Genomic DNA, 93,859 nt, shown 5'->3' on the forward strand with positions numbered 1-93,859 from the left:
ACCGTCGTCCCCTTCATCGCCTACATGGCCACCTGGACCGGCTGGTTCGCCTCCGCCAACGGCTACGGCCGCAACTGGGACCAGGCCACCTCCTCCGGCCCCTTCTTCTTCCTGTTCGACTCCATGCGCTCCTGGATCCACTACCAGTGGCAGGTCTTCACCTTCCACAACGGGCTGGAGACGTCCCATCCGTACATGTCGGAGCCGTGGCAGTGGCCGCTGCTGCTGCGTCCCGTGGCCTTCTTCTACGAGGGCAAGCAGAACGTGTGCGGGGTCAAGGACTGCTCGGAGGCGGTGCTCGGCGTGGGCACGCCGGTCATCTGGTTCGGCGCGCTGGCCGCGCTGGTGGCGCTGATCGCCTGGTACGTCTCCTCGCGCGACTGGCGGGCGGGGGCGGTGCTGCTGGCGTACGCGATGGGGTGGCTGCCCTGGTTCTACTTCGCCATCTCCGAGAACCGTACGATGTTCCTGTTCTACGCGATCCCCATGGTGCCGTTCATGATCCTTGCGCTGACGTTGTGCGCCGGGTTGCTGATCGGGCCCGCCACGCCGACGGCCGCCGGGGCCATGCCGATGCGCCGCACGTTGGGTGCCGCGGTGGTCGGCGCGTACGCGCTGCTGGCCCTGATCAACTTCTGGTGGTTGCACCCGATCTTGTCCGCCGAGGTGATCCCGTACACCGAGTGGAAGGCCCGGATGCTGTTCGACAAACGGTGGATCTGACCCGCTCACTGTAGGTAAACATCGGTTTCGTAGGGTAGTCGCTGTGCAAGACCCAATACGCACCGCATTCGGTCATCGTCAGGGCTGGGTGCGATACGGCAAACTTCGAGGCATGAGTGCACCGGATGTCACCGCCCTTCTCGCCGAGTTGGAGCGATCTCAGCCGGACCTGGCCGAGGAGGCCAGGACCGCCGTCGAATGGTTGACGGGTGGGGAGCCGCTGGAGACGGTGACCCAGCTCGACGTCTGCGAGTTCCTCTGGTACACGCTTCCGATCAAGGTGGGCCCGCTCCGGCCCGGAGGCGACCACGAACGTCTGTCCCGCTCGCTCGGGCGGCTGCTGCAACTCGGCGGTATGGAACGCTACGCCGCCCTTTGCGTGTCGCCCACGACCGTCCAGATCCTGCGCACCTACGCCCAGGAGGGCGAGGACGCCGGGACCAGCGCCTACCAGAAGGCCCTGGAGGCCACGGGCGTGCTCCCGCCCGACGTGCCCGAGCTGCAATGGAGCATGATCATGGGCCCGGAGGAGCTGGGCGCGCACGTGGCCTGCTCGGCGGCGCTGGAGCTGGCGATCGTCGCCGGCGACGACCTCGACCGCACCGCGCTCACCCGCCGCTGGCTCACCGAACCCCGCGCCGAACTGGGCGGCGACAGCTGGCTCAACCGCGTGCACGGCGAACGGCTCAACCGCTGGGTGCTCGGGCGCGGCCCGGCCCGGCGGGAGCTGGCACAGCCGTTCGAGGTGCGCCTGCACGCGCCGGTCACGCCACAGCCCCTGCCCGCCCTGCGCAAGCTGCTTTCCCTGGCCGCCTCCGAGGGCAGCCTGCCGCTCCGGCTGGCCCCCTCCCCCGCGGCGCTGCGGCTGCGCGAGCTGGCCGAACGCGAGCTCGGCGCGATCAGCCGCGACGGCACCCGGCTGGCCATCACCGACTACGGCCGCCACCTGCTGGGCTCGGCGGAGGCCATGTGGGAGGCGGTCACCCGGCTGCTGCTGGCCAGGGGCGAGCACGAGTTCGAGGTCTCGGCCCGCGAGGCCGCGCTCATGCTGCTGGCCGACGGCGTCCTGATGTCACCCGCCGAGTTGCGCGAACGGGTGGCCGAGGTGGTGGGCGGCGAGGGCTGGCACCCGGCCACCAGCCTCGACGACGTCGCCGCGCCGGTCGCCGACCTGGTCTCCCAGCTCACCGCGCTGGGCCTGGCCTTCAGCGACGACCTGGCCGTACGGATGGCCAGGCCCGGCCAGTACGCGGCCCTCGCCGCGCTGCGCGCCCACGCCCTGCGCCCGCGCAAGTACGTCAGCTCTGGCTGACGGCCTTCACGGCGCGCTTGAACTCGGGGCACTCGACCAGCGGGTCGTGCTCGCACACGGCCGCGTGACGCAGGCTGTCACGCAGCCGGGTGAGCTGCTGCACCCGCTGGTCGACCTCGCGCTCCTTGGCGGCCATGCGCTCGCGCAACCGCGTGTCCGCCGGCCGGGCCCGCAGGAACTCGGCGATCTCCGACAGCGTGAACCCGGCGTCGCGGGCGCAGGTGATCAGCGCCAGCCGGTCGAGCGTCTCGGGCAGGTAGACGCGGCGCAGGCCGTTGCGCCTCTCGGCCTCGATGAGCCCCTTGCGCTCGTAGAAGCGCAGCGCGGACGCGGCCAGCCCGGTACGCCTGGCCACCTCGCCAATGTCGATCAACGTGTCCCGCATGCCCCGGCTCCTCGACTTGAACCACCCTTCAAGCCGGATATTAGCGGAGACCCCCCGATGAATGATTACGGAGTGTAGTTACGATAGATACATGGAGCTCTTTCCGGCCATGCCACTCGAAGAGTGGGCCGACACCAAGGAGACCTTCCACCGCTTCGCGCAGATCGTCGGGAAAATCCGTCTGACGGTGAGTAACCGGCGCAACCACTGGTGGCAGGTGCCGTTCCATCTGACCGGGCGTGGCCTGACGACGCGTCCCATGGGCGGGCTCGCCGAGCAGCCCCTGTTCTGCGTGGACTTCGACCTCGTCCGCCACCGCCTGGTGATCGACGTCCTCGACGGCCGCAGCGCCGAGTTCAGCCTGATCGGGCTGTCGGTGGCCACGTTCCAGTCCCGGCTCTTCCAGACGCTGGCCGACCTGGGGATCCGGCCGGAGATCTGGGCGGTCCCGTACGACCTGGAGGACGAGACGCCGTTCGCCGAGGACACCCGGCACGCGCACTACGACCCGGTCCTGATCAACCGCTACTGGCGGATCCTGTCGCAGGTGGCGCAGTTGCTCGACCGGTTCGCCGCGGACTTCGGCGGCAAGGTCAGCCCGGTGCACCACTTCTGGCACACGTTCGACATCGCGGTCACCCTCTTCACCGGCCGACCGGCCGAGGTGCCGGAGGAAGCCGACCCCGTCACGCGCGAGGCGTACAGCCGGGAGGTGATCAGCGCGGGGTTCTGGTTCGGCGACAAGGAACGGCCCTGGCCGGCGTTCTACTCCTACACCGCGCCCGAGCCCCAGGGGCTGGAACGGGAGCCGCTGGAGCCCGGCCAGGCCGAGTGGCTGCCCGCGCGCGGCAGCCATCTGGCCGTGCTGCGCTACGACGACGTGCGGGCCATGGGCGATCCGGTGGCGGGCGTGCTGGAATTCCTGCAGAGCGCGTACCAGGCCGGGGCCAAGCTGACCCACCTGGACACCGAAGAGGTGGCCTGCCCCGGCGGCGTCACCGACCCGTACTACGTCAAGAACCGCCCGGCGTAGCAGACGCGAAAGCCCGCCCTCCGGAGAGGGCGGGCTTCCACGTGTGCGTGTACCGGTGTGCAGGTCGCCTCTCGGCGAAAGGCACAACGCGGCTCCAGCCGAACGGTAGTCCGCGAAGGCAATAGGTGAGGCCCGGGGACACTGGACACACCGGCCACGGTCTATGTAACGGGGGTCCCTCCCGGAACATTCCCCGCGTTTCCCCTGTTCTCCGCCCACCCCCCGGCGGCGGCCCAGGTCCTGGCGGGAGCGGGCCGCCTGGCGGGGAGCCCGGTCTCGCGGACCAGCAGCACCGGCCTGGTGTGGCCGGAACGCAGCACGAGGACCGCCGTGAGCCGGTTCCCGGCGACCATGCCCACCAGCATCGGCAGCAGCAGCAGGCCGGAGACCGTGGCCGAGTAGCCGCGTACGTCCTGGAGGTAGAGCGGCAGCAGGACGCCTGGTACGTCTGGCTGATCACCGCCTACCTGCTCACCTCCTCCGTGAGCGTCCCCATCTACGGCCGCTTCTCCGACCTGTACGGCCGCCGCCGTCTCCTCCTCTCCGGGGTCGCGATCTTCCTGCGGTCAAGGACGTTCGCCGCCAGTGAGCGCGCCGTTCAGGAACAGGTCGACCAGCTCCGCCGAGCCGAGCGGGGACGGGCCGCGGCCGGCCGCCATCACCATGAACTGGAACGCCTCGGCCAGGGTTTCGGGGGCCAGCCTGAGCCGGTCGCGCTCGGGCTCGAACAGCCCGGCCAGGGCCTCCCGGGAGGCCGCCATCGACGCCTCCCTCCCGGTGACGGGCCGCTCGCCTTCCCCGCTTCCCGAAGCGGGCCGCTCGCCTTCCGCGTCGCCGGGGGCGGGGCGCTCGTCTTGCCCGTCTCCGGGGGCGGGGCGGCGCAGGCCGCCCGTGGTGGCGAGGGCGCCCGCCACCGCGCCCATCCTGGCCAGGTAGCCGCGCAGCGCCTCGGCCGCCTCCACCAGCCGGTCGGCCAGCGGCAGGTCGAGGGAGATCCCGGACACGTGGGCGAGGGTGTCGTCGGGCCGCAGCGCCTCCGCCATGCAGGCGGCGAGCAGCGCCTCCTTGTCGCCGAAGGCTCGGAAGATCGTGCCCTCGCCGATGCCGGCCGCGCGGGCGACCTGGGCGGTGGTCACGGAGGTGCCGTACTCGACCACCAGGGGGAGGGCGGCCTTGACGATCATCTCGCGGCGTCGTTCGGTGCTCATCGCCGGCGCTCGCCGCCGGCTCGTCTCGTTCGTCATGCCTTCAACGGTACGGAGTGAGTACTCACTCCGTCAAGGGCACGACCGCCGTCGTGGCACCATCGAAGGCGTGCCTTTCGCCATGACGACGGGCGGCGTCAAGCTGTCCTACCAGGTCCGCGGCAGCGGCCCCGCGCTCGTGCTGCTCCAGGGCCAGGCCAACAACCACCGCTGGTGGGACCCGGTCCGCGACGACTTCGACCGCGCCCACCGCACGATCACCTTCGACTACCGCGGCACCGGCGACAGCGACAAGCCCGACGAGCCGTACACCACGCGCGGGTTCGCGGAAGACGTGCTGGCCGTGCTCGACGACCTCGGTGTCACCCGCGCCGACGTCTACGGCACGTCGATGGGCGGCCGGGTGGCCCAGTGGCTGGCCGCCGACCATCCCGGCCGGGTGGGGGCGCTCGTGCTCGGCTGCACCTCCCCCGGCGGCGTCCACGGCCTGGAACGCGGCGACGACGTGCGCAAGGCGCTGGCGCAACCCGACCGGGCCGCCGCCGGACGGACGCTGCTGGAGCTGATGTACACGCCGGGCTGGCTGGCCACGCACCCCGGGCCGTACCGCACGGTGGGCGATCCCGGCATGCCCGCCCACGCCCGCCGCCGCCACCTGGGCGCCAGCGCCGGGCACGACGCCTGGGCCGTCCTGCCCGCCATCACCGCCCCGACGCTGGTCGTGCACGGCACCGACGACCTGTTCAACCCGGCCGCCAACGCCCCGCTGCTGGCCGGGCGCGTCCCCGGAGCGGAGCTGCGGCTCATCGAGGGCGCCCGGCACGCCTACTTCGAGGAGTTCCGCGAGGTGGCGAGCCCGCTGGTGCTGGAGTTCCTGGAGCGCTCGCGCGGGTGAGGCGGGCGGCCAGTCCTCGCGGGTGGATCCAGGCCCACATCGAGGACGTCTCCGCCGAGGAGGCGGAGCGCCGCCTGACCGACCCCGAGTTCGTCAGGGCGATGGAAGACGTCCAGGGCGCGGACTTCTTCCCCGGGCGGTGAGCACGGCGATGGCCGGCAGCGGGAAGAGCAGCAGGTAGAGGTTGGGGATCCACCAGGCGGGCGAGAAGTCGCCGCGCATCGTCCAGAACGCGATCGCCATCAGCCCCGAGGCCATCGTCAGCACCAGCGAGACCAGCATCAGCGGCTCGCCCGCAAGCGAGCGGCGGCGCAGGAGCCACAGGCTGGTCAGGCCCGTGGCGCTGGCCAGGAGGTCGATCCAGAGGAACGACCAGTTCCAGTCGACCATCAGCGGATCGGCGTAGTCGGCGAAGGCCCACTCGGGCGGGATCAGGCCGAGGCCGGTGACCGTGAAGTAGGCCACGAAGCCCAGGTCCGTCAGCAACATCAACGCCTTAGTCGCGCGCAGCACGGTCGATGGCCTCCATCAGGTAGCGGCGGGTGGGTTCGTGCAGGTCGGGGCCGGGTTCGCTGAGGCCGAGCAGGCGGGCGGCCCACCACCCGTCCACGGCCAGCCGGACGGCGGTCGCGGCGGCCGGGTCGATGCCGTCGTCGGCCAGCCGGGCCTGCCAGGCCGCGAACCGTTCGCGCAGCGGCTCCAGCCCGGCCGGGTCGACCAGCACGCCCGCCAGGAGCGCGGCGGTGACCCGGTCGGCCGGGACGGAGGCGGTGTGCCGTTCGGGGACGGTGGCCCGTACGTACGCCCGCAGGAAGTCGCCCGGCCGGCCGGCCGCCGTCGCCAGCGCCGCGTCGAAGGCGTCGGTCAGCCGCGCGACCATGGCGGCGACCAGGGCCTGCTTGGTCGGGAAGTGGTAGAACAGGCCGCCTTTGGAGACGCCGGCCCGCCGGGCGACCGCCTCCAGCGTCAGGGACTCCGCCCCTTCCGTCAGCAGCACGTCGGCGGCGGCGTCGAGCAGCCGATCCTTGGAACTGGGTCGTGGCACAGCCGTTACTGTACCGGCTGACCGGTACAGTTTCGAGCCGATCCCTCCCGCGCACAACCACATCCGGAATGCGGACCCGGCTGATCGGAGACGAGCCCATGGATCATGTCGCGCAGTTCCACCGGGAGGTACGGGCGTTCGAGGCAGCCGCGCGGCGGGCGACCGCGGCGGGCGGCGCGCCCCTGGTGCCGTCGTGTCCCGGGTGGTCGGTCGCCGACCTGGTCATCCATCTCGGCGCGGTTCGCCGCCGCTTCCCCGGACGACCCCGCCTGGACGTGGTCACGGGAGCAGACCGTCGGGTTCTGGCGGCGCATGCAGGCCATCGAGGCGGCCGTCCACCGCTGGGACGCCGAGAACGCGATCGGCCCGGCCGCCCCGATCGACGCCGCGTTCGTCCCGCCGGTGTGAGCCCGGCCGCCCCGGGTTCACGCCTCCTGGTCGAGACGCTCGACCACCACCCCACCCGGATGCAGGGGCAGGCGGCGGCCGGACATGCGGTGCAACGGCAGCCGGACGAGCACCGGGTCGGCCAGCTCCGGCCAGGGCGCGCCGGTCAGCCGTTCCAGCCGCCCGGCCTCCTCCCGATCCCGGACGACCTCCGCCGCCCCGGTCACCAGCACGCTCCACCCGGTGCGCATCGCCGGCTCCATGTCGTCGATCTCGAACGCCATCGGCACGTGATGCTCGATCGCCTCCAGGATGCGGCCGGGCGGGATCCGGAACACGACGGTGTCGGCGTCGAGCGTGAAGTTCACCGGCAGGACGATGATCGTGCCGCCCGGCCGCGCCCACGCCACCCGCCCCACGGGAACCGTGGCCAGCAGCGCCAGACACTCCTCGCGGTCCATCGTCCGGATGGCACCCAAATCCATGCCGTCCATCCTCTCACCTGGGCGAACGTTCCCTCCCTGCGGGCTCGCGGACGGCCTGCCGGGCGAGATCGCCCGATTCGCATGGAACCTCCGGGGTTGACCTTCATATTGGTGTGAACCTTTATCGTGCCCGTTGTCGGCGATACGGATGGGAGATGAAGGTGTCCGGAGCAGTGATCATCGCAGCGGGGCCGGGGATCGGGCAGGCCGTGGCGCGCCGGTTCGCCGCCGAGGGGCTGCCGGTCGCCCTGATCGCGCGGAGCGCGCGGACCGTGGAGGCCGCGGCGGCGTCCCTCTCCGCGTACGGCGTGCCGGTCGCCACGGCGGTCGCCGACAGCACCGACGAGGACGCGTTGCGCGCCGCGCTCGACAAGGCGGCGGCCGAGCTGGGCCCGCCCGACGTCGTGGTCTACAACGCGGCGATCGTCCAGGCCGACCGGCCCGGGGAGCTGCCGGCGCGCGCCCAGCTCGACGCGTACGCGGTCAACGTCGTCGGCGCGCTCACCGCCGCCGCCCACGTGGCGCCGGGGATGGCCCGGCGGGGCGGCGGCACGTTCATCGTCACGGGCGGCATGCCGTACCCCAAGCCGGAGTACGTGAGCCTGTCACTGGGCAAGGCCGGCGTACGGACCCTGGTGAGGCTGCTCGACCAGGAGTACGGCGCGGACGGCGTCCACGTGGCCAGCGTCACGGTGGCCGGCGTGGTCGCCCCCGGCACCGGCTTCGACCCCGACGACATCGCCGAGCACTACTGGCGCCTGCACACCCAGCCCCGCGACCAGTGGGAACACGAGGTCCAGCACCTGGGCACCTGACCGCTCACCACGCGGCGACCGGTGAGTCGCCCTCACCCGGGCGGCGGCGGCACGTTCGCCACGAAGGCGCCCGTCGCGGCGTGACGTCCGCCGTCTTGGACGAGTCCGCGAAGGAGAAGATCGGTGCCCTGGCTGTGACGAGGAAGCGCGGCGGTCCGGTCGCCGTCAGGGGCGTGCCCGTCGCCATGGGCTCAGGCCCGCTAAGGCCACCTCCGTACGGGATCGCATGCCCTGATCGTGCCACAGCCGCGGCCTACCCGGCGGGCGGACCGGCGGCGATCGCCATCCGGTTCCAGACGTTGATGGCGGCGATCGTCCACAGCAGGTGAGCCAGCCGGGTCTCGTCGAAGTGCTCGCGGGCCGCGTCGAACACCTCCTCCGGCACCCCCGCCTGCTCGATCCTGGTCATCGACTCGGTGAGCGCCAGCGCCGCGCGTTCGGGCCCGGTGAACAGGGTGCTGTCGCGCCAGAGGGCGAGGGTGCGCAGGCGTTCCCCGTCCTCGCCCGCCTCCAGGGCGGCGCGGGTGTGCATGCCGAGGCAGACCTCGCAGCCGTTGAGCTGCGAGGCGCGCACCCGGACGAGCTCGGCGAGCGCCGGATCCAGCTCCCCGCTCGCGGCGGCGTCGAAGCGGGCCATCGCGGAGTGCACGCCGGGCGCGGCGCCGCGCAGGTCGATGCGCATCACGACGCCTCCAGGGGACGGCGGCCCTGCACGGAGTAGGTCACGCACGAGGTGGCCCGGAAGTCCGGATGGGCCAGCAGCGCGCGCACGTCGGCGAGCTGCCGGTCGGTCAGGCCCTCCTCGGCGAACCGGTCGCGCAGGTGCCTGGTGTGGTGGGCGACCAGCCGCGCCCCCGGCGAGCGCGCGTCCCACAACTCGACCCGGGGCCTGGGGTCGACGCCGGTCAGCCCGGCCCGCCGCATCGCGGCCGCCGCGTGACGTCCCCAGGCCACGTCCACCCCGGCGCGCGTCATCACGCGGATCTTGGCCCGCATGAACGTCTCGTAGAGCTCGGCCGCGTCCGGGCCGGGCATCAGCAGCCCTGGGCCGTACGTGATGTCGAACTCGTCGAGCTGCAGCACGCCGCCCGGCCTGAGCGCGCGCACCAGCCGGTCGAGCACGGCCAGCCGCTCCGGCAGGAGCAGCAGCACCAGCCGCGCGTGCACCACGTCGAACGCGGCCTCCGGCAGCGGGTCGCGGACGATGTCGTGCCGGATCACCTCCAGCCCGGGGGCGACGGGCTGGAAGGCGGGCTCGATGTCGGTGGCCAGCACGCTCCCGGCCGACCCGACACGACGGGCCAGCCACTCCGCCACGCCGCCGCCGCCCGCGCCCACCTCCAGGCACCGCATGCCGGGCCCGACACCGGCCTCGGCCAGGCGTTCGAGGGTCATCGGGTCGTAGGCCAGCTCCAGGCACCGGTGCTGCTCGGCGACGTGGTCACGGCGGTCGCCGAACATGTAGGCCGTCCGGCTCATCGGCTGCTCCTCATCGGGTTCCTGGGGACGGGCACCGCCGACTGCGCGGCCAGGCGGGTGAGCGTGGCGGCGCAGACCTTGCCGGTCGGGCCGAGCGGCAGTTCGGGCAGCCAGAGGAACCGTTCGGGGAGTTTGCGCCGGTCCAGGCCGCGTTCCTCGCGCAGGTACACGATCAGCTCGGCCGGGGACGGCGGTCTCGCGCCTGGCCTGGGCGACAGGCAGGCGCACATGCGCTCCCCCAGGTCGTCGTCCGGCACCGGGACGCAGAAGGCGTCGGCGACGTCGGGATGGGTGCCGAGCTCGCGTTCGACCTCGGCCGGGGAGATGCTGAGGCCGCCGCGCATCACGACGCGCTTGATCCGGTCGAGGACCCAGAGCGTGCCGTCGGGGTCGAGGCGGCCCAGGTCGCCGGTGCGGACCCAGCCGCCGGGGGCGCGGTAGCGGTCGTCCAGGTCGGGGGCGGCGACGTAGCACAGGGGGGTCATCGGGCCCAGCGCCCAGATCTCGCCCGCCTCGCCCGGCGGCACCGGATGTCCTTCGGTGTCCCGGATCGTGATCTCGGCCACGGCGGGGTCCGGGGTTCCGGCCAGGCCGGGGGCCCACCGGTCCGGGGTGCGGCCGGTGTGGCAGTTGACGCCGTCGGTGGAGCCGTACACGTTGACGAGCGGCGCGCCGAAGCGGCGGGCGCACGCCTGCCTGGCCTCGCCGTGCAGGGGCTGGGCGCTGGTGACGACGCGGCGCAGCGACGACAGGTCTGCCTCGGCCGCCGAGTCGGCCATGCGGCGCAACATCGTCGGGACGCCGTACAGGTGGGTGGGGCGGTGCCGCTCGACGGCGCGCAACGCGTCGGCGGCGTCGAAGCGGGCGCGCAGGACGAGGGTGCCGCCGTGGCGGGCCAGCAGGACGGACGTGCCGCAGGAGCCGTACGAGGAGGCCAGGGAGACCAGCAGCAGGTTGCGGGTGGGCCCGTCCTCGCCCAGCACGCCCCGCAGGTAGGCGCCCCGGCCGCCGGCCATGGCGTTGTGGGAGTAGGCGACCATCTTCGGCTCGGACTCGGTGCCGGACGAGAGCAGGATCCGGGCCGGCCACTCGGCGGGCGGGCACGCGGGACGCCACGCGCGGACGTCGTGCTCGGCCACCTGGTCGAGCGAGCGGGTGCCCGGCGTGGGCGCGCCGAACGTCCACGTCTGCTCCAGGTACGGCAGCCCGGCCCGCAGCCCCAAGGCCAGCTCCGGCACGGTGATCAGCGCGGCCGCCCGCGACCGGTTCAGCAGGCCCGTGACGTCGCGCTGCCCCCGCGTGTGCGGGATCGGCAGGGCCACCGCGCCGACGGCGGCCACCGCCAGCTCGGCCACGACCGCGTCGCGCCCGTTGGGCAGCAGGACCGCGACGATGTCGGCCGGCCCCCGCCCGGCGGCGGCCAGGGCGGCGGCGGCCCGGCGCACGCGGGCGTCCAGCGCGGCGAAGTCGAGCGAACCGGTCTCGTCGGCGACCGCCTCACGGTCCGGCGTCCGCCGCGCGTGCCGGCTGAACAGGCTGTACAGGTCCAGATCGGGGCACAGGCCGCGCGCGGTCCATTCCGCGCGCACACTCCTGGGTACGCGGTCGGCCAGGACGATCCCGTTGGCGGACGTCCAGGGCAGTGGGTCGGTACGCATTCAGAGGGCCTCCTCGTGTCGGTGGGCTGGCACGAACGTCCAGGGGGCACGGCTGTAGGCGGCTTGCGGGGTGCGGTCGAGCACGCCGTCGAAGGCGGGGTCGTCGGCCATGGCGGCCAGATCCGTCACGGGGGTGACCCGCGGACGCGCGGGCGCCGTCCCGGGCGGGGTGGTGCGCAGGAGGCGGGCCGCGTCGATGAGCGCCGTCCCCGCGCGTACGCCGGCGCCGGTGCGGGCACGGGCCACCAGGGCGGCGACGACGGCCTCGGCGCTGATGAGCGCGCCCAGCACGTCGGTGAGCGTCATCAGGGACGGCGCGGGCTGCTCGCCGGGCCCGGCCAGCAGCGCCGCCACCCCGCTGTAGGCCTGCACGAGGTAGTCGGTGCCCATGGGCTGCGGCGGCGGCAGCGCCTCGGCCCATCCCCCGGCCTGCGCGTACACCAGGGACGGCCGGACGGGCGCGAGGTCCTCGTGGTCCAGCCCGTACGCGCCGGCCCGTCCGGGCGGCCAGTTGTGCAGGAACACGTGCGCGCAGGCGATCAGGCGCACGGCGGCCCGGCGGCCCGCGCCGGACTTGAGGTCGGCTTCGAGGGCGCGTTTGCCCCGGTTGAGCGCGAGGAACCGGGCCGAGGTCGGCCCCGCCATCGGCGGCACCCCGCGCAGCGGGTCCCCGCCGGGCGGCTCCAGCCGTACGACGTCCGCGCCGAGCAGGCCGAGCACGTGCCCGGCGAGCGGCCCCTGCACCCGGTTGGTGGACTCCACGACGAGCAGCCCAGCCAGCGGGCCACGGGCGTCCTGGGCGAGCGGCGGCAGGGCCGACGGCTCCCCGACGGCCCCGGTCAGCTCGCGCAGCCGCCACGGGGAGGCGGGCGAGGGCGCCAGCGGCGCGTCCGCGTCGCGTACGGGAAGCACGCTGACACCGGCGTCCGCGGCGGCCGTCACGACGTCCCGGTACCGGGCGGCGGCGGCCGTCCTGCCCAGCGCGGGCGGCAACGTACAGGTCGCCGTCGCGAACCGCTGCTGGAACGGCGGCCAGCCCCCCGCCACGGCCATCGGTTCGGCGCCCAGCGTGGCCCAGAACCGCCGCCAGCGCTCCGCGTCGAACGTCTCGATCTCGAACCGCACCCCGTCCGCCGACCGGAACGGCGGCACCCGCCCCTCCCCGGAGTACGGCGTGCGTCCCGGCGGGCCGGGGAAGGGCGGGTCGGAGCGTTCGCAGGTGGCGACGGCGATGTACTGGGTGAGCGCGAGGAGCGCCGCCTGCGCGACGGACGTGCGCGCCGCCAGCGCGGGCCCGCCCCGCAGCAGCGCGAGCAGGACCGCCGTGAGCGCCTGGGCGGTGAGCACGCCCGCGCACACCGACGCGTAGTCCAGCCGCAGCGCCCGCGGCCCTCCGGTGGCCCGCCCGTGCACGTGGGCGATCCCGCAGGCCGCCTGCACGTCGTGCTCCCCCGCCATCGGCACGCCCACCGGCCCCGACCAGCCGATCCCGCACTCCGGCAGCGCCTCCCCCGGCGTGCCGAACGGCGCGGACGCCACCTCCAGCCACCCGGCGGGCGCCTCGGCCGGCGGCGGCGCGCCGTCGAACCGGATCTCGCAGCCCAGCGCGCACAACCGCTGGACGGCCACCCGCAGCGCGACCGACTCGCCGCGCGCCCGCACGACCACCCCCGTCAGCGGCCGGGCGACGACCTCCCGCTCGGCGACGGCCCGCGACCCCGGCGTCACGTCCATCGCCCTGTGCCGTACGTGTCCGGGGTCTCGCCCAGCAACTCGCGCAGCGCCGTCCTGCGGACCTTGCCCGTGCCGGTGCGGGGGACCTGGTCCCAGGTGATCACCACGGGGTCGGCCAGCTCGGGCAGGTCGGTGACGGCCCGCCGCCACGCCTCGCGGTCGAGCCCGCCGTCCTCGGTGACCACGACCGGCACGGAAGGCCGCCCGGGAACGCCCAGGATCACGCACTCCAGCACGCCGGGCAGCCGGTCGTCGATCACGTCCTCCAGCTCGACGCAGCTCGCGCCCGGGATCGTGTCGGTCTCCCGGTCCACGAACCGCACCCGCCCGGTACGGCCGATCGCCCCCAGGTCGCCGGTGTGCCACCACCGTCCGAGCCGCTTGCCCAGCCAGCGTTCCTGCTCCCCGACGTACCCCAGGCACAGGGCCTTGGTCCGGCAGACCACCAGCCCGCTCGCGCCGCGCGGCACCGGCCGCAACGTCTCGCGGTCCACCACCCGCAGCCGGGTCCGCGTGGGCACCGGACGTCCGAGGTCGCGCGTGGTCGGATGCCGGCCGTCGTCGTCGGCCAGGGACCTGCGGGTGAGGAGGCGGAAGGTCAGCGGCCCGGTCTCGCTCTGCCCCCAGCCCTGCATCCACACCGGCCGCCGGTGCCGGGTGGCGTCCAGGAAGGCGCGTACGGTCGGCGGGTGCACGGCGTCGAACGTGCTGATGAACAGGCGTACCCGCGCGAACGGGCCGCCGTCGCCGAGCGCCCGCCGCTGCCATCGCACGTACGTGGCCGGCAGCGCCTCCAGCGTCGTGGGCCGGTGGCGGGCCAGGAACGGGCCGGCCTCGTCCCAGCCGGGGGCGGAGACGGCCAGCAGCTTGGCCGGGCCCAGCCACAACACGCTCGCGGTCCAGGCCAGGGCCCGCCCGTGGGCGAAGGAGGTGGCGCCGGCCACGACGTCGTCGGGACGGCTGCCCAGCACCGGCCATCGGTGCGCCTCGAACCCGGCCAGGCGGCGCAGCAGCGTACGGGTCGAGTGCACGACGAGCTTGGGCACGCCGGTCGTCCCCGAGGTGTGCATGACGGCCAGCGGGTCGTCCAGCGCGGGCCGGTGCACCGGCGGCACGGCCCAGCCGCGGACGTCGTCCAGGGACAGCAGCCCCTCGGCCGTGCCGTCGACGACCAGGGTGCGGGGCGCCTGCCAGGCCACGCCGGGCACGGCGGCGAGGGCGGAGTCGGTGACGAGGAGCGCGGGTTCCAGCCGTTTGAGCAGGACCTCCAGCACATCGGGCGTCAGGTGCGCGGACAGCGTGGCGGGCACCGCCCCGATGCGCGCCGCGGCGCAGGCCAGCAGCACGTAGTCCCAGTGGTTGCGCTTGACGATGGCGACCCGGTCGCCGCGGCGCGCTCCGGCGGCGGCCAGCCAGCCGGCGGCCTCCCTGATCAGCTCCGCCAGGTCCGATATTTCGAGGTCGGTACCGAGATGGGGGGCGATGTCCAGGGGGCGGCTCACGTGCACGCCGGTCCTGCGTCCGCGCTCGGCGAGGTCGTCGAAAAGGGTGCCCAACTCGATGGGCCGGGTGAACAAGGCCATCTGCGATCTCTCCATGCGCGTACGTCCATGACAGGCGGCGTCCATGACAGGGGCCGTATGACTGGGGCCGTTATGACTGGGGCCGTTATGACAGGGGGCGTTATGACAGGCGGGCGAGCACCCGCGCGGCGGCCCGTTCCGCCGCGGCGACCGCGCCCTCGCTGCACGGCCGCAGGGCGACCCAGTCGCCCGCGTATTCGACCGCCGATCCCGGACGCCCCTCGAACGCCGCCCGCGACGCCAGGGCGCGCGGCGTCGCCTCCGGCAGCCCGTACGGGAACCGGTGCACGTGGAAGCGGGCCACCCGGCCGGCCAGGCCGGGGACGAACCGCTCGGCGCGCCCGACGAGCTGGTCGGCGACCTTCTCGTCGCTCTCGCCCATCAGCGCGGCGGTGCCCCGCGGCGAGGTGATGAGCGAGATCAGCCCGGTGCCCGCGGGGGCGCGGCCGGGATGCTTGTGGTGGTCCACGGTGATCACGTTGAGCACGGGGTCCTCGGCCGCGGGCACGAGCGTGGCGAACCCGCGCCAGCCGGGCGCCGCCGGCCGGGAGAGGACGAGACTGAGCCGGAGCATGGGCGCGTACGTGCACGCCTCCAGGTACGCCCGCTCCTCCGGCGGGGCGCCGGGGTGCAGCCGGGCCGCCACGGGCGCGGGAACGGCCAGGACCGCCGCCCGCGCGGTCACGCTCCCCCGCGGCGACTCCAGCCGCACCCCTCCCGGGCACGTGACCACCCCGGTCACCTCGTGCCCGGTGACCACGTCGAGCCCGGCCGCCAGGACGCGGGCCAGGGTGTCCATGCCGTCGCGGTAGGTGTGCCAGGTGTTCGTGCTTCCGGCGGTCGTCAGGTGCTCGGCGAACACGGCGGCGGACGAGCGCCCGGCGTCCCAGCCGAAGAACCCGGCGACCAGCGGCTCGACGAGAAATCCGCGCAGGTCGGGATGGTATTTCCGGACCAGGTCGGCGACGGTGGCGGCGGGGTCGGGGCGATGGCGGGCCAGGCGGAGCCGCAGGCGTACCAGATCGAGCCGGGCGCGCGGCGGCAGGCCCGCGCCGGTGAGCAGCCCGAGCGGGCGGCCCACGTGCGGGTGGACCCGCCCGTCACGCCACACGCCGACGGCGTCGCGCACCCTCGGCACGGCCGCCGCGTCGAGGCCGACCGCCCTGATCAGCCGCCAGGTGGCCGGATAGCCGGCCGCCGACGGCAACATCTCGGCGCCGGTGTCGATCAGGCAGCCCCGCGCCCGCAGGGTGCGCATCCGCCCGCCCACCGCCTCGGCCGCCTCCAGGACGCGGACCGCGAGCCCGGCCCGGTCCAGCGCGTACGCGGTCGCGAGGCCCGCCGGTCCGGCCCCCACCACCGCGACGTCCACGTTCATGCCATGACCAGGTTGGCCAGGATCAGCACGCCGACGGTGACGCGGTGGGTGCGGATCGCCACGCGCCGGGCCCGCAGGACGTCCCCGAGGACGAACCCGATCACGAGCTGGGCCACGCGAAGGGAGACCAGCGGCACGAGCACGCCCAGGAACCACCAGGGCGCGACCCCGGCGGCCACGGACCACCCGACGACCAGGCTCTCGGCCACGGTCACCGCGGTGACGAAGGCGGCGTTGACCCGCGGGGACGTCCGAGCCGCGACGGTGAACCGCCCGGCCTCCCGGTCCCCCCGGGCGTCGTTGGTGTTGGAGTACAGGCCGAAGATCATCGGCCCGAGCCCGAACAGCACCGCCTGCACCGCCACGAACCCGCTCGCCTGCCCCGTCAGCAGCCCGTACGGCACCAGCACCCACCCCACGCCGAGCCCGACGAGGAACAGCTCCTGGAACCCCCGGTAGCTGAGCTTGAGCCCCCACGAGTACTGCACGGCCGCGACCACGCACGCCGCCGCCGTCACGACCACCCACGCGGGCCGGTACGGGGCGGCGGCCACCACCGCGGCCCACAGCACGACGCTGATCGCGGTGGCCGTCCAGGCGAACCGCAGCGCCTGCGGCTCGGTGAGCGTGCCGGCGACCAGCGGTTTGCGGGCCAGCCTGCGCCGGGCCGCGTCGGAGGAGTAGTTGGCCGCGTCGCTGCCGTCGCGGTGGCCGGTGATGTCGTCGAACCCGACCATCGCGGCCACCACGACCGCCTCGGCGACGAGCACGGCCAGCAGCAGGCCCACCGCGTACGGCTGCCACCGCCCGGCCGCCGGCAGCAGCGACCACACCAGCGGCAGGCCCAGGTAGTAGTCGTAGATGTCGAGCTTGGCGAGCCGCGCGTAGGGCCCGAGGCCGCGGCTGACCACCTGGTCGGTCATGGGTCCTCCTGCGGGGAGCCGTGGGCGAAGGCGCAGACCGCGTCGGCGATCCGTTCGACCTCGGCGTCGGCGAGCCGCGGGTGCAGCGGCAGCGACAGGTTGCGCCGGGCGGCCGACTCGGCCACCGGCCAGGACGCGCCGGGCGGCGCGAACCGGGCGAAGGCCGGCTGGGCGGGCAGCGGGCGCGGGTAGTAGACGTGGGTCGCGATGTCGTGGGCGGCCAGGTGGGCCGCCAGCGCGTCCCGGCGCTCGGTGAGCACGGTGTAGACGTAGTGGAACCGCCCGTCCCCTCCGACGGGCGGTGCCACGATCCCGCGTTCCGCCAGGGACGCGAAACGGCGGGAGTAATAGGAGGCGATCTCGGCCCGGCGCGACAGGCGGTCGTCCAGGCCGGCGAACCGGTGGAGCTGGAAGGCCGCCATCACCTCGTCGAAGCGGCTGTTGTAGCCGACGCGGTGGTGGTGGAAGCGCCGCGCGCCGTCCTGCCCGTGGTTGCGCAGCACCCGTACGTGCGCCGCCAGCGCCGGGTCGTCGGTGATCACCACGCCGCCCTCCCCCGGCATGCCGAACGTCTTGACCTGCACGAACGAGTAGACGCCCGCGTCCCCCCACCGCCCGGCCGGCCGCCCGCCCAGCGTGCCGCCCTGGGCCAGCGCCGAGTCCTCGACCAGCCGCAGGCCGTGCCGGTCGGCCAGCTCGCGGAAGCGCGGCATGTCGGCCATCACGGAGAACATGTGGGCCGGCATCACCGCCTTGGTGCGCGCGGTGACCAGCGACTCGGCGGCGGCGGGGTCGGCGGTCAGCGTCACGGGGTCGATGTCGGCGAAGACCGGCCGCGCCCCGGCGCCGAGCACGGTGGCGGCCAGCGGGGCGCAGCCGAAGGCGGGCACCACGACCTCGTCGCCGGGGCCCACGTCCATGGCGGCGAGCACCAGGGTGAGCGCCGAGGTGCCACTGGAGCAGGCCACGACGTCGGCCGCGCCGAGCCGGCGCCGCAGCTCGCGTTCCATGCGGGCGGTGTGCTCGCCGAGGATGAACTTCTGGGCCTCGCCGGTGCCGACGGCGTAGACGGTCTTCAGCAGCGTCGCGCGGTCGTCCTCGAACAGGTCGGCGGCGAAGAAGGGCACCCGGCTCATCCCCGCCGCCCTCGGTAGAAGCCCTCGATCTCGTCGCACACCCGGTCGGCCTCGGCGTCGGACAGGTCGGGGTAGAGCGGCAGGGCGAGCGCCCGCTCGCAGGCCGCCTCCGCCCTCGGGAAGTCGCCCCGGACGTGGCCGAGGTGGGAGAAGCAGGGCTGCAGGTGCAGCGGGACCGGGTAGTAGATCTCGATGCCGATGCCCCCGGCGGCCAGGTGCGCCGCCAGGGCGTCGCGGGACTCGACCTCGACGAGGTAGACGTAGCAGACCCGGTTGCCGCCCGGGTGCGGCGGCACCGCGCCCGGCACGGCCAGCACGCCGGGCAGGTCGCGCAGCCGGGCGTCGTAGCGGGTGGCCAGCTCGGACCTGCGGGCGATGTCGGCGTCGAGCCTGGCGAGCTTGGCCAGCAGGACGGCGGCCTGGAGGTCGTCCATCTTGCTGTTGCAGCCGGGCAGGACGGTGGGGTTGGCGATGCCGGGGAAGTGGTCGAGGGTGCGGCCGCCGCGGCCGTGGTGGCGCAGCGCCCGCGCGGTCTCGGCGATGCCGTCGTCGTCGGTGAGCAGCGCTCCGGCGTCGCCGATGGCCCCGAGGGTCTTGGAGGGGAAGAACGACAACACGCCGCCCGCGCCGACGAGCCCGGCGTGCGTGCCGTCGAGGCGCATGCCGATGGCCTCGGCGCTGTCCTCCAGCACGGTCAGGCCGCGCAGCCGGGCGACCTCGCACACCCCCCGCAGGTCGGCCAGCCGGTCGAACAGGTGCGCCGGCATGACCATCCGGGTACGCGGCCCGGCCACGGCGTCGACGGAGGCCGGGTCGATGCCATGGCCGAGTTCCTCGATGTCGGCGAAGACCGGCACGCCGCCGGCCAGCACGACGGAGCTGGCGGTGGCGATGAAGCTGTAGGCGGGCACCACGACCTCGTCGCCGAGGCGCAGGCCGGCCGCGCGCAGCAGCAGCACCAGCGCGTCGGTGCCGGAGTTGACGCCGACGACGTGCGTGGCGCCGGTCCACAGGGCGAGCCGGCGTTCGAGCTCGGCGACCTTCGCGCCGTGGGAGAACTTGCCGCGGTCCAGCACGTCGACGCAGCCGGTGCGGATCTCCCTCCACAACCGGTCGAACGTCGCCGCCTGGGAGAAGAAGGGGATGGGAGCGGCGGCGCGGGGCGGCGATCCCCCGGGCGGAGAGAGTGTTTTCTCCAAGGTTCCCGTCCTGGTGCGGTGGTGGGCGGGGCCGCCCGGGGATGCGGCCCCGGACGGCCCCTTTCGGGCGGAGCCGTCCGGGGACACGGCCCCCGGACGGCCCTCTCGGCAGAGCCGCCCCGGAGACAGCGGCTCTGGGCGACCCTTCGGCGTGCTCGGGGCCTAGGTCACCTGCCGAGCAGAGGGATGTCGTTCTTGCCGAGGTGGTAGTCGCGGACGGCGTCGACCAGCTCGGAGACGGTGAGTCTGCCGGTGCCGTCGGTGTCCATCTGCCGGAACGCCTCGGCGGCGACGTCGCCGTCGAGGCCGATGGCCGAGAACCACTTGGCCATCTCCGAGGAGTCGACCTCGCCGTCGTCGTCGCGGTCGAGGACGTTGACGATCGCCTGGATGGTCGGGCGCACGACCTGGGCGAACCCGGCGTCGCCCCTGCTGATGATCTCCTGCTCGGCAGCCCGGACGAACTGCTCCTGGTTGAGCCTGGACGCGCCCACCGCTCCCGCGAGGTGGTCGAACATGGCCAGGTACGCCTGCTTCAGCCGGTGCGCCTGCGGCGTCCCCTGCACGCCCAGGCCCTCGATGATGCCGTCGGCCTCGTTCTCGAAGTCGGAGCGCTCGATCGCGCCGGAGCCGTCGTTGTCCCAGAGGCGGAAGCGCTCTTCCAGCCGGCTGGTCGTCTTGGTGCCCGCAGCCATCGTCTGTCCTTTCGTGACACGCGCCCGCCCGCCGTCGTGGGGATCATCGGGGGAAGGACGCGACTTCTAGTGGGGCCCGAAACAGAAGGTTCCCACCACTGTGCGCAATCAACAGATTACCCTGTGTGACTATTGGTAAACCAGAGGTCACGGAAAGTAATCGAAACCCTCTAGAGCAGGGGCCAGCGGAAGACGCGGGCCCCGCCCTCCTCGGGGTCGCCGGGGAGCGCCTGGCTGAACACCAGCGGCTCGCCCGGCATGAGACCCAGCTCGCGGCCGGTGGCGGCGGGATCGGCGTGGATCAGCACGTTGTAGTGGTTGGGCAGGTGGCAGCCGTCGAAGCCGAGCAGCACCCCGACCCGGCGTCCGCCGATCCACACCTCGTCGCCGCGGTCCAGCACGCCGGCCGCGACGATCTCGGCGAAGCCCAGGAAGGCGACCCGATCGATCCTGGCCCCGGCGTCGATCTCGGTGTGGTCGGTGGCCACCAGCTCGTGCACCTCGCCGGCGCGTACGCACCGGCTGGCGTACGGTTCGAGCCGCATGCCGCGGTCCTGCCTGCGGTGCACCAGCACCTTCAGCAGCGTCCCGGTGACCGCGGTCTTGGGGCCGTCCTCGTCGGGGTTCACGCGGCCCCCCGTCCGGCGCCGGCCTTCTCCAGGCGGTAGACGTCCTCGACGAAGCGCAGGGCGGGCAGGCCGCCCTCGCCGTCGGGGGTGCCGTAGCGCACGCAGCGTTCGAAGGCGGCCAGCACGCCCTCGTACTCGTGCCACAGGGAGTTCTTGAAGCCGGAATGGCCGGCCAGCATGTCGGCGTACAGGGTGCGGCCGTCGGCCAGGCGTACCTCCAGGTCCTTGCGCTCGCCCGGGTAGGACCAGTCGAGCAGGATCCGCGCGCGGGCCGCGCCGGCGCGCAGCTCGACGTCCGCCTGCCGGTCGGCCCCCGTGGCGTCCCGGTCGACGTGCGCGGAGACGACGTGCGCCGGGCCGAGCAGCAGGTCGACCAGGTCGAACGCGTTGGGCCCGTTGTCGGCGACGCAGCCGCCGCCGCAGCGCCGTACGTCCAGGTACCAGGAGTCGTCGCCCGCGTGCTCCTCGATGCGTTCCAGGTAGCGCACGGTCAGCTCCTCGACTCGGGCGCCCGCGCACGCGGCGCGCAGCCGTCCGACGGCGTGGTTGTAGCGGCGGTGGAAGGCGGTGAACAGCGGCACGTCCGAGCCGGCGGCCAGGTCCGTGAGCCACCTGCCCTGCGCGGCGTCGAGGGCGAGCGGCTTCTCCACGCAGACCGGGACGCGCCGCTCCAGCGCGTCGGCGCAGACCCGGGCGTGCAGGTCGTTGGGGACGGTGACCACGACGGCGTCGGGCCGTTCCTCGTCGAGCAACCGCAGGTGGTCGCGGTAGGCGGGGACGCGGTGCCCCTCCAGGGCGCGCGGGTCGGTGTCGCAGACCGCGGCCAGCCGCAGGCCGGGCGAGGCGTGCAGGGCCGCCAGGTAGAACCGCGAGATCACGCCGAGCCCGATGACCGCGACGCGCAGCCGGGCGCTCACCGCTCCACCACCAGGGCGGGGGCGTCGAGTCCCGTGGCGGCGGCGAGCGCGGTCAGCTCGTCGTACAGGTCCGTGCCGAGCGGGACGCCCGAGCGCCGGTGTTCCTCGGCCCGGCGATGCTCGTGCCAGCCGGGATAGCTCACCGGCAGGCCGGGGTCGGCGGGCGGGCAGCCGAGCAACGCGCCGAACAGCGTGGCCGCGTCGCCCTCCACGCCCTCGCGCAGCGCCCCCGGCGCGACGGCCAGGGCGAGGAAGCCGATGTCGTCGTCGCGCCCGCTCGGGCCGCCGTCGCCGTCGTAGGCGTCGGGGTGGGCGCCGAGACCCGCGCCCGGCACCAGCGCGGCCAGCACCTCGACCGCCACGCCCAGCCCGAAGCCCTTGTACCGCCCCGCCTCGCCGCCGAGCCACAGCAGGTGCGCCCGCCCCTCGTCGAAGGCCGCGGCGTCGGTCACGGGAGCGCCGTCGTCGCCGGCCAGCACCCCTTCGGGCAGCTCGTCGCCGTGCCGCGCGGCCTGCCTGACCCGTCCGGTGGGCATGGCGGTGGTGCTCATGTCCAGCACGAACGGCGGGTGCCCGCCGGCGGGGGCGGCGACGCTGATCGGGTTGGTGCCCAGCATCGCCACCGCGCCCCCGGGCGGCCTGGCGATGCGCTGGCGGCCGCAGTTGCTCGCGATGACGCCGACCATGCCGTACTCGACCGCGCGCAGCGCGTGGTGGCCGGCGCAGCCCAGGTGGGTGCCCCCGCGTACGGAGACCAGGCCGACGCCGTACGTCGAGGCGCGCCCGGCGGCGATCTCCATGGCCAGGCCGGCGGCCCACAGGCCCAGCGCGCGGCCGGCGTCGAGCAGCACGGCCGCGCCCCGGTCGGCCAGCACGGACGGCTCGGCCAGCGGATCGACCCGCCCCTCGTCGAACAGCGGCAGGTAGAGCCGGGTCAGGTTGGCCAGCCCGTGGGAGGTCATGCCGACGAGGTCGCCGTAGCACAGCGCGGCGGCGGCCTCGCGGGCGCGTTCGGGGGCCAGGCCGCGGGTGGTGAACACGGCGGTGACGAAGTCCAGCAGGTCGTCGTGGCGCACCCGTACGGCCGCCCGCTCCTTTCCCGGGGAGACCCTCGGGACCGGCGGGTACGGCTGCGCGGGCGGTGAGTCCGTCGCGGGTGAGGCAGTGGGGTTCATGCTCCTCGTCCAATCCTGTCGTCGGTGAAGGCGATCATCAGGCGGGCCACGGCGGCGGCGAACCCGGCGAGTTCGGCGGCCCGCGCGAACTCCCCTTCGGCATGGGCGTTGTTGCCTGCCAGGTCGCCCGGCCCCAGGACGACCGTGCAGGCGCCCTCGACGCCCGCCATCCAGATGGCGTCGCAGGTGAACGCCGGCTCGCCGGCGGGCCAGGGCGGGATCCCGGCCCGGTCGCGCAGGAGCGCGTGCCCCCACGCGTCGCGGTCGTCGAGCACGGGCAGGCCGCGCTTGCGCCACTCCAGCCGGGTGACGGCCCTGGCGTCGCGGGCGGTCCTGGCGAACAGGGCGGTGCCGCCGAAGACCGCCGCGAAGGCCGCGAGCCCGTCGTCCAGGGCCCGGGTGAGGTCCCGTTCCAGGCGGCGGCCGGTGGCGGGGGTGGCGTAGGGCAGGTTGAGCAGGAGGGAGCCGCGGCCGTACACCTGGTTGTGGCGGGTGCCGGTGTGCAGGCCCGCCACGCACACGGTGTCCGGGTCGAGCGCCCTGGCCAGGTGCTGGGCCAGGAAGCCGAGCAGGACCGTGGCGTTGTGCCCGGCGGCCGGGCGGTCGTCCACGGCGTGGTCGCCGTCCACCACGATCCGGGCGGTGGCGGCGGCCGTGCTGCGCGGCAGGAACCGTACGCCGGTGGGCTCGCAGAAGACGTTGAGCCGCCCGACGTAGCCGCGTTCGACGAGCGGACGGGTGCCGAGCACGCCCATGGCCCCGCCCTCCTCGCCCGCCACGGCCTGGATCAGCACCCCGACCTCGCGCCCGATGGCCGGCCGGCGGGCGCGCGCCGCCCGCAGCCCGGCCAGCAGCGCGACGGCCGGGCCCTTGGCGTCGATCGCGCCGCGGCCGTGGAACCGCTCGCCGTCGAACCCGGCCGGTCCGCCGCCGGCGACCGTGTCGAGATGCACGTTGAACATGACCGTGCGGGACGCCGGCAGGCCGGGGCCCAGGCGCAGCACCAGGCTGGGCTGGCCGTCCAGGAAGCCGGGCTGGTCGAGGGCCTCGCGCACGGGCGCGGGGACGTCGGCGCGGTCCAGCTCGGCCGGGCGCACGGAGGTGTGCCGCACGGTGCGGAAGCCGAGCGGCGCGGCGGCCCGCGCGTACTCCTCCTGGGCCCGGCGCAGGAGCGGCGGCGGCCCGGCCGGTCCGGTCTCCAGCGGGCCCGCCGTGGGCAGCCGCAGCAGCCTCAGCAGCAGGTCGCGTTCCGCCGCGTCGAGAGGCACGGCGTCAACGTCCATCGACCTGCCCCACCAGCCGTTCCAGCGCGCGCCCGTACCGGACGAACGCGGCCTGGTCGCCGCGGCCCGGGTCGTCGAGGTGGGGGCGCAGCCGCAGGTGCGGCTCGATGGACAGGGCGCCGGTGTAGCCGTGGGCGGACAGCAGGCCCAGGCACTCGGCGACGCCCGCCCGTCCCTCGCCGGGCAGCACGTAGACGACCTCGCCGCCGGGGCCGGTGACGGCGTCCTTGACGTGGACGTGCGCGACGTACGGGACGACCTGCCGCAACATCGGGGCCGCCGGGTAGCCGTGGGCGACGCCGTTGCCGATGTCGAACAGCAGCCGCAGCGCCGGGCTGCCGATCCCGGTCACCAGGTCCAGCATGCGGTCGGCGCGGTCGCCGGCCCATCCGGCGCAGTTCTCGTGGACCAGCAGCAGGCCGGCGTCCTCGGCCCGGCGGGCCAGCTCGCGCAGCCGGTCACGGACCCGCCGCCCCCACTCCGGCTCGGCCAGGCCGCCCGAGGGGAAGGACATGATCCGCACCAGCCGCGTCCCCAGCGGGGGGCAGCGGCGCGCCAGCACGTCGAGCTCGGCGAGGTCGAGCGCGAAGTCGCCGGTCACCGGACGCGACCAGTCGCCGATCTTCGAGGCGACCGCGACGACCTCGGCCCGCGCCTCGCGCAACCGCCGCGCCGCGCGCAGGAACGCCTCCTCGCCGAGCCCGGCCACCGGCACGCCGTCGATCGTGCGCAGTTCCAGCCGGTTCCAGCCCAGTTCCCCCACGGCGGCGAGCTGGCCGTCGAGGTCGGGGGCGGCCTCGTCGCCTATCCCGGCCAGCTCAGGAGGTGGTGCCTGCATGCGGCGCCTCCTCACGCCCGGGCTCGTGCGCCGCGCACAGGTGTTTGGCCTCGGTGAGCAGCCGCACGGCGTCGACCTGGACGGGCAGTGCGCCGGGCGAGCAGCGGGCGCGGGCGTAACGCCGGTAGACGGCCAGCAGGAAGGCGGGCAGGGCGTCGTCGGCGAACACCGAACGGCGCTCGCCCTCGGCCGTCGCCACCCTGAGCTGGGCTGTGTGGTCGGCGTCGCTGCACGGGTAGTGGCCGGTGAGCGTGCCCCGCTCGAAGTGCAGGGTGATGCGCCGCTCCCGTACGGGCGAGGTCAGGTCGGAGTCGATCTCCGTGCGCACGCCCGAGTAGTGGTCGAGCCGCAGCCTGGCCCGTCCGAGCCGGGGCAGCCGGTGGCGTTCGGTGACCATGTCCTCCCAGGACGCCTCGGAGATCCGGGCGCCGCCGGCCAGGCTGAGCACCACGGCGAGCGCGTGCGGCACCTCGATGTCGAAGGCCGTGGCGGCGTCGGGACGCGCCGCGCTGCGGGTGAACCTGGGCTTGTTCTGCACGACCCGGATCTGCCGCAGCGGGCCGAACTCCTCGGCGTGCATCGCCGCCCGGAGCCGGCCGGTGAGCGTGCTGTCGAGCCAGTGGGTGGCGACCGTGAGGTCGAGGTTCCAGCGCCGGCGTACCCGGGCCACGGCCGCCAGCCCGACCAGGTCGAGCGCGAGCGGCTTCTCCACGATGAACTTGCGGTAGCCGAGCGGCGCCAGCCGGGCCAGCATCCCGGCCCTGACGTGCGGCGGGGTGCACAGGTGCACGACGGTGCGGCCGGGCGGCGCGAGCGTGGCGGCCTCCTCGGGCGACCCGGCCGTCACGGCTCCCCGTACGCCGCCGGGCGGCAGGAGGGGGTCGAGGACGACGACCGGGCCGGGCGCCAGCAGCCCGGGGGCCGCCTCGCGCACCTTGGTCAGGGACGGCAGATGCAGCCCTGCGCCGGATCTGCCCATCCCGACGATGAATGCGTGCAACATGCTGGAGAGCGCCTCTACTCCGTCGCGTGCTCGGCTTTCCGGCCCGTACTTTTCTCGCCGGAAGGACGACCTCATTTGGCGCTGTCATTGTCGAATAACTTACCGTGACATGTCAATTACTTTAAGTTACACGACCCGCCCTGACCAGCACGACCGGCTACCGGGACATGAGGTCGCGCAGCGCCCGCGCGATCTCCGCGGGGGACTCCTCGGCCATGAAATGTCCGGAGGTGACCGTGTCGTGCCGCAGGTCGGGCGCCCAGGCCCGCCACAGCGCGGCGGCGTCGTAGCCCAGAGCGGCCCCCCAGTCCTGCTGGAGGACGGTCACCGGCATGCGCAGCCGGTTGCCCGCCTCCAGGTCGGCGCGGTCGTGCTCGACGTCGATCCCGGCCGAGGCGCGGTAGTCGGCCACGATCGAGGGCACGGCGGCCCGGCAGGCGTCCAGGTACGCGGCCCGTACGCCGGCCGGGATCGCGGCCGGGTCGTTGGTCCACAGGTCGAGGAAGTGGCCGAAGAAGGCGTCCGGGCTCGCGCCGATGAGCTGCTCGGGCAGGCCGGGCGGCTGGGCCATGAGGTAGAGGTGGAAGCCGACGGCGGCGGTGACGCCGCGCATGACGTCCCACATGTCGAGGGTCGGCAGCACGTCGAGGCAGGCCAGGTGGCTCACCGCGGCCGGGTGGTCGAGGCCGGCGCGGAAGGCGACCAGGGCGCCGCGGTCGTGCCCGGCCAGGGCGAAGCGCTCGTGGCCGAGTGCCCCGGCCAGGGCGACGACGTCGGCGGCCATGGTCCGCTTGGAGTAGACGGACGGGCCGGTCTCGGCCGGTTTGTCGCTGGCGCCGTAGCCGCGCAGGTCGGGGCAGATGACGGTGTGGTCGGCGGCGAGGTCGGCGGCGACGTGCCGCCACATCAGGTGGATCTGCGGGAAGCCGTGCAGCAGCACGATCGGGCTGCCCGAGCCGCCGACGGCCGCGTGCAGCGTGACGCCGTCGGCGACGGGGACACGGCGGTGGTCGAATCCGGGGATGGTCATGAGGTGCCCTCCTTCGTGGGTGACCGGGTCGGTTCCCAGCGTGCCGGGGGCGGATGAGCATCCGGTGAGCAGGAAGGATGGGGAGCGTGTTCGGGGTGCTGGGGCCCGTGGTGGCCTGGGACGACGAGGGCGAGCCGATCCCGCTGAAGGGGCCGCGGCATCGCGCCGTGCTGGCCCGCCTGATCGTCGCCCGGCGCCGCGTCGTCCCGGTGACGCGCCTGGTCGAGGACCTGTGGGACGATCCGCCGCCGGACGCGGTGGGCGCGGTACGGACGTTCGTGGCCGCCCTGCGCCGGGCGCTGGAGCCCGGACGCCCGCCGCGCGCCCCCGCCCGGCTGCTGGTCACCGAGGGCCCCGGGTACGCCCTTCGCGCCGCCCCCGACGCCGTGGACGCCTGGCGCTTCGAGCAGGCCGTGACCGGCGGGCCGACGGAACCGGCCCGGCTGGAGGAGGCGCTCGGCTGGTGGCGCGGCCCCGCCTACGCCGAGTTCGCCGACGAGGACTGGGCGCACGCCGAACGTGCCCGCCTGACCGAGCTGCGGCTGCACGCCGTCGAACGCCGGGCCGAGGCGCAACTGGCGCTGGGCCGGGCCGCGGAGGCCGTCCCCGACCTGGACGCGCACGTCGCCGAGCACCCCTGGCGCGAGGACGCCTGGCGGCTGCTCGCCCTCGCCCTCTACCGCACCGGACGCCAGGGGGACGCGCTGGCGGTGCTGCGCCGGGCGCGGACGCTCCTGGCCGAGCAGCTCGGCGTGGACCCCGGGCCCCGGCTGCGCCGCCTGGAGTCCGACATCCTGCACCAGGACCGCGGGCTCGCCGCCCCCGCCGACGCCACGGCCCGGGTGTGGGCGCAGGCGGCCGAGGCGTACGACCGTACGGTGGGGGCCGGGGCCCGGGCGCGGCTGGAGTCGACGGTCGGCCTGCTGCGCAACCTCGCGGTGACCGGGGGCGGCGGCCTGGAGGCGGCGCGCGCGCATCGTACGGCGGCCGTCGCGGCCGCCGAGGAGCTGGGCGATCCGGAGCTCACGGCCAGGGTGATCGGCGCCTACGACGTGCCGGCGATCTGGACCCGGTCGGACGACCCCGAGCAGGCGGCCCAGGTCGTCGCCGCGGCCGAACGCGCCCTGGCCGCCCTCCCGCCCGGCGCGCCCGAGGCGGCGCGGGCGCGGATGCTGGCCACGATCGCCGTCGAGTCGCGCGGCACCCGTTCGGCCCGAGGCCCGTGGGCCGCCGCCGAGGCCGAGCGCATCGCCCGCCGCCTGGACGACCCGGCGCTGCTGGCGTTCGCGCTCAACGGGGTGTTCATGCAGGCGTTCGAGCGGGCGGGGCTGGCCTCCTACCGGGACGGGATCGGGGCCGAGCTGGTCGCGTTGTCGTCGCGGCACGGGCTGGTCACGTTCGAGGTGCTGGGGCATCTCGTCCGCGTCCAGGCGCGCGGCGCGCTCGGCGACTTCGAGGCCGCCGACCGGCACGCGGCCGCCGCCGGCCGGCTGGCCGAACGGAACGAGTTGCCGCTGGTCAGCGTGTTCACCGAGTGGTACCGGGTGGTGCGGGAGGCGGCCTCGGGGCGGGTCTGCGCGGCAGAGGAGGAGGCGGCCTACCGGGCGGTCGCGGCGCGGCTGGACGACGTCGGGATGCCGGGGTTGCGGCGGGGGCTGCTGCCGCTCGCGCTGTTGTCCGTACGGGTGCGGCACGGCCTGCCCGTCCCGGGCGAGGCGGAGCGGGGGGCCGCGGTGGACTGGGGGCCGTACGAGCCGTGGGTGCGGCCGCTCGTCCTGCTGGAGGAAGGGCGGGACGCGGAGGCCGCCGAGGCGGTCGGCCGGATCCCGGATCCGCCCCGGGACCTGCTGTTGGAGGCCATGTGGTGCCTGGTCGCGCGGGCCGCGGTCGCGGTCGGCGACCGGCGGACGGCGGCCCGCGCCCGCGAGGCGCTGGCCCCCGCCGCGGCGGAGCTGGCCGGGGCGGGCAGTGGGCTGATCACGCTGGGCCCGGTCGCCGATTTCCTCGCCGTGCTCGGTGCCTAGCCGCTTCCTCGCTCGGGGGCCGGTCCTGCCGGTCTGTCGGTGGCGGGCTGTTCAATGGGGGGCATGACGACGGACGCGGGCAGGCGCGGGATGTTCTGGGACATGCTGGCGGGCAGGGTTCCGCCGCCGCCGGCGGCGGCGCTGCTCGGCTGGGAGCTCGTCGAGATCGATCCGGAGGCCGGCACGATCGAGGTGGCGTTCCGGGCGGGCGAGCAGTTCACCAACCCGGTGGGCGTGATCCAGGGCGGCTTCCTGGCCGCGATGCTCGACGACACGCTGGGGCCCGCGCTGGTGGCGACGCTGCCGGAGGATCAGTTCGCGCCGACCCTCGACCTGCACGTGCAGTTCCTGCGTCCCGCGCGGCCCGGGCGGCTCGTCGGGCGGGGGCGCGTGGTCAGGCGCGGCAAGGACGTGTGCTTCCTGGCCGGCGAGCTCCTCGACCCCGGCGGCGGGATCGTGGCCACGGCGACCGCGACCGTCATCGTCCGGACGATGGGCTGACGGGGTCTTCGTCCCTGGTCGGCCGTCAGCCGACGATCGGCCAGGTGACGGCGTAGAGCGCGAGGGCGACGCCGGCGGTGAGGAACCGGACGAGGCGTGGCACGTGCGGCATGGTCGCCCAGGCCGCGGCCGGGTAGGCGATCACCCCGCTGAGGAGGATGAGGTTGATTCCGGCGGCGGGGCTGGCCCATTTGATCAGCAGCGCCACCTGCCAGATGGCCAGCAGGTACGGCGCGGCCATCAGCGCGGCCTGCCACGACGGTCGTACGCGGAGAAGGCGCAGCAACGGCCAGGCCGCGACCAGCGCCATCCATCGGCCGTACTCCCACATCAGGAAGAGGTAGCCGATGCAGCCGGTGTACTCGCCGCAGTAGCGCGACTGCGACGAGGGGACGAGGACCGGCATCAGGATGGACCACGCGACGAGGGCGACGGTGAGGACGATCCCCGCCGCGCCGGCCAGGAGCAGCCTTCTGGCCACGGTCTGCGCCGAGGGTGCGACAGCCTGGGGGGCGATCATCCTCGCATCGTGACACCCGGGTCCGGTGCTGTCCACGGGTGCGCGGGAGGGTGCTGCGGGCAGGTCAGGGGATGTCCCACTCCAGTTCGCCGGCGACCGCCTTCGGCTTCCAGTAGCCGATCGTCCCGCCGGTCTCCAGGGCGTCGGCGGTCGCCTTCAGCAGGGCGTGGTACGAGCGGATGCGGATCCCGCCGGGGGTGAAGCTCATGTTGCCCTCGTGGTCGGTCTCGCCGACGTCGCGGCGTACGGAGTCGATCACGAGGTTGTCGCCCGAGCCGTCGGAGCCGACGGGGATCATGCGTCCGTCCCACCATTCGTCGCGTGGGTCGTCCGCGTCGTTCGTGGCGTCGGCCTCGCACAGCATGCGCCAGTGGTCGCGGATCTCCCGTATGGTGGCGTTCCCGTGGCCCAGGAAGCCGAAGGGCCAGGTGCCCTCGGTGATGGCGGAACCGTTGTGGCGCAGCAGCGAGGCCCGCAGGTCGTCGGGGAACGAAAGGCCCGTCTGCGCCTCGGCCACCGCGATGGTCGTGGCCTTTCCCGGGGCGCCCAGCGTGCGGTGGCTCTTGGGGGCGTTGGCCTTGAGCCAGGTCTCGATCCGCCGCCACTGCCGGTTGACCGCGCGGGTGACCTTGGCGTTGATCTCGCGTACGTGCGGCTCGGCCGTCCGTGGACGGCAGTCGGCGTCGATGGCCTCCTGGGCGAGAGGCGGTTCCTGGGCGAGAGGTGGTTCCTGGGAATCGGCGTGTTGCTGGTCGGCCGGGGCCGGTTCGAGGGCCGCGGACCACTCGATGTCCGGCACCGAGCCGGAGTCCACCTGCCACTGCGGTTCCGTGGGGCAGCCGACGCCGGCGTCCGCGTACACCTGGGCGCAGGGTACGTACTCCGCCTCGGTCGGGGGGTCGCCGGGCTTGGAGAACACCGCCGACTCCAGGACCTGGGCGCCGCCGGCCAGCAGGACGACTGCCAGGCCCGCGATGGCCCAGCGGTTCAGGCGCCGCCGGGTGGGGCCGTCGAGCGGCCGGCTCTCGGCGAAGAAGGCGGCGACGGCCGGTCTGTCGAAGAAGGTGGCCGATCTGGTGGCGTAGCGCTCGGCGTCCGCCTTCGTCGGCGTCCCGAGGATGGGGGTGGGCGGCCACGGCGGCGGGGCGCTCTCGGCACGGCCCCCGGCCCCGGCACCCCGCCCGGAATCCGGCCGCTCGGGATCCGGTTGCTCCCCCACCGGCCGCCCGGGACCCGGCTGCTCGGAATCCCGACGCTCGGGATCCGGCCGCTCGCCCGACAGGCGCTCGCGCAGCGGGCGTTTCCTGGTCGGTGGCGGTTGCGGTGTCCGGGAGCGGCGGAAGAGCACGACCGCCGCCACCGCCGCGACCGCCGCGACCGCCGCCGAAAGCGCCCACCATAAGCCCCGAGAGGTGATCATCCGCCGCATCTGCGGCACAGTACCGGAAGGCACCGACACGCCCGGATGACTCACACCAACCGGATCACTCATACGAGCCGGGCGAGTCGCACCAGGAGGGCGACTCACATCAGGAGGGGGAGGGCGAGTCACGCCAGGAGGGGGGCCGGACGGGTCAGAGCCAGTGCCAGGTGGTCTGCGCCTCCCGGGCGGTGTCGGCCAGCCACTCGTCGAAGGCGGCCTCGCCGGCGGCCTTCAGCGTGGCCGCGTCCGCCACGGCGTCCTGCCGTTCGAGAACCTGGCCGGTCAGGAAGCCCCCCTCGAAGGGCACCGGGCCGGCGGCGGTGCGGCGGGCCTCCTCCACGGCCGAACGCCGGCGGGCCAGCCCGCGCAGCAGGTTCACGCCTCTTTCGAGGGCCGGGCCGAGGGAGAGCTGAGTCATCGCGCGTCCGTTTCTCCGGCCGTGAGCCAGTCGGCGATGGCGTCGCTGATGGGCAGGCCGGTCAGGTCTTCGATCCAGGCCCACTGGCCGTTGGGGTTGATCTCCAGGAAGACGTACTCCCCGCCGGGGGTGAGGATGAGGTCGATCGCCCCGAACGACACGCCGAGGGCGGCGACCAGGTCCACGCAGCGGCGGGCGACGTCGCCGGGCAGCCGGTGCACGCTGTGGCGGGCGCGGGCGAAGTCGTAGTGACGCCAGTCGTCGCGGGTGCGCGGCGAGTCCTGGGAGGCGATCTCGGCGGTGAACACCTGCCGCCCGACCACGGTGACCCGCAGCTCCACCGCCTTGGGCACGTACGGCTGCAGGATGACCGGCTCGTGGACCATCCGCCCCCGGCCACCGAGTGACCGCCGATTCACCACGGTCGTGTAGACGGCGTGCGCGCCGCCGTCGATCTCGAACTGCGTGTGCTCCATCGCCTTGGCGATCAGCCGCCCGCCCGCGTGTTCGTAGGCGGGCGCCAGCTCGGACGGGTCGTTGGTGACCACGGTCCGCGGCACGGCGAAGCCCAGCCGCCGGGCCATGGCCAGGTGGACCAGCTTGTTGTGCGCCCTGCGCAGCACCGGCTGACGGGCCGGCAGCCAGGGCGCGTCCAGCAGGTCCCAGTAGCCGTCCATGAACCACTCCGACAGCTCCGCCACCCGGTCGCGGAGGTCGCCGGCGGTGACCTCGTCCGCGGCGCGCGGGCGGCCGGGACGCCGGGTCCAGACGGCCGTCGTCGCGGAGAGGTCAAAGACCTGCCCGTCCCTGGCCAGGACCAGTTCCTCCCCGTCCGTACCGAAGCGGACGGTCAGCCGGGCGGCGGACGGGTACTCGCCCGGATCCCACCACAGGACGTCCGCGCCCCGGTCCTTCAGTTTGGGCAGGACCAGGTCCACGGTCGCGTCGCCGGGCTCGCTCAGAATCAGTAGCACGTGTCCCCCCAGCCGCGTGGGAGGAGGGCACGCCCCCTCCCACGCGGCCGCGAATCGTCTCTGTCAGTAGTCGGAGACCCAGTCGGCGGGCGGGTTGCCGTTGGTGCCGTAGCAGCGCTGCATCGGCATGCCACCGGCGGCGAGGCCGAGGTCGACCTCTTCGATCACCGCCAGCTCGGCACCCAGATCGTCCAGACTCACGATCTTCTTGCTCATGGTCCTTGCCTCCTTTCACAGTGAGCTGCGAGCCCCCCCGGCTCGCGGACGTGCGAACACGTCCTCAGCTCATGTGCCAAGCCCACCACCCGGCGTTTGAGGGTGACTTGGGTGTGACTTGAGAGGCAGGAGTGACGAACGGCGGCTCAGGCGCGCCTGGCCAACGCCACGCGGACGACTTCGCGGGCCAGCAGGCGGGCGGGGTCCACGACGGGGATCGGGACCGTGGCCGGGTCCAGGGCGAGCAGCACCTCGGTGCACGCGGCCACCACGCGCTGCGCGCCTTGGGCGGCCATCGAGCGGGCCTGCGCGGCCAGCGCCTCGGCGTGCTCGTGGCCGGCGCGGCCCCCCTTGACGGCGGCGATGGCGGCCATGACCTCGCGCTGGCCGGGCTCGTCCGGCTCGACGGGGGTGACGCCGTGCCGTCGCAGCGCGGGGCCGTACAGGTCGGCGCGGAGCGTGCCGGTGGTGGCCAGCAGCCCGGCGGCGCGGACGCCGTCGGCGGCGAGGGCGGCGGCGGTGACCTCGACGATGCTGACCAGCTCCAGCCCGGCCTCCTCGGCCAGGCGCGGCACAAACGCGTGCGCGGTGTTGCACGGCACGGCCAGCACCTCGCACCCGGCCCGTCTCAGCGCGTCGACGCCGTGCCGCAGGTGCGGGGTCGGGTCCTCACCGTGCCCGAGCAGGCTCATCGACCGGTCGGGGACGCGAGGGTCGCCCCAGATGACGACCGGCACGTGCTCCTGGTCACCGGCGGCGCCGGTCGCGGAGGTCTCCTCCACGAGCTTGCCGTAGAAGTCGACGGTGGCGGCCGGGCCCATGCCGCCCAGCACGCCGACCATCCTGGCCCGGCCGAGCGCGGTCATCCGTGGAGCCTCCCATTTCGGTGCCGTCCCGTGACGGCGGTCGGGCTCAGGATCGCGGTATAGGGTGTGCCGACCTCTGGAACGCAGCAATCGGACATCAAGGGAGGATCAGTGCAGGATTCCGGCGTGGAGCCGCCGTCGTTGCTGGCCGAGTCCGACCTTGAGCTCATCGACGCGTTGCAGATCAGTCCGCGGGCGAGCTGGGTGGAGGTGGGCGCGGCCGTCGGGGCCGACCCGGTGACGGCGGCGCGGCGCTGGCAGCGGCTCACCAGCACCGGCGAGGCGTGGACCACGGTCGCCCTCGGGCCGCGCCAGATGCACGCGCTGAGCATGGCGTTCCTGGAGATCGACTGCGCGGCCGGCGCGGCGGCCGAGGTCGCGGCGGCGCTGGCGCGCGAACGCCACCTGATCACCGTGCAGCACGTCGCCGCCGGGCACGACCTGTTCGTGATCGCCGTGGCCCCGTCGATGCCGGCCCTGGCCGACCACGTGCTCACGGCGCTGCCCCGGGTGCCGGGCGTGGCCAAGGTCCGCACGCACGTCGCCACGCGGGTGTTCGAGGCGTCGTGCCGGTGGCGGCTGCGGGTGCTGCCGCCGCGCGCCGCCGCCGCGCTGGCCAGGCGGCCGGCCGCGCCGGAGTCCACCAGGGAGATGGACGAGATCGACCGGCGGCTGTTCACCGCCCTGCTCCCCGACGGCCGGGCGCCCTACGCCGAGCTGGCCAGGGCGGTGGGCACGTCCGAACGCACGGTGCAGCGCCGGCTGACCAGGCTGGTGGCCACCGGCGACCTCGACTTCCGCTGCGACCTGGCGCGTTCGCACGCGGGCTGGCACTCGGCCGCGCTGCTGTGGCTGCGGATGCCCGACGCGCTGCTGGAGGAGACCGGTCGCGCGCTGCTCGGCTGGCCGGAGACGCGTACGTGCGCGGCGCTCGCCGGGCCGCGCAACATGCTGCTCACCGTGGGCCTGCACGGCGTGGCCGACCTGCATCCGCTGGTGGTGCGGCTGGAGGAGCGCTTCCCGCACGTGAACGTGGCCGACCGGCAGATCGTGCTGCGCCAGTCGAAGCTGTACGGGCGGCTGCTCGACCCGTACGGGCGGTGTGCCGAGGTCGTCCCGGTGGATCCGTGGAGCCTGCCGCGGGCCGCCTGACCGGCGTGGCGGGCGATCAGCGGGGCTCGGGGACCGTCCCGCCGCGGGACTCCCTGCACATCCCCGCGCGCAGCACGGCGGCCTCGCTCGTGGCGACGAGCTGCAGGTCGCCGACGGCCAGGGCGGGCAGGCCGAGCGCCGACACCGTCGCGGTGATCCTGCCGACCTCGCCGCGCACGCGTGCCTCGTCGCAGCCGACCCGGGGCGCGGGGGCGCCGAGCGTCGGCATGACCAGCAGGTCGATCCCGGCCGTGTCCGCCGCGAACGCGGCCCGCAGCGCCGCCAGCCGCTCGACGGCCCGCCGGTACTCCTCGTGGCCGATGCCGCCGGCGGCCTCCAGCTTGGCCCGTACCCCGGGGCTGTAGCGGGCGGCGCACTCGGGGAACGTGCCCTCGTGGGTCCGGCGCGCCTGCGCGCCCACGATCGTCCAGTACGGTTCCAGCACCTCGGCGGGCAGGGCCACCTCGCGCAGCCGCGCGCCCAGCTCGGCGAAGTCCCCGGCCTGCCCGCAGCCCTCGGCGACGCCCACGACCAGCCCGGCCAGCGAGTCCGGCGGCTCGACGACCTCGCCGGTCAGCGCCTGCCAGACGCGGGCGCAGTCGGCGACCGAGGTGGTCATCGGGCCGACCACGTCGAAGGCCGGGGCGAGCGGCGCCACCCCGGCGGCGGGCACGGCCCCCGAGCGGGGACGCAGCCCGACCACGCCGCAGCAGGCCGCGGGCATGCGCACCGAGCCGCCGGTGTCGGTGCCGAGCCCGAACCGGGCGATCCCGGCCGCGAGCGCCGCGGCGGTGCCGCCGCTCGAACCGCCGGGGGTCAGGTGCGGGTGGCGCGGGTTGCCTACGTCGCCCCAGTGCGGGTTCTCGCTGGTCACGCCCCAGGCGAACTCGTGCTGGTTCGCCTTGCCGACCAGCAGCGCGCCGGCCTGGTCCAGCAGTTCGACGCAGCGGGCGTCGGCCAGGGCGGGTTCGGCGCCGTACAGGGCGGAGCCGCGGGTGGTGGGCAGGCCGGCCACGTCGATCATGTCCTTGACCACGTACGTCCAGTTCCGCAGCGGCCCGTCCGGCGTGGGACGGACGTCGCGCCCGAGCCGGTCGAGCACGGGCTCGGGACCGGCCTCGATGAGGATGTCGTGCCCGCTGTGGAGGCGGATTGCCTCGGCGGACTGGGCGATCGCCGCCTCGCGTTCCACGGTGGAAGATCTCCTTAGCCTTGCGCGGGCACGGCGACGCCAGGTGGTCGCGGGCCCGGGGGTGATCCGGCACATGCTGGCAGATCGGCCCTGGCCGCGTCGAGAGGCGGTTCAGACGGTCAGCGCGTCCAGCAGCCATTGCAGGCGGGCGGTCTCCCGGTCGGGATGGACCAGCGTGAAGATGCTGCGGCTGATGTTGAGCCATGGTACGTCGACCACCACGACGTCCTCGCCGTGGCCGCGCAGCGCGAGGTCGGGGATGAGGGCCGCGCCCACGCCCGCGCCGATCAGCGACAGAGTGATCTTGAAGTCGTCGGAGTGGCAGACCACGCGCGGGTGCAGGCTCCAGTGGGCGAACAGCGCCTCGAAGAGCGTGGCGTCGCTGCTGGCCGGATGGTGCATGATCCACGGCAGGTCCACGAGCTGCTCGGCCCGGTACGGCGACAGGTCCGGCCAGAGCCTGGGCAGGACGAGCTTGTACCGGTCCTCGGCGATCCACCGCCGGTTCAGCACCGAGGGCCACGACAGCCCGGTGTTGCCCACCTGGTAGACCACCGCGGCGTCCATCTCGCCGCCGCTGCCCAGACGGGCGATGAGCTGGGACGACTCCGCGACCGACAACCGGATCCCGGCCCGGTCCTCCGGTTCCATCACCCGCATGACGCCGGCCAGGACGTCGGTGAAGCTGGGGAACAGCCCGAGACGGATCTGCGGCTCGCTGTTCCGGTGGACCGCCTGGACGGTGGCCACCATGCGCTCGATGTCGGCGAGCACCGTCTCGGCCTGCCTGGCCAGCACCTCCGCCGCGCTGGTCGGCAGCACGCTGTGCGCGAAGCGGTCGAACAGCCGCACGCCGGTCTCCCGTTCGAGCGCGGCCATCTGCTGGGAGACGGCCGAAGAGGTGTAACCGAGCCGATTCGCCGCCGCCGCGAACGACCCCAGACGCACTACCTCACGCAGTGTGCGCAGATGTTCTGGCTTGAGCATAAGCGTTCCTTGCTCTCAGCGCTGCTAAATGTCGTGTTTATATCGCTTCCTACTTCTTTCTGCCACTTCTACAGTGAGCCGCACCACCCACCCGAACCCCTGAGAGATCCATGACATGCGCGTATACCGCAACGCCGCCATCCGCACCGGCACCAACGGCGCCCCCGCCGCCCAGGCCATGGCCGTGGACGGCGAGCTGATCGTCGCCGTCGGGACCGAGGCCGACGTGCGTGCGGCGGCGGGCACGGGAGCCGAGCTGGTGGACCTCGACGGCGCCGCCGTCCTGCCCGGCCTGTACGACGCCCACATCCACACGGCCCAGTACGCCCAGAGCCTCGGCGCGGTCGACCTGCGCGACGTGCGCTCCCTGGACGAGGCCCTGGCCAAGGTTGCCCAGCACGCGGCGACCCTGCGGCCGGGCGCGTGGCTGTTCGGCGGCCGGTGGAACAGCAACATCTGGAACCCGCCCGTCCAGCCCGACCGCAAGGCCCTCGACTCGGTCTGCCCCGACCTGCCCGTGGCGCTGCCCAACGTCGACGGCCACACCGTCTGGGCCAACTCCGCCGCGCTGCGGATGGCCGGGATCGACGCCTCCACCCCCGACCCGGTCGGCGGCGAGATCGTCAGGGACGAGTACGGGGAGCCCACCGGCATCCTGCGCGAGTCCGCCTCCTACCCGCTGCGCGCCCTCATGGTCTCCGGAGACCTGCGCGACCTGCTGCGCGCCGGCCAGGAGGAGCTGCTGTCGTTCGGGCTGACCAGCGTGCACGACATCGACGGCGAGGACTGCCGGGCGGCCTACCTGGAGCTGCGCGACGCAGGCGAGCTGAAGATCCGCGTGCACAAGGCGATCCCCACGGTGGCCCTGGACGCCGCCATCGCCGAGGGCCGCCGTACCGGCCAGGGCGACGACTGGGTCCGCACCGGCCCGGTCAAGGTGTTCAGCGACGGCGCGCTGGGCTCGCACACCTGCCACATGCACGAGGCGTTCGCCGGTGAGCACGACAACACCGGCATCGCGGTCACCCCGTACGAGGACCTCGTACGGATCTTCAGCAAGGCGGCGGCGGCCGGCATCGCGGTCGCCACGCACGCCATCGGCGACCGCGCCAACCGGCTGGTCCTCGACGCCTACGAGGCGATCGGGCCCACCGCCGGCCTGCGGCACCGCATCGAGCACGCCCAGCACCTGCGCCCCCAGGACCTGACCAGGATGGCCAGGCTGGGCGTCGTCGCCTCGATGCAGCCGGTTCACTGCACCACCGACATCGCCCTGGTGGACTCGCTGCTCGCCGGCCACGACCTGGCCTCCTACGCCTGGCGAGGCATGCTCAACGCCGGGGTCGCGCTGGCCTTCGGCTCCGACGCGCCGGTGGAGAGCCCCGACCCGTGGGCCGCCCTCCACGCCGCGGTCACCCGTACCCGGCAGGACGGCACGCCCGCCGGCGGCTGGCAGCCGGAACAGCGGCTGAGCATGGCCGAGGCGATCACCGCGCACACCCTCGGCGCCGCGTACGCGGCCGGCGAGCAGGACCGCAAGGGCGTGCTCGCGCCCGGCATGCTCGCCGACTTCATCGCCGTGGACACCGACCCGTACCTGGAGCCGCCGGAGGCGGTGCTGCGCACCCAGGTTCTCACCACCGTCGTCGGCGGCGAAGTCCGCTGGCAGCGATCCTGAAGGAGCACCCCCTCGTGAACATCCGCACCATCTCCGCCCTCGCCGCCGGCGCGCTGCTGGCCGCCACCACCGCCTGCGGCGCCCAGTCCCTGGACGGCGGCGCCGCCGCCCCCGCGGACGGCGGCGCGGCGGCGGTCACGCTCGACCAGGCTCCCACCGAGGAGAAGGCGGCCGACGTGATCAACGCCATCACCCCGGACAAGGACCTGGCCGCCAAGGCGCCGGCCCGCCTGAAGACGCAGGGACTGAAGGTCGTCACGTCCGTCGGCTACCCGCCCATGGAGCTGTACGCGAGCGACGGCAAGACGGCGATCGGCTTCGACCCGGCGCTGGCCAGGGCCATCGCCAGGAAGCTCGGCGCCAAGGTGACCATCTCCGACGAGGAGTTCAACTCCCAGATCCCCGGCGTGCTCACCGGCCGCTACGACTTCGTCATCTCCTCGATGAGCGACACGCCGGAGCGGCAGAAGCAGGTCACGTTCGTGGACTACGTGCAGGCCGGCGCCGGTCTGCTGGTCAAGAAGGGCAACCCGGCCAAGATCAACGGCCCGGCCGAGCTGTGCGGCAAGACGGTCTCCGTCGTCGACAACGGCTCGTCCATGGAGCGGGCCGAGAAGTACGACGCCGACTGCAAGAAGGACGGCAAGCCGGCCGTGGACATCCTGAAGTTCCCCGGCGACCAGGAAGCCCTGATCCAGGTCACCGGCGGGCGCGCGCAGGCCACCATCACCGACTACGTCGTGGCCGCCAGCAAGGCCGCCGACCCCAAGCTGGTGGTCGAGGCGATGGCCCTGGAGGGCACCGAGAGCCCGTGGGGCATCGGCATGAAGCCCGACGACAAGGAGCTCGTCGACTCGGTGAAGGGCGCACTCGACTCCCTCATCTCCAGTGGCGAGTACGCCAACCTGCTGAAGGCGTGGAACCTGGACAAGCTGGCCGTCCAGTCCGCTGTCGTCAACGGCGGTAAGTGACCATGCGCACGGAACCCTTCACCGGGCCGTCCGGGGAGCACATCCCGGTCGCCAGGAGCCGGCATTGGGGCCGCCTGCTGGCCGCGGGCGTCGTGACGGCGATCGCCGGCTGGCTGGTCTACCTGGTCGTGGTGAACCCGCGTCTCGACTGGGGCAAGGTCGCCGAGTACCTGTTCAACGACCGCATCCTCGCCGGGGTCTGGGTCACCATCGAGATCTCGGTGCTGGCGACCGTGCTGGGGCTGGTGCTCGGCGTCATCGTGGCGATCATGCGGCTGTCGCACAATCCGGTGCTCAGCGGGCTGGCCACGCTCTACATCTGGTTCTTCCGCGGCACGCCGGTGCTGGTACAGCTCATCTTCTGGTACAACCTGGCCTTCCTGTTCCCCGAGCTGGTGCTCAAGGTGCCGTTCACCATGATCGGCGTCAAGTGGGACACCAACCTGGTGATGACCGGTTTCACCTCGGCCATGCTGGGGCTCGGGCTGAACCTGGCGGCGTACTTCGCCGAGACCGTACGGGCCGGGATCCAGGCCGTCGACCACGGCCAGACCGAGGCGGCGTACGCGCTGGGCATGACCCCGGCCAAGCGGATGCGGGTGATCGTGCTGCCGCAGGCGCTGCGCATCATCATCCCGCCCACGGGCAACGAGTTCATCTCCATGCTGAAGACCACCTCACTGGTCTACGTGGTGGCCGGGCACGACCTGATGACCAACGCCAGCCAGATCTACAAGGCCAACAACCTGATCATGGAGCTGCTCATCGTGGCGAGCCTGTGGTACATGCTCATGACCGCCATCGCGACCTTCCTCCAGGGCCGCCTGGAACGCCGGTTCGGCTCCGAGGCCGTCCGGCTGGTCCGCGGCGGCGGGCTGGCGGCCCGGATCCTGCCGAAGGCGGCGGCGTGAGCCCCGTCGTGCACGCCACGGGCGTGCGCATGGGCTACGGAGACACGCAGGTGCTCAACGGCGTGGACTTCACCGTCGCGCCCGGCGAGGTGAGCTGCGTGATCGGGCCGTCGGGATCGGGCAAGTCGACCTTCCTGCGCTGCGTCAACGGGCTGGAGCAGGTGCTCGGCGGCAGCCTGCGGGTGCTCGGCGAGGAGGTCGGGCACAACCTGCGCGAGGGCCGCTACCGGCCGTGGACGCCCAAGGAGTTCGCCGTCTTCCGCCAGCGGATCGGCATGGTGTTCCAGCGGTTCAACCTGTTCGCCCACCAGAGCGCCCTGGAGAACGTGGCCTGCGCCCCCGTCCACGTCCTCGGCGTCCCGGCGGATCGGGCACGGGTGACCGCCATGGAACACCTGGAGCGCGTCGGCCTGGCCGCGCACGCCCACAAGCGCCCCCACCAGCTCTCCGGCGGCCAGCAGCAGCGGGTCGCCATCGCCAGGGCCCTGGCGATGAGCCCGGAGCTGATGTTGTTCGACGAGCCCACGTCCGCGCTGGACCCCGAGCTCGTGGACGAGGTGCTGGAGGTCATGCGCGCCCTGGCCGCCGACGGCATGACGATGGTGGTGGTCACCCACGAGATCGCCTTCGCCAGGGAGGTCGGCGACCGGCTGGCCTTCTTCGCCGACGGGGTCGTGGTCGAGAGCGGCCCACCGGCCGAACTGCTGGCCAACCCGGGGCACGAACGGACCAGGGCGTTCCTGTCCAGCGTCCTGAGCTCGGAGAAGCGCCCCTGACGACGGCCGTCCGCGAGGTGCCCGGCAGCCCGGCCCCGGCTGCCGGGCCTCCGATCAGCAGGGACGCGGTCCGATCCGGGCGCTGAACCGTACGAAGCCGGCCGTCTGGGTTGTGACGGCGAGCAGGGAAGCGGCGATCAGCGCCAGCCACAGGCCGGGCAGCCCCCATGCCCGCGCCGCCGGGCCCGCGCTGGCCGTCGCGCGCGCCCAGCCCCCCCTCACAGGCCCTCGCCGACGCCTATCTCACCGTCCTGCTGGACGGCCTGCGTCCTACCGCCATGACTCCGGGCTCCTAGACGCGCAGGACCCTCGGTTCGCCCGACGGGCGTCCCCCTACGGCCGGCACCTCCGCCGGCCACCCCGGAAGCCCCACGGGCCGCAGGGACTCCGTACAGCCCGGGCACCTCGTCGGCTTCGCATCGTCGCTCCCCTCCGGTCGTGGTCACGAGGATGCCATCCGCCGATCCCGCGCGAATTTGTCAGAGCCCTCCGCCGTGATCGGCGATCGTCCACCCCGTACGTCCCCAAGGAGTGTCATGGTCGCCAACGATGAAGCCGGATGGTCCGGCGTCGGCCCGGATGGCTGGACGGACCTCGGGTCGATCCGCTCCCGGCTCGACGCGGGCGCCGATCCGAACACGGGCGTGTACCACTACGTACGACCGCTGCACGTCGCCGCCGAACGGGGCTCCCCCGAGGTGGTCGCCGAACTGTCCCGGCGCGTGGACGACGTCGACGCCGAGCACGAGGGCCGTACCGCCCTCCGGGAAGCCGTCTTCAACAACCGCCCCGGCAACGCCCGCAGCCTGGTCGCCGCCGGAGCGGACCCGTGGCGGCCGATGATGAACGGCTGGTCGTAGAACGTCGAGGATGCACGACCTGCCGTACGCGGGCGGCTCCCCGCGATCGACGGTTGTCGGCTATCGCCCGGTGTGCGGGAGGATCGCGGCGGAGATCAGAGGAATCACCGGCGGCGGGAACCCGTGCCCCATTCCCTCGATGGGCAGGAACTCGCTGCCGGGAATCGCCGCCGCCAGGGCCTCGCCGTGAGCGAAGGGCGCCATGGGATCGTCCGACCCGTGAATCACCAGAGTCGGAGCGGTGATCGAGCCGACAAGCCCGGAACGGTCGCGGGAGGCGAAGGCCGCGAGGATGTGGTTCTTCGAGGCGTGGCCCGCATCGGTGGCGTTCTCGATCTCCCGCTCGATGATCGCGCGCGTGGCCGCCTCGTCGAACGCCGTCAACTGTCCGGCGAGAATGCGAGCCAGCTTGAGATGCGACTCGACGTGCTCCTCCCGGGTGCTGGGCGGATTGGCGATCTGTTCGGCGTCCCAGGCGGCCAGCCGTGGATCGCGTACCGTGCCCCGGAAGGTGTTGGTCGCGGGGTCGAGGGGCTCGGCGCTCGACATGATGACCGTCAGGCTGCGCAGCCGGTCAGCGTGTTCGAGCGCGATCTCCTGGGCGATCATGCCGCCCATCGACGCGCCGACCACGTCCGCCGTGGCGATGCCCAAGCCGTCGAGCAGGCCGACCGCGTCCTGGGCGAGGTCGACCATGGTGTACGGGTTGGCCTCGTAGTCCACACGGCCGGACAGCCCGGTGTCCCGGTTGTCGTAGCGAATGACGTACCGGCCTCCCTCCTGGAGAAGCCGGCAGAGCTCGTCGGGCCAGGTGGCGCCCCGGGCGCCGAGCCCCATCACGAGCAGCAGCGCGGGATCAGCCGGATCACCGAACGTCTCGCACCACAGACGGATCCCGTTGGCCTCGACTATGCGTTCCATCATGTTCTGCCCCTCGTTCTGGCTCGCACCCAGTGGCGACGACTGCCGCTACGACGTCCCGTACGAGGGCGAGCGCTCACGGACCGTGCGCCGAGTCCGCTCCCACAGCGCCCTCCCAGGCAAAAAGTATATACACGTTAACTTTTTGCTTGATCCAGAGCCGTCACAATCCAGCCGGCACATGCAGGACGGCGAGCATCTGGGCCCGCAGGTGCACACTCAGCGCCCGGATGTCATCGCTCAGCCGGGCGGCGAGCACCGCCGCCACCATCCCCATGACGGAGGTGACGGCGATCCGCGCCGCGAGGTCCGACAGCTCCGGCCGTACCTCGATCAGCAGCCCGACCCACCCCTCACGTATCTGCCGCATCTGGCGGTTGAGCCGCCGCCGATCCTGCTCCGGCAGCCACAGCAGCTCGGCCTGCATGATCAGAGTCAGACTCCGGTTCTCGACGGACGACCGGGAGAACCAGTCCACCAGGGCGATCAGCGCCTCCTGCGGGTCCCGGTCCCGGTCGGCCAGCGCGGCTCGCGTCCCCTCCTGAAGGCGTTCCAGCGACAACTCGATCAGGGCGAGGAGGATGGCCTGCTTGCCGGGGAAGTGCCGGTAGACCGCGGGTCCGGAGATGCCCACCGCGGCCCCGATGTCGTCGATCCCGGTGTCGGCGTAACCACGCTCCACGAAGAGCCGGGCCGCCTGCAGCAGGATGACCCGCTTGCGCACCCCATGTTTGCGCCCCTGTGCGATGAGGGATTCCAGCTCGTCGGACTCGGCCACGTACGTACCTCTCTGAAAGAAACGGGAACTCCGGTTAACATATTGGATAGAGGCTGGCCAGACACCCCGCGGAGGGCACCCCGTCAGCTCCGGATGTCGGCCAGGCGACCTCCGACGGGATCTTCCGCCGTTGCCGCCAGAACCCTCATCAACCAGACAAGGCCGCGGCCCGGTCGTGGCGGTCGCGGACGTCCCGCAACACCGGGACCAGCTCCGGCGGATCCAGCACCTCGAAGGCGACCCCCTTCACCGCCACGTGCACCGCCAGCTCCCGCAGCGAGTTCGAGCCGGCCGTGAAGAGGCAAAGATGTCCGGGGTTCCGCTCGGTATCGCCCGCGCGACCCTTGACTACGTCTACACCCGGCAGCGTTCACGGCACCCTGCTCGTCGACGGCTCCCCGGCCTGCCCACTGATGCCCGACAGGCTCGCCCAAGCCACCAGCGGCCTGGACGACGTCGCCATCCGCACACCATCGGAGGAACTCACCGCGTTGATCGCCGCGCGAGAACCGTACTTGCTGCGTCTCAAACAGAGCGCGAACCCGGACGGCGCCCCCGCTTCCAGTACCCGGCAGCGGGCACCTCCCCGTCCCTCACCTGCCCCCGCTTCGACCGCCTCCACCAGCGCGGACCCAACCGCCCCACCGCGGTCCACCTGACCGACGCCCGGCAGCGAGCCGCTCGATCAGTGGCGCTACATCCACGAGCCCCAAGACGAGCCCGTCATACTCGCCGACCCTCCGCAGACTCCAGCCGGGCCCCTTCGACGGCACACCACCCGCAGGCCAGAGCAGGCCACCACCTGCCCCATGAGCCGGAAAATCCGCCCCCGTCGCAGCGCCTCGCTCACTGTCGGCTTCGCCATGCCCAACGGCCGGATCTCGCGCCACCACCAGCAGCCTGACACCACTCGGGCCTTCCCAGACACCCGCTCCACGGTCCCCAAACCAGGACGACCCCGATTCGGAAACCCCAGAAACGACAAGATCCCGCCTGATCTCGATGATCAGACGGGATCCCGTCAACTTCAGTCCAGCCGTTTCAAGAACGGCTCTGGGTGGAGATGAGGGGATTCGAACCCCTGACCCCTTCGATGCGAAGGAAGGCAGGCATGTCTGATCACGTCGATTTGAGTCGATCGGGGCACCGCTCACCATGCAGAACCCTCCGGGAAGGGTTAGGAAGTCCGAGGGAGCCGGATGACAGTGGCTCCCACAATTGGCTCCCATGACTTCCCTCTGGGAACGAGGAGAGGAACCATGTGAGTACCCCTTCTCAGGCGACACCCAGCAGAGATCAGGACTCCCTGAGCGACGCCAACATCTGCTGGATCTGAACCGTCGCATCCCCTGTCGATTCATGGATCTGTTTAGGAGCTTCGAGCTTCTGATCACGCTGAGTAGACCTTGCCTTGCGGATTTCTTCTCTTGCCTTCAGCACCGACTCTCCTGGCCCTAAGAGGGACTCTGCGCGGTCGACTATCTGCTCGATGGTAGTCAAGTTCCCCAACTCGAACCGTCCATAGTGTTCAAACAGTTCAAGCCACCGCGTAGCTGCGGCGTCATAGGCATCTTCAATCTCCTGTCGCACCTCGTCCGGAGCGATGTCCCCGAGATCTTCAAGCGCCTGATCAGCCGCTGAGACATTATCCCAATCGTAGAGGTCGGCAGTAATCCACTCAACCGCTTCAGCCAGGCACTTATCGCCATAACGAGCAATCTCAGGAATCGGAGACTTCCATACTGACCTTACAATGGATGCAAGTTCAGAGCCGTCGGCGGCTTCCTGGTAGAGGTTACAGCCAGCAATACACTCCGCCGTAAAGGCTATTAGTCTGCCATCGCCCAGATCTTCGCAGATCTCGATTAGGAGCCGCAGCCTCTTCAGGTTATCAGCCACAAGCCTCTGCACGTATTCATTCGTCGTAACGTCGACATCACCATGGAGATGACCAGTCGAAATAGTAGGCGGACCTGGATAGGTACGCATCAATGCATCCACGAAGACGTCTCTATGCATACGCACCCCATCCAGCGCACGCGTGCCCTTCCAGCCTTTGGCGGTGTCCCACAAAGTTATCAACTGCTCGAAAAAAACCGCCGATTCAAACAATCGTTTGACCAGGCTAGGATTATCGCCGATGAAATCGCGCATGAAATCACGAATCGATGGGTTGTGGTAGCCAATGCGGGGCGAATTTCGCACGGACCGTTCATTGCTAACAGGAGCCAAAATCCTGATCATTGTTGAATCGAGGAGCTTTAGCTTTCGTTTCAAATCTAGGTCACTTACAGCGCCTTCCGTATAGGCTCGCAAAGCATGACCGAGATCGTTTAGGTAGCTAAGGCCATCCAAAGAGAATAGCGTAACGAGGACAGCGATCGCTGCGGAGTCAAGCTGATAAGTGACAATATGATCCCAGAGCCGACTTGGATGCTCCAAGTTAGCGAGAAGACTCCTTGCCGCCATCAGCCCGTCTTTCCCTTCTAGGGCCGACTTATGCAGGCTTCGCTCCACGAGCCGTGGATTGAAGTTAGTGTGTCCGATTATCGGCAAATAGGCCGTCGGCGCAGCAAACGCTGCTCTAGCCTTAGGAGGAAGGTCGGAGTAATATACATGATTATAAAGAATCTCAGCCCTAACCTGCTGAGTGTAGTCACCCAAGTCTATGACGCATGTAAGCAACTCAGAGTCTGCCGCAGCAATGCGCTCGTAATGCTGTCGCGCACTCTCAAGAATATATTCGCGAGTAGACAAGACGAAGCGCTTGTTTGGCGACGCCGCAACTCTTTTGAACAGTCTCAAGAGGCGGGCGTCCTCATTTTTGTGCAATTTATCCGCGAGAGTCGTCTGTCCAAGGAAGTCGTCATAGTAAAAGAATTGAGGCGCGTCCTCTATCCAAACATCGTTGATTTCGTTCGCATCTTCGGACACTTCAAAGATGTCATATCCAGCGTCAGCAAAGGCTGCCGAGAGCACCCGCGCTAGCGTGGTTTTTCCGATGCCTGGCAGTCCTGCAATAATGCAGTAATGGTGTTGTTGAAGTATTGCCTGCGCTCTATTGTAGCTGTCATTAGGCACATAGAGCCGCGTAGCTTCAGTTATATCGTGAACGAGATCAGCAGACCTTAACACTACGCTTTTGTTTAATACTGCCTGTAGCACAGCCGTACTGCTCAGCCATAGGCGCAAGTGCCTCTGTACGATATCGGAGTGCACGCCGAGCAATGCCTCAATTTCATGTAGCCCGAAGATGTCGCCTGCATCGGTCACGTATGGATGCAGCAATTGCGCTAGCTTGTCTTTTGCGCCTTTGGATAGGCTTACAGACGTAGCAAGTATATATCTATCAGGATTGAGGCGCACAATTTTCGGCAGCTCTTTATCGCGCATATGTCGGTACAAAGCTGCGTCAGCGTTCCGATCCCAGCGCTTACATTGAACTACAATTGTTTTCGCTCCCTTAGGCGCACAATGACGCAGGTCTACACCCGCATCGCGCCCAGGGGCGAAAATCTCAAGATGCGTGTCGAGATATCTCTCAAATAGGTCTTTGCAAACAGCCTCGAAATCGAAGTCTGTCAAGCGGCTGATCTCGTAGCTATCCAATCGGTGCGCCCTCAAACTGCTACTCAAAGGTGTACGAGCTCCCGGTTCTGCACATTGTGGCGCACGGTGGCGTGGTTTTCAACGCATTGCTAGCGGAAGATCTGAGTACCAGATCGTGCGCAAGGCTCCATCGCTGGCTTCTCAGTGATGCCTCAGCGGTCAGTGATGCATATGGCCCAAGAGGCCGCCCACCAGGGGAGAGCTGCTGGAGTGCTGCGAGCCGGATGTCGATCTAGCACACGATTGATCGCCGCCTAGGGCGCGTTGCACTTCTGACGCTGCACGGCACCCACGTCAGAGGGTCCACAGGCGCCAGCAGGCTCCCACTACAGCCGAGGGGCTGGGTCGTCGCTTGGTGTCCTCCTACTCGGCAATCGCAACGGCAACAGTTTCGTGCGAACCTAACCCCCGCCTGCCCTATACATGCGAAGTTCGTGGAAGAATGCCAAGCAAGACAAATAGCCTAAATTGGACCATTGATGCTTTACTGTAGGAAGTTGTTAGAGCTACGACATACCTCAACTCAAGGGGAACTGGGCTGTGAAAGGTTATCTGCAAGTCCTGACCACTGTGCCAAACGCGGATGAGGGAGTCGCTTTGGCGCGTAGCCTCGCCTCGGAACGTCTAGCCGCTGGCGTACAGATCGTCGGTCCCATTCGCTCCATATACTGGTGGCAAGGCTGTTTGCGGGACGAGCAGGAATGGCAGCTGCTCATAAAGACCACACATGCCTTGTTCCCAGCGCTTGAAAACCACATAAAGGCCAACCATAGCTACGAGATCCCAGAGATCATTGCCACTGAAATACTCGAAGGCAGCAGCGCCTATCTAAACTGGATCAGTACGGAGACGCAGAGAACTGACGCTTCGTGACCGCCAGTTCTTCCAGGAACGCGCGGACCGGCGGTTGCGTCTGCCAGCGCCTGAGCGATTCACCGAGGACGATGAAGCGTGGCAGCCAGATGCCTGACTCTGTCTCACGTATGATCGCGAGCCCTTCTCTAGCCGCTCTGGCCGCTTCCGCAACCGATCCGTGCATGATGTGAGCTGTGGCGATGTCTCCGAGGATGATGCCTGCCCGCTTCCGTTCCACCTCGGGCAGGCGTGCGATGACCGCCCGCGCTACATCCTCAGCTTCATCCAGTCGGCCGATTTGCGCGTAGGTCGAGATCAGGAAGGAGTCAAAGCGGTCCCGATCCAGAAATCTGGTCCACACGCGATCCTCTTCTGGATCAGCGATGTTGAATGCTTCGCTTGCCTCAGCCCATGACCGAATAGCCACTTCCCGCTCTCCCAACGCGGCACTTTCTTCGGCATGTCGGGCCGCCAACCAGGATGTTGTTCCAGGTGATACATCCCTGGGCAAGTGCTGGAGGGCAGTCGTCAACAGGGAGCGCGCCCGCCCGTGATTCCCCTTGCCGCTGGGGATGTAGCTTCTGTATCCGAATGCGCACGCGATGATGGCGGGATCGTCCGCCTCCTTGGAAGCTTTCTCCGCAGTGTCGTAGAAGTTGCGAGCTGCCGACACGTTGCCCAGGTCGGTCGCGATCCAGCCGGCGAGGACGCTGCTCTCGCCGGCGACCACGATCAGACGTCTACGAAGCTCGTCCTTCGGGTCGGTGGCCGTGCTGTTCAGGAGGGTTCCGACCTCGTTCAGGTGGGCGGCCAGGCCCTTGAAGATGGTCTGTGCGGGCAGCATCTCTTCCAGGCGGTGGAAGCCGGCCGCCCTCGCTTCCATCTCTCGCACCACCGCTTCGTCGAGCGCCTTCGGCCTCGACAGAGCGTAGGCGACCTTCTCCCATGCCTCGTTCTGGGCCAGAGCTGACTGGGCACCCAGTTGTCCGATCATTGCCAGCAGTTCGCGGCGCTTCAACGGCTCGCCCCTTTTCCCGATCGCTTCAGCGAAGAGCTGCAAGTCAAATGTGTCCGTGGGGATCTGGACCCCATCGCTGACGACCTGGGCACCACTACTTCGACCGCCAGGGGACGCTAACCCCAAATGGCGACGCAAGTGGGCAGGCATGCTCAAACCATCAGCGAACGACTCAAATGTATGCTTCGCGGTCGGGATACGCTTTCCGCTCTTGTACTCGCTGACGCGGCCCTGCGGGATTCCGGTGAGATTCGCGATCTGGCCCTGGGTGATGCCGTACTTGGTGAGGATGCGGATGACCCCGCCGAGATCGCGCTGCTTGCACACGTCTTCCATGTCCTGACGTGCGAAAACAGTCTCAAGAACGTGGTGCACTCGCTCTTGATCCATGGTCATGGCGGCGTTCCGTTCCCCTGGTAGCGCGCCGTTCGGAGAGAGGTGAAGCTCTCCTAGTCCATCACACCGTGAGATATCACGGTGAGATTCTACGGAACCGCTTTGCTTGGAAACCTCACATCAGTTCGTGGCGCACGTCAGAGCTGATCTGAGACAAGTCAAAGATTCGCGTCTGTCTGACTTCCGCCTATTTGTTGCCAGAGAAAGCAGAGTTGCGGGAGGGAAGCCGACGCATGACACGGCAGCGAGCGGCCTATCGCCTCACCTCCGCCATCGCCGTGGCTGAGGATCTGCAACGCGAGTTGGCTCTGCACGGGATCACGACCGATGTGAACGACGGCTACGGACTGGCCGTGTTGTCGGTGTGGCATGGCCTGGTCGTGTGGACGAACGGGGATCTGCTCTGGTGGCTGGCCGGCTGGAACGACCGCCGCGCCCGTGCCGTCTACGCCTGGCACTCCACAGCGGACCTGGAGAGGGCCGCGCGCCGTATCGCCGCTCGTTACCGGGACCTCCGCACGGCGACGGGCCAGGTGTAGGGACATGGCTCAAGACAAGTGGAGTCAGGCCCATCCAGCAGCCCACCAAGCCACCCTCCTGGGAGAGCGGCACGCGGCGCTAGGAGCACTCTCGCGGACCGCCTTCTTCGATCACTTCGGCCTGAACGTCCATGACTGCTGCCAGGGCTACACCGCCACCGCGCTGTACCACCTGTATCTGCGCTCCCGCATTCAGACGCGACTGCTCTGGAACCAGGCCGACCAGATGCCGAAGGGCGCCTGATGAGTCCACTGACACGACTTGACCTCGGCGGGGGCCGTTCATGATCCGAACGGTACGAACGGCCCCATCCTGGCCACCCTGAACCCGCGACGGTGCGGTGCTCACGGCTCGCTCACACTTGCCATCTCGTCCCGTGCCGTCGCGTCAACGCCCCCGGCAGGATCCTTCTGCGCTCGCGAGAGTGCCAGTTCCCAAAGGACCCTGTCGGGGGTCTCTTGTGTGGCATGGGTCGTGAGCTGGGGCTTATCTCACCACAGGATCTGATCCATCTCATCGATGGATGTTCTTGATCTCACCGCATGATCACATCGCGCGATGGGTCCACCCCTTCCCCGAAACCTACCTTCACCTCGTAGGTCACCGGAGACGGAAGGGATGTGATCTCCATGAGCGCAGCTCAGCACCACCACCGCCGCGAACTGATCATCGGACTGCGGGCCCTGGCCACCTTCCTGGACGCCCACCCGCAGGTGCCCGTTCCCAGGTACGGCACCGTGCGCGTGTCGGTCCACGCCAACTACGACACCGACGCCACCACCGAAGCCGAAGCGATCGCCGAAGTCCGGCGAATCGCCTCGCTGCTGGGCACGAGGCCCATCGTCGAGAACGGACACCACGTCGCCGGCATCGACTTCGGGACCGTCCGCTACGAAGCCGTCCTGGTCACGCAGGCGGCGATGGCCCGGCGCGAAGCGCTCGACTCGTATCGCGACGCGATCGTCCTCGACGAGATCGAGGGGGCGTGAGCCATGGACTTCGGACTGTTCGTCGTCTTCCTGGCCCTGGCCCTGTCGGTCGTCACGCTGGCGCTCTTCGTGGTGCTGGTCACCGTGATCCGGGCCGAGGACCGCCGTCACGCCCCCACGGGAACCCTGAGCCGCCGCTTCCTGGGCACCTACGCCCACCACTGCCCGCCCACCGCCTGTGCAGGGAGGAGGTGAACCACAGATGCGTATGACCCGCCTCGTACCCCTCCGATGCCTGTGCGGCGCCGACGCCACGTCCGGGAGCCGTCTGTGCCGCAAGTGCCGCGCTCGCCGACGCTGGCTCCGCCGCAAGTCCCGACACGACGGCATCTGACCTGCCCACCGATCGACCTGAGAGGAGGTGAAGCCCCATGACCGTGACCGTCCCGCTAGTGATCGTGTTCGGTGCCATGGTGTTCATCGCCTGGCGCTATCTGGGACTGCGCTTGTGGCATGCGCTGATCACGCTGCTGTTCGGCTTCCTGCTGGCCGCCACCACGCTCGCCCCCGAGATCCGCGCCCTTCTCCACGGCGCTCTCCGCTGGATCTCCAGCCACTGACCCTGTCCCCCACCGAAGGATGTGATGCCTGATGACCCACCGCCATCCCTACCCGCACACTGATCTCCAGGAGGTCGCTCACCGCAACACCACCGCCGCTCAACTCCTGGCGGCGCTCACCCAAGACCCCCTACCCCTGCTCCCCGTCTGGGCGCACGTGATCGCCGCCCTCGACGACATCGAAACCCTGATCGACGAGATCACCGGCCTCCGTGCCGAACTGGCACTCATCCGCCATCAGCGGGCCAACCTGCTGGCCGCCATCCGCGCCACCCTCGCGGCGCACCACGACGGCGACGACGACCCCCTGTACTACGTACGCGACGAGCTACATGCCCAGACGTCCGGCGAGGGACGATGAACAGGCACCGCACAACGCGCCACGAGATGCGCCGCAACGCACGCCGCATGCGTCGTTACGGCGTCCAGCCGGTGGCCATGATCGATGACCTGGAGCTGGCACCTCTGGCGATCGCCGGCATCACCCGTCTGGCCTGGCGGTACCGCTCCGAACTCGCGCCGTTCAGCCTGGCCACGACCGTCCTGCTGGCGGGCGTGATCCTGCGGCGCTGGTGCCCGGAGTGGTGGCCGGCCGTGATCGTCTGCACGGTCACGGCGGCTACCGCACTTGCCGTCTGGGGGCGATGGGTGAACCTACCCCGCCCCGTCGAACGCGGCTATGCCGCCACCGCCACGGCGTTCGCCGGAACGTGGCTGACTTTGGCAGCCTGCTTCGGACCGTTCATGGCTCCTCTGCCCGCCACGCTCGGCATCGGCACACTCGTGCTGGCCATGCCCTGGTGGGCGCACCGTCGCAGACGTGCCCGCGTCCGCGTCGAACGCACCTTGGCCGCCTGGCCGGACATCGCCAAGGCCGTCGGATTGGCCGGTTCCCGTGTCCAGTCGGCCATGGTCGACCTGTGGGGCTACCGATTCCGCCTCGGGCTGGGGATCGGCCAGACAGTCGAAGACGCGGTCAACGCCGTCCCTCGCCTGGAATCGGCACTCGGCACCACACGCGGTGGCATCCGCGTCCAACCGGTAGCAAGCAAGAAGGCCAACCGCGCCGACGTCCGAGTGATCGAGACCGACCCGCACGCCGACGCCATCGCCTGGCCCGGCCCGTCCATCACCTCGATCACCCAACCCGTCAAGCTGGGCCTCTTCGAGGACGGCACACCGGTCCGCGTCCCCCTCCTGCGACGGCACGGGCTGTTCGCCGGCATGTCAGGGGCAGGCAAGTCCGGAGGGGTGAACGTCCTGCTCGGCGAGCTGACCGCCTGCCAGGACGTGATCCTGTGGGCGATCGACCTCAAGCGCGGTATGGAGCTACAGCCCTGGGCATCGTGCATCGACCGGTTGGCCACCACCCCGCAGGAAGCAGAGGCTCTGCTAGCGGACGCCGTGGTCATCCTCGACGGACGCGCCGACGACCTCACCAGATGCGGCGAACGTGTCTGGGAGCCTTCCGCCGACCGGCCCGCTCTGCTCATCGTCATCGACGAGTATGCCGAGCTGGCCAGCGAGGCACCACGAGCCATCGGCCACGCCGACTCGATCGCCAGACGAGGCCGCGCCCCGGCGGTCAACCTGATCGCCGCCACACAACGCCCCTCCAAGGACGCCATGGGCAAGAGCGCGGTCCGCTCCCAGATGGATGTCCGGCTGTGCTTCCGGGTCCGGGAACCGCGCGACGGAGATCTCATCCTGGGACAAGGCATGGTGAAAGCCGGTTGGCACGCCCACAAGCTCGACGCCCCTGGCAAGTTCCTCGTCAGCTCCCCGGAACACGACATCCCCCGCCGAGCCCGCTCCTACCTCCTCGACGACGACGGGGTACAAGCCACTGCCGAACGGCACGCCCAACATCGCCCGCCCCTGGATGAGGTGTCGGCCCAAGCCCTGCAAGAGGCGGCTGAAAGACCCGCTGCACCACTTGAGTCTGCCTTCCGACCATCACCTCGGCACGCACGTGACAGCGCGGCACGAAGAGCCGAAGAGGCGCTGACAGCATCATTGCGACAGGCCCCGCGCAACGGAGCCAGCATCGGCGACCTTATGCGCGAAACCGGCATGCGCCGCACGTGGGTCTACCAACGCCTCCAAGACCTGAGTCGTGCAGACCAGGTCGAACAGGTCTCACGAGGACGCTGGCGGGCCCTCTCCGAAGATGACGGCTCGTAATCGTCCGCGTCCGCCGTCCGCGTCCGTCCGCGCGTCTGCGCGTGTAGAGAGCGTGACGGACGCGGACGGACGAACAGACGGACGATCACAATCCGTAACTTCTGACAAGCGCCAGCTCCGAAGAAATGAGAGGAGGGATGCCATATGCAGGCATACACGGTCGAACAAGTCGCGGAGATGCTGAGCATCGGGCGCGACAAGGTCTATTTCCTTCTCCGCACTGGCCAACTCAAGAGCATCAAGATCGGAAAACTCCGTCGGATCACCGATCGGCACCTTGCCGATTTCGTATCTTCCCTCGAAGTGATAGACGAGGCGTAGAACAGCGTGCTACACGTTCTACAGAGCCGGTTGTGCGGCACTCGCCGCACAACCGGGAGAGCGCCTCTTGATAACTGCATGACACGAAAGGAAGCCGTCAATGACGAGCGACCGAACAACCCTGCCTCCCGTACGGGTGGACACGGAACTGAAAGACCGTCTCCGCAGGTACGCCGAGTCGCAGGAGCGAGATGTGTCGTGGGTGATCAGGAAGGCGATCGAGGAGTACCTCAACCGTCACGAGAAGGGGTGATCCCTTGGCCAAGATCCTGATCGGCAAGTACGAAGCGACCATCTACCCCGAGGGAGAGGGCTACACAGGAGCCATCTCCCTCGGGTTCGGCCCGGACGGCAGACGCCAGCGCCTCAAGCGGAAGGCCAAGACCAAGACAGCGGTCAAGGACAAGCTGATCAAAGCGGTCAAAGACCTTGAGGCAGGCGTCAGCGCATCGGAGACCTACACCGTGCGCGATGCCGTCAACGACTGGCTCACCAAAGGTCTCAAGGGCCGATCCGAGAACACCGTAAGTAAGCTCCGCATCCTCGCTGAAACGCACGTCATCCCGAACCTAGGGAAGATCAAGCTCAAGCAGCTACGTGCCGATCACGTGGACGCGTGGCTGGACCAACTCGCCGAAGAACTAGCCACTACCACCTTGCGCGAGATCCACGGCGTATTGAAGCGAGCCATCCGGCAAGCTCAAGCCCGCGACATGGTGCTCAGGAACGTAGCCGAGCTGGTCACCACGCCCAAGGGCACGAACGGACGCCCCAGCAAAGCGCTCAACCGACAGCAAGCGGAGGCCGTACTCAAGGCCGCCGAGTTCTCCGAATTCCACGCTTACGTGGTGCTGAGCCTCACGACGGGCATCCGTACCGAAGAAGCCCGCGCACTGCGATGGGATCACGTCGTGGCCTGGATCCCGAGTCTTAGGCAGTGGCATCCAGTCACCGAGGCCGGCTTCAAGCACAAGAAGTTCGCCATCTACGTGTGGCGAGCCGACCGAGTAGGAGGAGACACCAAGACCCGCAAGTCACGCCGAACGCTGGAACTGCCCACCATGGCAGCTCAAGCACTCAAGCAGCACCACACCCGCCAAGCCGCCCAAAAGCTCAAGGCCGGCGAGGCATGGCAAGATCACAACCTGCTCTTCTGCACGAGCGTCGGCACCCCGCTCGACGCATCGAACGTACGGCGGGCATTCCGCAGGATCACCAATCGAGCGGGACTCGGCACCACCTGGAGTCCCAGAGAACTCCGTCACTCATTCGTCTCCATCATGAGTGACCAGGGCGTACCGATCGAGACCATCGCCGATCTCGTCGGACACGCCGGCACCAGCGTCACAGAGGCGGTCTACCGGCACCAGCTACGGCCGGTGATCACCAAAGGTGCCCAGACGATGAACACCATCTTCGGCGACAGCCGACACGGGTAGAGAGTCCGAGTGAGATGGCTCCCCGATTGGCTCCCATCGACTTCCAGACATGAGAAAAGGGCCTCTGGATTGCTCCAAAGACCCTTCTCACCTGCAACTTCCTGGTGGAGATGAGGGGATTCGAACCCCTGACCCCTTCGATGCGAACGAAGTGCGCTACCGGACTGCGCTACATCCCCAAGGACTCGACCAGATTAGCAAACTCCCAGGGGTCCTCGCGCCAACCTTTCAGTCCCCCACGGCCCGCCTGGGCGGTTCGGCGTACTGGTCGAACAGGACGTCGGTGTGCAGAGCAGTCAGGTCGATGACCTCGGCCTCCACCTCTGCCTCCGCCCGGCGGCGCTCACGTGCCCGTCGTAGCCGCTCAGAGCGCGCCTGGAGAGCCCGTGCGCGCCGTTCCCGGTCCACCTGCACGGCGATCCGCAAAAAGGCCATGTACGCCAGCATGACAACCCCGGACGGCGCCACGCCCCACCACGGGATCATCTCGACCCCGGCCGTGACGACGGAGGCCAGCACGAGCAACGCGGTGAAGAACAACAACCGCCGGCGGCGCGCTACGATGATCGCCCTACGCCGCAGTCGGAACTGCCGGACATCGACCTTCTCGACCTCGGGTGCGTCCTCGTCGCCGATGGTGGCGTCGAGATTGTCCAGGTCGGGCAGGGCGTGCTCGCCGGTGTAGTGCTCTTCGAGCTCGGCGAGCTCCTGGAGGTTCGTCTTGTCCCGGCGCAACCACATCGGAATCAGGACGCACAGCCACATCACGACGATGGCGACATAGAGGAAGGCGCTGCTCACGACCACCTCCGGGCAGCACGAAAGCGCGTCTGTGCTCGTCGCGCCTTCATTGTGCTCACGTCACGCACCGTAAGACCGTGTGTCACTGATTGACGAGCATTCGGTGCGGTGTGTCGCGAGATCGTCAAACCTCTTCGACCGGAGATCCGCCGCGAGCGGCCGACTCACGGGCTCGACGCCACTGTACGAGCAGGCCGCCGGGGACGTCCTCGACGGTCATCGCGTAGCAGATGTGGTCGCGCCAGGCCCCGTCGATGTGGAGTTGGCGACGCCGAATGCCTTCTTCCCTGAACCCGAGCTTCTCCACCACCCTACGGCTGGCCTGGTTCTCAGGACGGATGTTCGCTTCTAGCCGATGCAATCCGGTGGTGAAAAAGCAATGATCGACGGCCAGGGCCAGGGCGGTGGGGATGATGGCCCGCCCGGCCAGCGCGCCGTCCACCCAGTAACCGACCTGGGCAGAACGGGCAGATCCCCACACGATGGCCCCCACGGTGAGCTGCCCCGCGAAGCGGCCGTCATAGGTGACCACCCACGGCAGCGCCAGCCCCTGTCTCGCCTCGCGGCGCAGCGTGCCGACCATGGAGATGTACGGGCCGAGCCCTGTTCTGAACAGCGGGGTCTCGGGGTTGCTCGGTTCCCAGGGACGCAGCCAGTCGGCGTTGCGCAACCTGGTCTCGCGCCAAACGCGTACGTCGCTCAGCCGCAGCGGCCGAAGGCCCACCGGGCCTTCGTTCAGGGTCGCCGGCCAGCCACGAAGTCGATCCACGCCTCTCATCATCCCCCCATCGGGCTCGATGTCGCCACGGATCATCGGGTGGCAGACCGAAACCTGGTCAGCGGGGGTGGTCGCCACCCCTGATCTGCTCGACCGCGTGCCGCAGAACGGGCGCGAGCACGGCCACCCCATCCCGGACGCCACCGGACGAGCCAGGCAGATTCACGATCAACGTGTCACCCGCCTGACCGGCCACCCCCCGGGACAGAACCGACGTGGGCACCTTGTCGCGATTCGCCAGGCGAATGGCCTCCGCAATACCGGGAATTTCCCTGGTGATCACGCGGGCGGTCATCTCCGGCGTCAGGTCGAGGGGCGTGAGCCCGGTGCCGCCGGTGGTCACGATCACGTCGTAACCCTGCGCGACGCCGTCCCGCAGGGCCGTCTCGACGGCGTCGCCGTCGGGCACCAGCACCGGCCCCGAAACCTCGCAGCCGGCGTCGGACGCCAGCAGCTCGGCCAGCAACGGCCCTGACTTGTCGGCATATATCCCCGCGGAGGCGCGGTTCGACACGGTCACCACGAGCGCCCGGATCACGTGGCTTCCCTGGTCCACAGACCGGTCTTCCCGCCCACCTTCTCCTCCACCCGGACGTCGGTGATCACCGCGGCCGGATCGACCGCCTTGACCATGTCGATCAGTGCCAGCGCGGCCACCGTGACGGCGGTCAGCGCCTCCATCTCGACCCCGGTGCGGTCGGCCGTCCGCACCCGGCAGGTGATCGCCACCCCCCAGTCCTCGACGTCGAGCACGACCTTCACACCGTGCAACGCGATCGGATGGCAGAGCGGAATGAGGTCGGGCGTGCGTTTCGCCCCCATGATCCCGGCGATGCGCGCCACCCCGAGCGCGTCGCCCTTGGGCACCTCGCCCGACCGCAGCAGCGCCACGACCTCGGACGACAGCAGCACCCGCCCGGTCGCCGTCGCGGTACGGGCGGAGACGTCCTTGGCCGAGACGTCGACCATGCGCGCCGCGCCCGTCTCGTCGAGATGCGTGAACTCGCTCACAGCCGGATCACCTCCACGGCGGCCCCGTCGGGCACCTCGGTCACGTCCTCCGGCACCACGATCAGCGCGTTCGCCGAGGCCAGGGCCGCGAGCTGGTGGGAGCCCTGGCGGTGGACCGGCGCCACCGTGCCGTCGGAGGCCAGCACGCCGCGCAGGAACGAGCGCCGGCCCGACGGCGAGCGCAGCGCCCCGGTGACGCGGGCGGTCACCGTCGCCGTGCCGGTGGGCAGGCCGCGCATCTTGTCGAGCGCGGGACGGACGAACAGCATGAACGACACGAAGGACGACACCGGGTTGCCCGGCAGGGCGAAGATCGGCACCCGGTCGTCGCCCAGGACGCCGAATCCCTGGGGCATGCCGGGCTGCATCGCGACCTTCTCGAACCGGACCGTGCCGAGCGGCGACAGCGCCTCCTTGACGGGCTCGTACGCCCCCATGGAGACACCGCCGCTGGTGATGATCGCATCGGCGCGCATCAGGTGGGTGTCGAGCTGGTCGAGCAGCACGGCGGGATCGTCGCCGACGGACCCCGCGCGGAACCCCTCGGCGCCAGCCTCGCGCACCGCGGCCGTCAGGGTGAAGCTGTTGGAATCCCAGATCTGCCCGCGACCCAGCGGCGTGCCCGGCTCGACCAGCTCGGCGCCGGTCGAGATGACGACGACGCGCGGCTGCGGACGCACCCACACACGCCGCCGCCCCACACCGGCGATGATCCCGAGCTGGGCCGGCCCGATCACCGTGCCGGCCTTGAGCACCACCTCGCCCGCCTGGACGTCCTCGCCCGCCCGGCGAATCGCGTTTCCAACCGGGACGTCACGATTTATCAGGACAGAGACCGTGCCTCCGTCCGTCCACTCCACCGGCACGACGGAGTCCGCCCCGGCGGGCATGGGCGCCCCGGTCATGATCCGTACGGCGTGCCCCGGGCCCACCGCCCGCAGTTCGTCGGACCCGGCGGCGACGTCGTCGATCACCGGCAGCGTGCCGGGGACGTCCTCGGCCCTGACCGCGTAGCCGTCCATCGCGGAGTTGTCGAACGGCGGCAGCGGCACCGGCGAGGACACGTCCTCGGCCAGCGTCGTGCCTAGCGCCCGCTCCAGCTCCAGCTCCAGAGGAGCCAGCGGACGCACGGTGGCCAGGATCTCGGCCAGGTGCGCGTCAACCGATCTCATCGAGGAACTCCCGCAGCCACGGCACGAACTCCGGCGCGAGATCCTCACGATCCGCGGCGAACTTCACCACTGTCCGCAGATAGTCGAGCTTGTCACCGGTGTCGTACCGCCGACCGCGGAACAGCACGCCGTGCACGGGCCCGCCCTCTTCGGAGCCGCGGCCGGCCAGCGTGCGCAGCGCGTCGGTGAGCTGGATCTCGTTGCCGCGCCCCGGCGGCGTGCTCTCCAGAACCTCGAAAACGGCGGGATCGAGCACATATCGCCCGATGACCGCCCACGTGGAGGGCGCCTCGTTCACCGACGGCTTCTCCACCAGGTCGGTCACCCGCACGACGTCGTCCTCGACGGTGCCGGCGATGGTGGCGACGCCGTAGAGCGAGACCTGCTCCCTCGGCACCTCCATCAGCGCGACGACGCTCCCGCCGAAAGTGTTCCGCACCTCGATCATGCGCTGGAGCAGGCGGTCGCGATAGTCGATCAGGTCGTCACCGAGCAGGCACGCGAACGGGTGGTCGCCGACGTGATGCTTGGCGCACAGCACCGCGTGCCCGAGCCCCTTCGGCTCGCCCTGCCGCACGTAGTGCAGCGTGGCGAGCGAGGCGGGCTCGCGGACCTGGGACAACCGTTGCTCGTCGCCCTTGGCCTCCAGGGCCTCCTCCAGCTCGAACGCGCGGTCGAAGTGGTCTTCGATGGACCGCTTGTTCTTGCCGGTGACCATGAGGACGTCGAGGAGCCCGGCGGAGGCCGCCTCCTCGACGACATACTGGATCGCGGGCTTGTCGACGATGGGCAACATCTCCTTGGGTGTCGCCTTGGTCGCCGGGAGGAACCGGGTGCCCAGACCCGCGGCGGGCACGACGGCTTTCGTCACAGGGTCGAAGTCAGCCATGAGTAGACCCTAGTGGAGGTACCTGTGGACAAGCTGAACCTGCGTCGCCAACTGCTCGCGGCGCGCACCTCTTTGTCCTCCGAACAACTACGGGCGAACGCCACCAAGGTTCGCGAGACGCTGCTCGAACAGCCGTGGGTCCAGATGGCCGGTCTGGTGGCCTGCTACTGGTCGGCGGGGTCCGAGCCGGAGACGCACGGTCTCGTGTTCGCTCTGTGGAAACACGGCGCGACGGTGATCCTTCCGGTGTTGAAACAGGACAATGACCTCGATTGGGCGGTCTACGACGGCCCGGACACGCTCGCCCCTGGGCGCTTCGGCATCATGGAACCGGTCGACACGCGCCGCGGCGTCGACGCCGTCCGCACGGCCGCACTGGTGATCGTGCCCGCCCTCGCGGTCGACCGCCGCACGGGGGTGCGCCTCGGACGCGGCGGCGGCTCGTACGACCGCGCGCTGGCCAGGGTGGGGCCCAACGTCCCCACGGTGGCCCTGCTGCACGACGGCGAGCTGATCGACGACGTGCCCGCGGAGCCGCACGACCACCGGGTCCGTTTTGCGATGACGCCGCGAGGACTCACTAGGCTTATGTGACCGAAGGGACGAGAGGGGGCTGGATGACGCTTGATGTCTGGCTCCTGATCGGCGCCGGAATCGTCATCGCGGCCATCGCGTCCGTACGGGTCGCACATCGCAGCGGTCTGCCCAGTCTTCTCCTGTTCCTGGCGCTCGGTCTGGTCCTGGGGGCCTCGGGGTTCGGCGCCAAGCTCGAAAGCCCGCAGGCCGTCCAGCAGATCGGCCTGATCGCGCTGGCGGTGATCCTGGCCGAGGGCGGTCTGACCACGACCTGGTCGCACGTCCGCAAATCGGTGCCTCTCGCCCTGCTCCTGGCCACCGTCGGCGTGACGGTGAGCATCGTGGTCGTGGCGCTGGCCGTCCAAGGGCTGCTCGGCCTGGATCCGACCGCGGCGCTGGTCCTCGGCGCCGTGCTGGCCTCGACGGACGCGGCCGCCGTCTTCTCTGTTCTTCGCAGGTTGCCGCTTCCGTCCCGGTTGGCGGGCGTTCTGGAGGCGGAGTCCGGTTTCAACGACGCGCCCACGGTCATCGCCGTCGTGTTGCTCAGCGGGGCGTCGCAGCGGCCGGCGTCCGTCGGGACGTTCCTGCTGGAAACCGCCATCGAGCTGGTCATCGGCGCGGCCGTGGGCCTCGCGGTCGGGCCTGCGGGCGCGTACGCGCTGCGCCGCGTCGCCCTGCCCGCCTCCGGCCTCTACCCGATCGCCGTGCTGGCCCTCACCTTCGTCTCGTACGGCGGCGCGGTGCTGCTGCACGGCTCCGGCTTCCTGGCCGTCTACCTCACCGCCCTCGTCCTGGGCAATTCACGCCTGCCGCACCGCGCCGCGACCAGGGGGTTCGCCGAGGGCGCGGCCTGGCTGGCACAGATCGGCCTCTTCGTCATGCTGGGGCTCCTGGCCACGCCCAAAGAGCTGCCGTCGGCCATCGTGCCGGGCGTGATCGCCGGGTCCGTGCTGGTGATGGTGGCCCGTCCGCTGTCGGTGCTGGCCAGCTCCACGGTGGCCCGCGTCCTGCGGCTGGACCGGGTGAGCTGGCGCGAGCAGGCGTTCCTGTCGTGGGCGGGCCTGCGCGGCGCGATCCCCATCGTGCTGGCGACCATCCCGTGGGCGTCCGGCGTGCAGGGGTCGAAGGAGATCTTCAACCAGGTCTTCGTGATCGTGATCGTCTTCACGCTGTTGCAGGGGCCCACCCTGCCGTACGCGGCCCGCCTGCTCGGGGTGAGCGCGCCGGGCGAGGCGCACGACCTGGAGGTGGAGTCCGCGCCTCTGGAGGAGCTCAAGGCGGACCTGCTCCAGGTCAAGGTGCCCATCGGCTCGCTCCTGCACGGCGTGGAGATCTTCGAGCTCCGCCTGCCCGCCGGGGCGGCCGTGACGCTGGTGGTCCGCGACGGCAAATCGTTCGTGCCGGACAACAGCACCCGCGTCCGGGCCGACGACCAGCTCCTGCTGGTCACCACGGCCGCCTGCCGTGACCAGGTCGAACGCCGCCTGCGCGCCGTGAGCCGCAGCGGCAAGCTGGCCGGCTGGTACGGAGAGCGGGGGTTGGAATAGGTGTTTGGCCCAATCGGTTAGCATTAGCAGTCGCATCGCTCGAGTGCCAGAACGTATAAGGAGGAGCGCGTGCCGACCTACCAGTACGCCTGCAACGACTGCGGTGAGCAGCTCGAAGTCGTTCAGAAGTTCACCGACGATGCGCTGACGGTGTGCCCCAACTGCGAGGGCAACCTGCGGAAGGTGTTCTCCGCCGTCGGCATCGTGTTCAAGGGCTCGGGCTTCTACCGCACGGACAACCGCTCGTCGTCCTCGCCCTCCTCCGCCTCTTCGACCACCCCGTCGAAGCCGGCCGAGAGCAAGTCGAGCGAGTCGTCGTCCTCGTCGTCGTCCACCCCGGCGCCGGCGCCCGCGGCGGCCTCCAACTAGGCACGTCACCCCGCCCGCACGGGCGGGGGCCTTCGTCATCGAGGCCGGTCGGCGTTCGCGCCGAGCAGTTCCGGCGCGATGCGATCGACGAGCCGCTCCAGCTGTGGATCGGGCCCCCAGTCGGCCACGAGCCTGCTCAGCCCCTCGCGTGAGCAGCGCACGAGCCCCAGGGCCGCCCGATCTCCCTTCGGCGTGAGCCGCAGCCGTTCGCCGTCCCCGGAACGCTCCGCCAGCCCCTCGTCCACCAGGCGGTCGACGTGGGGCCTGCCGCGTTCCCTGGTGACCTTGGCGCACCGGGCCAGTTCGTCCGCCCCGACCCAGCCCTTGCCGTTGAGCCTGGCGAGCACCCACACGCCTTGCGGCGGTACGCCGCTCAGCCCGGCCAGCGCCCCGAGCCTTTCGTAGTAGCCCCTGCGCAGGTCGGCGTCGGCGAGCCGCACGAGCCCCCGCTCGACCTCCTCCAGCGACGACCGCTCGGCCGACGTGGCGCCCAGCCCCTCGCCCAGGTCCGCCGCCTTGGTGGTCTCCCTGAGCCGCGTCTGCGGGATGAACCAGCTCAGCACGAACGCGCCGAACATCACCGGCGCGGCCACCCGGAAGACGGTGGCGACGGCGTCGGCGTACACATGGAGGAACTGACCGGCCAGCGCGGGCGGCAGCCGCTGGATGACGGTCGGGTCCCGCTGGATCCTCGACGGGTCGAACCCCGCCGGCAACCGGGCCCTGGTCAGCACCTCCCGCAGGTCGCCGTTGAGCGTGCCGGTGAAGACCGCCCCCAGCGTGGCGACCCCGAACGACCCGCCGATCGAGCGGAAGAACGTCGCCCCCGACGTGGCCACGCCCAGGTCCTTGAAGTCGACGGCGTTCTGCACGACGATCACCAGCACCTGCATGGTCATCCCCAGCCCGACGCCGAGCACCAGCAGGTAGCCGCCCATCGTCAGCAGGCTGCTGCGATCGCTCAGCCCGGACAGCAGGAACAGCCCGATCGTCGCCACCGCTGTGCCCGCGATGGGCAGGAAGCGGTATTTGCCGGTCTTCGAGATCACCAGCCCGCTGGTGATGGACAACGTGAGCATCCCGGCCATCATCGGCAGCAGGTACACCCCTGACAACGTGGGACTCACCCCGTGAACCACCTGAAGGAACAACGGCAGGTACGTGAGCGCCCCGAACATCGCGAACCCCACCACGAACCCCACCGCGGACGACATCGCGAACGCCCGCACCCCGAACAGCCCCAGGGGCAGCACCGGCTCGGCGGCCCGCCGCTCGACGGCCACCCACCCCGCGACCAGCGCCACGGCGGCCAGGGCCAGCCCGGCGATGACCGGGCTGATCCAGGGATAGGTCGTGCCGCCCCAGGTCGTGATGAGCACCAGGCACGAGGTCGCGCCGCCGAGCAGCACCACCCCGGCGTAGTCGATGCGATGGCTGGTGCGTGTGTCGTCGCCGGGCAGTGCGGCCGCGATCACGCCCAGGGCGATCGCGCCCAGGGGGAGGTTGACGTAGAACACCCAGTGCCAGGACAGGTGGTCGACGAACAGCCCGCCGAGCAACGGCCCCACGATGCTGCTGACGGCGAACACGGCGCCGAAGAAGCCCTGGTAGCGCCCTCGTTCGCGGGCCGAGACCACGTCGCCCACGATCGCCTGCGCGAGCACCATCAGCCCGCCGCCGCCCAGCCCCTGGATCGACCGGAACCCGATCAGCTCCCCCATGTTCCGGCTCAGCCCGCAAAGGGCCGATCCGAGGAGGAAGATGATGATCGCGGTGATGAAGAGCTTTTTGCGGCCGTACTGGTCGCCCAGTTTGCCCCAGAGCGGCGTGGAGACGGTCGAGGCGAGCATGTAGCCCGTCACCACCCACGAGAGCTGCTCCAGCCCGCCCAGGTCGCTCACGATCGTCGGCAGGGCCGTGGAGACGATCGTCTGGTCGAGCGAGGCCAGCAGCATCCCGAGCATCAGCGCGAGGATGATGAGGCCCAGCCCTTTTCGCCGCATGCGGCGATCCTACTCTTCGTACTGGTGTGCGTACGCTCCGCATTCGAGTTATCCACAGAACCACGTTCGGCGTTCCCGGGGCCCTCGGCCGTCCGGCTAACCTCGGCGCCATGGTCACTCGCGCAGACATCGGCGTCCTCGGCGGCTCGGGCTTCTACTCCCTCCTCGACGACGCCGAGGAGATCGAGCTCTCCACCCCCTACGGGCCGCCCAGCGACGTCGTCACGGTCGGCCGCATCGGCTCGCGTTCGGTGGCGTTCATCCCCCGGCACGGCCGCGATCATCGTTTCCCGCCCCACCGCATCCCCTACCGCGCCAACCTGTGGGCGCTGCGCTCGCTCGGCGTGACCCAGGTGCTCGCCCCCAGCGCCGTCGGTTCGCTCAAGGTGGAGTACGGCCCGGGCGCCATCGTCGTGCCCGACCAGATCGTCGACCGCACCTCGGGCAGGCCGCAGACCTATTACGACGCCTCGGGGGCCGTCCACGTCTCCTTCGCCGACCCCTACTGCCCGTCCGGCAGGGCCGCCGCCGTGGCCACGGCCCGCTCCACCGGCTGGGGCGACGTCGTCGACGGCGGCACGCTGGTGGTCATCGAGGGTCCCCGTTTCTCCAGCCGGGCCGAGTCCCGGTGGTTCGCGGCCAACGGCTGGTCGATCGTGGGCATGACCGGCTTCCCCGAGTCGGTGCTGGCCCGCGAGCTGGCCCTGTGCTACACCTCCCTCTCCCTGGTGACCGACCATGACGCCGGGGTCGAGGCCGGTCAGGGCGTGACCCACGACGAGGTGCTGGAGTTCTTCGCCCGCAACGTCACCCGCATGCGCACGCTCATCGCCGAGACCGTCCAGGCCCTGCCCGTCGACCGCACGTGCCCCTGCGGCTCGGCCCTCGACGGCATCAAGCTGCCCTTCGAGCTGCCGTGAGCAGGCAGCCCGCCTGGTTGCGGCCCTGGGCCCGGCGTCGCCGGCTGATCGCGGCGGCGCTGGCCGCGCTCGGCGTCCTGTCAGCTTATGTCGCCCTCCGTCCCGCCGCGGGTCCCGAGGTCCTCGTGGCCGCCCGCAACCTCGGCCCCGGCCTGCTGCGTCCGGGCGATCTCCGTCCGGCGCCGCTCGCCCGTCCGCCCGACGGAGCCGTCCGCTCGTACGCGGCGGGCCGCTACCTCGCCGGGCCCATGCGCCGGGGCGAGCCCCTGACCGACGCCCGCCTGCTCCATCCCGTGCCGCTCCCGCCGGGCACGGTGGCGGCCCCGGTGCGCATCGCCGACCCCGACGCCGTCGCCCTCATCTCCCCCGGCTCCACCATCGGCGTCCTGGCGGCCTGGGAGGGCGGCCGGCCGGCCCAGCTCATCGCCGACGACGTCCGGGTGATCACCATCCCGCCGCCCGCCGACGATTCCCGTACGGGTGGCGCGCTGGTGGTCCTGGCGGCCACTCCGGACCAGGCGGCGCAGCTGGCGGGCGCCCAGATCTCGGGCCGCCTGTCGATAACCTTCAAAACTTAACGCTGGGTAATCGTTCGGCTACGCTTCTCGGCCATGAACGGATTCAGAAAGTTCCTCATGCAGGGCAACGTCCTCGACCTGGCCGTCGCGGTGGTCATCGGGGCGGCCTTCAACTCGATCGTGCAGTCGTTCGTCGCCGATCTCCTTACCCCGCTGATCTCGGCCTTCGGCGGCCTGCCCGACTTCTCGTCGCTGAAGGTCACCGTCGGCGAGTCCAACTTCATGTACGGCAAGTTCCTCAACGCGGTGATCTCGTTCCTGATGATCGCGGCGGTGATCTACTTCCTGGTGGTCAAGCCGTACACGCATTTCAAGGAGCGCGCCGCGGCCCGGATCGAGGCGAAGACCCGCGACTGCCCCGAATGCCTGTCGGAGATCCCGAAGGCCGCCTCCCGCTGCGCCTTCTGCAGCACCGAGGTCGTGCCCGCCTAGAGCTGCGAGTCGATCTTCGGGTCGTACTCCCAGTGCCACGGCTCGAACGGGCTGCTGTAGGCCCAGGCGGGATGGAACCACCCGTACCTCTTGGAGTTCTTCTCCATCCACACGAACTCCGTGGACCGGAACCGCTCCACCCCACCGCACAGGTCCACAGCCAGCCCAAGACCGTGGTTGCTCCGCCCCGGCACGGCCGCGAACCCCGGCCGCCGGTAGTAGACGGACTGCTGCTCGGCCAGGCTCCGGTAGGCGTCCGTCACGCAGATCGCCTTGCCGAACCGCCTCCGGTAGGCCTCGTTGAGGCTGACGAAGGCGATCGTGGCGTCCGCCCGCAGACTGAACCCCTTCTGCTGCAGCGGACAGAGCATGCTCTTGGGGATGAGCCCGTTGGGGAAGTTGTTGGCCGTAGCGGCCTGGAGGGGGTTGCAGCCCAGCGCCGCCCGTCCGACCTTGTCAATCTTGATGCCGAGCTTCACCAGCGCCGCCGTGAGCGACTTGACGATCTTGTCCGAACGCTGCCTGAGCGTGTCGATCTCGGCCGCCATCTGGGCCTCGGCCAGCAGGTTTCCCGCCCGCAGCTCCTGGGCCTCGGCGGCCAGCCGTTCGGCCTCCTTGTAGAGGGTGCTGGTCTGCTCCACGGCCTGCTGCCGTACCGCCACCATCTGGTTGGCGTCCGAGAGCGCCCGCAAGGTGCCGACCCCGGCGTCCCCCGACAGGAACGGCACCACGCCGTCCGCCCCGATGGGCTGCTCGTAGAGCAGCTCCGCCAGCTGCGAGACCGGCTGCCGGACCACCGTGAGCTTACGCTCCAGTTCCTGCAGGCCGTCCAGCTTGGTCTTGAGCTCCTTCTCGGAGGCCGCGATCGTGGCACGCCGCTTCTCCAGGGCCTTGGTGGCGTCCTCAAGCTCCTTGGCCGACCGCTCGGCCTCCTTGCGCAGCTCCGCCAGATTGCTCGGATCCCGTCGCTCCACCTGGGTCCGCGCCTGCGCCGCTGATGGCACGAAGAGAGAAGCCATCGCCATGACGACCGCGATCAGACCCGCTGATCGAGGGGATGGCACGTTCGACTCCTCCGTTTGCACACTCGTTACCCGGGTCAGGCACGCACGTTACTACAGCCCCCCGAGTGTCCGGACCGAACTCCGAAGAGCTGCTATGAGACAAAAAGCGCACTATGTACGGCTCCCCCTCCCCACCAGCAACATCGCCCCTCTACGCTCGACTCCCCATCGAGCCCTGCGCCTCCCGTGACCACTTTGGGGTGGTTTCTCCTTCAGGGCCCGAGATCCAGCCTTACTGCGCAATCTGGGGCTGCCTGCGCGGGCGCTTCGGCGAGGTGCGCGTACTGGACATTTGCATCAGCCGCAATCCTCCTGACCTGCCTTCGCCCGGCCCGTCCCGTCGACGCGGCCAGCGGCGCTTGCAGGTCGGCCACGGCGGGACGACCTCGCCCGCACGCCCACCCTGCTCCCTTGAGCCGACTCCTCCCGTCGTGCGACCTTTCCTCGTCCCTCCATGAGCCTCCGGCGTCCCCTTTGTCGCGAGGACGCGCGACTCCCCGCCGGCGCGGAACCACCCACCACACCTGAACTCTCCGACGGCTCGGGTGTCATGCGGGGAGATACGGTGACCGCTCCCCTACCGCCAGCGCTTCCCCGGCATCACCACCGGCCGCTTCCTTGGCCACAGAACCGCCACCGTCCGCTTCCCCGGCCGCAGACGCCGTGGCCCCCCGTTTCCTGACCGCTGAAGCCTCGGCCGTCCGTCTCACGCGGCGGGTAGGCCCCGACGCTGTGCCACCTGGCCCGCCGTCCCTCCCCGCCAGATGCGCACCGCCGCCAGCCGTCACGCCCCCACCCAACCCCTAGGCTCCACGCCCGCCTTGCATCAGCACGCAGAACTGCCATCAAGAGCCGCCGAAGCCGTCACCCGACGTCCCACCCGACAGAGCCTCCCGACAGGGAAGATCCGACTTCAACCAACACCGGCCTCTCCCACCCCCGAGGCGCTGTGACAGAGGACCCATGTCGTGGGAGTGGCCCGTCGGCCGACTAGGCGACGTCGCCCACCACGAGCACACCCAGCCCATCCCCCGCCCACCGCCACCATCACAACCCCGACAGCCAGCTATAGCGGGCATTCTGCGCCGCCTCCTGCTCACGCTCCCGGCACATGTCCCACAGCCAGGTGTCCTCCCACTCCCCCGCACACCCGGGCGAAGGCTGCGAAGGCGCAGGCCCGTACGGCTCCTCCTCGACCACCGGATCAGGCGCAGGCTCCGGCACCGCGGACCGTACCTCCACGGCCCCAGACGCCTCAGAAACCTTCCGCACAGGAGCCGGAATCACCCCTTGGTACCGCCGATCGGGATGCGCCGGCGCGGGCATCCACACGGGCTCGAACGCCAACCGCACCGCCCGCCGCTCCGCCATCCCCACCGGCCCACCAACCCCCTCAAACCCCCGCATCTCCCCCGCCAGCAGCCCGCCGGCAAGAATCGCAGGAGCCAGCAACGCCCCGAACAACACAACGGGCCGCCTACGAGCTTGCGTGGATCGCCTCGTGGTCACAGACAGACGCTATCCACGCACGAAGCGCAAGAATCTGACCGCTTGTCATGCCTTTACCGCAGCTCAGAGCACCCATAACCAACGTCACCAAACTCACCCCGGCCCGGAGGCCCACGCACTGTCCAACTTTCGCTAGGCTTACGAGAGTCCGCCTCCGTAGCTCAGGGGATAGAGCACCGCTCTCCTAAAGCGGGTGCCGCAGGTTCGAATCCTGCCGGGGGCACTCACCTAGATCGGTATTTATAGCCACTGACCTGCGGTTTCACAACCGCAGGTCTTTTGTTTGCGGACCTTGATAGGCAGTCGACGGTGTCCGCGTGCAGCCGTAAGACCGTGATCAGGGGATATGCTCGGGATGATCTTGAAGGCGTTTCCCCAGCTCAGGCCCCAATTTGCCGCCATCTCAACCTCCGGTACCCGCTACAACCGCCCGGACACTGGACCAACGCCACGGATGATCGTGCCAAATACCTGCCTAACCCTTACTGGACGTGCACGCTCACTCGCCGAGCACGCGTCCCCACGCCGGGGACAACCGTGGCCACCAGAGCCCAGCGGGCTGCGACCAGCCCATATGAGAGCCACGGTGTTCACTCCTACGGCGTGAACACCAAACGCTCCTCGCTCGCCAGAGGAAACTCACCGCAATCTCGACGCTGCCCCGACAGGTCTGGCTCTCCCTTAGCTCCGGCTCGGTCGAAGGGCGCGTCAACCGCTCGCGTCATCTGTGGACTCTGATGCCAAGCCGGGCCATGCTGGCCCACGGCTTGTCGGCAGATATCGACTGGCTGGTTCCGTGATGAACCTGAACAATCGCTACCGTGATGGGCATCTCCGGCTTCGAGCCAACCTTTCTCGTCGGGCTCGAAGCCATCTGCGAGGAACATGGACCTGGCCTGGCCGCGCTTGGTGGCCGGCGTCTGACGGGGTTCGCGCTCGTGCGCTTCGTCGAGGACGGGGACTGGTTCGCCGACTGCCCCGTCGTCCTGCACTTCGACGGCATCCAGGCGGAGATCTGCCACTGGAAGCTCGATGAGCTATCGATCGGCTGGAACACCATCGACACCACGGCCGCGATCAGCGGCTGGGAATACCTTGAGCAGACGCCAGCCTGGTCCGACACCGACGAGCGCCTCCAGCCGTTCGTCGGCCAGGAACTCCACGAGGTTGCTCTGCTTGAGTGGCGGCCATCATCACGTCACGACCTGGCGGACGGCACCCTCGCTGTGGAGTTCATCTTCGACACCGGTCGTTTCCACATCGCCAACGCTCTTGATGAGAACAGCATCGATATCGGCGAAGCTCATCCGAATTTCGCGCGACATCGGCTGGACCGGTGCACGCAACCCAACTAGAGATCGGCCTCCAGTTGATCTCCTTGATCGGTAACGGTGCACCTCAGCCGGGGCGCTGATCTGCCGGGACGGAAGCCAGCGACGGTGGGAACGTCGGCGAACCGGCCGAGCAGCCGTTCCACGGCTGCCTTGCCGTTGCAAACCGCGGGTCTGCCTCGCCCTGCCGCGCCGGCGCGACGCCGACCGAGCGCGGCGAAGAAGCGCTCACGGGATCTGTCCGGCAGGCGCAACCCGTACGCCTTCAACGGCCTCACCCCAGGACCACCGATCCAGTTAGAATCGTCGACCTGAAGGTACGCCGACGAGACCGGCTCGGCGGAGTCCTCCACGAATACTCACATGCCGCTTGAGCTGCGTGGATGACGTCTTCGGCAGGCGCAATGTGCCAAGAACTGCAGGTCACCGTATGAATCGAGCATTCGAGCCCTACGCCGGATCGGGGCGCCTTGACCAGGGCCGCGAGCGGCCGGCAGGGTGAGCGGCCGGTAAATGGATGGCGGACCATGACGGCCTGTCCTTACACTCGGCCTCATGTCTGTGCCCCGAATTTCCTAGCCAGGACACCCGGTTCCACGCCACCCGTGTGTCCTCTAGCAAATCCGGAGTGCAGTTCCATGCTTACCCTACGTGGCGTCGACGTCCGTGCGGGCGCCCATCTCCTGCTGTCCGGCGTCACCGCTCACGTCGCCCCCGGCGACCGCGTCGGCCTGGTCGGCCGTAACGGCGCCGGCAAAACGACCCTCTTGAAGACCCTTGCCGGAGTGCTGCCGCCTGCGGCCGGCGAGATCGTCCGTACCGGCCCCGTCGACTACCTGCCGCAGGACCCGGCCGCCGCCGACCCGGCCGTCACCGTCCTCGACCGTGTCCTGTCCGTCCGCGGCCTCGACCAGGCGGCCCGCGACCTGCGGGCCGCCGAGTCCGACCTGGCCGAGCGCGGCGACGAGCGGGCCATGGCCCGCTACGTCCGGGTTGAGGCCGAGTTCCAGGCCCGCGGCGGGTATGCGGCTGAGGGCGAGGCCGCCCGCGTCGCCGCCGGGCTCGGCCTACCCGACCGGGTGCTGAACCGGCCGGTGGGCGACTTGTCAGGCGGGCAGCGCCGCCGCGTGGAACTTGCCCGGGTGCTGTTCGCCGAGCCCGGCGTCCTGCTGCTCGACGAGCCGACGAACCATCTCGACGGCGACTCCATAGCCTGGCTGCGCTCTTTCCTGGCCGGGCATTCCGGAGGCCTGGTCCTCATCACCCATGACACCGGACTGCTGGCCGACGTGGTCAACCGCGTCTGGCACGTTGAGCATGGCGCCCTGGAGACGCGCAACACCGGCTGGCACGCCTACCTCGCCGACCGCGAGGCCGACGACCGTCGCAGGACGCGCCTGCGGTTCACCGCAGAGCGCAAGGCCGCAGCGCTTCATGCCCAGGCCGGCCGCATGCGCTCCAACGTGGCCACTGCGACCCGGGCCAGGGACATGGCCCGGCGCGCGGACCGCATGCTCGCCGAGACTCCCCCGCCCCGCGTCGCCGAGAAGGTCGCCCGCATCCGGCTGCCCGAGCCCGCGCCCAGCGGCCGCACGCCACTCGGCGCGATCAGCCTGGCCAAGTCGTACGGCGGGCGGCCGGTGCTGGCGGGGGTGGACCTGGCCGTCGACCGGGGCAGCCGGCTCGTGGTCCTGGGGCTCAACGGCGCGGGCAAGACCACGCTGCTCAGGCTGCTGGCCGGGTACGAGCGGCCCGACTCGGGACGGGTCGTGCACGGGCACGGGCTGCGGCTGGGCTACTTCGCCCAGGAGCACGACACGCTCGACCCAGCGCACACGGTCGGACAGCACCTGGCCGGCGCCGCCCCGCACCTGAGCGACGGCGAGGCCCGGACGGTGCTGGGGTCGTTCTTGTTCAGCGGCGACGACGTGGACAAGCCCGTCCGGGTGCTGTCGGGTGGGGAGAAGACCCGGCTGGCGCTGGCCGGGCTGGTCAGCTCCCAGGCCAACGTACTGCTGCTGGACGAGCCGACCAACAACCTCGACCCGGCCTCCAAGGCCGAAGTGCTGGCTGCAGTGACCGCGTACCGGGGCGCCGTGGTGATGGTCACGCACGACCAGGAGGCCGTCGCAGCGCTTCGGCCGGACCGAGTGCTGCTGCTGCCCGACGGGGTCGAAGACCTGTGGAACGACGGCTACGCCGATTTGATCGCCCTGGCCTGATCACGCCGGCTCCTCGGTCACGGTTTCGATCGCCATCCTGGGCACCTCGGCTGTGAAGGCGCCGTCCCGCCCGTACACGACCGGGCGGGGCGGCGGTTTCCTGTGGGTGCCGCATATTGTGTCTCCTCATGCGACCTGTGGTGGACGCTGTACGACGCCGCCACAGGACGGGCCATCCACTCCGTACGAGCCCACGCCGGGCTTGGCCGGGCGAGCCTCCACGGCCGAGGAAAGACGTCACCTGTCCGATGTCATTGAATGGCTAGGTGGCGATAGGTGTCGCGCCGATTCACTTTCACCACGTTCGCCCGCGCCAACCTCCACTCACTGCACTAGGGTGTCTGCACCAGCAGCTGTGGAGATTCGCATCGGTGGATGAGGACATGGCGACAATCCATGGACGAAATGGCATTACCGATGAGCTCGTGCCTGCTCTCGTCGGCCTCAAATTGAACGGCGAGCACACGTCGTTCCGCTTCCCCCTCCGCGCGCCATACATCGAGATCGCCGGCGAGCGGGGAGTTGGGAAGACCGCGGTCCTGAAGGCCCTGGAGGCCGGTTACAGCCAGAGTCTGCCCGTGGTCTACGTCGACCTGGACAGACCCGACTTCGGCAGGCCGGGGCTTGGCGCCTATACGCTGCAACCCGTTCCGAACGCGTCCCCGGTCACGGACCTGTTCTATTTCGTGAAACACGAACTTGGCATGCACGTAAAACGCTTCGGCGCCAGGCTGGAATTTCCCCGGCTGATGTACGGGCTGCTGGCCGTCACCGCCTGGACGACCACCTCTCCGGGGGAACTCGCGACGGCCAGGGACCGGCTGCAGAACGCCATCATCCAGCCCAGAAAGGGGCCGGCGTTCGCCGCGACGCTGCTGACGCAGGTGACCGCCGCCGTGGCCGCCGGCGCGGGCGTGCCGGCCCCGCTGGACGGCGTGGTCAAGGCACTCGTCGAGGTCGTGGGAGAGGCGTTGTTCACGCGCGGCGTGCGCCGGGACGTCCTCGACTGGTGGGGGCGGCGGACGGTTGGCGCTCATGGTGATGGGCTGGACCAGTTGTGCTCGCTGGCGATGAACTTCCGCGCTCGTGGGCAGTACCGGAAGGAAGCCGAAGAGCACCTGGCTGCGGCGCTGCTCGACGACGTGGCCGCCCATTACGGATGGTGGCGTGAGAGGGACGGTGCGCCCCGCCCGCTGATGTTGCTCGACAACGCGCACACCCCGTTGGGCAAAACCTTCGTGGACCTCCTGCTACGTGCCCAGTGCACGGCCGCGGAGCAGGGCCGGCCGGGGCGGATGGTCGTGCTCGCTGCCTCGGTCGGACGCACCAGCGACGCTCCTGAGCTCGGTATCGCACCGCCTGCTCTGACGTGGGAGGAGCCGGCGCCCAATCCTCAGGGCTGGCTCGTCCGGTTCCGGCTCGCTCCCTTGACGTTCAACGACATCCAGGCCATGCTGCGTGGATTTCAGCGCGACGACCGCCCGGCCCGGCTGATCGAGCGGATCAGCGGTGGGAACGCCCGTATGGCCGACGCGCTCGCCCAGGCCGCGGCGCGCGCCTCGGCCTCGAAGGACGGGCTCAAGCTGGAGGGACTGCTCGACGTCCGCGTTCAGGAGGGCCGCTCCGACACCACGTGCACGCGCCTGCTCGAAGAGCTGCTGCCGGACCGCCGTGCCCGGCGGCGCCTGATCTTCTACGCGCCGGCCCTGGACGAGGCGGCCGCCGAGCACCTCAGCGTCCGCCATCCCCCGGATGACCTCGACGGACTACGCTTCCAGGACACCAAGCGCCATCTGCGCGACAACTTCTGGTCGCAACCGCACTGGTCCAGGCTGAAGGGCCCTTTCGTCCGCCATCGGGCCCTGCGCACCCTACTCCTCCACCAACTGCGCACCGACGAGAAGACCTGGACCGCCCTGCACGAGGAGTTGCGTTCCTTCTACGCCCCTGAGGGGTTCGCCAGGTCGGCGAGCAAGATGGAGTACCTGCACCACACGCTCGCCCTTGGCGATGTCGCGACCATCAGCCGGGCCATGCACCAGTTGCTCGACGACATGGATGCCGACTCCTGGCTGGAGGCATTGAACATCATCTGCGCCGCCCCGCGGCCGCCGATGAGCCTGCTGGGCAGACCCGCGGCCGAAGAGCCGTGCCCCGGCTGTCTGAGCACCGGGAAGGACGTCCACCACGCCATCGACGTGCTCGTACGGGACCTGTGGTGGCAGTCGGCCCCGCTGTCCGTACCGGACGAAGAGCGCATCCACCGTATCGCGCTGCAACTGTTGCTCCTGGTCGGACACCGGAGGGGACGGGCCCAGTCCGTTTTCGACAGCGTGCGCAGGACGTGGCCGGAGCGGCTGCGCGACTGGCACCAGGCTCCTGATCTGACCATTCCGGCAGGGGAGGAATCATGATCTCGCGGCTACGTCGCCTCTGGGGGAGGCTGCGCCATGGGTGGATGCGCCTCGGGCGGTGGACGCGGAGGGGGCTCTCCGTCGCGGGCGTGCTGCTGGTGGTCGCGGCCATCGGCATACCGTCCACCCGGATCGTGCTGAACATGCTCTACTGCGAGCCCTACGACGTCCACCGCGTCTCGGTGAACGTGGGCGGGCAGGAGCGGGCGGAATGCGTCGGCGTCAGCGGCACGTACGCGTTCGAGCCGCGCTTCGCCGCGATCGCGAAGGCGATGGCCGCGGAGAACGCCTTCGCCACGAAGGGCGGGCCCGGCAGCTACTACACCATCGCCTTCCTCGGCCCGCTGACCCAGCCGGAGCCACGGGTGGTGCACCAACTCGAAGGCGCCGTGGCGGCCCAGTACCGGGCCAACCACGGTCTGGTCGTCGGCCAAACCCCACTGATCAAGCTGGTGCTGGCCAATACCGACAGCATGGAGAGCAGCTGGCAACGAACGACCGAGGAACTGCTGGCCATGGTGAACTCCGACGACCGGCTGGTCGCGGTGGCCGGGCTGGGGCGTAGCACCGCGTCAACCTTGGCGTCGCTCAAGCTACTGGCCACCGAGAACCTGGCCATGGTCAGTGACGCCGTCACCTCCGACACCATCGACCGGACCACGGTGCCCGGCTTCGTCCGGGTGAACCCACGCGTGAGCGAGCAGGTCAGCCTGCTGGCCCAGTACATCGGCACCGCCGGCGGGAAGGGATGGCGCACCGCGGCCCTCATTCACTCCGCCAAGCCTGGTGACCTGTACGCCGACTCGCTGGCGGCCGAGTTCAAGCTGCACATGAAGAAGCAGTGGGACGCGGGCGGCAACGTCGATTATCCGTTCGGCGACCCGCCGGGCAACCAGTGGCAGATCATCATGAGCAACCTCTGCGCCCGGCCACCGGACGTGATCTTCTATGCCGGGCGGGGCAGCGACCTGCACGCCTTCGTCAGCTCGCTGCGGGAGAGCGGCGCGTGCCTGGGACCGGTCGACATCGTGACCGGCTCCGACGCGGTGCGGTTGAGGGCCGAGCAGTTCCCCGAAGGCACCTTCGAGTCGATCTCGATGACGTATGTGCCACTGGCCGAGCCGTTACTGCTCGGGTGCGCGGAGAACCGGTCGTACCAACTGCTGCTGGAGACGTACCGCAAGCTGAAGTTCGACGAGCAGGACCTCGGCACCGGGTGGGGGATCATGGCGCACGACTCGGTGCTCGCCGCCGCGCAGGCGGTGCGGCGGGCGGCCGGCGCCTCGGGCAGGGACGAGGTCACCCCCGGCAGCGTGAGCGGAATCCTTCCCCTGTTCGCGCTGCCCAACACGGCGGTGTCGGGGGCGAGCGGGCCTGTCATGTTCGATTCCAGGACCGGCAACCGGCTGGGGCTGGCACTGCCCGTCCTGCGGTTCCGCCAAGGGGCCCCGCCCGAGGTGCTGAGCGATCCGCGTCGAGCTCAGGACCATCCGTGTCACAGCGCGGTCGAGCCGACGCGCGGCTGATTTCAGGCGCCGAGTACGAGTCTCCGCTCCGGGGACAACCGTGGCCGCCAGAGCCCAGCGGGCTGCGACCAGGCCATGTGAGGGTCACCACCGAAAGAGAGACAGAGCCGTCAACTCTGGACACCCCGTCGGCGGCGAACGCCACAGCGGGCTACCATCGCGACTTCGTCTGCGGTACGGCCTCCAGCGAGCTGGGCGTCGTCGCGCTTCCCGCAGGCATGTACGGCGAACTCACCTCAGACCCAGCCGCGGACCAACTCCGACTCGACGCCTGGGGCAAGGAGCAGACCGGCGGACTCATCCCCACCATGCCCCTCCAACTGACCGACCGCGTGCTTCTTACCCTGGCTATGGCGTTGACCGTGTGCTCCACGTGGCTACGCCCGTTCACCGACGGCATCGACCTGTTCAAGGCCGGCCTGTGGGCCGGCCTTGAGATCCATGTCTTACGCCGCAGCATCCGCATTCTCGACCGCGCCAGAGTCGCCGACGCCCCTGCCGGCCCGCTGACCTTGCTTCGCGTCATGGGTACGGGTGGGATCGACGTCCATCTCGTTCTCAGTGACGATTTGATGAATCCCGGCCACATCCTCAACGTCGGCATCGGCGCACTGGCCGGACGCCACCCAGCCACCCGCGTCAGCCTCCTGCGTGCGGGCAGCCCGGGCCCTGGACTGACCGTTCGACACGTCCGCGACCACGCCCCTGACGACGTACTGAACGTCAGGGTCTCGCGTTTCACCATCACCGCCACGCACGTCCTACTCAATCTGCCCAACCTCGCCGACATGGTAACGGTGACCGACCCGACCCGCGGGCACTTCCCCGGCGCCGAACAGTGGCTGTCCCGGCAGAGGGTGATACCTACCACAGTGGGTAGTCCGCTGCCTTGCTGCTGCTGAAGTCGTCGCACGCTCGGTTCTTCAACGAAGAGATTCGCAGGCTGGCCACGAATCTCGAGAAGACGGCAGAGGACTCCATCTGGGCCAATAGCCTCGACGAAGCAGAACCGCACGGCAGGAAACTCGAGCCGTTGCTCGACCGCTTCAACGATATGGTCGCCCGCGCACTGCCTTCGCTCTACTGAGGTTGAGGGTCAGCGACGGGACAATGAGTCAGACGTCAGCCGACTCGCTCGCCTCTCCCAAGCGATCCGAAGCTGATGTAGCCTCCCCTTCGAGGAAGTCCGAAAGTAGCTCAGCTACCGTCCGGACAGACTCCCGAACGCCTCTTGAGGGCAAGTAGGACGTGGCCCGCTGAAATGCGGGGGAAGGCGGCAGGAAGGTGTGGACTGATCGGCCTGCCAAGCTCTAAGGACAGCAAAGACTCAAGTGGCTTATACCGGACACTGTTCCATAAAGCCTAGGAGAGTTAACTTGCGCGCCCTTCCGAGAAATTGATTATCACCTAGTCGCTTGAAAGACACAAAACCAACTTCGTGACTGGAGAGAGCGCCGAAGAGCAGAAGACCGAAGAGTAGAATATTCGCATGCAGGGCCTCCACGAGTACGAGCCTCAACGAGTAGAAGCCTCGAAGAATAGAGCACCAACGATCATATCGCCTGCAAGCGAAGCCCCTTGAGGATCACGGGTCGCGCGAAGAGAAGGCGGGCGCCAACCTCCAACGGTCACGCCTAGCGAGAGGGAGTGAATGCTTAGCCCTAACATGCTGGGCTGAGATAACAAGCCATGGGCACAAATCCGGGAGCCTGGCTCTCGGGCTTGGGCCCTCTCAGCGCGATTATCTTCCTAGGTATATGCCTCCTTGCAGTCCTGGCGATTCGCTCGTTTCTTACAGCGATCCACAAGTACGGCATACCCGAAGGGGAAATCCGCTTTGGTTTGTTGAGAATCTCAGTCCGATGGAGCCAAACATCACCAGTTGAGCTCGACGCTTCTGATCAGTCGGAAGATGAAGAGACATTGGGGCAGTCCTCCAAGCCTCAGCAGGAAGAAGAGCCGCCTCCTGCAGGAGGTGACGCCCCCTGAGCATGCTGGCCCCCCTCCTACTGGAGGGGGGCCCTTGCATCTGCCTCAGCCCCACCATGGCGATTGCATGCGAGGCACACGGCTTGATGGATGCTGAGCCCTGCTTACAGCAGTAAGCGGATACAAGCGTGTAGAGGGGCTGGAGAAGAGAAGTTACTAGGCCCTTCACTGGAGAAGGCCTCATCCGGCGTGCGAGCCGCATCCCAGCACCCCAGCCTCCCCGACGCCGCGTTCTCGCTCTATTGAGTGAGACTGGTCCGGCGTGCGCGTATCGAGTAGGTATAGCCCTTATCGTCGGTTCCGCTGCTGCCCCATCCGCGACTGGTCGCGATTTCCCAGCCCTTCTGTTCCCTCATTTGCTTCGCGAAGACGGCGAGATCACGGATATTGCATCCACAATCGAGCCAGAGATCGATATTGATATAGGCACCCTGCGGTTTGTTCTCGAATTGGCTAGTAGCCCAGCGCACCTGATGTTCGTGATCGGCCAGCCCTGTGCGCTTCTCGTCGTGGACGAGGCCGAGGGCTCGCGCATATTGATCAAGGTCGTCGATGGCGAACAGATGGCTCGACCACTCGCCTGGCCAAACGGCAAACAGTCGAGACTCTCCGCTATGTACGCGTTGGTAGGTGCCCCCGTCTGTCCCGTGCGTGACTTCCCCGGCGTTGCTGACCTCGATATAACACATCGTGCGGAGTCTGTAGGGAAACTTCATGCCCATCTCGCCCGCGCTTCGCGGTTGCATCACACCCCCCTGCGGTTGCCAAGACAAAGTATTTGAACAGTATCGAACCCGTGCCGTAGCCAGCCTTCGTTCGGGAAAACTGGACGGAGATCAGGATGGTGTCCGAGGCTCTGTCATCCGACTGCTGACGTGAGCGCGTGGAGAGCTTGCCTTGATGGGCAGTCAACGGTGTCCGCATGCGGCTGTAAATCATAGTCAGGGGGCATATGTGGAATGATCTTGGAGGCGTTTTTCGAGGTCAGGACCTCTGGGCTATTCGGGCCGTCGGTAACCGGCTACGACCACCCCCGGGCATGAGACGACCACAGCCGTTGATCGTGCCAACGCCTGGCCTCGGGCTGTGAAATGGTCGGGAACATTGCTTGGCCAGCCATCGGAGGTGATGCCGATCAGGGCGTCGATGCAGGTGACCAAGCGGCCATCGAGCGTCCCGGAAGTAGGCCATCGGGTTGTCGTTCTTGTGGCTTCCCTGCTGGCGGGAATCTTCTGTCGATTGATCAGTCGGTGTCGGTAGCCGCCAGCACGGCGAGGCTTAGGCCGTCAGGTGACAGAGCCGCGATGGCGATGTCCCAGGCGACCTGCTCGAACCACTTCGTCGTTGCGGAGAATGTGAACCATCGGTGGTCGTGGACGTGATGCTCAACGTCGGCGAAGGTGGCGGTCTGCGGTGCTCCGGAGAGTCCCGCCATCGATTTCCACGCCTCCAGGCGCCCATATGCACCGTAGAGACCGTGGTTGTAGGCGCCTCCGGTGGAGGCTGCGGCGAAGAGGACCTGCCAAACCCGTGAGGGAGCGCATGTGGAGGCCGATGGCGCCGACCGCCGCCCCTTCGCGGCAAGGCAGTCCAAGCTCAGCACGGACAGGATTTCCGCCATCGACCCGCCGGCAGCGCTGAGCGCGAAGGTGCGTGCCTCGATCCGGCCGTTGGATTCCTCGGCCCAGTTCTCGACGGCTCTCGCTATTTCTGCGGCAGCTGATGGTGTGGTGGTCTCCACCGCCGAGGTGGTTCTGCCGTCCCCTGCAGGGGCGGGGCCGGCTTCAGCGTCAGAGGACCCGAACGGTAGGGGGTAGCTGGAACCGTGGGCGCTGTAGCTGGGAAGGCCGGGACTCTGCTCGATCGAGGAGCGGTGCAGCGGCAACCAGCCCAAGGGGTGATATCTCCAGTGCGGAGCTGTCGTCCATGGCGCGATCCCCGGCAGGTCGCTGATGGGTTCTCCGCGCACTACCAGCTCGTGTACGAGACAGGCGCGGAGCTCTTCCAACCCTCCGGCGTGCACTTGGCCTCCAGCGAAGGCACGCGCCAGGTCGGTCGCCGACCGGCTTGAGGCCAAGAGCGACGCGGCATAGCGCGCCATCTTGCGGTCATCGGAAGCGACGGCCCCGAGCAGACGCAGGGCGTGTCCAAGATGCTCTGCATCGGCGGCGACGGTCAGGAGACGAAATACGGAGTCAAAGACACTCCTGTACTGCCAGATCGGCCGATCCGCCGACCCGTACGCCCTGAACAACGCGATCCCGAGATCCGCGACGAACGCGGCATCACCTTCCGCCAGACGCTGCTCGGCCATGTCACGGACGCCGTTCACATCGTTCAAATCCGGTAAGAACGCGACGATCTCCTGAACCTTCTCCACCATGATCAGAGCCTACGGGGTTACTTGATCAGGACCTGCGCGCTTCTCAGTAATTCGGGATTTCTGGAGCTTGATCCAGAGGTCTCTCAACTCTGGCAGTTGGGCTGACGGCGGCGCGTTCGAGGACACGGCAAACGGTGGCACGAGCGACCGAGAACACCTGCATCAGCTCGGCGATGGTGTAGTCGCGGTGCCATGCATTCGCACCAGTTGGATCTGCTGCCGCGCGCCCGGCTTGGGTGCCCGGCCCTAAAGTCGGCTGCGGAAGTGGGCGATCGCCATGCCCTCGCGGATGCACCATCTTCAGCAGGCCGGCCTCGAATTCGGCGAAGACCGCCAGCATGTTGAAGAACATCTTCGACATCGGGCCGGCGGGGCCGTAGACGCTGCCGCTCACTCACACCCCGCGGGCGACCAGGATGTCGCCGATGGCCCGGGCATCGGAAACGGAACTGGCGAGCCGGTCGAGCTTGGGCTCCACCAACGTGCCGCCGGACCGGACGGCGGCCAGGGCCGCGTTGGTTCCGGTCAAACCCTTGTCGAGGTAGATGCGGTCGTCGGAGACTCCAAGGAAACGAGAATCTCGCGCTGGGCGGTGAGGTCTTGGGCGACGTTCGAGCATGTGGCGTAGCCGACGAGTTCTCCCGCCCGCCAACCGTGCCGCGTAGCCCCCGCCACTGGACGGCTTCGCCGACCACCTATCTGAGACGCGGAGGTGGCATGTCGGGCTGTGCTTGGGTGATCTCGATTGCGCACGTGCGGGTGTCCGATTGAGATTCCTCTACCGGACACAAGAGGAGGCGCGGCAATACCCTGAAGCAGTGACGACTGACGCCGCCTTGTCGAGGGCCGTGAGAAGCACCGTCGACTCGCCTCTGCTCCCTCTGCCAAATCACATTGCGGAGCTTCTGTCCGACCTAGGAAGCCCGCTACGACTGGTGGCCCACCTGCGGGCCGTCCACGATGTCGCGCGCCAGCTGGTCGACTGGGTGGAGCAGCGCTACCCCGACTTGTTCTTCGACCGCGAGGCGGCGCTCTTTGGGGCCGCGACACACGACATAGGGAAAGCTGTCCATGTCTCCGAGCTTTCCAGTCCCGGATCGGCGCCTGAGGAGGTGGGGCAGGCTCTTCTGCTTGACGCGGCGTCAGCCCGGAGCTCGCCCGCTTCTCCGCGACGCACGCATCGTGGACCCGATCGGATATCGGCCTGGAAGACCTCCTGGTGAGCCTTGCCGACAAGATCTGGAAGAACAAGCGCGTTCCGGACCTGGAGGATCACATCGTGACCCGGCTGTCCGAGGCAACCGGCCGAGCGGCGTGGGAGGAGTTCATCGCGCTTGACGAGATCCTCTCCCGTATAGGTGACCAAGCCGACGCGCGCCTGGCGTTCCAGGCATCCTTCCCGATCCACGGCTCCTACTGCCTGACCCCGGACGCTCCGTGACATCGATCGCCAATCTGCTGGGCGTCTTGGTCGGCACCCTCTACAACCACATCCCCGACCTGCCGCAGCTACGCGCCAGCCGGCCTAAAAGTGCTCACGAACTCAGCGCCCGGGGGGCAGCCTCGTGATCGCCTGGCTGGGGGCTCTTGACTTCCCCGAGCATCGTCGCGACGCACTGCTGCGAAGACTGGCCTGGGAGGCTAGCACCGACGACCCCGCGGCCCTGGCAGCGTTGGTCGCTGCGCGAGCGACTCAGCCTTGCCGAGTCCCCACCGCACTCGTCGCGGCCACCTCGTCGATCGCAGTGCTCGGCGACGACGGCCGCTACCACCTGCATCTTGACACGCGATATCTCTGCGCCCAGGCGTGGCGAGGACGGAAGAAGCCACCGCCTTCGGCCTTGCCGCACGAGCAATGGTGCAAATGGTGGAGCGCAGACGGGCAGCGCTACCGGGTCAACCCGCCCCCCGGCGCCGGGCCGGAGGAGGGCCACCCCGGCGGCAGGATCGTGCGATGGGCTGTGCTTCCCCTCGGCTCCGAGGCCGACCCCGCTCTCGTCAGGCGGCGCGAGCGGTGCCCGGTACGCCAAGACGATGGACGATGGCCTCCCTTCCAAGGGCCCGTCCTCGGCCCGATCATCAGGACCCTGATCGAGATCCTTGGCCCTGACTGTCACGTGTGCCGAAGCGCGACCGGCGTGTTCGTCGAGCACAACCCCGACAATTTCCAAGTCCGTGGACTGGTCTGTCGCCACTGCAACACCTGGCTGGAAACCTGCCCCCACTCCTCAGGCTGCGCCTGGGGCGACTACCTCAATAACCCACCCGCCGCACATCTCGATCTGGTCTACCCACGAGCTGCAACCAGCCGCCAGCCCACACGCGTGCGATCTGCGATCCGACCTTCACCCGATTCCAGTCGCCCGCACAACAACGAGAAGACTTCCGACCGAACGCCCTGAACCCAATCGCCGCGCCATCCCGGAATGGAGACCGCCAATGACTCCCCCCACGCATCTGGCTGGACGTCCCATACGCCGAAAAGGACCAGGCCAAAGCCGCTGGCGCCCGTTGGGACCCAGCCGCCAAGCGGTGGTACGCCGCCCGTCCGGGCATCACCGCCCTACAACGATGGGCCGCCCAACCCGACGTGCCCGACTTGCTCCCCGGCGAAGACCGCAGCTTCGGCGCGGGACTCTTCGTCGACCTGGTGCCCTCCTCGTGCTGGTTCACCAACGTCCGCTCCTGCGTGGACCAGCGCGACTGGGAGCGACTACGGCGCATGATCACGAACCGAGCCGGGCACCGCTGCGAGGTGTGCGGTCGAGGTGAAGACCGCACGGTCCAGCGGTGGCTGGAGGCCCACGAGCGCTGGCATTACGACGATGCCACCCACACACAGACGCTCAAGCGGCTGATCTGCTTGTGCACGGACTGCCACACCGCCACCCACATGGGCCTGGCCCAGATCAAAGGCAGGGCCGACCAAGCCACCGCCCACCTGCGAGCAGTCACCGGGATGACCGCCGGCCAAGCCAGTGCCCACATCAACGCAGCATTCTCTCTGTGGCGATCACGTTCGACCCGACACTGGGCCCTCGACCTGAGCATCCTCACCGACGCAGGCGTCACCCTCACGCCGCCTCCCGAGCGGACCAACCGCGCTGCCGAAGCACAGCGACGCCTGAGCGAGGTGCAGCAGGTCCCACCCCGGACCACGAACTTGTCTCCGCCTCCCGCCCCAGCCCGTCCACGCCACGAACCTCCTGAGAAGCAAGCCTCTCCCGCCAGCTCCGTGCAGGGACCCCAGTGGCTGCCTGGATGGCTGCAGCGCTGGCTGGCAGACCCACGAGACTCTCGCTGAGCCTGCCGCGCCAACCCTGAGAGCTGACGTTGATGCCGCGGGGCGTGCCCCAGCGGGCGCGCTCATTCGGGGTCCTTCAGGGCTGCCGTGAGGTTTCCCGTGCGTAGCTCTTGCTGTTCGACCCATCTCTTCCCCTCGGCGGCGATTCCTTCTAGAACGTGGAGGGTGTGGGGAAGGCCTGCGGCGTCCAACGACACCTTGGACACCGCTCCGGGAACCTCTCCCTGCTGTAGCTCCTCCATCCCTGAGCTCACCTCGACACTGATCTCAGCACCGTTGACAAGTGAGAGTTGGAAGATGCGTTCGTCGTTATCCGACTGGCTGACCCGTACCGCGGCGACCGTTTCGAAGCGGTAGTTGAGCCGCTGTCGGTCGTGGAAGGTGCCGTTCATGAAATCGAGCGTGACGGTGATCTGGCGGACACCTTCTTGGGTGATGAGGAAGACCAGGAGCTGGTACTTCTTGTAGCGCCATGGGCCACCTTGTAGGCGTGCGCGTGCGCTCGACCGAGCGGGAGCCTCGATGAAGGCGTGCGCGATGACATGGCTCATGGTCAGTCTGTAGTGCCGCAACGCCTCATCTAGGAGCGCTTTCCTGTCACAGTCCAGCCAGGTGGCCATCTCCTCGTCGCGGGGCTTGTCCGCCATCCTCGCGCGCCACCGGGCCAGGGCATCCAGGTCGCCTTTGTAGGTCTGGTCACTCTCGATCTCGTCGGCGGCGTGCCGGCGGCGCTCCAGGATGATGCGGAGCCATGCACGGGTGCCGATCCATCCGGAGATCAGCAGGAGGAAGATCGTGCCGATCGCCGGCAGGGGCTTGACCGGTACGGCGCTGACCGCTGCCCAGCCGCCTCCACCTGCGAGGGTGAGGAGTCCGAGTATCGCCAGAGCTTTCGTTCGCCCAGGGGCGGCGAGTTCCTCGCGGTAGCTCCATAGCGTGCCTCTTCGATGGCGGGCATTGGCCTCGGTTGCCCGGTGCCGGATGAGCCAGGTGAGACGCTCAATCCCGATCCGCATTCCCCCATAAACCGCCGCGATCTCATCGCGCAGGCTACGGCGGATTCCTGCTGTGTGGGCCATCCAGTTGCCACGGTCCATGCCTGGCGGTAGGTATCTGGCGAAGTAGTGGTCGATGCGGTTCTCGGCCTTCTTCGCGAAGCTGCCGGGCTCGGCTTCGCTCTTGGGCCCTAGGTACTCCCTGTCTTTGGCGCGACGGCGTCCGACGCGGAAGCACCAGTCCGCGGCGTTCGGTACACCGACATAGGCGCCCCCGATGCCCAGCACGTAGGCGAGCATCATGAGAATGCGACCGCTCTGCAGGACCAGGTAGCCGAGGTGAGCTGCCGCCATGACTAGCACAACTGTCGCGGTCAGGGCCTGGGCCCGAGTAGAGAACGACATGTCTGGGGGCTTCGGGACCCGGCGCTCGGGCTTCTTCGGCGCCGGATGGAAGAACTTCCAGATCCGATCCTTTCGGTCGCCGGCCATCTGCTCGGTCTTGGCCTTCGTCAGCGCGAGGTGCCACAGATGGTCTTCGATCGGGCCGTCGAGGTACAGCTCCAAGTGATCCAGGATCAGGCTACGTTGTGGTTCGGGGAGCGCGTCGAGGTCTTTGACGACGACCCGGATGTCCTCCTCGGCCTTTCCTGCCGACTCCAGGAGCCGGTCGATGATGCGGACGCCGTCCCGCCACGTGTCCTCGCCCGAGAGTCGCATGATGGCGCGTCGGTCTCGTAGCTGGGCGGTCTCGTCCTTGGTCAGCTCGTGTCGCGTCCGGCCGCTCACCATGGCGAGCAACCAGTAGAAGTAGACCTCGTTGGTGGCGTAGCCCGCCATGGCCTCGTTGATCAGTTTCCGGGCGGGGCCCGGCATACGGCCTTTCAGGAAGTACACCCCGGCCCGGAACTTGGTCTCGGGCGGATCCTGCGGTGTCGTCATGTAGATGACATCGCCGTGCACTGTCCCTGCCTGCACTCCGACGTGGGAGTCTGTGGCCGCGTTCTCGACGCGGTGCCCCGGATCTGTCATGACAGGGACTGGACCAGGGCGATGATGACGGTCAGCTCGGCTGCCAGGTCTGCGACGTCGCCGATGAGCCCGCGGAGCTTCTTCAGCGCCAGCGTCAGTGTGTTCTTGCGATCCGGCGTCTTTGTCTCCAGAGCTTGGTCGGCCGTGACCAGCTCAATCTCGGCCGCCTTGTACGTCGACTCATCCAGGCGTCCGTCCGCCCACGCCTGCCAGAGTCGGGTGCGGAACCCGGCCAGCGCCTCGGGCAGGTCCGCCGGCCGGGGCGTCTCAGGGGTGATCCGGATACCGCCGTGCACGATGCCTGCCTGCACGCCCACATGAGCGTTTCCCTTGGCGATGTTCCTGACGGTCTCGGGCATGGCGGAGCTCCTTGTCGTGGGTTCGTCGGTGAACAACTCCTCGGCCAGAGCCGCGGCGAACGTGGCCGCGTTGGCGGCAGCTCGCGGCTGCCACTGTTCGCGGTCTGTGGCTTCTTTGGTGCCGTCGGCCCGGTCGCTGATTCCGCGGATCACGACGACGGGCAGTGCCCGGTTCAGGTGGCCGGCCTGTGCCACGCCAGCGCCTTCCATCTCGATCGCCCGTGCGTCGTTGTAGTGGTCGCGAATCCAGCGGGCGTGTTCGGAAAGCCGGGAGTTCAGGACGACCTCTCCGGCGGCAATCGCCCCGAAGTGCACGTTCGGGCGAGGGTCGAGGCCTTTGGCCCAGGAGCTGCTGCGGTGCAGGTGCTGGGCGATCTGCTCGGCAACGTGCGAGGTCTGCCAGACGCGAGGGCGGCTCTTGAAGCCTTCGTCCTCGCTGGTGCCGCCGTGGAAGGCGTAGATATGTGTGGCCACCACGACGTCTCCGAGGGCGATGTGTGTTTGCAGCGCGCCGGCCACGCCCACGAAGAGGAGAGCTGCCGGTTGGAACTCGGCGATGGCACGTTCGGCCAGCACCGCAGCGGAGTGGTTACCCTTGCCGACCTGCGCCAGCGCCACCTCGCATCGCCCATCCGCCAGGCGGCCCACCTCGAAGAGGGTGCCTTGCGGGTGCCGGTGCAGGCGCAGGCCGGCCAGCTTCTCTCTGATCGCCTGGTATTCCAGGTCTAGGGCGGTGAGGATCACGACGGGGCTCACTGCACCTGCTCCTTTCCGTTCGGCGAGTCGACGGGACGGATCATCGGGGGGTACAGGACCTCTTGAGGACCGGCCCTGAACAGCCGGGCCGGGCGCCCAGTCGCGGCCTTGCGCGCCGAACCGGCCGGGATGATGAATCCGTCGGCTTTCTTGATCTTTCGGTAGAAGTTCCGCGGGTCGAGCGGCATCCCCCACACCGCCTCGTACACGTCCTGAAGGTCGGTGATCGTGAACGTCGGCCCGCAGAAGGCCGTGGCGAGCGCGGAGTGTTCGAGCTTGGCTCGGGCACGCTCGACGCCGTCCGTGACGATGCGGCGGTGATCGAAGGCGAGCCGCAGATCGCCGGAGAGTACCTGGTCGGTGGGCTGCCAGCCGGCGTCGGCGGCGTCGGTGCCGGCGGTCGGTTCGGGCAGCCTTGGGGCGATGGCCAGGAAGGCGACGCTCACCACGCGGCCTCGCGGGTCACGGCCTGGGTCGTCGTAGACGCCTAGCTGCTCCAGCCGGAGTGTCTTGACGTCCAGGTCGGCCTCCTCCGCCAGCTCCCGATGAGCCGCGGCGAGGAGGCTCTCTTGTGAGTGCTGTAGAAAGCCGCCCGGTAGCGCCTGGGCGCCCTTGTACGGCTCGATGCCGCGCTCGATGAGCAGCACATGCAGGCGTGAATCACGCAATGTGAGGATCACCAGGTCAACAGCGAGCAAGATGGCGGGCGGCTCCCATCGATCGGCGCTCATGGCTCGACAGTATGTTTTTGTCAGTCTGACAAAAAGTAGCGCCGTGGTTAGCTTTGGCGATCCCCAGCGATACGACAGGCTGTTGGATCTCCCCTTTGCCGCAGGAGTTCGCCTATTTCACGCCGCGCGTGCTGCGTTCCAGGGCTGGCATGCCGGTGACGGTACGCCGCCCTTCCGACAATTTCGGGGTCAACCGTGCTGGGGGTCGGCTGTAGGTCCTGAAAGTACGCCGACTACAGATCCCACAACCGATGACCTCAGCCCCGGGCAGGGGTGCGGAACACCTGGTGACTGTGCCAGCCGATGTGATCCTGTTCAACTTCGTCGAGGCCAGGCTGGGGCGGTCGGGCGGGCCGGCCTGCCAGGGAGAGCACCATGTCCAGGGCAGGCTGCGAGCGCCCGACGAACCTGGCCGAGACGGCGATGGTGCGCTCCGCGGTCAGTCCGAGGACGCCCTTGTCGAACAGTTTGTGGTGGATCGCGCACAGGCACAGCCCGTTCGCCACATCGTCGGGCCCGCCGAAAGCCCACCAGCGGACGTGCGCGGCGTCCAGGCCCACCGCCGCGCCGTCCAGCCAGCCGTCGTAGGAGCAGAACGCGCAGCAGTACTCGTACGCCATGAGCACCCGGTCGCGGAAGCCCGGATCACGGCGTACAGCGAGCAGCGTCTTGGTCTTTGCGGCGGTTTCGAGAGTCTCCAGGTCCAGGCCGGCCAGCAGGCACAGGTCCGCATGCAGGGACGGGGCGAAGTTGGAATCCAGGAGGTATCTGGCCATCCGCCCCAGCAGCCCGGGCTCCTCCGCCAGTGCGTGTGCCAGGTCGGGATGCAGCCGGCCGGCGGCCTGGCTCTCGCGCAGGCGGCCCAGTTCCGGGCCCGGGCTGCCGGGGCCGTGGCGGGTGTCGACCAGCCACAGGCCATCGTTCGTAAGGTGGTGGAACGGGTAGCCGGGGCTGGTGTCACGGGGCGGGCCGTACTCCTTGAGCAGTTTCTTCAGCTCGGCCTCTGCGGCGCTGAACGGGATGGACCGGTTGCCGTGCCGCTGGAAGTGGCCCAAGGCGTACAGGAGGAGAAGCGGCTTGTGCGGGGCGCGCTCGCCGCCTCTGGTCCAGCGCCGGATCTCGGCGACCCGCTCGATCCAGTCCACGACCGGCCAGTGTAGAGCGATTTTCCGTCTGTCGCGGTGGCCGGCCACGCCCTATAGTCGCCGAGGTGAGCGATCTTCCACCGGGCGTCTACCAGCATCTGATCACCCGTGAGCTGGATAGCCTGCTGCGTACGGTGTCCGATCGCGACCTGATCGACCGGCGGTCGTTGGACATCGCCGACTCCCACGAGGTCCTTGCCCGCCATCTGGCGGCGCTCACCCGCCGGGCGCTGCGCTCCGTGCGGGGTGAGAACGACGCGGTGCGGCTGGCCCAGCAGGTAGAGGTCGTCAACCGGGTCGCCGACCTGATCGGTGAGCTGGTGCCGGAAGCTGCCTCACCCGAGGAAATGGTGGAAGCCGCGGAGGAGCTGCTGGGCATTGCCAGGAGCCGGGACACCGCCGGGCGCGTACGCTTCCCCGCGCGGCCGGTGATCCCCCTTACTGGAAGCGCGTTGCTGGTCAACGGCCGCGGTCAGCCGGAGATCGGCCATGAGCTCAAGCGTGAGCTGGCCTCCGCCGATCACGTCGATCTGCTGTGCGCGTTCGTGAAGTGGAACGGCGTGCGGGTCTTGGCGGAGGCGATCGAGGAATTCATACACCGCGGTGGCCGGCTGAGGGTGGTGACCACCACCTACATCGGCGCCACCGACCGCCTCGCCCTGGACCGGCTGGTGGCGATGGGTGCCGAGATCCGCGTCTCCTACGACACCCGGATGACCAGGCTGCACGCCAAGGCGTGGCTGTTTCATCGGGGCAACGGCTTGTCTACCGCCTACGTGGGCTCGTCCAATCTGTCGCGCACCGCCCTCAGCCACGGGCTGGAGTGGAACGTCCGGCTCGCCCAGGCCGAACAGCCGCACCTGATCGACACGTTCTCCGCCACGTTCGACGACTACTGGGGCGATCCGTCGTTTGAGCCCTACGACCCGGCGCATGACGCTGAGCGGCTCGACCGTGCTCTGTCCGCCGAGCGGGCCGGTGGCCGTCCAGTGGAACTCGACTTCGCGTACGTGGACGTCCGCCCGTACTCCTACCAGCGAGAGATCCTCGACGAGCTCGATGCCGAGCGGCAGATCCACAACCGGTGGCACAACCTCGTCGTCATGGCCACCGGCACCGGCAAGACCGTCGTCGCGGCGCTCGATTACAGGCGGCTGCGCGCGGCAGGGCAGGCGGAGTCGGTGCTGTTCGTCGCCCACCGAAAGGAGATCCTGCGGCAGAGCCTGCTCACGTTCCGGCAGGTGATGCGAGATGAGACGTTCGGCGAGTTGTACGTGGACGGTGCCCGTCCCGAGCAGTGGCGGCACGTTTTCGCCTCGATCCAGACCTTGCACACCAACCCGCTGCCCGAGCCGGACCGGTACGACATGGTGATCGTGGACGAGTTCCACCACGCCGAGGCCGCCACCTACCGGAAACTGCTCACCGGAGTGCGGCCCAAGGTGCTCCTGGGCCTGACCGCCACACCGGAACGCGCCGACGGCCAGGACATCAAGCACTGGTTCGACGGCCGCATCGCCGCCGAACTGCGCCTATGGGAGGCGCTGGAGCGCGGGCTACTGGCCCCGTTCCAGTACTTCGGCGTCCACGACGGCACCGACCTGCGCCAGATCGGCTGGCGCAGGGGCCCGGGCTATGACGTCGGCCAGCTCTCCAACGTCTACACCGGCAACGACCGCCGCGCCGCCGTCGTCCTGGAAACGCTGCACCGCAAGATCGGCGACGTCGGACGGATGCGAGCCATCGGCTTCTGCGTGAGCATCGACCACGCCCGCTTCATGGCCGACCGCTTCACCCGAGCCGGGCTCCCTTCCATGGCCGTCACCGCGCAGAGCCTGCGTGACGAGCGCGACCAGGCCCTACGGGACCTGCGGGACCGTAAGATCAACGCGGTGTTCACCGTCGACCTCTTCAACGAGGGCGTCGACGTCCCGGAGATCGACACCGTGTTGTTCTTGCGGCCCACCGACAGCGCCACCGTTTTCCTGCAGCAACTCGGGCGCGGGCTGCGGCTGGCTGAGGACAAGCCGTGCCTGACCGTACTCGACTTCGTCGGCCACCAGCACAAGCAGTTCCGCTTCGACCGGCGCTACCGTGCACTCACCGGTGCAAGCCGCACCGGCATCGCGCGGGAAATCGAGCAGGGCTTCCCGACGCTGCCCGCCGGCTGCGTGATCGACCTGGACCGGGACGTACGCCGGCTCGTCCTCGACAACGTCCGGCAGGCGCTCAACCTGAACTGGCGGGACCTAGCACGCGAACTCCGCGACCTCGGAGACGTAAACCTGCCCACGTTCCTCCAGGAGACCGGACTGGACCTCGAGGACCTCTACCGTCGCAGCCGCCAGGGCTGGGCCTCGCTTCGGCACGCCGCCGGCTTCGGCGCCGTGCCGGGTGACGAGGCGCTCGGACGGGCCTTCGGCCGGATGCTGCACATCGACGACGTCGAGCGGCTCACCTTCCTCACCGAGGTGCTGGCCGGAAGAGCTCCACAATCGCCGCGCGAGCTACGCCTGTTGGCCATGCTGGACGCGATGCTGTGGGGCGGCACCCAACCGATCTCCGGCATGGAGGCCCGGCTCGCCCACCTCACGGGCGCCCGCGCGGCGGAGCTGGACGAACTTGCGAACGTGCTCCGCTCCGGCCTGCGTCACGTTGCCCCACCGCTAGACCCTGTCGTGCCCCTGCATGTGAACGCCCGCTACAGCAAGAACGAAGTGCTGGCCGCCTTCGGTATCGACAAGCCCGCACACATGCGGGAAGGCGTCAAATACGTGCAGGAGCACCGCGCGGACCTGTTCTTCGTCACCGTAGACAAGTCGGAGGACCGCTACTCCCCCACCACGCTCTACGCCGACCGGGCGATCAGCGAGGACCTGTTCCAGTGGGAGTCGCAGAGCACCCTACGCTCCGCGGCTCCCACCGCCCGCCGCTATATGACAGGCGAGTCCACGGTCCACCTCCTCATCAGGAACTCCAAGCGCGACGAAGGACTGGGCGCCCCGCCGTACACGTACGCGGGACCGATGCGGTACGTGAGCCGCGAGGGCGAGCGACCGGTCCGCTTCGTCTGGCGCCTGGATCACCCGCTCCCTCCCGAGGTGTTCCACTACGCCAAGGCAACCGCCGGCTGAGCCGACTGCAAGGGGAGTACTTTGCGAAGACACCCGCACTGGAGAGCGGGAACGTCTTGTGGCCCTACTTCTACGAATACGGCTCTGAGCAGGTCAAACACCCACGATGAGGTGATCCTCAGCAGGCCCACGCCAAGGACCTCAACACATGTCGAGCAGCACCCACATATCCCCACATCACTAGCCAAACCAGACTCGTAGTTGCTGGAGCTCTCCTAAAGCGGGTGCCGCAGGTTCGAATCCTGCCGGGGGCACTCACCTAGATCGGCATTTCAGGCCCCTGACCTGCGGTTTCACAGCCGCAGGTCTTTTGTTTTGTGTCCTTGGTAGGCAGCAGGCGGTGCCCGCATGCAACCGTAAGACCATGATCAGGGGACATGCGCGGGATGATCTTGATGGCGTTTCCCCAGGTCGGACCACATTTTAGGCCGCCACGTTCGCCGGTACCCTCTTCCGGCCGCACGGCACGGGGGAACACAACCAGCCTGATCATGCCGAATACGTGCGTAACCTTCGTTTGAAGTTCACATCACCGGGCCAGTACGCGGGCCGCGCCGGCGACAACGGTGGTCGCCGGCACCCAGCCAGCCGCGATCAGCCGTAAAAAGAGCCACTGCGTCGCTCCCCCTGGGTTGAACGCCGACTGCTGGTCCGCATCGACAATGGGAAGCAGCAGATCAAAAGCATGGATTACGGCGCTTGAGTGCGGAGACTCGCCCAGCTTCAGCGGAGGCGACACCGAGTAGACGACACTGCCGATGGCCAACAGGCCTGCGTTCCGCGCAATTCGGGGGTTCTGGAGTCCGTCCCGAGCTGAAAGTGCAGGTCAACGGAGCGGAGGCTGGTGACGCGGGCGGATATGCCT

Annotated in this window: 92 protein-coding genes, 2 tRNA genes and 1 pseudogene; 42 read left to right on the forward strand and 53 right to left on the reverse strand. The window is 69.7% G+C overall.

Annotated elements, in window-relative coordinates:
• Window positions 1–723 (forward strand): annotated as a pseudogene (locus ACIHAD_RS42470) (phospholipid carrier-dependent glycosyltransferase); the annotation flags it as partial.
• 112 nt (window positions 724–835) lie between these two features.
• The gene (locus tag ACIHAD_RS42475) at window positions 836–2,035 is read left to right on the forward strand and encodes a hypothetical protein (RefSeq protein WP_397360498.1); all 1,200 of its coding nucleotides are present in this window, start codon (window positions 836–838) and stop codon (window positions 2,033–2,035) included.
• On the opposite strand, the gene ACIHAD_RS42480 is transcribed toward ACIHAD_RS42475, so the two are convergent.
• Window positions 2,022–2,420, reverse strand: a complete 399-nt coding sequence (locus ACIHAD_RS42480; RefSeq protein WP_397360499.1) for a MerR family transcriptional regulator — start codon at window positions 2,418–2,420, stop codon at window positions 2,022–2,024. The genes ACIHAD_RS42475 and ACIHAD_RS42480 overlap by 14 nt on opposite strands.
• 91 nt (window positions 2,421–2,511) lie before the next feature.
• On the opposite strand from ACIHAD_RS42480, the gene ACIHAD_RS42485 reads away from it, so the two are divergent.
• Entirely contained in the window at window positions 2,512–3,453 is a 942-nt protein-coding gene (locus ACIHAD_RS42485; RefSeq protein ID WP_397360500.1) for a DUF5996 family protein, read from the forward strand.
• A 566-nt stretch (window positions 3,454–4,019) separates the two neighbouring features.
• Here ACIHAD_RS42485 and ACIHAD_RS42490 read toward each other — a convergent pair.
• Window positions 4,020–4,697: a TetR/AcrR family transcriptional regulator gene (locus ACIHAD_RS42490; RefSeq protein ID WP_397360501.1), complete on the reverse strand. Its 678-nt coding sequence runs from the start codon at window positions 4,695–4,697 to the stop codon at window positions 4,020–4,022.
• 70 nt (window positions 4,698–4,767) lie between these two features.
• On the opposite strand from ACIHAD_RS42490, the gene ACIHAD_RS42495 reads away from it, so the two are divergent.
• Window positions 4,768–5,553, forward strand: a complete 786-nt coding sequence (locus ACIHAD_RS42495; protein WP_397360502.1) for an alpha/beta fold hydrolase — start codon at window positions 4,768–4,770, stop codon at window positions 5,551–5,553.
• A gap of 93 nt (window positions 5,554–5,646) precedes the next feature.
• Here ACIHAD_RS42495 and ACIHAD_RS42500 read toward each other — a convergent pair whose 3' ends face one another.
• On the reverse strand, window positions 5,647–6,066 hold the full coding sequence (locus ACIHAD_RS42500; RefSeq protein WP_397360503.1) for a DUF5360 family protein: 420 nt from the start codon (window positions 6,064–6,066) through the stop codon (window positions 5,647–5,649).
• Complete coding sequence (locus ACIHAD_RS42505) at window positions 6,050–6,598, reverse strand: TetR/AcrR family transcriptional regulator (protein ID WP_397360504.1); 549 nt, start codon at window positions 6,596–6,598, stop codon at window positions 6,050–6,052. The genes ACIHAD_RS42500 and ACIHAD_RS42505 overlap by 17 nt, the downstream gene beginning before the upstream one ends.
• Before the next feature lie 105 nt (window positions 6,599–6,703).
• Between ACIHAD_RS42505 and ACIHAD_RS42510 the strand changes: the two genes are divergently transcribed.
• A complete protein-coding gene (locus tag ACIHAD_RS42510; protein ID WP_397360505.1) occupies window positions 6,704–7,006 on the forward strand; it encodes a maleylpyruvate isomerase N-terminal domain-containing protein in 303 nt (100 codons plus the stop codon).
• Window positions 7,007–7,023: 17 nt separating this feature from the next.
• On the opposite strand, the gene ACIHAD_RS42515 is transcribed toward ACIHAD_RS42510, so the two are convergent.
• Window positions 7,024–7,470 carry a pyridoxamine 5'-phosphate oxidase family protein gene (locus ACIHAD_RS42515; RefSeq protein ID WP_397360506.1) on the reverse strand — a complete coding sequence of 149 codons (447 nt, stop codon included), beginning with the start codon at window positions 7,468–7,470 and terminating at the stop codon, window positions 7,024–7,026.
• A gap of 173 nt (window positions 7,471–7,643) precedes the next feature.
• On the opposite strand from ACIHAD_RS42515, the gene ACIHAD_RS42520 reads away from it, so the two are divergent.
• Window positions 7,644–8,285 (forward strand): SDR family NAD(P)-dependent oxidoreductase, encoded by a 642-nt coding sequence (locus ACIHAD_RS42520; protein ID WP_397360507.1) that lies wholly within the window; start codon window positions 7,644–7,646, stop codon window positions 8,283–8,285.
• Window positions 8,286–8,538: 253 nt separating this feature from the next.
• On the opposite strand, the gene ACIHAD_RS42525 is transcribed toward ACIHAD_RS42520, so the two are convergent.
• The 17 genes from ACIHAD_RS42525 to ACIHAD_RS42605 form a co-directional block, all read right to left on the reverse strand.
• Window positions 8,539–8,967 (reverse strand): carboxymuconolactone decarboxylase family protein, encoded by a 429-nt coding sequence (locus ACIHAD_RS42525; RefSeq protein ID WP_397360582.1) that lies wholly within the window; start codon window positions 8,965–8,967, stop codon window positions 8,539–8,541.
• Window positions 8,967–9,764: a class I SAM-dependent methyltransferase gene (locus tag ACIHAD_RS42530; protein WP_397360508.1), complete on the reverse strand. Its 798-nt coding sequence runs from the start codon at window positions 9,762–9,764 to the stop codon at window positions 8,967–8,969. The genes ACIHAD_RS42525 and ACIHAD_RS42530 overlap by 1 nt, the downstream gene beginning before the upstream one ends.
• Window positions 9,761–11,422, reverse strand: a complete 1,662-nt coding sequence (locus tag ACIHAD_RS42535) for a class I adenylate-forming enzyme family protein (RefSeq protein WP_397360509.1) — start codon at window positions 11,420–11,422, stop codon at window positions 9,761–9,763. Before ACIHAD_RS42535 ends, ACIHAD_RS42530 begins: the two co-directional genes overlap by 4 nt.
• Complete coding sequence (locus ACIHAD_RS42540; RefSeq protein ID WP_397360510.1) at window positions 11,423–13,156, reverse strand: CoA transferase; 1,734 nt, start codon at window positions 13,154–13,156, stop codon at window positions 11,423–11,425. It abuts the gene before it with no gap.
• Complete coding sequence (locus ACIHAD_RS42545; protein ID WP_397360511.1) at window positions 13,147–14,754, reverse strand: class I adenylate-forming enzyme family protein; 1,608 nt, start codon at window positions 14,752–14,754, stop codon at window positions 13,147–13,149. The genes ACIHAD_RS42540 and ACIHAD_RS42545 overlap by 10 nt, the downstream gene beginning before the upstream one ends.
• Window positions 14,755–14,839: 85 nt before the next feature.
• Window positions 14,840–16,117, reverse strand: a complete 1,278-nt coding sequence (locus ACIHAD_RS42550) for a protoporphyrinogen/coproporphyrinogen oxidase (protein ID WP_397360512.1) — start codon at window positions 16,115–16,117, stop codon at window positions 14,840–14,842.
• The gene (locus ACIHAD_RS42555; RefSeq protein WP_397360513.1) at window positions 16,114–17,040 is read right to left on the reverse strand and encodes a UbiA family prenyltransferase; all 927 of its coding nucleotides are present in this window, start codon (window positions 17,038–17,040) and stop codon (window positions 16,114–16,116) included. Before ACIHAD_RS42555 ends, ACIHAD_RS42550 begins: the two co-directional genes overlap by 4 nt.
• On the reverse strand, window positions 17,037–18,176 hold the full coding sequence (locus ACIHAD_RS42560; protein WP_397360514.1) for a DegT/DnrJ/EryC1/StrS family aminotransferase: 1,140 nt from the start codon (window positions 18,174–18,176) through the stop codon (window positions 17,037–17,039). The genes ACIHAD_RS42555 and ACIHAD_RS42560 overlap by 4 nt, the downstream gene beginning before the upstream one ends.
• Window positions 18,173–19,375 (reverse strand): DegT/DnrJ/EryC1/StrS family aminotransferase, encoded by a 1,203-nt coding sequence (locus ACIHAD_RS42565; RefSeq protein WP_397360515.1) that lies wholly within the window; start codon window positions 19,373–19,375, stop codon window positions 18,173–18,175. The genes ACIHAD_RS42560 and ACIHAD_RS42565 overlap by 4 nt, the downstream gene beginning before the upstream one ends.
• 167 nt (window positions 19,376–19,542) lie before the next feature.
• Window positions 19,543–20,070 (reverse strand): EF-hand domain-containing protein, encoded by a 528-nt coding sequence (locus ACIHAD_RS42570; protein WP_397360516.1) that lies wholly within the window; start codon window positions 20,068–20,070, stop codon window positions 19,543–19,545.
• Window positions 20,071–20,240: 170 nt separating this feature from the next.
• A complete protein-coding gene (locus ACIHAD_RS42575; RefSeq protein WP_397360517.1) occupies window positions 20,241–20,699 on the reverse strand; it encodes a DUF6917 domain-containing protein in 459 nt (152 codons plus the stop codon).
• Window positions 20,696–21,616, reverse strand: a complete 921-nt coding sequence (locus tag ACIHAD_RS42580) for a Gfo/Idh/MocA family protein (protein ID WP_397360518.1) — start codon at window positions 21,614–21,616, stop codon at window positions 20,696–20,698. Before ACIHAD_RS42580 ends, ACIHAD_RS42575 begins: the two co-directional genes overlap by 4 nt.
• A complete protein-coding gene (locus ACIHAD_RS42585; RefSeq protein ID WP_397360519.1) occupies window positions 21,613–22,791 on the reverse strand; it encodes an Ldh family oxidoreductase in 1,179 nt (392 codons plus the stop codon). Before ACIHAD_RS42585 ends, ACIHAD_RS42580 begins: the two co-directional genes overlap by 4 nt.
• Entirely contained in the window at window positions 22,788–24,074 is a 1,287-nt protein-coding gene (locus tag ACIHAD_RS42590) for a M20/M25/M40 family metallo-hydrolase (protein ID WP_397360520.1), read from the reverse strand. The genes ACIHAD_RS42585 and ACIHAD_RS42590 overlap by 4 nt, the downstream gene beginning before the upstream one ends.
• A complete protein-coding gene (locus ACIHAD_RS42595; protein ID WP_397360521.1) occupies window positions 24,064–24,912 on the reverse strand; it encodes a sugar phosphate isomerase/epimerase family protein in 849 nt (282 codons plus the stop codon). Before ACIHAD_RS42595 ends, ACIHAD_RS42590 begins: the two co-directional genes overlap by 11 nt.
• Entirely contained in the window at window positions 24,893–25,915 is a 1,023-nt protein-coding gene (locus ACIHAD_RS42600) for an oxidoreductase (RefSeq protein WP_397360522.1), read from the reverse strand. The genes ACIHAD_RS42595 and ACIHAD_RS42600 overlap by 20 nt, the downstream gene beginning before the upstream one ends.
• Window positions 25,916–26,072: 157 nt before the next feature.
• Window positions 26,073–26,945 (reverse strand): alpha/beta fold hydrolase, encoded by an 873-nt coding sequence (locus tag ACIHAD_RS42605; RefSeq protein WP_397360523.1) that lies wholly within the window; start codon window positions 26,943–26,945, stop codon window positions 26,073–26,075.
• A 77-nt stretch (window positions 26,946–27,022) separates the two neighbouring features.
• On the opposite strand from ACIHAD_RS42605, the gene ACIHAD_RS42610 reads away from it, so the two are divergent.
• Window positions 27,023–28,969, forward strand: coding sequence for a BTAD domain-containing putative transcriptional regulator (locus tag ACIHAD_RS42610; protein ID WP_397360524.1), 1,947 nt, complete (start codon window positions 27,023–27,025; stop codon window positions 28,967–28,969).
• Window positions 28,970–29,032: 63 nt separating this feature from the next.
• Window positions 29,033–29,470, forward strand: coding sequence for a PaaI family thioesterase (locus tag ACIHAD_RS42615; protein WP_397360525.1), 438 nt, complete (start codon window positions 29,033–29,035; stop codon window positions 29,468–29,470).
• Window positions 29,471–29,495: 25 nt separating this feature from the next.
• Here the strand turns inward: ACIHAD_RS42615 and ACIHAD_RS42620 are convergent, their stop codons facing one another.
• The 6 genes from ACIHAD_RS42620 to ACIHAD_RS42645 all read right to left on the reverse strand — a co-directional run bounded on the left by ACIHAD_RS42620 (window position 29,496) and on the right by ACIHAD_RS42645 (window position 33,887).
• Entirely contained in the window at window positions 29,496–29,990 is a 495-nt protein-coding gene (locus tag ACIHAD_RS42620) for a hypothetical protein (protein ID WP_397360526.1), read from the reverse strand.
• A gap of 64 nt (window positions 29,991–30,054) precedes the next feature.
• Window positions 30,055–31,410 carry an SMI1/KNR4 family protein gene (locus ACIHAD_RS42625; protein ID WP_397360527.1) on the reverse strand — a complete coding sequence of 452 codons (1,356 nt, stop codon included), beginning with the start codon at window positions 31,408–31,410 and terminating at the stop codon, window positions 30,055–30,057.
• A gap of 154 nt (window positions 31,411–31,564) precedes the next feature.
• Window positions 31,565–31,831: a hypothetical protein gene (locus tag ACIHAD_RS42630; protein ID WP_397360528.1), complete on the reverse strand. Its 267-nt coding sequence runs from the start codon at window positions 31,829–31,831 to the stop codon at window positions 31,565–31,567.
• Entirely contained in the window at window positions 31,828–32,805 is a 978-nt protein-coding gene (locus ACIHAD_RS42635; protein WP_397360529.1) for an MvdC/MvdD family ATP grasp protein, read from the reverse strand. The genes ACIHAD_RS42630 and ACIHAD_RS42635 overlap by 4 nt, the downstream gene beginning before the upstream one ends.
• A 63-nt stretch (window positions 32,806–32,868) precedes the next feature.
• The gene (locus tag ACIHAD_RS42640; RefSeq protein WP_397360530.1) at window positions 32,869–33,021 is read right to left on the reverse strand and encodes a hypothetical protein; all 153 of its coding nucleotides are present in this window, start codon (window positions 33,019–33,021) and stop codon (window positions 32,869–32,871) included.
• Window positions 33,022–33,167: 146 nt separating this feature from the next.
• Window positions 33,168–33,887 carry an aspartate/glutamate racemase family protein gene (locus ACIHAD_RS42645; protein ID WP_397360531.1) on the reverse strand — a complete coding sequence of 240 codons (720 nt, stop codon included), beginning with the start codon at window positions 33,885–33,887 and terminating at the stop codon, window positions 33,168–33,170.
• 111 nt (window positions 33,888–33,998) lie between these two features.
• On the opposite strand from ACIHAD_RS42645, the gene ACIHAD_RS42650 reads away from it, so the two are divergent.
• Window positions 33,999–35,039 (forward strand): Lrp/AsnC family transcriptional regulator, encoded by a 1,041-nt coding sequence (locus ACIHAD_RS42650; protein WP_397360532.1) that lies wholly within the window; start codon window positions 33,999–34,001, stop codon window positions 35,037–35,039.
• Between the two features lie 16 nt (window positions 35,040–35,055).
• Here the strand turns inward: ACIHAD_RS42650 and ACIHAD_RS42655 are convergent, their stop codons facing one another.
• On the reverse strand, window positions 35,056–36,231 hold the full coding sequence (locus ACIHAD_RS42655; RefSeq protein WP_397360533.1) for an amidase: 1,176 nt from the start codon (window positions 36,229–36,231) through the stop codon (window positions 35,056–35,058).
• 111 nt (window positions 36,232–36,342) lie between these two features.
• Window positions 36,343–37,218: a LysR family transcriptional regulator gene (locus ACIHAD_RS42660; protein WP_397360534.1), complete on the reverse strand. Its 876-nt coding sequence runs from the start codon at window positions 37,216–37,218 to the stop codon at window positions 36,343–36,345.
• Between the two features lie 115 nt (window positions 37,219–37,333).
• Here ACIHAD_RS42660 and ACIHAD_RS42665 point away from each other — a divergent pair, with 115 nt between their 5' ends.
• The 5 genes from ACIHAD_RS42665 to ACIHAD_RS42685 all read left to right on the forward strand — a co-directional run bounded on the left by ACIHAD_RS42665 (window position 37,334) and on the right by ACIHAD_RS42685 (window position 42,414).
• Window positions 37,334–38,896, forward strand: coding sequence for an amidohydrolase (locus ACIHAD_RS42665; RefSeq protein ID WP_397360535.1), 1,563 nt, complete (start codon window positions 37,334–37,336; stop codon window positions 38,894–38,896).
• A gap of 14 nt (window positions 38,897–38,910) precedes the next feature.
• Window positions 38,911–39,867: an ABC transporter substrate-binding protein gene (locus ACIHAD_RS42670; RefSeq protein WP_397360536.1), complete on the forward strand. Its 957-nt coding sequence runs from the start codon at window positions 38,911–38,913 to the stop codon at window positions 39,865–39,867.
• Between the two features lie 2 nt (window positions 39,868–39,869).
• On the forward strand, window positions 39,870–40,778 hold the full coding sequence (locus ACIHAD_RS42675; RefSeq protein ID WP_397360537.1) for an amino acid ABC transporter permease: 909 nt from the start codon (window positions 39,870–39,872) through the stop codon (window positions 40,776–40,778).
• Window positions 40,779–40,807: 29 nt separating this feature from the next.
• Window positions 40,808–41,554 carry an amino acid ABC transporter ATP-binding protein gene (locus ACIHAD_RS42680; RefSeq protein ID WP_397360583.1) on the forward strand — a complete coding sequence of 249 codons (747 nt, stop codon included), beginning with the start codon at window positions 40,808–40,810 and terminating at the stop codon, window positions 41,552–41,554.
• A gap of 536 nt (window positions 41,555–42,090) precedes the next feature.
• Window positions 42,091–42,414 (forward strand): ankyrin repeat domain-containing protein, encoded by a 324-nt coding sequence (locus ACIHAD_RS42685; RefSeq protein WP_397360538.1) that lies wholly within the window; start codon window positions 42,091–42,093, stop codon window positions 42,412–42,414.
• 60 nt (window positions 42,415–42,474) lie between these two features.
• Here the strand turns inward: ACIHAD_RS42685 and ACIHAD_RS42690 are convergent, their stop codons facing one another.
• The 3 genes from ACIHAD_RS42690 to ACIHAD_RS42700 all read right to left on the reverse strand — a co-directional run bounded on the left by ACIHAD_RS42690 (window position 42,475) and on the right by ACIHAD_RS42700 (window position 47,722).
• Window positions 42,475–43,338 carry an alpha/beta fold hydrolase gene (locus tag ACIHAD_RS42690; RefSeq protein ID WP_397360539.1) on the reverse strand — a complete coding sequence of 288 codons (864 nt, stop codon included), beginning with the start codon at window positions 43,336–43,338 and terminating at the stop codon, window positions 42,475–42,477.
• A 160-nt stretch (window positions 43,339–43,498) separates the two neighbouring features.
• Complete coding sequence (locus ACIHAD_RS42695; protein WP_397360540.1) at window positions 43,499–44,113, reverse strand: TetR/AcrR family transcriptional regulator; 615 nt, start codon at window positions 44,111–44,113, stop codon at window positions 43,499–43,501.
• Window positions 44,114–45,409: 1,296 nt separating this feature from the next.
• Window positions 45,410–47,722 carry a restriction endonuclease gene (locus ACIHAD_RS42700; protein ID WP_397360541.1) on the reverse strand — a complete coding sequence of 771 codons (2,313 nt, stop codon included), beginning with the start codon at window positions 47,720–47,722 and terminating at the stop codon, window positions 45,410–45,412.
• 570 nt (window positions 47,723–48,292) lie between these two features.
• Between ACIHAD_RS42700 and cutA the strand changes: the two genes are divergently transcribed.
• Window positions 48,293–48,595: a divalent-cation tolerance protein CutA gene (cutA, locus tag ACIHAD_RS42705; RefSeq protein ID WP_397360584.1), complete on the forward strand. Its 303-nt coding sequence runs from the start codon at window positions 48,293–48,295 to the stop codon at window positions 48,593–48,595.
• On the opposite strand, the gene ACIHAD_RS42710 is transcribed toward cutA, so the two are convergent.
• Complete coding sequence (locus ACIHAD_RS42710; RefSeq protein ID WP_397360542.1) at window positions 48,561–49,991, reverse strand: hypothetical protein; 1,431 nt, start codon at window positions 49,989–49,991, stop codon at window positions 48,561–48,563. The genes cutA and ACIHAD_RS42710 overlap by 35 nt on opposite strands.
• A 233-nt stretch (window positions 49,992–50,224) precedes the next feature.
• Here ACIHAD_RS42710 and ACIHAD_RS42715 point away from each other — a divergent pair, with 233 nt between their 5' ends.
• The 10 genes from ACIHAD_RS42715 (at window position 50,225) to ACIHAD_RS42760 (ending at window position 56,024) form a co-directional block, all read left to right on the forward strand.
• Entirely contained in the window at window positions 50,225–50,530 is a 306-nt protein-coding gene (locus ACIHAD_RS42715) for a hypothetical protein (protein WP_397360543.1), read from the forward strand.
• Window positions 50,531–50,534: 4 nt separating this feature from the next.
• Window positions 50,535–50,774, forward strand: coding sequence for a hypothetical protein (locus tag ACIHAD_RS42720; protein WP_397360544.1), 240 nt, complete (start codon window positions 50,535–50,537; stop codon window positions 50,772–50,774).
• A 386-nt stretch (window positions 50,775–51,160) separates the two neighbouring features.
• On the forward strand, window positions 51,161–51,520 hold the full coding sequence (locus ACIHAD_RS42725) for a hypothetical protein (RefSeq protein ID WP_397360545.1): 360 nt from the start codon (window positions 51,161–51,163) through the stop codon (window positions 51,518–51,520).
• A 3-nt stretch (window positions 51,521–51,523) separates the two neighbouring features.
• The gene (locus ACIHAD_RS42730; RefSeq protein WP_397360546.1) at window positions 51,524–51,715 is read left to right on the forward strand and encodes a hypothetical protein; all 192 of its coding nucleotides are present in this window, start codon (window positions 51,524–51,526) and stop codon (window positions 51,713–51,715) included.
• Between the two features lie 176 nt (window positions 51,716–51,891).
• Window positions 51,892–52,080, forward strand: coding sequence for a hypothetical protein (locus ACIHAD_RS42735; protein WP_397360547.1), 189 nt, complete (start codon window positions 51,892–51,894; stop codon window positions 52,078–52,080).
• Between the two features lie 31 nt (window positions 52,081–52,111).
• The gene (locus ACIHAD_RS42740; RefSeq protein ID WP_397360548.1) at window positions 52,112–52,441 is read left to right on the forward strand and encodes a hypothetical protein; all 330 of its coding nucleotides are present in this window, start codon (window positions 52,112–52,114) and stop codon (window positions 52,439–52,441) included.
• Window positions 52,438–54,264 (forward strand): cell division protein FtsK, encoded by a 1,827-nt coding sequence (locus tag ACIHAD_RS42745; protein ID WP_397360549.1) that lies wholly within the window; start codon window positions 52,438–52,440, stop codon window positions 54,262–54,264. The genes ACIHAD_RS42740 and ACIHAD_RS42745 overlap by 4 nt, the downstream gene beginning before the upstream one ends.
• A gap of 144 nt (window positions 54,265–54,408) precedes the next feature.
• Window positions 54,409–54,585, forward strand: a complete 177-nt coding sequence (locus ACIHAD_RS42750) for a helix-turn-helix domain-containing protein (RefSeq protein WP_397360550.1) — start codon at window positions 54,409–54,411, stop codon at window positions 54,583–54,585.
• 100 nt (window positions 54,586–54,685) lie between these two features.
• Window positions 54,686–54,838: a ribbon-helix-helix domain-containing protein gene (locus ACIHAD_RS42755; RefSeq protein ID WP_347624618.1), complete on the forward strand. Its 153-nt coding sequence runs from the start codon at window positions 54,686–54,688 to the stop codon at window positions 54,836–54,838.
• A 4-nt stretch (window positions 54,839–54,842) separates the two neighbouring features.
• The gene (locus tag ACIHAD_RS42760) at window positions 54,843–56,024 is read left to right on the forward strand and encodes a tyrosine-type recombinase/integrase (RefSeq protein WP_397360551.1); all 1,182 of its coding nucleotides are present in this window, start codon (window positions 54,843–54,845) and stop codon (window positions 56,022–56,024) included.
• 102 nt (window positions 56,025–56,126) lie between these two features.
• Here ACIHAD_RS42760 and ACIHAD_RS42765 read toward each other — a convergent pair.
• The 7 genes from ACIHAD_RS42765 to galU form a co-directional block, all read right to left on the reverse strand.
• Window positions 56,127–56,203 (reverse strand) — tRNA-Ala (locus ACIHAD_RS42765).
• Between the two features lie 49 nt (window positions 56,204–56,252).
• Complete coding sequence (locus tag ACIHAD_RS42770) at window positions 56,253–56,825, reverse strand: hypothetical protein (RefSeq protein ID WP_397360552.1); 573 nt, start codon at window positions 56,823–56,825, stop codon at window positions 56,253–56,255.
• A 124-nt stretch (window positions 56,826–56,949) separates the two neighbouring features.
• The gene (locus tag ACIHAD_RS42775) at window positions 56,950–57,603 is read right to left on the reverse strand and encodes a GNAT family N-acetyltransferase (RefSeq protein ID WP_397360585.1); all 654 of its coding nucleotides are present in this window, start codon (window positions 57,601–57,603) and stop codon (window positions 56,950–56,952) included.
• A gap of 58 nt (window positions 57,604–57,661) precedes the next feature.
• Window positions 57,662–58,141 (reverse strand): molybdenum cofactor biosynthesis protein B, encoded by a 480-nt coding sequence (locus ACIHAD_RS42780; protein WP_397360553.1) that lies wholly within the window; start codon window positions 58,139–58,141, stop codon window positions 57,662–57,664.
• Window positions 58,138–58,614, reverse strand: coding sequence for a cyclic pyranopterin monophosphate synthase MoaC (gene moaC / locus ACIHAD_RS42785; RefSeq protein ID WP_357696239.1), 477 nt, complete (start codon window positions 58,612–58,614; stop codon window positions 58,138–58,140). Before moaC ends, ACIHAD_RS42780 begins: the two co-directional genes overlap by 4 nt.
• A complete protein-coding gene (gene glp, locus ACIHAD_RS42790) occupies window positions 58,611–59,786 on the reverse strand; it encodes a gephyrin-like molybdotransferase Glp (protein WP_397360554.1) in 1,176 nt (391 codons plus the stop codon). Before glp ends, moaC begins: the two co-directional genes overlap by 4 nt.
• Window positions 59,773–60,675, reverse strand: a complete 903-nt coding sequence (gene galU, locus ACIHAD_RS42795) for a UTP--glucose-1-phosphate uridylyltransferase GalU (RefSeq protein WP_397360555.1) — start codon at window positions 60,673–60,675, stop codon at window positions 59,773–59,775. The genes glp and galU overlap by 14 nt, the downstream gene beginning before the upstream one ends.
• A 24-nt stretch (window positions 60,676–60,699) precedes the next feature.
• Here galU and ACIHAD_RS42800 point away from each other — a divergent pair, with 24 nt between their 5' ends.
• The 3 genes from ACIHAD_RS42800 (at window position 60,700) to ACIHAD_RS42810 (ending at window position 63,167) form a co-directional block, all read left to right on the forward strand.
• The gene (locus ACIHAD_RS42800; protein WP_397360556.1) at window positions 60,700–61,269 is read left to right on the forward strand and encodes a 5-formyltetrahydrofolate cyclo-ligase; all 570 of its coding nucleotides are present in this window, start codon (window positions 60,700–60,702) and stop codon (window positions 61,267–61,269) included.
• A gap of 23 nt (window positions 61,270–61,292) precedes the next feature.
• The gene (locus tag ACIHAD_RS42805) at window positions 61,293–62,798 is read left to right on the forward strand and encodes a potassium/proton antiporter (protein WP_397360557.1); all 1,506 of its coding nucleotides are present in this window, start codon (window positions 61,293–61,295) and stop codon (window positions 62,796–62,798) included.
• 69 nt (window positions 62,799–62,867) lie between these two features.
• Window positions 62,868–63,167 carry an FmdB family zinc ribbon protein gene (locus ACIHAD_RS42810; protein ID WP_397360558.1) on the forward strand — a complete coding sequence of 100 codons (300 nt, stop codon included), beginning with the start codon at window positions 62,868–62,870 and terminating at the stop codon, window positions 63,165–63,167.
• A 35-nt stretch (window positions 63,168–63,202) separates the two neighbouring features.
• Here the strand turns inward: ACIHAD_RS42810 and ACIHAD_RS42815 are convergent, their stop codons facing one another.
• Window positions 63,203–65,170: an MFS transporter gene (locus ACIHAD_RS42815; RefSeq protein WP_397360559.1), complete on the reverse strand. Its 1,968-nt coding sequence runs from the start codon at window positions 65,168–65,170 to the stop codon at window positions 63,203–63,205.
• Window positions 65,171–65,280: 110 nt separating this feature from the next.
• Here ACIHAD_RS42815 and ACIHAD_RS42820 point away from each other — a divergent pair, with 110 nt between their 5' ends.
• The 3 genes from ACIHAD_RS42820 to mscL are packed head-to-tail and all read left to right on the forward strand — an operon-like array spanning window position 65,281 to window position 67,100.
• A complete protein-coding gene (locus ACIHAD_RS42820) occupies window positions 65,281–66,090 on the forward strand; it encodes an S-methyl-5'-thioadenosine phosphorylase (RefSeq protein WP_397360560.1) in 810 nt (269 codons plus the stop codon).
• Entirely contained in the window at window positions 66,087–66,668 is a 582-nt protein-coding gene (locus ACIHAD_RS42825; RefSeq protein WP_397360561.1) for a flagellar biosynthesis protein FlgA, read from the forward strand. Before ACIHAD_RS42820 ends, ACIHAD_RS42825 begins: the two co-directional genes overlap by 4 nt.
• 33 nt (window positions 66,669–66,701) lie before the next feature.
• Window positions 66,702–67,100 carry a large conductance mechanosensitive channel protein MscL gene (gene mscL, locus ACIHAD_RS42830; RefSeq protein ID WP_397360562.1) on the forward strand — a complete coding sequence of 133 codons (399 nt, stop codon included), beginning with the start codon at window positions 66,702–66,704 and terminating at the stop codon, window positions 67,098–67,100.
• Here the strand turns inward: mscL and ACIHAD_RS42835 are convergent.
• Window positions 67,097–68,119: a D-alanyl-D-alanine carboxypeptidase family protein gene (locus ACIHAD_RS42835; protein WP_397360563.1), complete on the reverse strand. Its 1,023-nt coding sequence runs from the start codon at window positions 68,117–68,119 to the stop codon at window positions 67,097–67,099. The genes mscL and ACIHAD_RS42835 overlap by 4 nt on opposite strands.
• Window positions 68,120–69,823: 1,704 nt before the next feature.
• On the opposite strand from ACIHAD_RS42835, the gene ACIHAD_RS42840 reads away from it, so the two are divergent.
• The 7 genes from ACIHAD_RS42840 to ACIHAD_RS42870 all read left to right on the forward strand — a co-directional run bounded on the left by ACIHAD_RS42840 (window position 69,824) and on the right by ACIHAD_RS42870 (window position 78,253).
• A tRNA-Arg gene (locus tag ACIHAD_RS42840) sits at window positions 69,824–69,896 on the forward strand.
• 598 nt (window positions 69,897–70,494) lie between these two features.
• On the forward strand, window positions 70,495–71,028 hold the full coding sequence (locus tag ACIHAD_RS42845; RefSeq protein WP_397360564.1) for a hypothetical protein: 534 nt from the start codon (window positions 70,495–70,497) through the stop codon (window positions 71,026–71,028).
• A gap of 614 nt (window positions 71,029–71,642) precedes the next feature.
• Window positions 71,643–73,226 carry an ABC-F family ATP-binding cassette domain-containing protein gene (locus tag ACIHAD_RS42850; RefSeq protein ID WP_397360565.1) on the forward strand — a complete coding sequence of 528 codons (1,584 nt, stop codon included), beginning with the start codon at window positions 71,643–71,645 and terminating at the stop codon, window positions 73,224–73,226.
• 371 nt (window positions 73,227–73,597) lie between these two features.
• Window positions 73,598–75,640 (forward strand): hypothetical protein, encoded by a 2,043-nt coding sequence (locus tag ACIHAD_RS42855; RefSeq protein WP_397360566.1) that lies wholly within the window; start codon window positions 73,598–73,600, stop codon window positions 75,638–75,640.
• A gap of 44 nt (window positions 75,641–75,684) precedes the next feature.
• On the forward strand, window positions 75,685–77,166 hold the full coding sequence (locus tag ACIHAD_RS42860) for an ABC transporter substrate-binding protein (protein WP_397360567.1): 1,482 nt from the start codon (window positions 75,685–75,687) through the stop codon (window positions 77,164–77,166).
• A gap of 77 nt (window positions 77,167–77,243) precedes the next feature.
• Entirely contained in the window at window positions 77,244–78,068 is an 825-nt protein-coding gene (locus tag ACIHAD_RS42865; protein ID WP_397360568.1) for a hypothetical protein, read from the forward strand.
• Window positions 78,056–78,253, forward strand: coding sequence for a hypothetical protein (locus ACIHAD_RS42870; protein ID WP_397360569.1), 198 nt, complete (start codon window positions 78,056–78,058; stop codon window positions 78,251–78,253). Before ACIHAD_RS42865 ends, ACIHAD_RS42870 begins: the two co-directional genes overlap by 13 nt.
• Before the next feature lie 1,141 nt (window positions 78,254–79,394).
• On the opposite strand, the gene ACIHAD_RS42875 is transcribed toward ACIHAD_RS42870, so the two are convergent.
• The 5 genes from ACIHAD_RS42875 to ACIHAD_RS42895 all read right to left on the reverse strand — a co-directional run bounded on the left by ACIHAD_RS42875 (window position 79,395) and on the right by ACIHAD_RS42895 (window position 82,611).
• Entirely contained in the window at window positions 79,395–79,871 is a 477-nt protein-coding gene (locus ACIHAD_RS42875; RefSeq protein WP_397360570.1) for a hypothetical protein, read from the reverse strand.
• A 527-nt stretch (window positions 79,872–80,398) separates the two neighbouring features.
• Window positions 80,399–81,538: a DUF6183 family protein gene (locus ACIHAD_RS42880; RefSeq protein ID WP_397360571.1), complete on the reverse strand. Its 1,140-nt coding sequence runs from the start codon at window positions 81,536–81,538 to the stop codon at window positions 80,399–80,401.
• Window positions 81,539–81,581: 43 nt separating this feature from the next.
• Window positions 81,582–81,932 (reverse strand): hypothetical protein, encoded by a 351-nt coding sequence (locus ACIHAD_RS42885; protein ID WP_397360572.1) that lies wholly within the window; start codon window positions 81,930–81,932, stop codon window positions 81,582–81,584.
• Complete coding sequence (locus tag ACIHAD_RS42890) at window positions 81,933–82,067, reverse strand: hypothetical protein (protein WP_397360573.1); 135 nt, start codon at window positions 82,065–82,067, stop codon at window positions 81,933–81,935.
• A gap of 397 nt (window positions 82,068–82,464) precedes the next feature.
• Entirely contained in the window at window positions 82,465–82,611 is a 147-nt protein-coding gene (locus ACIHAD_RS42895) for a hypothetical protein (protein ID WP_397360574.1), read from the reverse strand.
• Between the two features lie 146 nt (window positions 82,612–82,757).
• On the opposite strand from ACIHAD_RS42895, the gene ACIHAD_RS42900 reads away from it, so the two are divergent.
• From ACIHAD_RS42900 to ACIHAD_RS42910, 3 genes are all read left to right on the forward strand, one after another.
• Window positions 82,758–82,979, forward strand: a complete 222-nt coding sequence (locus ACIHAD_RS42900; protein WP_397360575.1) for a hypothetical protein — start codon at window positions 82,758–82,760, stop codon at window positions 82,977–82,979.
• A 520-nt stretch (window positions 82,980–83,499) separates the two neighbouring features.
• The gene (locus tag ACIHAD_RS42905; RefSeq protein WP_397360586.1) at window positions 83,500–83,940 is read left to right on the forward strand and encodes an endonuclease domain-containing protein; all 441 of its coding nucleotides are present in this window, start codon (window positions 83,500–83,502) and stop codon (window positions 83,938–83,940) included.
• Window positions 83,941–83,999: 59 nt separating this feature from the next.
• Window positions 84,000–84,842, forward strand: coding sequence for a DUF5710 domain-containing protein (locus ACIHAD_RS42910; protein WP_397360587.1), 843 nt, complete (start codon window positions 84,000–84,002; stop codon window positions 84,840–84,842).
• Window positions 84,843–84,904: 62 nt separating this feature from the next.
• On the opposite strand, the gene ACIHAD_RS42915 is transcribed toward ACIHAD_RS42910, so the two are convergent.
• The 4 genes from ACIHAD_RS42915 to ACIHAD_RS42930 form a co-directional block, all read right to left on the reverse strand.
• Window positions 84,905–86,869 carry a hypothetical protein gene (locus tag ACIHAD_RS42915; protein ID WP_397360576.1) on the reverse strand — a complete coding sequence of 655 codons (1,965 nt, stop codon included), beginning with the start codon at window positions 86,867–86,869 and terminating at the stop codon, window positions 84,905–84,907.
• Window positions 86,866–87,984: a purine phosphorylase gene (locus ACIHAD_RS42920; RefSeq protein WP_397360577.1), complete on the reverse strand. Its 1,119-nt coding sequence runs from the start codon at window positions 87,982–87,984 to the stop codon at window positions 86,866–86,868. The genes ACIHAD_RS42915 and ACIHAD_RS42920 overlap by 4 nt, the downstream gene beginning before the upstream one ends.
• Window positions 87,981–88,715 (reverse strand): NrtR DNA-binding winged helix domain-containing protein, encoded by a 735-nt coding sequence (locus ACIHAD_RS42925; RefSeq protein ID WP_397360578.1) that lies wholly within the window; start codon window positions 88,713–88,715, stop codon window positions 87,981–87,983. The genes ACIHAD_RS42920 and ACIHAD_RS42925 overlap by 4 nt, the downstream gene beginning before the upstream one ends.
• A gap of 257 nt (window positions 88,716–88,972) precedes the next feature.
• Window positions 88,973–89,860, reverse strand: coding sequence for a phosphorothioated DNA-binding restriction endonuclease (locus tag ACIHAD_RS42930; protein ID WP_397360579.1), 888 nt, complete (start codon window positions 89,858–89,860; stop codon window positions 88,973–88,975).
• 65 nt (window positions 89,861–89,925) lie between these two features.
• On the opposite strand from ACIHAD_RS42930, the gene ACIHAD_RS42935 reads away from it, so the two are divergent.
• A complete protein-coding gene (locus ACIHAD_RS42935; RefSeq protein WP_397360580.1) occupies window positions 89,926–92,994 on the forward strand; it encodes a DUF3427 domain-containing protein in 3,069 nt (1,022 codons plus the stop codon).
• Between the two features lie 529 nt (window positions 92,995–93,523).
• On the opposite strand, the gene ACIHAD_RS42940 is transcribed toward ACIHAD_RS42935, so the two are convergent.
• Window positions 93,524–93,760: a hypothetical protein gene (locus ACIHAD_RS42940; protein WP_397360581.1), complete on the reverse strand. Its 237-nt coding sequence runs from the start codon at window positions 93,758–93,760 to the stop codon at window positions 93,524–93,526.
• Window positions 93,761–93,859: the final 99 nt, after the last annotated feature.

This window comes from Nonomuraea sp. NPDC052265, assembly GCF_044547985.1.
Classification (GTDB): Bacteria; Actinomycetota; Actinomycetes; order Streptosporangiales; family Streptosporangiaceae; genus Nonomuraea.

What these genes read in the sequence shown, in the direction of transcription:
- ACIHAD_RS42725 (WP_397360545.1), top strand. Translation starts at nt 51,161, where the DNA reads ATGAGCGCAGCTCAGCACCACCACCGCCGCGAACTGATCATCGGACTG.
- ACIHAD_RS42555 (WP_397360513.1), bottom strand. Translation starts at nt 17,040, where the DNA reads ATGACCGACCAGGTGGTCAGCCGCGGCCTCGGGCCCTACGCGCGGCTC.
- ACIHAD_RS42620 (WP_397360526.1), bottom strand. Translation starts at nt 29,990, where the DNA reads ATGATCGCCCCCCAGGCTGTCGCACCCTCGGCGCAGACCGTGGCCAGA.
- ACIHAD_RS42605 (WP_397360523.1), bottom strand. Translation starts at nt 26,945, where the DNA reads ATGACCATCCCCGGATTCGACCACCGCCGTGTCCCCGTCGCCGACGGC.
- ACIHAD_RS42490 (WP_397360501.1), bottom strand. Translation starts at nt 4,697, where the DNA reads ATGACGAACGAGACGAGCCGGCGGCGAGCGCCGGCGATGAGCACCGAA.
- ACIHAD_RS42600 (WP_397360522.1), bottom strand. Translation starts at nt 25,915, where the DNA reads ATGTTGCACGCATTCATCGTCGGGATGGGCAGATCCGGCGCAGGGCTG.
- ACIHAD_RS42690 (WP_397360539.1), bottom strand. Translation starts at nt 43,338, where the DNA reads ATGATGGAACGCATAGTCGAGGCCAACGGGATCCGTCTGTGGTGCGAG.
- ACIHAD_RS42595 (WP_397360521.1), bottom strand. Translation starts at nt 24,912, where the DNA reads ATGCAGGCACCACCTCCTGAGCTGGCCGGGATAGGCGACGAGGCCGCC.
- ACIHAD_RS42895 (WP_397360574.1), bottom strand. Translation starts at nt 82,611, where the DNA reads ATGGACAGCTTTCCCTATGTCGTGTGTCGCGGCCCCAAAGAGCGCCGC.
- ACIHAD_RS42925 (WP_397360578.1), bottom strand. Translation starts at nt 88,715, where the DNA reads ATGAGCGCCGATCGATGGGAGCCGCCCGCCATCTTGCTCGCTGTTGAC.
- ACIHAD_RS42750 (WP_397360550.1), top strand. Translation starts at nt 54,409, where the DNA reads ATGCAGGCATACACGGTCGAACAAGTCGCGGAGATGCTGAGCATCGGG.
- ACIHAD_RS42755 (WP_347624618.1), top strand. Translation starts at nt 54,686, where the DNA reads ATGACGAGCGACCGAACAACCCTGCCTCCCGTACGGGTGGACACGGAA.
- ACIHAD_RS42815 (WP_397360559.1), bottom strand. Translation starts at nt 65,170, where the DNA reads ATGCGGCGAAAAGGGCTGGGCCTCATCATCCTCGCGCTGATGCTCGGG.
- ACIHAD_RS42535 (WP_397360509.1), bottom strand. Translation starts at nt 11,422, where the DNA reads ATGCGTACCGACCCACTGCCCTGGACGTCCGCCAACGGGATCGTCCTG.
- ACIHAD_RS42630 (WP_397360528.1), bottom strand. Translation starts at nt 31,831, where the DNA reads ATGACTCAGCTCTCCCTCGGCCCGGCCCTCGAAAGAGGCGTGAACCTG.
- ACIHAD_RS42880 (WP_397360571.1), bottom strand. Translation starts at nt 81,538, where the DNA reads ATGGTGGAGAAGGTTCAGGAGATCGTCGCGTTCTTACCGGATTTGAAC.
- ACIHAD_RS42510 (WP_397360505.1), top strand. Translation starts at nt 6,704, where the DNA reads ATGTCGCGCAGTTCCACCGGGAGGTACGGGCGTTCGAGGCAGCCGCGC.
- ACIHAD_RS42625 (WP_397360527.1), bottom strand. Translation starts at nt 31,410, where the DNA reads ATGATCACCTCTCGGGGCTTATGGTGGGCGCTTTCGGCGGCGGTCGCG.
- ACIHAD_RS42480 (WP_397360499.1), bottom strand. Translation starts at nt 2,420, where the DNA reads ATGCGGGACACGTTGATCGACATTGGCGAGGTGGCCAGGCGTACCGGG.
- ACIHAD_RS42640 (WP_397360530.1), bottom strand. Translation starts at nt 33,021, where the DNA reads ATGAGCAAGAAGATCGTGAGTCTGGACGATCTGGGTGCCGAGCTGGCG.
- ACIHAD_RS42875 (WP_397360570.1), bottom strand. Translation starts at nt 79,871, where the DNA reads ATGAAGTTTCCCTACAGACTCCGCACGATGTGTTATATCGAGGTCAGC.
- ACIHAD_RS42560 (WP_397360514.1), bottom strand. Translation starts at nt 18,176, where the DNA reads ATGAGCCGGGTGCCCTTCTTCGCCGCCGACCTGTTCGAGGACGACCGC.
- ACIHAD_RS42735 (WP_397360547.1), top strand. Translation starts at nt 51,892, where the DNA reads ATGACCGTGACCGTCCCGCTAGTGATCGTGTTCGGTGCCATGGTGTTC.
- ACIHAD_RS42665 (WP_397360535.1), top strand. Translation starts at nt 37,334, where the DNA reads ATGCGCGTATACCGCAACGCCGCCATCCGCACCGGCACCAACGGCGCC.
- ACIHAD_RS42730 (WP_397360546.1), top strand. Translation starts at nt 51,524, where the DNA reads ATGGACTTCGGACTGTTCGTCGTCTTCCTGGCCCTGGCCCTGTCGGTC.
- ACIHAD_RS42685 (WP_397360538.1), top strand. Translation starts at nt 42,091, where the DNA reads ATGGTCGCCAACGATGAAGCCGGATGGTCCGGCGTCGGCCCGGATGGC.
- ACIHAD_RS42715 (WP_397360543.1), top strand. Translation starts at nt 50,225, where the DNA reads ATGACACGGCAGCGAGCGGCCTATCGCCTCACCTCCGCCATCGCCGTG.
- ACIHAD_RS42475 (WP_397360498.1), top strand. Translation starts at nt 836, where the DNA reads ATGAGTGCACCGGATGTCACCGCCCTTCTCGCCGAGTTGGAGCGATCT.
- ACIHAD_RS42615 (WP_397360525.1), top strand. Translation starts at nt 29,033, where the DNA reads ATGACGACGGACGCGGGCAGGCGCGGGATGTTCTGGGACATGCTGGCG.
- ACIHAD_RS42805 (WP_397360557.1), top strand. Translation starts at nt 61,293, where the DNA reads ATGACGCTTGATGTCTGGCTCCTGATCGGCGCCGGAATCGTCATCGCG.
- ACIHAD_RS42525 (WP_397360582.1), bottom strand. Translation starts at nt 8,967, where the DNA reads ATGCGCATCGACCTGCGCGGCGCCGCGCCCGGCGTGCACTCCGCGATG.
- ACIHAD_RS42660 (WP_397360534.1), bottom strand. Translation starts at nt 37,218, where the DNA reads ATGCTCAAGCCAGAACATCTGCGCACACTGCGTGAGGTAGTGCGTCTG.
- ACIHAD_RS42850 (WP_397360565.1), top strand. Translation starts at nt 71,643, where the DNA reads ATGCTTACCCTACGTGGCGTCGACGTCCGTGCGGGCGCCCATCTCCTG.
- ACIHAD_RS42485 (WP_397360500.1), top strand. Translation starts at nt 2,512, where the DNA reads ATGGAGCTCTTTCCGGCCATGCCACTCGAAGAGTGGGCCGACACCAAG.
- ACIHAD_RS42775 (WP_397360585.1), bottom strand. Translation starts at nt 57,603, where the DNA reads ATGAGAGGCGTGGATCGACTTCGTGGCTGGCCGGCGACCCTGAACGAA.
- mscL (WP_397360562.1), top strand. Translation starts at nt 66,702, where the DNA reads ATGAACGGATTCAGAAAGTTCCTCATGCAGGGCAACGTCCTCGACCTG.
- ACIHAD_RS42590 (WP_397360520.1), bottom strand. Translation starts at nt 24,074, where the DNA reads ATGGACGTTGACGCCGTGCCTCTCGACGCGGCGGAACGCGACCTGCTG.
- ACIHAD_RS42915 (WP_397360576.1), bottom strand. Translation starts at nt 86,869, where the DNA reads ATGACAGATCCGGGGCACCGCGTCGAGAACGCGGCCACAGACTCCCAC.
- ACIHAD_RS42860 (WP_397360567.1), top strand. Translation starts at nt 75,685, where the DNA reads ATGCGCCTCGGGCGGTGGACGCGGAGGGGGCTCTCCGTCGCGGGCGTG.
- ACIHAD_RS42835 (WP_397360563.1), bottom strand. Translation starts at nt 68,119, where the DNA reads ATGGCTTCTCTCTTCGTGCCATCAGCGGCGCAGGCGCGGACCCAGGTG.
- ACIHAD_RS42515 (WP_397360506.1), bottom strand. Translation starts at nt 7,470, where the DNA reads ATGGATTTGGGTGCCATCCGGACGATGGACCGCGAGGAGTGTCTGGCG.
- ACIHAD_RS42710 (WP_397360542.1), bottom strand. Translation starts at nt 49,991, where the DNA reads ATGACCATGGATCAAGAGCGAGTGCACCACGTTCTTGAGACTGTTTTC.
- ACIHAD_RS42585 (WP_397360519.1), bottom strand. Translation starts at nt 22,791, where the DNA reads ATGAACCCCACTGCCTCACCCGCGACGGACTCACCGCCCGCGCAGCCG.
- galU (WP_397360555.1), bottom strand. Translation starts at nt 60,675, where the DNA reads ATGGCTGACTTCGACCCTGTGACGAAAGCCGTCGTGCCCGCCGCGGGT.
- ACIHAD_RS42545 (WP_397360511.1), bottom strand. Translation starts at nt 14,754, where the DNA reads ATGGAGAGATCGCAGATGGCCTTGTTCACCCGGCCCATCGAGTTGGGC.
- glp (WP_397360554.1), bottom strand. Translation starts at nt 59,786, where the DNA reads ATGAGATCGGTTGACGCGCACCTGGCCGAGATCCTGGCCACCGTGCGT.
- ACIHAD_RS42675 (WP_397360537.1), top strand. Translation starts at nt 39,870, where the DNA reads ATGCGCACGGAACCCTTCACCGGGCCGTCCGGGGAGCACATCCCGGTC.
- ACIHAD_RS42550 (WP_397360512.1), bottom strand. Translation starts at nt 16,117, where the DNA reads ATGAACGTGGACGTCGCGGTGGTGGGGGCCGGACCGGCGGGCCTCGCG.
- ACIHAD_RS42645 (WP_397360531.1), bottom strand. Translation starts at nt 33,887, where the DNA reads ATGACCGCGCTCGGCCGGGCCAGGATGGTCGGCGTGCTGGGCGGCATG.
- ACIHAD_RS42610 (WP_397360524.1), top strand. Translation starts at nt 27,023, where the DNA reads ATGGGGAGCGTGTTCGGGGTGCTGGGGCCCGTGGTGGCCTGGGACGAC.
- ACIHAD_RS42540 (WP_397360510.1), bottom strand. Translation starts at nt 13,156, where the DNA reads ATGGACGTGACGCCGGGGTCGCGGGCCGTCGCCGAGCGGGAGGTCGTC.
- ACIHAD_RS42680 (WP_397360583.1), top strand. Translation starts at nt 40,808, where the DNA reads ATGGGCTACGGAGACACGCAGGTGCTCAACGGCGTGGACTTCACCGTC.
- ACIHAD_RS42740 (WP_397360548.1), top strand. Translation starts at nt 52,112, where the DNA reads ATGACCCACCGCCATCCCTACCCGCACACTGATCTCCAGGAGGTCGCT.
- ACIHAD_RS42530 (WP_397360508.1), bottom strand. Translation starts at nt 9,764, where the DNA reads ATGAGCCGGACGGCCTACATGTTCGGCGACCGCCGTGACCACGTCGCC.
- ACIHAD_RS42720 (WP_397360544.1), top strand. Translation starts at nt 50,535, where the DNA reads ATGGCTCAAGACAAGTGGAGTCAGGCCCATCCAGCAGCCCACCAAGCC.
- ACIHAD_RS42745 (WP_397360549.1), top strand. Translation starts at nt 52,438, where the DNA reads ATGAACAGGCACCGCACAACGCGCCACGAGATGCGCCGCAACGCACGC.
- ACIHAD_RS42820 (WP_397360560.1), top strand. Translation starts at nt 65,281, where the DNA reads ATGGTCACTCGCGCAGACATCGGCGTCCTCGGCGGCTCGGGCTTCTAC.
- ACIHAD_RS42570 (WP_397360516.1), bottom strand. Translation starts at nt 20,070, where the DNA reads ATGGCTGCGGGCACCAAGACGACCAGCCGGCTGGAAGAGCGCTTCCGC.